At 58.1% G+C, this 112,131-nt stretch carries 106 protein-coding genes (1 of these 106 running past the window's edge); 44 read left to right on the top strand and 62 right to left on the bottom strand.

Annotated elements, in window-relative coordinates; translation table 11 throughout:
* Nucleotides 1-322: the 5' portion of a response regulator transcription factor gene (locus tag ACEN2J_RS01100; protein ID WP_442102554.1), read on the bottom strand. It extends 293 nt beyond the left edge of the window; the window shows 322 of its 615 coding nt (coding positions 1-322); the start codon lies at nucleotides 320-322; the stop codon falls past the left edge of the window.
* A 174-nt stretch (nucleotides 323-496) separates the two neighbouring features.
* On the opposite strand from ACEN2J_RS01100, the gene ACEN2J_RS01095 reads away from it, so the two are divergent.
* Nucleotides 497-1,003 carry a molybdopterin-dependent oxidoreductase gene (locus ACEN2J_RS01095; protein WP_442102552.1) on the top strand — a complete coding sequence of 169 codons (507 nt, stop codon included), beginning with the start codon at nucleotides 497-499 and terminating at the stop codon, nucleotides 1,001-1,003.
* A 50-nt stretch (nucleotides 1,004-1,053) separates the two neighbouring features.
* Entirely contained in the window at nucleotides 1,054-3,561 is a 2,508-nt protein-coding gene (locus ACEN2J_RS01090) for an ATP-binding protein (protein ID WP_442102550.1), read from the top strand.
* A 65-nt stretch (nucleotides 3,562-3,626) separates the two neighbouring features.
* On the opposite strand, the gene ACEN2J_RS01085 is transcribed toward ACEN2J_RS01090, so the two are convergent.
* Nucleotides 3,627-4,313 (bottom strand): rhomboid family intramembrane serine protease, encoded by a 687-nt coding sequence (locus ACEN2J_RS01085; protein ID WP_442102548.1) that lies wholly within the window; start codon nucleotides 4,311-4,313, stop codon nucleotides 3,627-3,629.
* An 88-nt stretch (nucleotides 4,314-4,401) separates the two neighbouring features.
* Between ACEN2J_RS01085 and trpS the strand changes: the two genes are divergently transcribed.
* From trpS to ACEN2J_RS01070, 3 genes are all read left to right on the top strand, one after another.
* Nucleotides 4,402-5,445 carry a tryptophan--tRNA ligase gene (gene trpS, locus ACEN2J_RS01080; protein ID WP_442102546.1) on the top strand — a complete coding sequence of 348 codons (1,044 nt, stop codon included), beginning with the start codon at nucleotides 4,402-4,404 and terminating at the stop codon, nucleotides 5,443-5,445.
* A gap of 461 nt (nucleotides 5,446-5,906) precedes the next feature.
* Nucleotides 5,907-6,404: a VOC family protein gene (locus ACEN2J_RS01075; RefSeq protein WP_442102545.1), complete on the top strand. Its 498-nt coding sequence runs from the start codon at nucleotides 5,907-5,909 to the stop codon at nucleotides 6,402-6,404.
* 73 nt (nucleotides 6,405-6,477) lie between these two features.
* A complete protein-coding gene (locus tag ACEN2J_RS01070) occupies nucleotides 6,478-7,734 on the top strand; it encodes an Hsp70 family protein (protein WP_442102544.1) in 1,257 nt (418 codons plus the stop codon).
* 131 nt (nucleotides 7,735-7,865) lie between these two features.
* Here ACEN2J_RS01070 and ACEN2J_RS01065 read toward each other — a convergent pair whose 3' ends face one another.
* Nucleotides 7,866-8,171, bottom strand: coding sequence for an antifreeze protein (locus tag ACEN2J_RS01065; RefSeq protein WP_442102543.1), 306 nt, complete (start codon nucleotides 8,169-8,171; stop codon nucleotides 7,866-7,868).
* A gap of 229 nt (nucleotides 8,172-8,400) precedes the next feature.
* On the opposite strand from ACEN2J_RS01065, the gene ACEN2J_RS01060 reads away from it, so the two are divergent.
* The 3 genes from ACEN2J_RS01060 to ACEN2J_RS01050 all read left to right on the top strand — a co-directional run bounded on the left by ACEN2J_RS01060 (nucleotide 8,401) and on the right by ACEN2J_RS01050 (nucleotide 10,506).
* Nucleotides 8,401-9,267 carry a branched-chain amino acid aminotransferase gene (locus ACEN2J_RS01060; RefSeq protein ID WP_442102542.1) on the top strand — a complete coding sequence of 289 codons (867 nt, stop codon included), beginning with the start codon at nucleotides 8,401-8,403 and terminating at the stop codon, nucleotides 9,265-9,267.
* A 13-nt stretch (nucleotides 9,268-9,280) separates the two neighbouring features.
* Entirely contained in the window at nucleotides 9,281-9,973 is a 693-nt protein-coding gene (locus ACEN2J_RS01055; RefSeq protein ID WP_442102541.1) for a site-2 protease family protein, read from the top strand.
* Between the two features lie 77 nt (nucleotides 9,974-10,050).
* A complete protein-coding gene (locus ACEN2J_RS01050; RefSeq protein ID WP_442102539.1) occupies nucleotides 10,051-10,506 on the top strand; it encodes a universal stress protein in 456 nt (151 codons plus the stop codon).
* A gap of 107 nt (nucleotides 10,507-10,613) precedes the next feature.
* Here ACEN2J_RS01050 and ACEN2J_RS01045 read toward each other — a convergent pair whose 3' ends face one another.
* The 4 genes from ACEN2J_RS01045 to ACEN2J_RS01030 form a co-directional block, all read right to left on the bottom strand.
* On the bottom strand, nucleotides 10,614-11,264 hold the full coding sequence (locus tag ACEN2J_RS01045; protein WP_442102537.1) for a pseudouridine synthase: 651 nt from the start codon (nucleotides 11,262-11,264) through the stop codon (nucleotides 10,614-10,616).
* Nucleotides 11,265-11,415: 151 nt separating this feature from the next.
* Nucleotides 11,416-11,775 (bottom strand): VOC family protein, encoded by a 360-nt coding sequence (locus ACEN2J_RS01040; protein WP_442102535.1) that lies wholly within the window; start codon nucleotides 11,773-11,775, stop codon nucleotides 11,416-11,418.
* A 30-nt stretch (nucleotides 11,776-11,805) separates the two neighbouring features.
* Entirely contained in the window at nucleotides 11,806-12,261 is a 456-nt protein-coding gene (locus ACEN2J_RS01035; protein ID WP_442102534.1) for a GAF domain-containing protein, read from the bottom strand.
* Between the two features lie 83 nt (nucleotides 12,262-12,344).
* Entirely contained in the window at nucleotides 12,345-13,517 is a 1,173-nt protein-coding gene (locus ACEN2J_RS01030; protein WP_442102533.1) for a thiolase family protein, read from the bottom strand.
* Nucleotides 13,518-13,616: 99 nt separating this feature from the next.
* On the opposite strand from ACEN2J_RS01030, the gene ACEN2J_RS01025 reads away from it, so the two are divergent.
* From ACEN2J_RS01025 to ACEN2J_RS01015, 3 genes are all read left to right on the top strand, one after another.
* On the top strand, nucleotides 13,617-13,952 hold the full coding sequence (locus ACEN2J_RS01025) for an STAS domain-containing protein (RefSeq protein WP_442102532.1): 336 nt from the start codon (nucleotides 13,617-13,619) through the stop codon (nucleotides 13,950-13,952).
* A gap of 9 nt (nucleotides 13,953-13,961) precedes the next feature.
* Entirely contained in the window at nucleotides 13,962-14,405 is a 444-nt protein-coding gene (locus tag ACEN2J_RS01020) for an ATP-binding protein (RefSeq protein ID WP_442102531.1), read from the top strand.
* Between the two features lie 255 nt (nucleotides 14,406-14,660).
* Complete coding sequence (locus tag ACEN2J_RS01015) at nucleotides 14,661-16,238, top strand: gamma-glutamyltransferase family protein (RefSeq protein ID WP_442102530.1); 1,578 nt, start codon at nucleotides 14,661-14,663, stop codon at nucleotides 16,236-16,238.
* 82 nt (nucleotides 16,239-16,320) lie between these two features.
* On the opposite strand, the gene aroC is transcribed toward ACEN2J_RS01015, so the two are convergent.
* From aroC to pyk, 6 genes are all read right to left on the bottom strand, one after another.
* Entirely contained in the window at nucleotides 16,321-17,421 is a 1,101-nt protein-coding gene (gene aroC, locus ACEN2J_RS01010; RefSeq protein WP_442102528.1) for a chorismate synthase, read from the bottom strand.
* The gene (gene pheS, locus ACEN2J_RS01005; protein WP_442102527.1) at nucleotides 17,418-18,494 is read right to left on the bottom strand and encodes a phenylalanine--tRNA ligase subunit alpha; all 1,077 of its coding nucleotides are present in this window, start codon (nucleotides 18,492-18,494) and stop codon (nucleotides 17,418-17,420) included. Before pheS ends, aroC begins: the two co-directional genes overlap by 4 nt.
* 148 nt (nucleotides 18,495-18,642) lie before the next feature.
* Nucleotides 18,643-19,038, bottom strand: coding sequence for a 50S ribosomal protein L20 (rplT, locus tag ACEN2J_RS01000; RefSeq protein ID WP_442102525.1), 396 nt, complete (start codon nucleotides 19,036-19,038; stop codon nucleotides 18,643-18,645).
* A gap of 12 nt (nucleotides 19,039-19,050) precedes the next feature.
* The gene (gene rpmI, locus ACEN2J_RS00995; RefSeq protein ID WP_442102524.1) at nucleotides 19,051-19,251 is read right to left on the bottom strand and encodes a 50S ribosomal protein L35; all 201 of its coding nucleotides are present in this window, start codon (nucleotides 19,249-19,251) and stop codon (nucleotides 19,051-19,053) included.
* A 119-nt stretch (nucleotides 19,252-19,370) separates the two neighbouring features.
* Nucleotides 19,371-19,595, bottom strand: a complete 225-nt coding sequence (locus tag ACEN2J_RS00990; protein ID WP_442102522.1) for a hypothetical protein — start codon at nucleotides 19,593-19,595, stop codon at nucleotides 19,371-19,373.
* Nucleotides 19,596-19,627: 32 nt separating this feature from the next.
* The gene (pyk, locus tag ACEN2J_RS00985; protein ID WP_442102521.1) at nucleotides 19,628-21,076 is read right to left on the bottom strand and encodes a pyruvate kinase; all 1,449 of its coding nucleotides are present in this window, start codon (nucleotides 21,074-21,076) and stop codon (nucleotides 19,628-19,630) included.
* A gap of 210 nt (nucleotides 21,077-21,286) precedes the next feature.
* Between pyk and ACEN2J_RS00980 the strand changes: the two genes are divergently transcribed.
* The 3 genes from ACEN2J_RS00980 to ACEN2J_RS00970 all read left to right on the top strand — a co-directional run bounded on the left by ACEN2J_RS00980 (nucleotide 21,287) and on the right by ACEN2J_RS00970 (nucleotide 24,628).
* Nucleotides 21,287-22,033, top strand: coding sequence for an N-formylglutamate amidohydrolase (locus tag ACEN2J_RS00980; RefSeq protein WP_442102519.1), 747 nt, complete (start codon nucleotides 21,287-21,289; stop codon nucleotides 22,031-22,033).
* A complete protein-coding gene (locus tag ACEN2J_RS00975; RefSeq protein ID WP_442102517.1) occupies nucleotides 22,034-22,342 on the top strand; it encodes a DUF1244 domain-containing protein in 309 nt (102 codons plus the stop codon).
* A gap of 384 nt (nucleotides 22,343-22,726) precedes the next feature.
* On the top strand, nucleotides 22,727-24,628 hold the full coding sequence (locus ACEN2J_RS00970; protein WP_442102516.1) for a calcium-binding protein: 1,902 nt from the start codon (nucleotides 22,727-22,729) through the stop codon (nucleotides 24,626-24,628).
* Nucleotides 24,629-24,714: 86 nt separating this feature from the next.
* On the opposite strand, the gene ACEN2J_RS00965 is transcribed toward ACEN2J_RS00970, so the two are convergent.
* The 3 genes from ACEN2J_RS00965 to dgcN all read right to left on the bottom strand — a co-directional run bounded on the left by ACEN2J_RS00965 (nucleotide 24,715) and on the right by dgcN (nucleotide 27,636).
* Nucleotides 24,715-25,578, bottom strand: coding sequence for a D-amino-acid transaminase (locus ACEN2J_RS00965; protein ID WP_442102514.1), 864 nt, complete (start codon nucleotides 25,576-25,578; stop codon nucleotides 24,715-24,717).
* Nucleotides 25,579-25,581: 3 nt separating this feature from the next.
* On the bottom strand, nucleotides 25,582-26,544 hold the full coding sequence (gene dgcA / locus ACEN2J_RS00960; protein WP_442102513.1) for an N-acetyl-D-Glu racemase DgcA: 963 nt from the start codon (nucleotides 26,542-26,544) through the stop codon (nucleotides 25,582-25,584).
* Nucleotides 26,545-26,634: 90 nt separating this feature from the next.
* On the bottom strand, nucleotides 26,635-27,636 hold the full coding sequence (dgcN, locus tag ACEN2J_RS00955) for an N-acetyltransferase DgcN (protein WP_442102511.1): 1,002 nt from the start codon (nucleotides 27,634-27,636) through the stop codon (nucleotides 26,635-26,637).
* 256 nt (nucleotides 27,637-27,892) lie between these two features.
* Here dgcN and ACEN2J_RS00950 point away from each other — a divergent pair, with 256 nt between their 5' ends.
* Nucleotides 27,893-28,849 carry an L-malyl-CoA/beta-methylmalyl-CoA lyase gene (locus ACEN2J_RS00950; protein WP_442102510.1) on the top strand — a complete coding sequence of 319 codons (957 nt, stop codon included), beginning with the start codon at nucleotides 27,893-27,895 and terminating at the stop codon, nucleotides 28,847-28,849.
* Between the two features lie 54 nt (nucleotides 28,850-28,903).
* Here the strand turns inward: ACEN2J_RS00950 and trxA are convergent, their stop codons facing one another.
* From trxA to regB, 8 genes are all read right to left on the bottom strand, one after another.
* On the bottom strand, nucleotides 28,904-29,224 hold the full coding sequence (gene trxA, locus ACEN2J_RS00945) for a thioredoxin (protein WP_442102509.1): 321 nt from the start codon (nucleotides 29,222-29,224) through the stop codon (nucleotides 28,904-28,906).
* 58 nt (nucleotides 29,225-29,282) lie between these two features.
* Nucleotides 29,283-32,639 carry a double-strand break repair helicase AddA gene (gene addA / locus ACEN2J_RS00940; RefSeq protein WP_442102507.1) on the bottom strand — a complete coding sequence of 1,119 codons (3,357 nt, stop codon included), beginning with the start codon at nucleotides 32,637-32,639 and terminating at the stop codon, nucleotides 29,283-29,285.
* A complete protein-coding gene (addB, locus tag ACEN2J_RS00935) occupies nucleotides 32,636-35,584 on the bottom strand; it encodes a double-strand break repair protein AddB (RefSeq protein ID WP_442102505.1) in 2,949 nt (982 codons plus the stop codon). Before addB ends, addA begins: the two co-directional genes overlap by 4 nt.
* On the bottom strand, nucleotides 35,574-36,281 hold the full coding sequence (locus ACEN2J_RS00930; RefSeq protein WP_442102504.1) for a nucleotidyltransferase family protein: 708 nt from the start codon (nucleotides 36,279-36,281) through the stop codon (nucleotides 35,574-35,576). Before ACEN2J_RS00930 ends, addB begins: the two co-directional genes overlap by 11 nt.
* Nucleotides 36,257-37,267, bottom strand: a complete 1,011-nt coding sequence (locus tag ACEN2J_RS00925) for an aminoglycoside phosphotransferase family protein (protein WP_442102502.1) — start codon at nucleotides 37,265-37,267, stop codon at nucleotides 36,257-36,259. The genes ACEN2J_RS00930 and ACEN2J_RS00925 overlap by 25 nt, the downstream gene beginning before the upstream one ends.
* On the bottom strand, nucleotides 37,260-37,739 hold the full coding sequence (tsaE, locus tag ACEN2J_RS00920) for a tRNA (adenosine(37)-N6)-threonylcarbamoyltransferase complex ATPase subunit type 1 TsaE (RefSeq protein WP_442102500.1): 480 nt from the start codon (nucleotides 37,737-37,739) through the stop codon (nucleotides 37,260-37,262). Before tsaE ends, ACEN2J_RS00925 begins: the two co-directional genes overlap by 8 nt.
* Before the next feature lie 48 nt (nucleotides 37,740-37,787).
* Complete coding sequence (locus ACEN2J_RS00915; protein ID WP_442102498.1) at nucleotides 37,788-39,380, bottom strand: PAS-domain containing protein; 1,593 nt, start codon at nucleotides 39,378-39,380, stop codon at nucleotides 37,788-37,790.
* A 137-nt stretch (nucleotides 39,381-39,517) separates the two neighbouring features.
* On the bottom strand, nucleotides 39,518-40,906 hold the full coding sequence (gene regB / locus ACEN2J_RS00910) for a sensor histidine kinase RegB (protein ID WP_442102496.1): 1,389 nt from the start codon (nucleotides 40,904-40,906) through the stop codon (nucleotides 39,518-39,520).
* A 115-nt stretch (nucleotides 40,907-41,021) separates the two neighbouring features.
* On the opposite strand from regB, the gene ACEN2J_RS00905 reads away from it, so the two are divergent.
* Together ACEN2J_RS00905 and ACEN2J_RS00900 are read left to right on the top strand one after the other, a co-directional pair.
* The gene (locus ACEN2J_RS00905; protein WP_442102494.1) at nucleotides 41,022-41,636 is read left to right on the top strand and encodes an SCO family protein; all 615 of its coding nucleotides are present in this window, start codon (nucleotides 41,022-41,024) and stop codon (nucleotides 41,634-41,636) included.
* Between the two features lie 52 nt (nucleotides 41,637-41,688).
* Nucleotides 41,689-42,243 carry an ActR/PrrA/RegA family redox response regulator transcription factor gene (locus ACEN2J_RS00900; RefSeq protein WP_442102492.1) on the top strand — a complete coding sequence of 185 codons (555 nt, stop codon included), beginning with the start codon at nucleotides 41,689-41,691 and terminating at the stop codon, nucleotides 42,241-42,243.
* Between the two features lie 26 nt (nucleotides 42,244-42,269).
* On the opposite strand, the gene ACEN2J_RS00895 is transcribed toward ACEN2J_RS00900, so the two are convergent.
* The gene (locus ACEN2J_RS00895; protein ID WP_442102490.1) at nucleotides 42,270-42,860 is read right to left on the bottom strand and encodes a hypothetical protein; all 591 of its coding nucleotides are present in this window, start codon (nucleotides 42,858-42,860) and stop codon (nucleotides 42,270-42,272) included.
* A gap of 110 nt (nucleotides 42,861-42,970) precedes the next feature.
* On the opposite strand from ACEN2J_RS00895, the gene ahcY reads away from it, so the two are divergent.
* Nucleotides 42,971-44,359, top strand: coding sequence for an adenosylhomocysteinase (ahcY, locus tag ACEN2J_RS00890; protein WP_442102488.1), 1,389 nt, complete (start codon nucleotides 42,971-42,973; stop codon nucleotides 44,357-44,359).
* A gap of 193 nt (nucleotides 44,360-44,552) precedes the next feature.
* Nucleotides 44,553-44,894: a DUF2853 family protein gene (locus ACEN2J_RS00885; RefSeq protein WP_442102486.1), complete on the top strand. Its 342-nt coding sequence runs from the start codon at nucleotides 44,553-44,555 to the stop codon at nucleotides 44,892-44,894.
* A 312-nt stretch (nucleotides 44,895-45,206) separates the two neighbouring features.
* On the opposite strand, the gene ACEN2J_RS00880 is transcribed toward ACEN2J_RS00885, so the two are convergent.
* Genes ACEN2J_RS00880 through tsaD form a run of 4 tightly spaced genes read right to left on the bottom strand, consistent with a single transcriptional unit; the run spans nucleotide 45,207 to nucleotide 47,915 of the window.
* On the bottom strand, nucleotides 45,207-45,626 hold the full coding sequence (locus ACEN2J_RS00880) for an EVE domain-containing protein (protein ID WP_442102692.1): 420 nt from the start codon (nucleotides 45,624-45,626) through the stop codon (nucleotides 45,207-45,209).
* Nucleotides 45,626-45,898 carry a YciI family protein gene (locus ACEN2J_RS00875; protein ID WP_442102484.1) on the bottom strand — a complete coding sequence of 91 codons (273 nt, stop codon included), beginning with the start codon at nucleotides 45,896-45,898 and terminating at the stop codon, nucleotides 45,626-45,628. Before ACEN2J_RS00875 ends, ACEN2J_RS00880 begins: the two co-directional genes overlap by 1 nt.
* Before the next feature lie 5 nt (nucleotides 45,899-45,903).
* Entirely contained in the window at nucleotides 45,904-46,839 is a 936-nt protein-coding gene (locus tag ACEN2J_RS00870) for an NAD(P)H-dependent glycerol-3-phosphate dehydrogenase (protein WP_442102482.1), read from the bottom strand.
* Nucleotides 46,836-47,915, bottom strand: coding sequence for a tRNA (adenosine(37)-N6)-threonylcarbamoyltransferase complex transferase subunit TsaD (tsaD, locus tag ACEN2J_RS00865; RefSeq protein WP_442102481.1), 1,080 nt, complete (start codon nucleotides 47,913-47,915; stop codon nucleotides 46,836-46,838). The genes ACEN2J_RS00870 and tsaD overlap by 4 nt, the downstream gene beginning before the upstream one ends.
* Nucleotides 47,916-47,961: 46 nt before the next feature.
* On the opposite strand from tsaD, the gene ACEN2J_RS00860 reads away from it, so the two are divergent.
* The 3 genes from ACEN2J_RS00860 (at nucleotide 47,962) to ACEN2J_RS00850 (ending at nucleotide 51,742) form a co-directional block, all read left to right on the top strand.
* A complete protein-coding gene (locus ACEN2J_RS00860; protein ID WP_442102479.1) occupies nucleotides 47,962-48,696 on the top strand; it encodes a uroporphyrinogen-III synthase in 735 nt (244 codons plus the stop codon).
* A 79-nt stretch (nucleotides 48,697-48,775) separates the two neighbouring features.
* On the top strand, nucleotides 48,776-50,254 hold the full coding sequence (locus ACEN2J_RS00855) for a hypothetical protein (RefSeq protein WP_442102478.1): 1,479 nt from the start codon (nucleotides 48,776-48,778) through the stop codon (nucleotides 50,252-50,254).
* A 9-nt stretch (nucleotides 50,255-50,263) separates the two neighbouring features.
* Nucleotides 50,264-51,742 carry a heme biosynthesis protein HemY gene (locus ACEN2J_RS00850; RefSeq protein ID WP_442102477.1) on the top strand — a complete coding sequence of 493 codons (1,479 nt, stop codon included), beginning with the start codon at nucleotides 50,264-50,266 and terminating at the stop codon, nucleotides 51,740-51,742.
* Nucleotides 51,743-51,815: 73 nt separating this feature from the next.
* On the opposite strand, the gene pheT is transcribed toward ACEN2J_RS00850, so the two are convergent.
* The 3 genes from pheT to ACEN2J_RS00835 all read right to left on the bottom strand — a co-directional run bounded on the left by pheT (nucleotide 51,816) and on the right by ACEN2J_RS00835 (nucleotide 55,987).
* Nucleotides 51,816-54,233 carry a phenylalanine--tRNA ligase subunit beta gene (pheT, locus tag ACEN2J_RS00845; protein ID WP_442102475.1) on the bottom strand — a complete coding sequence of 806 codons (2,418 nt, stop codon included), beginning with the start codon at nucleotides 54,231-54,233 and terminating at the stop codon, nucleotides 51,816-51,818.
* A gap of 564 nt (nucleotides 54,234-54,797) precedes the next feature.
* Nucleotides 54,798-55,385, bottom strand: coding sequence for a DUF4304 domain-containing protein (locus ACEN2J_RS00840; protein ID WP_442102473.1), 588 nt, complete (start codon nucleotides 55,383-55,385; stop codon nucleotides 54,798-54,800).
* A 137-nt stretch (nucleotides 55,386-55,522) separates the two neighbouring features.
* Nucleotides 55,523-55,987 (bottom strand): AraC family transcriptional regulator, encoded by a 465-nt coding sequence (locus ACEN2J_RS00835; protein ID WP_442102472.1) that lies wholly within the window; start codon nucleotides 55,985-55,987, stop codon nucleotides 55,523-55,525.
* A gap of 176 nt (nucleotides 55,988-56,163) precedes the next feature.
* Here ACEN2J_RS00835 and ACEN2J_RS00830 point away from each other — a divergent pair, with 176 nt between their 5' ends.
* On the top strand, nucleotides 56,164-57,123 hold the full coding sequence (locus ACEN2J_RS00830; RefSeq protein ID WP_442102470.1) for an acetyl-CoA carboxylase carboxyltransferase subunit alpha: 960 nt from the start codon (nucleotides 56,164-56,166) through the stop codon (nucleotides 57,121-57,123).
* 1 nt (nucleotide 57,124) lies between these two features.
* Nucleotides 57,125-57,439 carry a quaternary ammonium compound efflux SMR transporter SugE gene (sugE, locus tag ACEN2J_RS00825; protein WP_442102469.1) on the top strand — a complete coding sequence of 105 codons (315 nt, stop codon included), beginning with the start codon at nucleotides 57,125-57,127 and terminating at the stop codon, nucleotides 57,437-57,439.
* Nucleotides 57,440-57,442: 3 nt separating this feature from the next.
* On the opposite strand, the gene ACEN2J_RS00820 is transcribed toward sugE, so the two are convergent.
* Both ACEN2J_RS00820 and ACEN2J_RS00815 read right to left on the bottom strand, forming a co-directional pair.
* Entirely contained in the window at nucleotides 57,443-57,982 is a 540-nt protein-coding gene (locus ACEN2J_RS00820; protein ID WP_442102468.1) for a histidine phosphatase family protein, read from the bottom strand.
* Nucleotides 57,983-58,152: 170 nt separating this feature from the next.
* On the bottom strand, nucleotides 58,153-59,001 hold the full coding sequence (locus ACEN2J_RS00815; protein ID WP_442102467.1) for a universal stress protein: 849 nt from the start codon (nucleotides 58,999-59,001) through the stop codon (nucleotides 58,153-58,155).
* Between the two features lie 195 nt (nucleotides 59,002-59,196).
* Between ACEN2J_RS00815 and ccoN the strand changes: the two genes are divergently transcribed.
* The 9 genes from ccoN to ccoS all read left to right on the top strand — a co-directional run bounded on the left by ccoN (nucleotide 59,197) and on the right by ccoS (nucleotide 67,728).
* Nucleotides 59,197-60,798 carry a cytochrome-c oxidase, cbb3-type subunit I gene (gene ccoN / locus ACEN2J_RS00810; RefSeq protein ID WP_442102466.1) on the top strand — a complete coding sequence of 534 codons (1,602 nt, stop codon included), beginning with the start codon at nucleotides 59,197-59,199 and terminating at the stop codon, nucleotides 60,796-60,798.
* A 12-nt stretch (nucleotides 60,799-60,810) separates the two neighbouring features.
* Nucleotides 60,811-61,536 (top strand): cytochrome-c oxidase, cbb3-type subunit II, encoded by a 726-nt coding sequence (gene ccoO / locus ACEN2J_RS00805; protein ID WP_442102465.1) that lies wholly within the window; start codon nucleotides 60,811-60,813, stop codon nucleotides 61,534-61,536.
* A 12-nt stretch (nucleotides 61,537-61,548) separates the two neighbouring features.
* Nucleotides 61,549-61,749 (top strand): cbb3-type cytochrome c oxidase subunit 3, encoded by a 201-nt coding sequence (locus tag ACEN2J_RS00800; RefSeq protein ID WP_442102463.1) that lies wholly within the window; start codon nucleotides 61,549-61,551, stop codon nucleotides 61,747-61,749.
* Nucleotides 61,746-62,618, top strand: coding sequence for a cytochrome-c oxidase, cbb3-type subunit III (gene ccoP / locus ACEN2J_RS00795; protein WP_442102462.1), 873 nt, complete (start codon nucleotides 61,746-61,748; stop codon nucleotides 62,616-62,618). The genes ACEN2J_RS00800 and ccoP overlap by 4 nt, the downstream gene beginning before the upstream one ends.
* Before the next feature lie 83 nt (nucleotides 62,619-62,701).
* Nucleotides 62,702-63,259, top strand: coding sequence for a uracil-DNA glycosylase family protein (locus ACEN2J_RS00790; RefSeq protein WP_442102461.1), 558 nt, complete (start codon nucleotides 62,702-62,704; stop codon nucleotides 63,257-63,259).
* Nucleotides 63,260-63,439: 180 nt separating this feature from the next.
* On the top strand, nucleotides 63,440-64,870 hold the full coding sequence (gene ccoG, locus ACEN2J_RS00785; protein WP_442102459.1) for a cytochrome c oxidase accessory protein CcoG: 1,431 nt from the start codon (nucleotides 63,440-63,442) through the stop codon (nucleotides 64,868-64,870).
* 1 nt (nucleotide 64,871) lies between these two features.
* Nucleotides 64,872-65,345 (top strand): FixH family protein, encoded by a 474-nt coding sequence (locus ACEN2J_RS00780; protein WP_442102458.1) that lies wholly within the window; start codon nucleotides 64,872-64,874, stop codon nucleotides 65,343-65,345.
* A 3-nt stretch (nucleotides 65,346-65,348) separates the two neighbouring features.
* Nucleotides 65,349-67,565, top strand: a complete 2,217-nt coding sequence (locus ACEN2J_RS00775; RefSeq protein ID WP_442102457.1) for a heavy metal translocating P-type ATPase — start codon at nucleotides 65,349-65,351, stop codon at nucleotides 67,563-67,565.
* 4 nt (nucleotides 67,566-67,569) lie between these two features.
* Nucleotides 67,570-67,728, top strand: coding sequence for a cbb3-type cytochrome oxidase assembly protein CcoS (gene ccoS / locus ACEN2J_RS00770; RefSeq protein WP_442102455.1), 159 nt, complete (start codon nucleotides 67,570-67,572; stop codon nucleotides 67,726-67,728).
* A gap of 83 nt (nucleotides 67,729-67,811) precedes the next feature.
* On the opposite strand, the gene ACEN2J_RS00765 is transcribed toward ccoS, so the two are convergent.
* The 10 genes from ACEN2J_RS00765 to accD all read right to left on the bottom strand — a co-directional run bounded on the left by ACEN2J_RS00765 (nucleotide 67,812) and on the right by accD (nucleotide 79,626).
* The gene (locus ACEN2J_RS00765; protein ID WP_442102453.1) at nucleotides 67,812-70,136 is read right to left on the bottom strand and encodes an aldehyde dehydrogenase family protein; all 2,325 of its coding nucleotides are present in this window, start codon (nucleotides 70,134-70,136) and stop codon (nucleotides 67,812-67,814) included.
* Between the two features lie 4 nt (nucleotides 70,137-70,140).
* Entirely contained in the window at nucleotides 70,141-71,121 is a 981-nt protein-coding gene (gene deoC, locus ACEN2J_RS00760) for a deoxyribose-phosphate aldolase (protein WP_442102691.1), read from the bottom strand.
* A gap of 136 nt (nucleotides 71,122-71,257) precedes the next feature.
* Complete coding sequence (locus ACEN2J_RS00755; RefSeq protein ID WP_442102452.1) at nucleotides 71,258-71,677, bottom strand: Na+/H+ antiporter subunit G; 420 nt, start codon at nucleotides 71,675-71,677, stop codon at nucleotides 71,258-71,260.
* Between the two features lie 10 nt (nucleotides 71,678-71,687).
* Entirely contained in the window at nucleotides 71,688-71,957 is a 270-nt protein-coding gene (locus ACEN2J_RS00750; RefSeq protein ID WP_442102451.1) for a K+/H+ antiporter subunit F, read from the bottom strand.
* A complete protein-coding gene (locus ACEN2J_RS00745) occupies nucleotides 71,954-72,445 on the bottom strand; it encodes a Na+/H+ antiporter subunit E (RefSeq protein ID WP_442102449.1) in 492 nt (163 codons plus the stop codon). The genes ACEN2J_RS00750 and ACEN2J_RS00745 overlap by 4 nt, the downstream gene beginning before the upstream one ends.
* A gap of 4 nt (nucleotides 72,446-72,449) precedes the next feature.
* Entirely contained in the window at nucleotides 72,450-73,964 is a 1,515-nt protein-coding gene (locus ACEN2J_RS00740) for a monovalent cation/H+ antiporter subunit D (RefSeq protein ID WP_442102448.1), read from the bottom strand.
* Nucleotides 73,961-74,335, bottom strand: a complete 375-nt coding sequence (locus ACEN2J_RS00735) for a Na+/H+ antiporter subunit C (protein ID WP_442102446.1) — start codon at nucleotides 74,333-74,335, stop codon at nucleotides 73,961-73,963. Before ACEN2J_RS00735 ends, ACEN2J_RS00740 begins: the two co-directional genes overlap by 4 nt.
* 1 nt (nucleotide 74,336) lies before the next feature.
* The gene (locus tag ACEN2J_RS00730) at nucleotides 74,337-77,189 is read right to left on the bottom strand and encodes a monovalent cation/H+ antiporter subunit A (RefSeq protein ID WP_442102444.1); all 2,853 of its coding nucleotides are present in this window, start codon (nucleotides 77,187-77,189) and stop codon (nucleotides 74,337-74,339) included.
* A gap of 236 nt (nucleotides 77,190-77,425) precedes the next feature.
* The gene (locus ACEN2J_RS00725; protein ID WP_442102689.1) at nucleotides 77,426-78,658 is read right to left on the bottom strand and encodes a bifunctional folylpolyglutamate synthase/dihydrofolate synthase; all 1,233 of its coding nucleotides are present in this window, start codon (nucleotides 78,656-78,658) and stop codon (nucleotides 77,426-77,428) included.
* Nucleotides 78,659-78,690: 32 nt separating this feature from the next.
* Nucleotides 78,691-79,626: an acetyl-CoA carboxylase, carboxyltransferase subunit beta gene (gene accD / locus ACEN2J_RS00720; protein ID WP_442102443.1), complete on the bottom strand. Its 936-nt coding sequence runs from the start codon at nucleotides 79,624-79,626 to the stop codon at nucleotides 78,691-78,693.
* Nucleotides 79,627-79,760: 134 nt separating this feature from the next.
* Between accD and ACEN2J_RS00715 the strand changes: the two genes are divergently transcribed.
* Nucleotides 79,761-81,035 (top strand): glycosyltransferase, encoded by a 1,275-nt coding sequence (locus tag ACEN2J_RS00715; protein WP_442102442.1) that lies wholly within the window; start codon nucleotides 79,761-79,763, stop codon nucleotides 81,033-81,035.
* Here the strand turns inward: ACEN2J_RS00715 and ACEN2J_RS00710 are convergent.
* The 3 genes from ACEN2J_RS00710 to trhO form a co-directional block, all read right to left on the bottom strand.
* Nucleotides 81,008-81,784 (bottom strand): NYN domain-containing protein, encoded by a 777-nt coding sequence (locus ACEN2J_RS00710; protein WP_442102441.1) that lies wholly within the window; start codon nucleotides 81,782-81,784, stop codon nucleotides 81,008-81,010. The genes ACEN2J_RS00715 and ACEN2J_RS00710 overlap by 28 nt on opposite strands.
* A 148-nt stretch (nucleotides 81,785-81,932) precedes the next feature.
* On the bottom strand, nucleotides 81,933-82,385 hold the full coding sequence (locus tag ACEN2J_RS00705; RefSeq protein ID WP_442102440.1) for a c-type cytochrome: 453 nt from the start codon (nucleotides 82,383-82,385) through the stop codon (nucleotides 81,933-81,935).
* Nucleotides 82,386-82,497: 112 nt separating this feature from the next.
* A complete protein-coding gene (gene trhO / locus ACEN2J_RS00700; protein WP_442102688.1) occupies nucleotides 82,498-83,403 on the bottom strand; it encodes an oxygen-dependent tRNA uridine(34) hydroxylase TrhO in 906 nt (301 codons plus the stop codon).
* A gap of 67 nt (nucleotides 83,404-83,470) precedes the next feature.
* Between trhO and pncA the strand changes: the two genes are divergently transcribed.
* Entirely contained in the window at nucleotides 83,471-84,064 is a 594-nt protein-coding gene (gene pncA / locus ACEN2J_RS00695; RefSeq protein WP_442102439.1) for a bifunctional nicotinamidase/pyrazinamidase, read from the top strand.
* Here the strand turns inward: pncA and argC are convergent.
* The gene (argC, locus tag ACEN2J_RS00690; protein WP_442102438.1) at nucleotides 84,061-84,969 is read right to left on the bottom strand and encodes an N-acetyl-gamma-glutamyl-phosphate reductase; all 909 of its coding nucleotides are present in this window, start codon (nucleotides 84,967-84,969) and stop codon (nucleotides 84,061-84,063) included. The two genes, pncA and argC, sit on opposite strands and share 4 nt — an antisense overlap.
* Nucleotides 84,970-85,086: 117 nt before the next feature.
* Here argC and pncB point away from each other — a divergent pair, with 117 nt between their 5' ends.
* Nucleotides 85,087-86,379: a nicotinate phosphoribosyltransferase gene (gene pncB / locus ACEN2J_RS00685; protein WP_442102436.1), complete on the top strand. Its 1,293-nt coding sequence runs from the start codon at nucleotides 85,087-85,089 to the stop codon at nucleotides 86,377-86,379.
* A 117-nt stretch (nucleotides 86,380-86,496) separates the two neighbouring features.
* On the opposite strand, the gene ACEN2J_RS00680 is transcribed toward pncB, so the two are convergent.
* The 5 genes from ACEN2J_RS00680 to arfB all read right to left on the bottom strand — a co-directional run bounded on the left by ACEN2J_RS00680 (nucleotide 86,497) and on the right by arfB (nucleotide 91,108).
* On the bottom strand, nucleotides 86,497-87,966 hold the full coding sequence (locus ACEN2J_RS00680) for an inorganic phosphate transporter (protein WP_442102435.1): 1,470 nt from the start codon (nucleotides 87,964-87,966) through the stop codon (nucleotides 86,497-86,499).
* Nucleotides 87,967-88,039: 73 nt separating this feature from the next.
* Nucleotides 88,040-88,498 (bottom strand): NUDIX hydrolase, encoded by a 459-nt coding sequence (locus ACEN2J_RS00675; protein WP_442102433.1) that lies wholly within the window; start codon nucleotides 88,496-88,498, stop codon nucleotides 88,040-88,042.
* Complete coding sequence (locus ACEN2J_RS00670; RefSeq protein WP_442102431.1) at nucleotides 88,495-89,433, bottom strand: phosphotransferase enzyme family protein; 939 nt, start codon at nucleotides 89,431-89,433, stop codon at nucleotides 88,495-88,497. Before ACEN2J_RS00670 ends, ACEN2J_RS00675 begins: the two co-directional genes overlap by 4 nt.
* Nucleotides 89,430-90,689 (bottom strand): aspartate aminotransferase family protein, encoded by a 1,260-nt coding sequence (locus ACEN2J_RS00665; protein WP_442102429.1) that lies wholly within the window; start codon nucleotides 90,687-90,689, stop codon nucleotides 89,430-89,432. Before ACEN2J_RS00665 ends, ACEN2J_RS00670 begins: the two co-directional genes overlap by 4 nt.
* The gene (arfB, locus tag ACEN2J_RS00660) at nucleotides 90,686-91,108 is read right to left on the bottom strand and encodes an alternative ribosome rescue aminoacyl-tRNA hydrolase ArfB (protein ID WP_442102427.1); all 423 of its coding nucleotides are present in this window, start codon (nucleotides 91,106-91,108) and stop codon (nucleotides 90,686-90,688) included. Before arfB ends, ACEN2J_RS00665 begins: the two co-directional genes overlap by 4 nt.
* Before the next feature lie 211 nt (nucleotides 91,109-91,319).
* Here arfB and ACEN2J_RS00655 point away from each other — a divergent pair, with 211 nt between their 5' ends.
* Nucleotides 91,320-91,661 carry a hypothetical protein gene (locus ACEN2J_RS00655; protein WP_442102426.1) on the top strand — a complete coding sequence of 114 codons (342 nt, stop codon included), beginning with the start codon at nucleotides 91,320-91,322 and terminating at the stop codon, nucleotides 91,659-91,661.
* A 50-nt stretch (nucleotides 91,662-91,711) separates the two neighbouring features.
* Here ACEN2J_RS00655 and ACEN2J_RS00650 read toward each other — a convergent pair whose 3' ends face one another.
* Complete coding sequence (locus ACEN2J_RS00650) at nucleotides 91,712-93,286, bottom strand: choice-of-anchor L domain-containing protein (protein ID WP_442102424.1); 1,575 nt, start codon at nucleotides 93,284-93,286, stop codon at nucleotides 91,712-91,714.
* Nucleotides 93,287-93,416: 130 nt separating this feature from the next.
* Nucleotides 93,417-94,430 (bottom strand): Hint domain-containing protein, encoded by a 1,014-nt coding sequence (locus tag ACEN2J_RS00645; RefSeq protein ID WP_442102422.1) that lies wholly within the window; start codon nucleotides 94,428-94,430, stop codon nucleotides 93,417-93,419.
* 439 nt (nucleotides 94,431-94,869) lie between these two features.
* Here ACEN2J_RS00645 and dapE point away from each other — a divergent pair, with 439 nt between their 5' ends.
* From dapE to ACEN2J_RS00620, 5 genes are all read left to right on the top strand, one after another.
* On the top strand, nucleotides 94,870-96,027 hold the full coding sequence (gene dapE, locus ACEN2J_RS00640; protein WP_442102420.1) for a succinyl-diaminopimelate desuccinylase: 1,158 nt from the start codon (nucleotides 94,870-94,872) through the stop codon (nucleotides 96,025-96,027).
* Between the two features lie 8 nt (nucleotides 96,028-96,035).
* The gene (locus ACEN2J_RS00635; protein ID WP_442102687.1) at nucleotides 96,036-96,458 is read left to right on the top strand and encodes a GNAT family N-acetyltransferase; all 423 of its coding nucleotides are present in this window, start codon (nucleotides 96,036-96,038) and stop codon (nucleotides 96,456-96,458) included.
* Between the two features lie 39 nt (nucleotides 96,459-96,497).
* On the top strand, nucleotides 96,498-98,750 hold the full coding sequence (gene rnr / locus ACEN2J_RS00630) for a ribonuclease R (protein ID WP_442102418.1): 2,253 nt from the start codon (nucleotides 96,498-96,500) through the stop codon (nucleotides 98,748-98,750).
* A gap of 182 nt (nucleotides 98,751-98,932) precedes the next feature.
* Nucleotides 98,933-100,078: a lytic murein transglycosylase gene (locus ACEN2J_RS00625; protein WP_442102416.1), complete on the top strand. Its 1,146-nt coding sequence runs from the start codon at nucleotides 98,933-98,935 to the stop codon at nucleotides 100,076-100,078.
* Nucleotides 100,079-100,100: 22 nt separating this feature from the next.
* On the top strand, nucleotides 100,101-100,505 hold the full coding sequence (locus ACEN2J_RS00620) for an META domain-containing protein (protein WP_442102414.1): 405 nt from the start codon (nucleotides 100,101-100,103) through the stop codon (nucleotides 100,503-100,505).
* Between the two features lie 18 nt (nucleotides 100,506-100,523).
* Here the strand turns inward: ACEN2J_RS00620 and mgrA are convergent, their stop codons facing one another.
* The 6 genes from mgrA to ACEN2J_RS00590 all read right to left on the bottom strand — a co-directional run bounded on the left by mgrA (nucleotide 100,524) and on the right by ACEN2J_RS00590 (nucleotide 107,690).
* A complete protein-coding gene (mgrA, locus tag ACEN2J_RS00615) occupies nucleotides 100,524-101,552 on the bottom strand; it encodes an L-glyceraldehyde 3-phosphate reductase (RefSeq protein WP_442102412.1) in 1,029 nt (342 codons plus the stop codon).
* A gap of 147 nt (nucleotides 101,553-101,699) precedes the next feature.
* Nucleotides 101,700-103,001 carry a xylose isomerase gene (xylA, locus tag ACEN2J_RS00610; protein ID WP_442102410.1) on the bottom strand — a complete coding sequence of 434 codons (1,302 nt, stop codon included), beginning with the start codon at nucleotides 102,999-103,001 and terminating at the stop codon, nucleotides 101,700-101,702.
* A complete protein-coding gene (xylB, locus tag ACEN2J_RS00605; protein WP_442102408.1) occupies nucleotides 102,998-104,434 on the bottom strand; it encodes a xylulokinase in 1,437 nt (478 codons plus the stop codon). Before xylB ends, xylA begins: the two co-directional genes overlap by 4 nt.
* Nucleotides 104,434-105,192, bottom strand: coding sequence for an ATP-binding cassette domain-containing protein (locus ACEN2J_RS00600; RefSeq protein WP_442102406.1), 759 nt, complete (start codon nucleotides 105,190-105,192; stop codon nucleotides 104,434-104,436). The genes xylB and ACEN2J_RS00600 overlap by 1 nt, the downstream gene beginning before the upstream one ends.
* An 11-nt stretch (nucleotides 105,193-105,203) precedes the next feature.
* On the bottom strand, nucleotides 105,204-106,517 hold the full coding sequence (locus tag ACEN2J_RS00595) for a sugar ABC transporter permease (protein WP_442102404.1): 1,314 nt from the start codon (nucleotides 106,515-106,517) through the stop codon (nucleotides 105,204-105,206).
* 147 nt (nucleotides 106,518-106,664) lie between these two features.
* Nucleotides 106,665-107,690: a substrate-binding domain-containing protein gene (locus tag ACEN2J_RS00590; protein ID WP_442102402.1), complete on the bottom strand. Its 1,026-nt coding sequence runs from the start codon at nucleotides 107,688-107,690 to the stop codon at nucleotides 106,665-106,667.
* Nucleotides 107,691-107,904: 214 nt separating this feature from the next.
* On the opposite strand from ACEN2J_RS00590, the gene ACEN2J_RS00585 reads away from it, so the two are divergent.
* Nucleotides 107,905-109,194: an ROK family protein gene (locus tag ACEN2J_RS00585; RefSeq protein WP_442102400.1), complete on the top strand. Its 1,290-nt coding sequence runs from the start codon at nucleotides 107,905-107,907 to the stop codon at nucleotides 109,192-109,194.
* Nucleotides 109,191-110,690 (top strand): CRTAC1 family protein, encoded by a 1,500-nt coding sequence (locus ACEN2J_RS00580; RefSeq protein WP_442102398.1) that lies wholly within the window; start codon nucleotides 109,191-109,193, stop codon nucleotides 110,688-110,690. The genes ACEN2J_RS00585 and ACEN2J_RS00580 overlap by 4 nt, the downstream gene beginning before the upstream one ends.
* Here the strand turns inward: ACEN2J_RS00580 and ACEN2J_RS00575 are convergent.
* On the bottom strand, nucleotides 110,687-112,012 hold the full coding sequence (locus ACEN2J_RS00575; RefSeq protein WP_442102396.1) for a cytochrome-c peroxidase: 1,326 nt from the start codon (nucleotides 112,010-112,012) through the stop codon (nucleotides 110,687-110,689). The two genes, ACEN2J_RS00580 and ACEN2J_RS00575, sit on opposite strands and share 4 nt — an antisense overlap.
* Nucleotides 112,013-112,131 lie beyond the last annotated feature (119 nt).

Genomic DNA, 112,131 nt, shown 5'->3' with positions numbered 1-112,131 from the left:
TCGCGGGCAGCGTTTTCGGCACAAAACCCGCAGCCCCTTCCTCTAGGGCCTGCTGCGCTATTTCACGGGTGGCGGTGCCCGATAGCAGGGCAACCCGCTGCCCGCCATGCATAGCCAAGGCGCGGCGCAGGCCATCCAGTCCGTTCATGCCGGGCATATTCAGATCCAGCATGATCAGATCATAGCGCGACTCATTGTCGATCAGCGCGCAGGCTTGTTGGAAATCTGCGGCGGTGCTTGTCTCTATATCGCCCTGCGATTGCAACAGCATAACCAGCATGTCACGTACAAGATCATGGTCATCAGCGATTAACACCCGCATCGTGCTCTCCTTGCCTTTGCGCGTTTCTAGACGGCAACAGCCGCGGTTGCACGTTTTAAATACGGGCATAGCTGGGCGGACCTATCCAAACGGGTAGGTGTGTATCCGTTTGAACCGGTGCGTTCTGCTTAGATTTCAGGCATATGTCTTTATAACTTAGAAAAGGATCATCCTATGTTGCGAACTGTTTTGCGCGCGGCCACACTTATGGTTGCGCTTGCGGCGCCTAGTTTTGGGGCAGAGCTTGCAGTGCCCAAAGGGGATGTGCTTTTGACCGTTTCGGGTAATGTTGGGGTCAGCAATGCCAACGGCACCGCCGTATTAGACCGTGAGATGCTTGAAGCCATGACGCCGACAACGATCACCACATCAACGATTTGGACAGAGGGCGTTCACAGCTTTCAGGGCGTGTCCCTGAAAGACTTGGTTGACGCGCTGAAGATAAAAGGCACTAATTTGCGTGCCACGGCGGTTAACGATTACGCAATAGAGATCCCGCTATCCGATGCTGTTGAGGGGGGGGCAATCATCGCCTACCGGATCGACGGGAACGAGATGTCACTCCGTGAAAAAGGGCCGCTTTGGGTGATCTACCCCTATGATAGCAAGGCCGACTACCGCAAGGAAGTGATTTATTCGCGCAGTATTTGGCAACTCGACCGGATAGAAGCCTTGCAATAAAGTGACGTTATACATGCTTAAGTGCGTATCCTGATTGGGGAAATGGCTGGATGAAGCAGAAATCCCCGCGGAGTGGAAGCAGCCTTTGGATTTGGGCGGTGCTGGGCGTGATTGGCGCTGCGGTCATTGCGGTTACGTCTGCAAATGTGGTGCGCGATTTGCGTCTGTTGAATTCCGCGCGGTCGGACAATGTGCAATGGACGCTGTCACAAGCCGAGGTCGAATTTCTCGAATACAGGCTTGATCTGGAACGCGCGATCCATTCACCCGATCCTGATCTAAAATCCTTGCGGCGCGAATTTGATATTTTCTATAGTCGCATGGAAACGCTGCGGGTGGCGTCAATCTATGCGCCCCTGCGCAAGCTTGCGGGGTTTTCGCTGCCCTTGGCCGAGTTGCAGGTGTTTTTGTTCGATTCCGTCGATTTTCTTGATGCCGACGATGAAACCCTAATCGCCGCCTTGCCCGACTTGTTGGTTTTGGCCGAAAATGCGGAAACGCGCGCGCGGACATTGTCGAATTCGGGTCTTAGCTTTTTCGCCGATGCCTCAGACCGGATGCGCGAAAAAGTGGCGCTTACGTTGATGCAGATGGCGGCCAGCGTCGCGTTTCTGATTGTCGTTCTCTTGATCTTGGCGCTGTATCAAGGCCGTCTGAACCGCCAAAACATACGCCGCCGCAAAGAGGCGATCGAGGCGAGCGAGCGGATGAATGTTGTCATCTCAACCGCGCTTGATGGTGTTATCGTTGCTGATGAGCGGTGGAGAATAGTAGAGTTCAACGCCGCCGCACAGCAGATTTTCGGCTATAGTGCCGCGCAGGCCATTGGCAAAACTGTCAGTCAATTGATCGTGCCCGACCATCTGGTCGCAGATTACGAAGGCAACATGCGGCGTGATGTGGCTGCGACCGAAAAACAGATCATCGGCAAGGGCCGTATAAAGCTTGAGGCAAAACGCGCCGATGGGTCGGTGTTTCCTGTCGAGGTTTCGTTGCAAGCCGCGACGACCGAAGGCGGCGAGGTGTATATTGCCTTCCTGCGCGATATTTCGCACCGCGTGCGCGCCGAAGCTGAGCTTGTGGCTGCCCTAGATCGCGCCTTGGCTGGTGAGAAAGCAAAGACCGATTTTCTGGCAACGATGAGCCATGAAATTCGTACCCCCCTGAACGGCCTTTTGGGGAACTTATCCTTGCTAGAGGATACGCAGCCAACCGAGCAACAGAACCGCTATATCAAAAATATGGAAATCTCTGGCAAGCTGTTGATGAGCCATATTTCCGATGTTCTGGACATCACCAAATATGATGCGGGCAAGCTGACGCTGCGGCCCGTTGATATGAACCTTAGCACATTGTTGCAAGATATCGTTGATAATCAAAGCGGTGCTGCTGTGGCGCGCAATACCGTCCTTAATTGGGCATGGGCAGGCACACCGGTGGAATGGATACGCGCTGACCGCGACCATATTCAGCATGTGCTGATGAATGTGATCGGCAACGCGGTGAAATTCACCCATGGTGGAAAGATTAACGTCACGCTGCAAGCTGGGGATGATCTGGAAATCGTCGTCCGCGATACGGGCATCGGGATGGATGCCGCGCTTCAGGCGCGGATTTTTGATGATTTCGTGACGGGTGACAGCTCTTATGGTCGTGATGTCGGGGGCACGGGGTTGGGGCTTGGGCTTGCGAAACGGTATATAAACGCCCTTGGCGGCACGATTTCGGTTGAAAGTGCGCCAGGCGCTGGCAGCGTGTTCAGGATCCGCTTTCCAATCAAGCCTATTGCGCCACCCACCAAGACCAAGGGCCACGATGCGCCGATACAAGATGCCATCAGCCGCAGCGTGCTGCTTGTCGAAGACAATGAGATCAACCGGGTGGTTGCCCGCGAAATGCTGCGCGCCGCTGGTCATACAGTGGTCGAGGCGCATAATGGCCGCGAGGCCGTTACATTAGCGCAGAATCAGGCCTTCGATCTGATTTTGATGGATATCAGTATGCCGGTTTTGGACGGGCGCAGCGCGACACGCGAAATCCGCGCAGGGCAGGGGCTGTGCGCACAAGTGCCAATCGTGGCGCTGACGGCCAATGCGATGGCCGAAGAGCAAGAGGCCTATTTGGCCGATGGGATGAACGACGTATTAACCAAGCCACTGTCGCGTGCAGCCTTGCTGCGCGTTGTCAGCACACTGGAGGCACCACAAAACCCTGTGGCGACGCCCGCCGCCACGACGTCTGCGTTGGATGATTTGCGTGATATGTTGGGCGCAAAAGCGCTACAGCAGCTATTGGTGCGTTTTAAGAATGATATTGAGCAGACCATCACAGTTTTAACGGCAGAGACGGCGCAAAGCCCCGTTGAGATGGAAAGCCTCGTCCATAAAGGCGCGGGCAGCGCCGCTTACTTCGGTCTGGTCGATCTGCGCCAAGCCTTGCTGGCCATTGAAACGGCCGCTAAAAACCAAGATCACGCCGCGATACAGGCGGCGATAGCCGCTTTGCCGCAAGTTTGGGACGCAGCTTTACAGATGCTGCCAGCCGAAGGCGATGGCTAAAAACGCTGCGCCTTGCCGCTTTGACGCTGACCGCATTCGTGGGGCTATGTTGCCTAAACCGCCCATCAACGCTCGCGAATCTTTTGCTTCACCCGCGCCCAGCCGCCCGGACTGACCACAAATGACAGAAGAAACCCTGTAAAGAACCCCGCCAGCTCGGCCACCCAATCCCAGCCGCCGCCGAACAGCACGCCGAACAACAGCTGTATCCCCATGAGCATCCCAATCAGGGAAAACGCACGGTATTGGCTGGCGCCGGTCCCCGCGAGATTGGTCCACAACAGGAACGTGAACGCGCCGATCAGCCCGTAGACCGGAGGATACCCGCCGATCAAAGGGCTGTGGATCATCGGCAGCGCCGTGTAGGCGAGGGCACCAGCGAGGGTGGCGCCAAAGAAAACGACCAACACGGCCCAAGGTTTGAAAATCTCAGCCACCATTTTGCCCAATGCCAGCAGGAACACCACGACGAACAGTCCGTGGGTAAAATTCAGGTGGACAATCGGGTAGCTGACAAGACGAAGCAGTTGCTCGGGCGGGTAGTAGTTGGTCTCTATCATCTGGCGCATGAAGTCGGGCGAAAAGGCAAAGCGTTGCACCGCATCTTGGCGCCAGCCGATGCCTGTGGCACCGCCGATAATGCCCACGGCGGCAAGATTAAGCACTACCTCCATTGCGATGATTGGCAGGGCCAGCAGCCAGATGACGGCGGGCAGCGGGTTCAGCGGGGCGGCATTGTGATCGGTTTGCATCGGGCCTCTCATATCAGGGGTCTGATTGACGCCCCTTTGCGGCAAGGGTAAGCCAGTTGGAATGTAATTTCCAGATGGAGTATTCCCTATGGCCGAGCCGGTCCAAACGCCTCATGCCTTTCCGACACGCATTTTCTCTGGCATCCAGCCTTCGGGCGGGTTGACGCTTGGCAATTATCTTGGCGCGCTAAAGCGGTTCGTGGAAAAGCAGGATGAGGGGATCGAAACGGTTTATTGCCTTGTCGATATGCACGCGATTACGGTGTGGCAAGACCCCGTGAAACTGCGCCAACAAACGCGCGAGGCGGCCGCGGGCTTTATTGCGGCGGGGATTGATCCTGCGCGGTCGATCTTGTTCAACCAATCCCAAGTCACAGCGCATGTCGAATTGGCGTGGATTTTCAACTGTGTCGCGCGAATGGGCTGGATGAGCCGGATGACGCAGTTCAAGGATAAGGCTGGCAAGAACTCTGAAAACGTGTCTTTGGGCCTGTTCGCCTATCCTGCGCTGATGGCTGCAGATATTCTGGCCTATAAGGCGACGCATGTGCCGGTAGGCGAGGACCAAAAGCAGCATTTGGAACTGTGCCGTGACATTGCCGCCAAGTTTAACAATGATTTCGGTGTGAACTTTTTTCCGATCACCGAGCCGGTGATTGAAGGCGCTGCAACGCGGGTGATGAGCCTGCGCGACGGCACCAAAAAGATGTCAAAATCCGACCCGTCCGACCAAAGCCGCATCAACCTGACCGATGATGCCGATATGATTGCGAAAAAGATCAAAAAGGCCAAGACGGATGCCGAGCCGTTGCCGAGTGAGCTGGAAGGGCTGAATGACCGCCCCGAAGCGCGTAATTTGGTAAACATCTATGCGGCGCTGGCAGGGATGAGCGCAGAAGACGTGGTGCGCGAACACGCCGGCGCGCAGTTTGGCAGCTTTAAACCGGCGCTGGCCGATTTGGCGGTGTCGGTGATGGGGCCGATTACCACCGAAATGAACCGGCTGATGCAAGATACTGCCGAGATTGACCGGATTTTGGGTGAGGGCGCCGCGCGTGCCGATGCGATAGCCCGCCCGATTGTGGATGAGGTCTATGACATCGTCGGCATGATCCGGTCACGAAAAACCTAACAATTTGTAAAGATTGTTGCGGCTTGTAACCAAGGTAACAGCGCTGCAGGCACAAAGGTGGCATCAAGCAAGTGCGACAAATTTAGGGTCGTGTCGGCTCGGTCCCCCCTGCGCAAGCAGGTAGAGCTGACTTTAATTCGCCTCTGGGCCTGTCCTTGGGTCCAGAGGTTTTTTTATTGTGACTGCGATGCGATTTGGTTTCGGCATTGCAGAGTTGGCCCGCAGCCTGCGCTAACTCCCTTTTTACGCGCTGAGGGTTGTGGGGTATTTGGGTTTGTTGGTTTAGTTCCCCAAGGTAATTGCCAGCCCAGCAGGATTGGTCAAACCTTATTAACGCCCCTTCCCACGGCCCTTGGGAAAGGGCGTTTTTTTTTGCATTTTTGCACGATGGGTGTGCGTTCTCTGGGGTTATGACATGCGTGTGGGTGGGTTAGCCTTGCGGCTTACCAACGGAGGACGCGATGCCCGACACGCCTTTTGCGGCTTTGCCGCCAAATACTATGATTGGCCATGTGCACCTGAAGGTTGCCAATCTTGACCGCGCGGAGGCGTTTTACTGCGGCGTTTTGGGGTTTGAGGTGCAACAACGGTATGGCGATCAGGCTGTATTTTTAGGGGCTGGCGGATATCATCACCACATCGCGCTGAACACATGGGAAAGCCGTGGCGGCCATCCTGCCCCTGCTGGCCATACCGGCCTATACCACACCGCTATTTTGCTGCCAGACCGTGCCAGCCTTGCCGCAGCGGTAAAACGGGTTTTGGCGGCGGGTATAGTGTTAGAGGGGGCTGCAGATCACGGGGTGTCCGAAGCGGTGTATCTGCGCGACCCTGATGGCAACGGCATAGAGCTGTACCGTGACCGCCCGCGTGACGCGTGGCCTCGCGATGCCAAGGGCGGGTTGTTGATGGGCAATATGCGGCTGGATCTGCCGGCCCTATTGGCCGAAGCACCCTAGGTTCAAGCGGGCTTTACACGGGCACGAATTGCCCTTAGACCCCACGCCTTTCCTAGAGCAGTGAGGCCGAGAGATGGCAAAAGCAACGCAGGTTTGTGGCGTCGATTTCGGGACCTCGAATTCGACAGTTTCCATTTTGGTCGACGGGGCCTCGCGGTTGATCCCGCTTGAAGGGGCTGCGACGACTATTCCCTCGGCGGTGTTTTGGGATAGCGACGGCGCCCCGCCCGAGTTTGGCCGTGCTGCAATTGCCGCCTATACCGAGGGTTGGGACGGGCGGCTGATGCGCGGGCTGAAATCGACGCTGGGGTCGCCGCTGATCCATGAGAAAACCCGTGTGGGCAACCGTGCCTTGGCATTCACCGATATTTTGGGCCGGTTTTTTGGCCATTTGCGCGACCAGTTGGATGCCGTACAGCCCGGAACGCGGCACGCTGTGTTGGGGCGGCCTGTGCATTTTGTCGATGACGACCCCGAGGGCGACCAAGCCGCGCAGGATGTGTTGGAACGTATCGCCATTTCCAACGGTTTCGAGCATATCGCCTTTCAATACGAGCCGATTGCGGCGGCGTTGCACTACGAATCGACCGTGCAGGCCGAAGAGCTGGTACTGATCGTCGATATCGGCGGTGGTACTTCGGACTTTTCAATCTTGCGCGTGTCGCCCGAGGGGCGCAGCAAAGCCGACCGTGACAGCGACATTTTGGCAAGCCACGGTATCCGCGTGGGCGGGACAGATTTTGACCGGCTGCTGTCACTGGCGCAGGTGATGCCCGCTTTGGGGCTGGGGTCGATGATCAATAAGGGCAAAACCCCGATGCCTTTGCATTATTACCATGATCTGGCGACTTGGCACCGTATCAACCTTGTCTATGGCGGGCGGGCGATGACCGATATGAAGGAAATTCGCTTTGACGCGGATGAGCCCGCGCTGATTGACCGCCTGATCCGCGTGATCGAAGACCGCAGCGGGCATTCGATTGCTATGGCGGTTGAAGCCGCCAAGATTGAACTGACCGACACACTGGCGACGCCGATCCGGTTGACCGAATTTATCGGCGTGGATACAGGGGCCAGCCGCGGGATGCTGGACGCGGTGGTGCAAAAGCCGGTCGCGCGGATTGTTGAAGCGATTGGCGTGGTGCTGGCGCAGGCGGGTGTGGATGCGTCGCAGATTGGCACCGTGTTCATGACCGGCGGGTCATCGAGCCTGCCCGTGGTGCAAAACGCGGTGCGCGACTGTTTGCCGGGGGTGCGGATTGCCACGGGGGATTTGCTGGGCAGCGTCGGGACAGGGCTTGCGCTGGATGCCGCGCGGCGTTTTGCATAAGCTGCGCTGCGGCGCTGATGGCGTTGCCTCCGGCGGGGATATTTAAGAACAGATGATGAGGTGGGCGGTTGCCCTGCGTTTTGTAGGGTTTGGTTTGCAAACGGTCTGATTTAGAGCGATTGCAAGCCGCCTTAACCCCATTTCATGCCGTTTTTGCCAAGCCGTTCAGAATTGGCGCGGGTTGCGTTGCGCATTGGCGCAATCGCGGCGGCGGTTATTTCATCGGCCGAGCCGCCGCGCAGGGTTGCTTGGCCCGCATCACTGGTGGCTTGCATCATGGCTTCCAGCTTTTCTGTTACCATGCGGCTGTTTTCTTGCGGGCAAACCTTCCACAGGCCCGCCATGCCCATAAGGCGCATGTGAATAACGCTTTGGGCCTCTATCATCATCATGCTCATCTCTATCGCATTATCGAAGAGTGTGGCAACTTTTGTCATTTTGATCTCCTGATCGTTGAGGGCAGGCTATACAATGCTGCACTGCAGCAAAAGGGTAAGTGTTCAGAAATAGGCGGATTGTTGTATTTTACGTTGGGTAAGCTGGGGCAGCCTGCAGCCACGAGGGGGGACAGGCAGGGACGGGTTGCCCCACGGGTTGTGCGACTAGGGCTGGACCATGGGCAAGCGCGGTGGTTAACCTGTGGCGAATGGCAAGAAAGGTGATCCGATGGCGTTTGGCATAAATATCCGTACTTATTTTGAGGGCAAATGGCATGAGGGCGACGTGCCGGTGATGCGCGCCTCGGACCATGGGATGTGGCAAGGCTCGTCGATTTTTGACGGCGCGCGGCAGTTTGATGGTGTGGCGCCTGATTTGGCCAAGCATTGCGCGCGGGCCAATGCCTCGGCCGAGGCATTGATGATTACGCCGACACTGACTGGCCCCGAGATGGAGGCGATCGCGCGCGAAGGCTTGCGGGCCTATGGCGCAGGCCAAGCCGTTTATGTGCGCCCGATGTATTGGGCGCTGGACGGGTCAGAGCTGGGGGTTGCGCCGAAAATGGGGGCCACCGGCTTTGCGATGGCGCTGGAAGAGGTGGCGATGCCAGACGTTGACGCCGCGACCACGCTGACGCGCACGCGGTTTCGCAGGCCAGTGCTGGAAGACAACGTCTGCAACGCCAAGGCAGGCTGTCTGTACCCCAACAACGCGCGGATGCTGGTCGAGGCGAACTCCAAAGGGTTTGGCAATGCTTTGGTCGCCGATGCGATGGGCAATGTGGCCGAAACGGCGACCGCAAATGTGTTTATGGTGCGCGACGGTGTGGTGTTTACCCCGATTGCGAATGGCACGTTTTTGTCGGGCATTACCCGCGCCCGCCACATCGCCAACCTGTGCGCCGATGGTGTAGAAGTGGTGGAAACCGTGCTGACGTTTGAAGATTTCCATGCGGCGGATGAGGTGTTTCTGTCCGGCAACTTTGCGAAGGTGACGCCGGTAAAGGCGTTTGACGGTACCGATTATGGCATTGGCCCTATGACGCGGCGGGTGCGTAGCCTGTATTGGGATTGGGCGCATAGCGCTGGCGCGTAACAAGGGCCTGAATATGTTTCAAAATGATCGCACGGTGTTTTCGGCCCACACCCGCTTTGGCTTTGCTGTGGAAATCAAGCAATCTATTGCCATGTTGGCGGTGTTTTATCTGGTGTTTTCACTCGGCTCTGTGCAGGGCGCGATTGATGCGGTGGTTATGGTTGCGCTAATCCTGCTGGCGATTTTCTTGCATGAAATGGGCCATGCTTGGGGCTGCTATGTGCAAGGCATCACGGTGCGGCGCGTGGTGATCTTTGGTGGCGGCGGGTTTTGTGAGCATGGGCCAAGCAGCTATAAACAAGACGAGCTGATCGTGGCGATGGGGCCGCTTGTGAACCTGACGCTATGGGCTGTGGCCTCGCTTGCTGCAAACTGGGCCTATGGCTGGTTGGATACAAGTGAAACCTATTGGCACCATGAGCTGTTTTACTGGGTCGACACCTTCGGCTTTCTAAACCTCGCGCTGTTTGTCTTTAACATGGTGCCGGTGCAGCCGTTGGATGGCGGCAAGCTGTTTCACATTATGATGCGCAAGTTTATGCCACCTTTGGATGCGTTGCGGGTGGCGGGGGCTGTGGGGGTGGTGTTTTCCGTGCTGTGGTGGCCGGGGCTTTTGTTTTTGTTCCTGACCACGGGGTGGCTGCTGTTTTTCGCGCCCTCGCTGAAACAGCATTTGGCGATGATGCGGGGCGAGAGCGCGGCGTAAACGCGCTTTGCTACGGGTAATGCTTGCAAGCTGGGGGGCATATGCGCCATGATCTGCGCAGCAACGCGAGGGAATAGATGCGTAAGTTTATGGTGGTGCTGGATGACAGCCGTGAATGTTTGAACGCGATGCGCTTTGCGGCGCTGCGGGCGGCCCATACTGGGGCAGGGGTACAGATTCTGTCGGTCATCCCGCCCGAGGAATACCAGCATTGGATGGGTGTCGCCGATCTGATGCGGGCCGAGGCACGCGAACGGATCGAAGCGCATTTTGAGGTGTTCGCCAAATGGATGCGCGACAAGCAAGGCGTTAACCCCGAGTTGGTGATCCGCGAAGGCGATCCGCTGACCGAGATTTTGGCGCAGGTGAATGACGATCCTCAAATCGGGATTTTGGTCTTGGGCGCAGGGAGTGATAAATCCGGCCCCGGCCCTCTTGTCACCCAGCTTAGCCGCAGTTCGGGCGGGTTGCCGGTGCCGATTACGATTGTGCCGGGTGATATGTCTAAGGAACGGCTGGAAAAGATTACCTAAATTTTGGCAGTCCGGTTGTGCGCTTGGGGTGCAGTGGCATGGTAAAGATGAAAATGAAGGCTTCGGTCAGCCCAGCTTACAAAAAACGGCTGGCTGATGCGCCCCTTTTAAAACGGGCATGCCGCAGAAAAGCTCATCGCGGCCCCACTTTCAGGGTGCCGGATTTTTAAGCTGTCAGCATGCAGCATCAAACGCTCATACTCTAGCGCTGGTCCTGTCGCATATAAAGGGTCCCCCAAAATCACATGCCCGATCGACTGCATATGAACCCGCAATTGGTGGCTCCGCCCCGTTAGCGGGGTCAGCTTCATTCGGGTTTCACCAGCCCCCCGTTTTAAGACCCGCCAATCGGTGATCGAAGGCTTGCCGATCTCATAATTCACATGCTGGCGGGGCCGGTTGGGCCAGTCTACACACAGCGGCAAATCAACCCGTCCGGCGTCTTCGGTGACATCGCCCCATACCCGCGCGAGATAGATTTTCTTGGTCAGCCGTTTTTCAAACTGCTGTCCCAAAAAGCCCTGCGCGGCCTTGGTCCGGCCAAAGATCATCACGCCCGAGGTGTCGAGATCTAGCCGATGCACCAGCAAGATGTCGGGGAAAGCATCCCGCAGGCGGTTGATAAAACAATCGTCGCGGTCTTCGCCCTTGCCGGGCACCGACAGCAGGCCAGACGGTTTGTCCGCGACCACGATGTGATCGTCGCAATACAGCACAACAAGGGGTGTCATTGGCGGGGTATAGATAAATTCGCTCATTCTTTGCCATTAGCGCAAAGACCCCTCGCAGACAATCTGGTCTAGGTTAATTCTATCTGGTGATGCCGAACCTCAAATCCTTTTGCACCCCGCCTTTGTGCCGCGCAAAATGATTTGAGGTTTGGCGCTATGGGCCGCTCGGAACCCCAGCCTAGACCTGTTGCAGCAACTCGATACGGTTGCCGAACGGATCGTTGATATAGATCCGGCGGATACCTGGAAGGTCTTGATCTGTTTTGGGCTCTAACCCTGCAGATTGTAGCTGTTTGGTGACGCGGCTCAGGTCTGCCACCTCAAAGGCCGGATGCGCCTTGCGGGCGGGGATGAAAGGGGTTTCAACGCCCAGATGCAGGCGGATCGGGCCTGCCTCAAACCAGATACCGCCACGCGCTGCCAGTGCTGCGGGCTTGGGCGCGGCGGTCATGCCAAGGATACCCGCGTAAAACGCCTCGGCCTGTGCCTCGCCGCCTTGTGGCATGGCAAGTTGGACGTGGTGCAAGGAAATCAGCATGGGAACTCCGGTGTTGGGGGGCACGTTAGATCAAATCGCGGCCTTGAACAGATCGGCCATCAGGCGGGTCAGTTCAGCGACGTCAGTCTGGGTAAAAGCATCGGGGGTGTTGCTGTCCAAATCCAGCACAGCCAGCAATTGCCCAGCCCCGTTCCAAACCGGCAGCACCAATTCCGAACGGGTCGAGGACGCGCAGGCGATGTGGCCGGGGAAGGCATCGACATCAGGCACCAGTTGCGGCTGGCCCGTGCGCGCCGCAGCCCCGCAAACCCCGCGTGAAAACGGAATGACGAGGCAACCGTGGCCGCCTTGGTAGGGGCCAATTTTCAAGGTCTCATGTGCAGTGACGCGGTAAAAGCCGGTCCAATCTGACAGCTCATGCGCGTTGTGGAGTTCGCACGCAATGGTTGCCATCAGGGCAACGCCATCGGTTTCCCCAGTGCAAAGCGCGTGGAGGGTTTGGGATAGCTGTTTGTAATCGGGCATGGTGGTCTTTCTGTTTGATGCAAGAGCGGGGGCCAGCCCCCGCACCCCCGAGATATTTGTGAACAGATGATTGGGAAAGGGTTTTAAGGGCGCTCAATAGCGATTGCGGTGCCTTCGCCGCCGCCGATGCAGATAGCTGCGATGCCGCGTTTGAGATTGCGGGATTCGAGGGCGTGCAAGAGGGTGACGATGATACGTGCGCCGGATGCGCCGATAGGGTGGCCCAAGGCGCAAGCACCACCGTTTACGTTCACCTTTTCATGCGGGATTTTGAGCTGTTGCATAAAGGCCATTGGAACAACGGCGAAGGCCTCGTTGATTTCCCACAGGTCGACGGTGGATGTTTCCCAGCCCAAGTTTTGCAAGAGTTTGCGCGCGGCGGGTATGGGGGCGGTGGGGAAATCGGCCGGGGCTTGGGCATAGCTGACGTGGCCGAAAACATAGGCGCGGATGGGGAGGTTATGGGTTTTTGCGGCGGTTTCGGAGGTGAGCAACAAGGCCACCGCGCCATCGGAGATAGATGAGGAATTGGCGGCCGTGACGGTGCCGCCGGTGCGAAAGGCAGGTCTCAGGGTCGGGATCTTTTCGGGGCGTGCTTGGGCGGGTTGCTCATCGCTGGCTACGATGAGATCGCCTTTGCGGGTGGTCACCGTCATCGGCGCAATTTCGGCAGCAAAGGCGCCCGAAGCTTGGGCCGCCAGTGCGCGTGTGAGCGAGGCGAGCGCGTAGGCATCCTGATCGGCGCGGGTAAAGCCGAAGGCTTGGGCGCAATCTTCGGCAAAGGAGCCCATCAGGCGCCCGCCGTTATAGGCGTCTTCAAGCCCATCGTGGAACATGTGGTCAATGGCCGCCACATGCCCCAGCCGCGCCCCGCTGCGCATTTTTGGCAGAAGATAGGGTGCCTCGGTCATGCTTTCCATGCCGCCAGCCACTATGATTTGGGCCTGTCCCAGTGCGATTTGATCATAGGCCATCATCGCGGCTTTCATCCCCGAACCGCACATCTTATTCACCGTGGTCGCGGGTACGGACTGTGAAAGACCGGCGGCAAAGCCTGCCTGCCGCGCCGGTGCCTGCCCTTGGCCTGCGGGTAACACGCAGCCCATCAGAAGTTCTTCCACAAGGTCAGGGTTGCAGGTGCCCAATGCGGCGCGAATCGCTGTCCCGCCCAAGGTTGCGGCCGAAACCCCCGAGAAGGCCCCTTGGAACCCGCCCATCGCGGTTCGTGCGGCCCCAGAGATAACAACTTTATGCATTTCACCCTCAAATCCGCGATTCAGTTACGGAATGCTAATCACTGGGTTCTAGGCTGCAAGCACCGATTGTGTGCCAGATTAAGTAAAGGAGTGTGCAGGATGAACCTGACTGCCAACGTACAAGACGCCTTTTTGGTTGTCACCGTGAACGAAGACCGCATCGACGCCGCCAGCGCAATTCAATTCAAAGAACGTATGCGCGAGGTGACGCAAACCCCGTCTGAGCGTGTTTTGCTTGATCTGTCACAGGTCGCTTTCCTTGACAGCTCAGGTTTGGGGGCGGTGGTTGGGGTGATGAAACTCTTGGGGCCGGACCGCAAGCTTGATTTGTTTGGCCTTACGATTACAGTTGCCAAGGTGTTCCGGCTGACCCGAATGGATACCGTGTTCACAATCCATGCCGCGATGCCCGAAGGTCTGCGCAAGGCAGGCTAAGGTGGGAATATGAAAAAGCAGGCGATGCAGTTTACGATAGAAGGGTCTCCGCTTGCTGTACGTCGCGGTTTGGCTGCCATGCTGGCCTGTTCTGCGCTGCGTGGCTTGGACGTATGCGCGCGCGGAACAGCGGAAATCGTTTTGGCCGAGGTGTTTAACAATATCGTTGAACACGCCTATGCTGGGCAGGCGGGGAGTATCTCGGTCAGCCTCTGTGATCTGGGCATGGGGGTAGAGGTTGTCGTCACCGACCAAGGCCACGCTTTCCCGCAAGAACAGTTGCCGCAAGGCAAACTCCCCCCCATCGACGCAAGCCAAGATTTGCCCGAAGGCGGGTTCGGTTGGTATCTTATCCGCACACTCGTCCAAGATTTAACCTATCGGCGGTCGCAATCAACCAACCATCTGTCGTTTGTCCTGCCCGCAGACGCCACTCTGGCACGTGTGGATTGAAAAACCGGCACATGTTTAAGATTGCCCCGATCCGCCACGGCCTTGCCCCGATTTTCCCGCACCTCAAACATTATCTGCAGCTAGATTGGCACTGTAGCTGAACAAAGCTTCCCTCGGCGTTGCGACTATTGTCCCCACTCAGTGCGCAACGCCGGGGCTTTCCATTTCAATTGTATGGCGAGACAGTCAAATTGCGGGTTCCAGTCGGCACTTTTTTCGGATTTACTTCGGGACAATCAGACTGGGGGGAACAGAATGCGTGATTTTCAAATGCCGGGCCGTTCGGCCGTTTACGCTGCCAATGGTGTGTGCGCCACGTCGCACCCGCTGGCTGCAAGTGCCGCAATTGATGTGCTAAAGGCGGGCGGAAACGCAGTCGATGCTGCAATCGCTGGTGCCGTTTTGCTTGGCTTTTGTGAACCGCAAATGACCGGCCTTGGCGGTGATTGTTTTGTTCTTTTTAAACCTGCGGGCACCGAGGACATTCACGCATTGAACGGTTCCGGCCGCGCACCAAAGGGGTTGGATGCCAACGCTTTGCGTGCCCGTGGCCTTACTGCGATGCCGCTTTACGCGCCCGAGGCGGTTACAATCCCCGGCGCGGTTGATGCATTCTGCCAACTTTCCGCCGATTGGGGCCGCATGTCGCTGGCTGAAACCCTTGCCCCCGCGATTCGTTATGCGGATGAAGGTGTTCCCGTCGCCCCTCGTGTCGCCAAAGATTGGGCCGAGGCTGAACATTTGCTGCAAGGTCGCGCCCGCGAAACCCTGCTTTTGGGCGGCAAAGCCCTGACTTTGGGCCAAATCTTCCGCGCCCCCGGTCAGGCCGAGGTTTTGCGCAAAATCGCGGCCCAAGGGCGCGCCGGTTTTTATGAAGGTGAGGTCGCGCAAGATATGGTCGCCTCATTGAATGCGCTGGGCGGCACCCACACGCTGGATGATTTTGTCGAAACGAAATGCGATTACGTCACCCCCGTGTCGGGGCCTTATAAGTCGGTCGATTTGTACGAGCATCCGCCAAACGGCCAGGGCGCTACTGCGATTCTGATGCTGAAAATCCTGTCGCATTTCAACATCGCTGCGATGGACCCTTTCGGCGCTGATCGCGCGCATATCGAGGCCGAGGCGACCAAGCTCGCCTATGATGCCCGCAACCGGTTTATCGCGGATCCCGATCAAACCAAGCGGCTCGATCACATGCTTTCCGATGAAACGGCGGCAAAATTGGCGGCGCTGATTGACCCGAAACGTGCCATGGCTGCCGCAGCACCTCTGACGGAATCGGTCCACAAGGACACCATCTATATCACCGTGGTCGATAAGGATCGCATGGCCGTCTCGCTCATCTACTCGGTCTATCACAGCTTTGGCGCCTGCCTTGCCTCGGATAAATTCGGCATCAATTTCCAGAACCGTGGCGCGGGCTTTACCCTGCAACACGGCCACCCGAATGAGGCCGCCGGCGGTAAGCGCCCGATGCACACAATCATTCCCGGCATGATTGCCGAAAATGGTCGTGTCACCATGCCATTCGGCGTCATGGGCGGCGCGTATCAACCCTGCGGCCACGCGCGCTTTGTTTCAAACATCCAAGATTTCGGCATGGACCCGCAATCCGCAATGGACGCCCCACGCTGCTTTTCAGGGGCTGAAGGGATGGAGGTTGAACGCGGATATTCCGACGCCGTCCGGGCTGATCTCGTGGCCCGTGGCCATGATGTCAATATTCCAGTGGTCCCGCTTGGCGGCTCGCAAGCGATCAAGCTCCACGCCGATGGCCTCCTCGAAGGCGCATCAGACCCGCGTAAAGACGGCTGCGCCTTGGGTTACTGATCGGCCCATTTCATCTTGGTCAATACCTACAGGGGGTGCGGGGGGCAGTCGCCCCCCGTTTGGCTTTTGGACATCGCGGTCTTTAACCGATCACACCGCGCACGCCACCGGTCTGGCCACGGTCCATCAGGAAATGGTCCAACAAAACACAGGCCATCATCGCCTCACCCACCGGCACGGCGCGAATGCCGACACAGGGGTCATGGCGGCCCTTGGTGATCAAATCCACCTCTTCGCCCGCGACAGTCACGGTTTGTCTTGGCGTCAAGATCGAAGATGTCGGCTTTACCGAAAAGCGTACCACGACATCTTGGCCTGTCGAGATTCCACCCAAAATCCCACCGGCATGGTTGCTTAGAAACCGCAATCCGTCATTGCCCATGCGAATTTCATCGGCATTCTCCACGCCCGTCAGCGCCGCCGCCGCCATGCCTTCGCCAATCTCAACGCCTTTGACCGCGTTGATCGACATCATCGCCGCTGCCAAATCGGTGTCTAGCTTGGCATAAATCGGCGCACCAAGTCCCGCAACCATACCCCGCGCGGTCACCTCAATCACCGCACCAACCGAGTTATGGGCGCGGCGCAAATCATCCAAATACACCGCCCACTCATCTGCTGCGACAGCATCCGGAACCCAAAACGGGTTCTCGTCAATCTGGTCCCAATCAAACCGCGCGCGGTCAATCACATGCGGCCCCATCTGCACCATATAGCCGGTTACCGACAGCCCCGGCACCAGTTGCGCAAGTGCTGCCCGCGCCACGCCGCCCGCTGCAACCCGTGCCGCCGTTTCGCGTGCCGAAGACCGCCCACCGCCGCGCGGATCGCGGATACCGTATTTTTGATGATAGGAAATATCGGCATGGCCGGGCCGGAACTTTTGGGCAATATCGCCGTAATCTTTTGACCGCTGATCGGTGTTTTCAATCATCAGCTGGATCGGCGTTCCCGTTGTTTTGCCTTCATACACACCCGACAGAATGCGCACTTGGTCAGCCTCTTGCCTCTGGGTCGTAAACTTGTTCTGCCCCGGCTTGCGTTTATCCAACCACGGCTGAATATCGACCTCGGTCAACGGCACGCCGGGCGGGCAACCATCCACCGTTGCCCCCAACGCCGGACCGTGGCTTTCACCCCAAGTCGTCACGCGGAACATATGGCCAAAGGTGTTAAAGCTCATGCCACGCCGCCTGCCAGCTCGGGTACGTTCAGCGCGGAAAAGCCGTAATGGCGCAACCAACGTAGATCGGATTCAAAGAAAGCACGCAGATCGGGGATGCCGTATTTCAGCATCGCCAAGCGGTCGATCCCGATGCCAAAGGCAAAGCCTTGCCATTCCTCGGGGTCAACACCGGCAGCCGTAAGCACCTTGGGGTGGACCATGCCAGACCCCAAAACTTCCATCCAGCCGTCGCCTTCACCGATACGCAACTGGCCGTCAATCCATGAGCATTGAATATCGACCTCGGCCGACGGCTCGGTGAACGGGAAATGGCTGGCGCGGAACCGCGTTTTCACCGGTTTGCCGAAAAACGCGCTGAAAAACTCTTCCAATACCCATTTCAGGTTGGCCATCGACACGTCTTTGCCAATCACCAAGCCTTCAACCTGATGGAACATGGGCGAGTGGGTTTGGTCCATATCCATGCGGTACACACGGCCGGGGCAGATGATGCGAATAGGCGCGCCTTGCTCCATCATTGACCGAATTTGCACAGGGCTGGTGTGGGTCCGCAGCACATGCGGCGGGCGGTCGTCGTCGATCGCGCGGTTCATGAAAAACGTGTCATGCTCTTGGCGTGCGGGGTGCTCGGGTGGGATGTTCAGCGCGTCGAAATTGTACCAATCCGATTCCACCTGCGGCCCCTCGGCCACGGCAAAGCCCATATCGGCGAAAATCGCGGTCAGTTCCTCGGTCACTTGGCTGACGGGGTGGATGGTGCCCGCAGGCCGTGGCCGCGCGGGCAGGGTCACATCCAGCCATTCCGTGCGTAGGCGCGCATCCAGTGCCGCATCGGCCATCGCCGCCTTTTTGGCCCGCAGGGCCGCGTCAATCTCATCTTTCAACGCGTTCAACGCGGCACCAAATGTGCTGCGCTCTTCGGGTGTCATCTTACCCAGTTCACGCATTTTCAGGCTAATCTCGCCCTTTTTGCCCAATGCAGCCAGCCGCACCTCTTCCAGCGCCGCCTCATCCGCAGCATCTGCTACGGCGGTCAGGTATTTGGCCTTTAGGTCATCAAGCGCGGTCATAGGTTTTTCTCCGGAAATTTGTGGTTCGGTGCTATCGGGCAGGGGGCAAAAATGCAAGTGGCACTCGTACTGTCGCGTGCTGCAACGCCAGCCCAGAAACGCAAAAAGCCCCGCAAAACTGCGGGGCCTTTCACGAATTCACATCAAATCAAGCAGCAGCGGCAGCTTTTGCTTCTTCTGATTTGTCGAATGCCGCTTTGGCGGATGCTGCGATGACGTTGAACGCCTCCGGCTCATGCACTGCCAGATCGGCCAGAACCTTACGGTCCACTTCGATACCCGACAGCATCAAACCATTGATGAAACGGGAATAAGTGAAGCTTGCATCAAACAAACGCACAGCAGCGTTGATACGTTGGATCCACAGAGCGCGGAAATTGCGCTTGCGGGTCTTACGGTCGCGTGTTGCGTATTGGTTTGCTTTATCAACCGCCTGCGTTGCAGTGCGGAAGTTGGTGCTGCGCGCGGCATAATAGCCTTTTGCAGCCTTAATTACCTTGCGGTGACGGGCGTGGGTAACGACGCCAGATTTTACGCGGGACATCTTTGGCTCTCCTTACCGGTTATAGGGCATGTATTTTTTGACGATTTTCGCATCCGAGTCACACAGGATCATAGTCCCGGCTGTGTCGCGGATAAATTTCGTCGTACGTTTAATCATGCCGTGGCGTTTGCCGGCTGGGCCAGCTTTTACCTTACCGGATGCGGTGAAGCGAAAGCGCTTCTTGGCCGCAGATTTGGTCTTCATCTTGGGCATTTCCATCTCCTCGTTAGAGTGGTTATCGCGCGACTCGGCATGCCACTTGAGCCGGTCACACGGTTGTAGAAGGGCGGTCTATAGGGGGCAAGTCCCCCAAGCGCAAGCCGTAAATACCGTTAATGGGTATAGCGGCCAATCACTTTGAAAAAGATATGTGGAATTTCAGCAACGGTATAGCCGCCTGCCTTGTTTTGAAAGGCCACGACCAAAAGCACGCCCGCAATCAGCACCATAATAGCGCCTGCGCTGGGGGCGCGGCTATCCGACAAAGCCGATAGCAACGACGGAATTGCAAGGACCCCGACGATAAGGCCGATAACCAAAAGCAGGTCGGGATCCATGCGTTACTCCAAATACCTAAAAGTTTTAGGTATTATTCAGCTTCGGATGTGTAAATCAACCGCTCATCGCAAGGGGCGACGCGCAGAATGTTGGTGGTGCCGGGTACGTTGAAAGGTACGCCTGCGGTGACCACGATTTGCTCATGCTCTTTGGCAAAGCCATCCGCACGTGCAGCACGAACGGCCGCCAACACAGCACCTTTAAAGCGGCCCTGCGGTTCGGACATAACGCAATGCGCACCCCAAGTCAGCGTCAAGCGCCGCGCCGTCCGCGCCAAAGGCGTCAGCGCGATGATCGGAACGCGTGGCCGTTCACGGGCCACAAGGCTAACTGTGGTGCCCGATTGGGTAAAGCAGCAGATCGCTTTGATGTCGGTTGTCTCAGCAATCTCACGCGCGGCGGAAACAATCGCATCGGCCACAGTGTTTTTCGAGCCACGGCGGCTCGACTCAATCACTTCGCGGTAAATCGTATCGCTTTCGACCGAGATTGCCACGTTGTTCATCGTGGTCACGGCTTCAACCGGGTAATCGCCAGCTGCCGATTCGGCCGAGAGCATAACCGCATCCGCACCTTCATAGATCGCCGTCGCCACGTCCGACACTTCGGCGCGGGTTGGCACTGGCGCGGTAATCATCGATTCCAGCATCTGTGTTGCCACAATAACCGGCTTGGCCGCAGCCCGCGCTGCACGAATCAGACGTTTCTGGATCGGCGGCACCGCATGTACCGGCAGTTCCACGCCCAGATCGCCGCGCGCAACCATGATCCCGTCCGACACGGCCAAAATCGAATCAAACGATTTCACCGCAGCCGGCTTTTCGATCTTCGACATGATCGCCGCGCGCCCACGGGTCAGTTCACGCGCTTCAAGCACATCTTCGGCCCGCTGCACGAACGACAGCGCCAACCAGTCGGCACCCATTTCACAGGCAAATTCCAAATCGGCACGGTCTTTTTCCGACAAGGCGGCCAGCGGCAGCAGCACATCAGGCACGTTCACGCCTTTGCGGTTCGAAATAGTGCCGCCAACTTCGACGACACATTCGGCAAAATCATCAGCGCGCTTTTGCACTTTCAGACGGATTTTCCCGTCATTCACCAACAGCGTAGATCCAACCTCTAGCGCCGCGAAAATCTCGGGGTGGGGCAGGTTCACGCGGGCGACAGTGCCCGGCGTTTTATCAAGATCCATGCGGAAGGTCGCACCTTCCACAAGCTCTTCGCCTGCATCATTGGCAAACACGCCAACGCGCAGTTTTGGGCCCTGAAGGTCGGCCAGCACGCAGATCGGACGGCCTGTATCGGCTTCAATCTTGCGAATAATATCATAGCGGGCGCGCTGTTCGTCATGCGTGCCGTGGCTCATGTTCAGGCGAAACACATCGGCGCCTGCCTCAAACAGCGCGCGGATGGTTTCATATGTCGAAGAGGCTGGGCCCAGTGTGGCCACAATTTTAACATTGCGTAGGCGTCTCATATTGCCTCATTCCTATCTGTTAGTAGCGGGTGTATGGCGTAAATTAACTGCGTTATGGCCCAAATTGTCGCAGGGGGCAAGGTTGAGTTGATAGCGCTAACAGCCTTTCACCCAGCCCAAAACCCAGCCACAACTCTGTCTTTCAAGGGTCACAACCTTTAACATGTTACAAATATTAGCAACTTTCTAGGCGAAATAGGTAAACAAAAGATGACCGACGCTTTTCATATCCTCGGCGAAAATCGGCCTTCGCGGTTTTTGATCACCTGTGACCATGCCACAAACCGTGTGCCTGCTGCGGTAAACGGCGGTGATCTGGGCATTTCAGCCGACGATATGGCGCGGCATATTGCCTATGATCCGGGTGCTGCTGGTCTAACCGCCGCCCTTGCACAGGCCTTGGATGCCCCTGCGATTCTGTCAAACTTCTGCCGCTTGGTGATCGACCCTAACCGTGGTGCTGATGACCCTACTTTGGTGATGAAGCTGTATGATGGCACGCTGATTCCTGCCAATCGCCATGTCACCCCCGCCCAAGTCGATGCCCGCCGTGACAGCCTTTATACCCCCTACCATCAGGCCTATGCGCGGCTTGCCGCCGGCCGCCCCGATACCGTTATTGTCGCCGTGCATTCCTTTACGCCTTGCCTGAAAGGGCGCTGCCCCCGCCCGTGGGATATCGGCATTCTGCACGCCCCCCAAGATGGCCGCCTGAGCCGCGCCTTTCTGGCCCATCTGAACGCTGAGCCCGACCTGTGCGTTGGCGATAATGAACCCTACCTAGGCCACTTGCCCGGCGATGCGATTGATCGTCACGCCCTTCAAATGGGCCGCCACAACACCTTGATCGAATTACGCAATGACCTGATAATGACCGAAGACGCCCAAACCGCTTGGGCCAATCGCCTTGCGCCGATGCTTATCGCGGCCCTGCATGAAGTCGAAAAGGAAACCTGAATGGATGACGCCACCCGTACCGAGCTTGAGGCCGCCGCCTTTCGCCGCCTTGTCGAGCATCTGATGGACAAGCGCCCCGATGTGCAAAACATCGACATGATGAACCTGACAGGGTTTTGCCGCAACTGCCTGTCGCGCTGGTACCAAGAGGCGGCGAATGAATGCGGCATCGAGATGGACAAAGACGCCGCGCGTGAGGTGATCTATGGCATGCCCTATGAAGAGTGGCGCACAGCCAATCAAACCCCCGCCGATGCCGAAAAGCAGGCGGCCTTTGCCAAGGCATTCAAAGAAAACGTCGGCTCATAGGGGGCAGGCGGTTCAGCGAATGGGCCTATGCGCGGCCTCAGCTTTTTACCCAAGGTCAATGCAATCCCCGATTGTTTTCGCCAAGTGTAAAATGCTGCGTAGGTGAAACCTGTTGATTTTACGCGTGATGTTTGCGTGCTTGATTCGGCCTTATTCACGGCAGAATTTTGCGCCCGAAATCTGAACGCTGCTCCAACATCCCTTTGGTGCTTTGTTTCCAATCTGGCGCAAAAGACTGCGATGCTAGCTAACTGTTTAGTCAAACCCCGCAATATCCCCGCGCCTTAAGAAACTTATTGACTCGTGGCGTGATTAACCTTTCTTAACCTTTTACCAGCTCTGGTTTTAAACGTTTATTAGGTCACATATTTTCAAGGTGCTTCTATGGAACTGTTCCTCCTTTTCCTCGTCCCCCTCGCGCTGGGCAGCCTGTTCATCGGCGGTGGCAGCGATGAGGATGGGGGCGACACAGCGCCCGAACCGCAACCTGAAACCGTAAACGGTACCGATGACGCCGATCTTATGCGCGGCACGGGAGAGGCTGATGCAATCGATGGCGGCGATGGTGGCGATTTGCTGTTCGGCTATGGCGGCGCCGATACGCTGGCTGGCGGCGATGGCCAAGACCTTATTGACGGTGGAAACGGCAATGACGTGATAAACGGCGGGGCCGAAGATGATTGGCTGGCCGGCGCAAACGGCAATGACAGCATGAATGGCGACGCGGGCCAAGATGTGCTGTTTGGTGGCGCAGGGGATGACACCCTGAACGGTGGCAGCGGTGATGATGCTCTGATCGGCTCGACTGGCGCGGATCATCTTTATGGCGGCAGCGGTGATGATTACCTTAACGGCGTTTCACCCGATCCAAGTGACCCATCGGTCCCTGCGATTGACGCAGACACCCGCGACGAGCTTACCAGCGCAATCAAGGGCCGCTTTGGCGATGACGCGACCAATGCCGATATCCAACGCTTTATGCGCGATCTGGCCTCTCAGGCCGGTGATCATGCGCCAGATGCGCTGGAAGGCGGCGCTGGCAGCGATTGGCTCTATGGTGACAACGGCGATACCATGACTGGCGGGAGTGAGCTTGATACCTTTGAAATCAGCCATACGCTGGGCAATGCGCCCGTAACCATCACGGATTACGATCCAAATGAAGGCCTGCACGTCACGACCTATGGCACCCACGCAGCTTCGGATGAATTCGGCCTGCGTGATGCTGCGGATGGATCTGGTGCCGAACTGGCGTTGAACGGTGAAGTCATCGCCAACCTCACAGGCCTTTCCGCAGCCTCGCTTAGCACGGGCGAAATAACCCTGCGATACGCTGATAATCTTGATGCCGTCTATTCCGCCACGCATCTTGGTGAAACGACCCCCGCAGTGGGTACAGACGGGAATGACCTTTTCCGTGGCACGAGTGCGGGTGACACATTTGACGGCGGCGCAGGTAATGATTTGCTATTCGGTCGCAACGGTGCCGACACGCTGGCCGGTGGTGCAGACCAAGACCTGATCGACGGCGGCAATGGCAATGACGTGCTGTCAGGCGGTGCCGATTTTGATTGGCTGGCCGGCGGCAATGGTGATGATAGCATCGATGGTGGTGGAGGCCGAGATATCCTAACCGGCGGCGCGGGCGATGATACGATGCTTGGCGGCGGTGGCGACGATTTTCTGCTAGGCTCGACAGGCGCAGACCAGATGTACGGCGGAAGTGGTGACGATTTCCTTGACGGCGTGTCGCCCACGAATGGCCAAAGCCTTGCCGATGCGTTCAATGTTGATGAGCGTGGCGAGATTACCCAGACGTTTGAAACCAACTTTGGCGATGCCGCAACCGCAGATGATATCGACCGCTTCATGCGCGACCTGTCATCCCAAGACGGTGTCGATGCGCCGGATGCCCTGTATGGTGGCGCGGGCCAAGATATTCTTGCCGGCAATGACGGCGATACGCTGACTGGCGGCGCAGATGAGGATCTTTTCATCGTGCCGTGGCAGGAGGGCGATGATCCGGTGACGATCACAGATTATAGCGCGGTGGACGAGACTATTTTGGTGCAGATAACAGGCGACGTTACAGCTGCCTATGATTTCGGGCTGCGCGATGCCGCCAACGGGTCAGGGGTTGAAGTGTTGCTTGAAGGCGATGTTGTCGCCAACTTGACCGGTCTCAGCACGGCCTCTCTCAACACGGGGCTTATCCAGCTTCAGGTTTTGCAAGGTGACGATTTTATCAACCAAAGTGCTGTCATTTTGCCAGCGCTTGCGGCCTGAACGGGCGGCGGCCAACCTGCGATCACAGGTTAATATCCGCGTGCTAATAAGGGGAGGCCTTGATAACAAGCCCTCCCCTTCGCGCTTTAAATCGCCGTCTTGCGGCTCTCTTCCAGATAAATCTCACGCAGGCGCATCGCCACTGGGCCGGGCTTGCCCGCACCAATGCTGGCGCCGTCAATTTCCACCACAGGCATCACAAAGGCCGAGGCCGAGGTAAAGAATGCCTCATCCGCAGCCTGCGCCTCTTCAATCGTAAAGGGCCGCTCTTCAACCATCATCTGCGCCTCTTTCGCAAAGCGCAAAACTGCCGCCCGGGTGATGCCGTGCAAAATATCGGTAGAAAGTTGGCGGGTGATGATCCGACCATTTTTCACGATATAGGCGTTGTTTGACGTGCCTTCGGTCACAGCACCGTCTTCCACCATCCACGCATCGTCTGCGCCAGCCTTTTTGGCCATCATCTTGCCCATCGACGGGTACAAAAGTTGCACGGTTTTGATATCGCGCCGTCCCCAGCGGATGTCCTCGATCGAGATAACTTTGATCCCCGTTTTCGTAACAGGGCTATCGGCCATACCGGGCTTGGATTGCGTAAACATCACCAAGGTCGGCTTGGTCACCGCAGGGTCAGGATAGGCAAAGTCGCGGTCGCCTGGGTTGCCGCGCGTCACCTGCAAATAAATCATGCCGTCGGTAATCTCATTGCGGGCCACCAGCTCGCGGTGAATCTCCAGCAACTCTTCGTCCGAACAGGGCGCAGCCATATCCAGCTCGTTTAAACTACGGGCAAGGCGTACCGAATGGCCGGCAAAGTCGATCAACTTGCCGCCCAAAACGCTGGTCACCTCATAGACCCCGTCAGCCATCAGAAAACCGCGGTCAAAGATCGAAACCGTGGCCTCTGCCTCGGGCAAATACTGGCCATTTACATAAACGATGCGCGACATATTCTATCCCCATAATTGAGCGCTGGGCGGATGGACGCCTTCTGCGTCAAAAACCAGCGGATTTTCACGGTCTTCGGCCAAAAGCAGCGGCCCGTCAAGGTCGGTAAAGGCCACACCTTGCGCCAGCAGCGTGGCTGGCGCCATCGCAAGCGACGACCCGACCATGCAGCCGACCATCAAATCATAGCCCTCGGCCAGCGCCGCCGTCTTTAGCGCAAGCCCTTCGGTCAGACCGCCGGTTTTATCCAGCTTGATGTTCACCACATCATACTTGCCCTTCAGGCTGGCGAGGCTCGAACAATCATGCGCCGCCTCATCCGCACACACCGGCAAAGGCCGCGCCATCTCGGCCAGCATATTATCGGCACCTGCAGGCAAAGGCTGCTCAACCAAGGCTACACCCATCGCCACCAAATGCGGCGCAAGCTCGGCATACACTTCCGCGCTCCACCCTTCATTGGCATCAATGATAATCCGTGTCTTGGGCGCACCCGCCCGCACCGCCTCTAACCGCGGCATATCATCTGGCGTGCCAAGCTTGATCTTCAACAAGGGCCTGTGGGCGTGCTTGGCCGCCTCGGCGCGCATTGCTTCGGGCGTGTCCAGTGACAAAGTAAAGGCTGTAATCTCGGGCCCCGGCCGCGCCAATCCCGCCAACTCCCAAACCCGCTTGCCCGCCAGCTTGGCCTCAACGTCCCACAAGGCGCAATCGACCGCATTGCGCGCCGCACCCGCAGGCAACGCCCCCTGCAAAGCTCCGCGCGTGATCGCAGGGTTCAAACCCTCAATCTGCGCCGTCACAGACTCTAACGTCTCACCATAACGGGCATAGGGCACACATTCCCCCCACCCCGTCACGCCACCGCGCGTAATCCGAACCGTCAGCACCTTGGCTTCGGTCCGCGATCCGCGCGAAATCGTAAACACCTGCGCCAATCGAAACACATCCGGAGTAACCGTAATCATCGCAATACCTCACGCTTTCTGTTCGGTAAAAATATCCTCGGTAGGTCCGGAGGGCAGACAGCCCTCCGGCACTTGCCACATAGCCAGCCCTCAAACAGCTAGCATAGCATCCACCAACCGCGCCGCACCATGGCGATATGGGTCAACTGTAGCCAAACCCGTCCGCGCCTCAACCTCGGCGCAATAGGCTACGGCCTCCGCATCCGACATCGCCGCCGTATTGATCGAACAGCCGATCACCACGCAATCGGGGTTGGCCACCCGTGCCAAAGCCAGCGCCATACCGCGCACGGCCTCAATGCTGGGCAATTTGTAATCCGGCAAGCCGCGCATGTGCGTGCGGGCAGGCTCATGGCAAATTACCAAAGCATCCGGCTGGCCGCCATGGATCAAGGCCAAGGTCACGCCAGAATAGCTGACGTGGAACAGGCTGCCTTGGCCCTCAATCAAATCCCAGTGGTCGGCATCATTGTCGGGGGTCAAATATTCAATCGACCCCGCCATAAAATCGGCGATCACGGCATCCAGTGGCACACCACCACCGGTGATCAAAATCCCTGTCTGGCCTGTGGCGCGAAAGGTGGCCTTCGCCCCGCGTTCGCGCATCTCGCGGTCCATGCACAGCGCGGTGTACATCTTGCCGACCGAGCAATCCGTACCAACCGCCAGCATCCGCTTGCCGCTGCGCTTTACCCCATTCGCAATCGGGTATTTCACCGATGGAATGCGTACATCATGCAATGTGCGGCCAGTCGCCTGCGCCACGGCTGCCAAATCAGGCTCATCGCGCAGCAGGTTGTGCAGGCCCGATGCAAGGTCAAACCCTTCTTCAAGCGCTTGAATCAGAACCTTTTTCCACGCTTGCGAAATCACACCGCCCCGGTTTGCCACGCCGATCACCAGCGTTTTACAGCCAGCGGCTTTGGCCTCTGCCAGTGTCATGTCGGGTAGCTTCATGTCGGCTTTGCAGCCGTCCATTCGGAATTGGCCCACTGCATATTCGGGGCGCCAATCCTTGATGCCCTGCGCCACTTTTGCGGCAAGCGGGTCGGCGGCATCGCCAAGGAACAAAAGATAGGGGGTGTTGATCATCGGGGCTCTCACTTATTGCCGTTTCAACAACAGGATGTGACATATTTTGTGACATGTGTTCAGTATTATTCGGGTGTTTAGCAGGTTTTGGCGAAGAATTCTTTGCTTTTGATGAAAATTAGAGCAGAATTTGCGTAAAGGTTTGTGCTGCGTCGCCGCAAAATTGCTGCACTGCAAAAATTGGGTTGCGGGATGGTGCGCAACAATCTAACATTTGCGGCAACAAATAAGACATTTCATTACCAAGAGGTCCGATATGAGCTTTCGCATTCAGCCTACCCCACCTGCCCGCCCCAACCGTTGCCAGCTTTTCGGCCCCGGCTCTCGCCCCGCGATTTTTGAGAAAATGGCGGCCTCGGCGGCAGATGTCATCAACCTAGATCTTGAGGATTCGGTAGCACCCACAGACAAAGACAGCGCGCGCGCCAATGTGATCACGGCGATCAGCGCGGTCGATTGGGGCAACAAAACCCTGTCGGTGCGGATTAACGGTTTGGATACGCCCTATTGGTACCGTGACGTGGTTGATCTGCTGGAACAGGCGGGCGACCGGCTTGATCAAATTATGATCCCCAAGGTCGGCTGCGCTGCCGATGTTTACGCTGTCGATGCGCTGGTCACAGCGATTGAACGGGCCAAGGGCCGCAAAAAACCGATTAGCTTTGAGGTGATTATCGAATCTGCGGCGGGCATCGCCCATGTCGAAGAAATCGCCGCCTCCTCGCCGCGTTTGCAAGCGATGAGCCTGGGGGCCGCTGATTTTGCCGCCTCAATGGGGATGCAGACCACTGGCATCGGCGGCACGCAAGAAAACTATTACATGCTGCAAGCGGGGCAAAAGCATTGGTCCGACCCGTGGCATTGGGCGCAAGCCGCGATTGTCGCCGCCTGCCGCACGCATGGCATCTTGCCGGTTGATGGCCCGTTTGGCGATTTTTCGGATGATGAAGGGTTCCGTGCGCAGGCGCGCCGTTCGGCTGTGCTGGGCATGGTTGGTAAATGGGCCATTCACCCTAAGCAAATTACCCTGTCGAATGAGGTGTTCACCCCGTCAGAGGAAGCCGTGACCGAGGCGCGCGAAATTCTCGCTGCGATGGAAGACGCCAAGGCGCGTGGCGAAGGGGCGACCGTGTACAAGGGCCGTTTGGTGGATATCGCCTCGATCAAACAGGCCGAAGTTATTGTAAAGCAATCGGAAATGCTTGCAGGCTAACGCGCATGAAAAAGGGCGGCTGAAAAGCCGCCCCAAATCAAGCTGTCGGTCAGATTAGACTGCCGAAGCGATCCAAGTTGCCAGTGCGGCCTTTGGCGCAGCGCCAACTTTGTTCGACACAACTTCACCGTTTTTGAACAGGAACAGTGCCGGAATACCGCGCACACCCAGCTCGGCCGGGCTGTTCGGGTTTTCATCAACGTTGATTTTGACGATCTTTACCTTGCCTTCATATTCTGCCGAAAGCTCTTCCAATGCTGGGCCGATCTGGCGGCAAGGGCCACACCATTCGGCCCAAAAATCCACCACAACGGGGATGTCGGATTTGCGGACTTCGGCGTCAAAGGTAGCGTCGGTGACTGGGATCGTGGCCATTACATATCTCCTGAATGGAATGTGTTTGATAGGAAAGTAAGGGTGCGTCCGCGGGACGTCAAGGGAGTGCGGTCCGACTAAGTGCCGACCTCACGATATCGGGATGGATTGGCATAAGCTGTGCGGTGCGGGTCCAGAGTAGGGCGACATCAACCTGCTTGTCAGGGTAAATCTGGCTTAGCGCCGTGTGATAAGCTGCCATTTGGCGCAACAACCCGTCCGGCACCGTCGCCAACGTCTCCGGCACCAGCAGATTGGATTTGAAATCGACCGCAAGCACTCGATCGGGCGTCACCAACAGTCGGTCAAGCGTGCCTACCATCGGTTTACCCAGCAGCGCGGCGGTGATCGGGGCCTCGGCAATCGCTTGGGGGCCGAACAGGTCGGCAAAAGCAGGGTTCGTTAACACCGTTTGCGCCTCGGCCAGCAATTCGGCGGCGTCAGGGGCACCCGCTAGCAGCGGGCCAGCCAGCATGGGCCAATCGGTGGGCGGATGATTGGGCAATTGTTCCAGCAATACATGCAGGCGGGTGCCGCGATCCTTTGCTGCGCGGTTGTCATCATCCGTTGTGAAATCGCCGGGCAGAGCCTTGGCCCCGCCAAGGTTTGACGGGTTCAGCGGCTGATCTGGGCGGTTTTCCACTGCGGCATGGGCCTGCACCCAAGCCGGAAGTGCCAGAGTTTCCACCACTGGTCTAGCCGTTGGGCCAATATCTTCGGGCCATTCGCCCTCGGCCAAACGTAACCCGCCGCCTGTGGCGTTGGTGGCGCCAGCCGCAACCATCGCCTCTTGGATCAAGCGGTACCAAACCACGTTTGAGGCATCCTCATCACCGCTTTTATCGGCCCCAATAGCGCCCGCAGCACCCACAATCAGCCAGCTTTGCGCCCGCGTCATCGCAACATAGAGCAGGCGCATCGCCTCGGCCTCTTCGCGCATTTTGCGTTCTGTGCGGGCGCTGGCTATCGCCTCGGGGCTTTCGGCCTTTGGCACTTTCCACACGGGGCCTTCAGGCAGTACAAACAGTTCATTGCGTTCGCGGGCGGTGTATTGCGCGGTATCGGGCAAGATAACAATCGGTGCCTCAAGACCTTTGGACCCATGCACCGTCATCACGCGAATACGTTCGCCGGCGCTGTCCATCTGACGTTTAACCTCAACGTCATCCGTCTCTAACCAACCCAAAAAGCCGGTCAGGCTGGGCACGTCATTGCGCTCATAGGCAAGCGCTTGCGACAGCAATTCGTCAATCCCATCCTCGGCCTCGGCCCCTAAACGGGCCAGCAATTTGCGGCGACCATCATGGCGGGTCAGCATCCGCTCGATCAGGTCATAGGGGCGCATAAAATCGGCCTGATCGCGCAAATCTTGCAGGATTGAGACTGTTTTTCCGTGCTGTGGGTCGGTTTCCAGTGCCCGCCAAAGATAGCCTTTGCGCGGTTGGGCAAGGCTGTAAAGTTGTTGTTCGGTCCAGCCAAACAGCGGGCTGCGCAGGCAGGCGGCAAGTGCCAAATCATCCTCGGGCGTGGCCAGAAACGACAGCAAAGCGGCAAGGTCGCGTACTGCCAGTTCCGCCCCCAGTTTCAAACGATCCGCCCCTGCAATTGGCAAGCCCAGTGCCTTGCACGCCTGAATGATGCTGGAAAAAATCTCGGACCGGCGGCGCACAAGGATCAGGAAATCACCGGCATGCACGGCGCGGGTTTCTTTGCCGCCTTTGATCGGGATTTGCGTGCCCTTGGCGATGGTGTGCCGGATGGTTTCGGCAACCTTTTGGCCCAGCTTGGCAGCGTGATGTTCCTCGGAAATCAGATCGACAGGGTCGTACCAATTATCAGGCTCGGGGTTGGGCGACTTTTCAATCACCGGCCACAGATCAACCCGCCCCGGCATATCGGGGAAAAACGCGATGTGCTTGACCTCGCCGCCCAAACCCTTTTCGCGGCGCTCGTCAAAGGTCAGGTCAACCAGCCGCAAAATCGTGTTGGACGAACGGAAAGAATGTTCCAACAACAGCTCTTGTAGCGGGGTTTCGACCTGCTCCAGCTTGCCTTTAAACAGGTCGCGCTTTTGGTCAAACGCCTCAACATCCGCGCCTTGGAACGAATAGATCGACTGCTTTTTGTCGCCCACAACGAAAATCGTGCGGGGTTCTTCGCGCGCGCCACGGCCCGATGTGAACTCATCCGCCAGCAGTTCAATCACGCGCCATTGGTCGGGGCTGGTGTCTTGGGCCTCATCCACCAAAATGTGGTCAATGCCGCCATCAAGCCGAAACAACACCCACTGCGCGACCAAAGGGTCGGTCAGTAGGGCCTTGGCATAGGTGATCAGGTCGTCGAAATCGAGCCACCCCCGCGCCTCTTTGCGGGCCTTGTATTCGGGTAGGAACGCGGCGGCAAAGCGGTGCAAAACGGCGGTGCGTTTGGCAGCGTTCAGGGCGATACGGGCGCCGCGCGCAGCCTCTACCCTGCGCATCAAATCCTCTAGCCGGTCAAGCAAAGGCCCGAGTTTGGGCTGGGTGCCTTTGGTTGGAAACGTCCCTAACTTGGCAGAAAATGGCAGTTTTGCACCCGCGCCCGTTAGCAAAACCCCCTCAAGCCCCGATAGCAATCGCAGATCGGGCGCATCAAGGTTTAGCGCGCGCAGCTTATCCGCAGCCTTTACATCATTGGTCGATCCGGTGGCGATAATCTCTGCGGCCTCAGCCAGCCACTCAGCCTCACCCCCCAAGAAAACCTGCTCTAATATGGCGGTTTCGGTTTGGTTGTCCGGCACATCAAACAGCGCGCGGCAGTCTGCATCTGACAAAAAGCGCGTAAAATCATTGCGGCGGTTTGCAACCTCACCGGCCAAAGACCCAAAATCCTCGCCTGTATAGGCACCGGCCAATGCGGCGATGACCTCGGGCGCGCCATTATCGGCAAGTTCGTCAATGATTTCATCGCGCAGCAGGCTGGCGGCGCGGTCGTCCATCTCGGTGAACTGCGGCGACACCTTTGCCTCTAGCGGAAAGCGCCGCAAAAGGGACGCGCAAAATGAGTGGATGGTTTGAATCCGCAAACCGCCCGGTGTTTCAATCGCGCGGGCAAAGAGCTGGCGGGCGCGGGCCAGTCGTGCGGCATCAATGGCATCATCCACGCCCAGATCGGCCAAGGCCTGCCGCAGCGCCGTGTCTTCTTTCATCGCCCATTCACCAAGGCGGGCAAACAGACGGTTCTGCATCTCGGATGCGGCGGCTTTGGTGTAAGTTAGGCACAAAATCCGCCCCGGATCGACGCCCGACAGCAGCATCCGCGCCACTCGGTCGGTCAGCACCCGCGTTTTTCCAGACCCCGCGTTGGCCGATAACCATGTCGATGCGCGCGGGTTGGCTGATTGCACCTGCCGCGCGGAAGCTGCGTTGCGGATCATACTATATCCTCGGGCTGTGCATCATCGGTCATTTCCCATTCGCCAAAGCGGGCGAGGTGGTCGTAATCGCCCGGAAAGCGTTCGCCATGCATGGCGCGGCGTGAAACATAGCCGCGCTCGGGCGACATGTACTCGCCGATCAGGTGGTGCAACTCCTCCCACACTTGGCCAAGGGCTGCGTCATCTGGTCTGCTGGTTTCATCTTTGGGGCTGGCGCCAAGGCCGATGTAGGTGATGCCCTCCACCTCGCGCGGGCCATCAAGCGGTTTGAACGCGCCACGGGTAACCATCGCCGCCTCTAGCAGCAGTTGTTTGTCAAAATACTTTTGCTGGTTTGCGTTCGGCGGGCTTCCGGTTTTGTAGTCGAAAATATGCACGCGGCCATCGGGCAGGGCATCAATCCGGTCAGGCTTGGCGGTTAGGGTAAAGGGCAGGCCGGTCAGCTCAATCGCGCCTTGCTCTTCGATCACCACAGGGGTGCCACCCAACGACGCCTCAACCGACAAAAAGAAATCGGCGGCGCGGTGCATCCGCGACAGCCAAAGCGCGCGGGCGGCGGGCCAGGGTACTTCCTCGGCCAACACGGTTTCGGCCACCGCGATTAGGCGAGCGCGGGCGGCATCGCGCGACTCATTTGGGGGGCGGGTGCGGGTGAATGTTTCCAACACCATATGCAGAACCGAGCCACGCAGCATCGCATCGGGTGATGGCCGCAAAGGGTTCAGCTTGAACAGCCGCAGAATGTGGCGGGCATAAATGGCGTAAGGGTCGCGCAGCAGGGTTTTTATGCCTGTGACTGCCAGTTTGGCTGGCCGTGCGGATACGGGCGGGCGCGGGGCAGGGCGGTGGGCATTGGCAACCTGCGGGGCGCGTTCTGCCGCCGAGGCAAGCGCAAGCCAGTCCTTGCCCCGCGCGGTCATCTGCGCAAGGGCGGCTTTGCCGCCTTGGTCGGGTAGCCCGTTCAGCAGGTTCGTCAAGCGGTTCACCCAGCGCGAGGCGACGGTTTCGGCATCGGCATTGCGCACGGCCCGGCTGATCACAACACGCGGCGCGGCCACCGCTTGCTGATAATCATGCGCCGAAAGGCCGATCCGGCGTTCGGGCAGCAGCAAGCCGGCCTCAAGCCGCATGGCGCGGTTCATCCAGGGGTCGGGCGGCGGCGATTGCGGCCAAATGCCATCATTCAGCCCGCCAAGGATCACCAGTTCCGCCCCCTGAACGCGGGCTTCAATCGTGCCCCAGATCATGATGCGCGGGTGCGATTGGACAGACTCGCGCACCTCGCCCTTGTTCAGAATGGCCTCAAACAAATGCCGATAATCGGCGGGGGTCATGGTGCCGCCAAACGCGGCCTCAGACTCCAGCTCGGTCATCGTGGCGAGCGCGCTTTTGCCGGCCTCTTTTTCCCAAAGTTGGCTGGTCTGCGCAGAGGGCGCAGGGCCAAGCGCCAAAGCCTCGGCCAGTTTGCGGTGCCTTGACAGGTGATCGGCCAATGGCATCGCGCCGGTGGTGGGGCCGGTCAGGGTTGCCGCAAGCCACTGCGCCCAAGGCAACACCTTGGGGTCTTTTTCGGCACCTGCCCAAGCGACCAAATCCGCGCCTGTGGGAAAGGCGGGGCCGTGGCGGCGCAGTTTTAGTTCCAGATTGCGGGTAAACAGCAAATGGTCGCCGCGCGTGATGTCGCCCGCGCCTGTTTTGGCGCTGGCGGTCAGCGGGTGCTTTAGCAAAATCAGCAGGGTTTCCGACGTCAGCCGGTTTTCAAACAGGTCCAGCACATGCCGCAAAAACCGCCCCGGCGCAGACAAGGCCAAGGGGCGGCCTGCGCTGTCATCGGGTAAAATGCCCCAGCGATCAAGCGCAGACGTAACCTGCCGCGTCAGCCCCCGATCGGGCGAGATTAGCGCGGCGGTCACGCCATCCTCGGCGGCTTTGCGTAGGATCAGCGCAATCGCCATCGCCTCGGCGCGCGGGGTCGGGGCCTCGATCAACGTCACATCGGCGCAAGCTTGGGTAAGGTCGGGCAGGTGCTGGCCCTCGGTCAGCCATTGGTCGGTGACAGGGGCGGGGCGTAAGGATAATGAAATCAGCTGGTTGCGCGCGGAGCTGGGGGCGGGGTCGGCGTGCCACGGTTGAATATCGCTAGGGCCAAGGCCGAACATCTGCATCAGCTTGTGAAAGCGGTATTGCGGGTGATCCTCGGCCGTCAGGGCATCGCCCAAGCCATCCCAAACGGCAGCGGGCAGATCAAAATCAAAACCCGGCAAAATGATCACACCTTGCGGCAGTTTTGCCACGGCCTGCATAAACAGCGCCGTTGTGCCGCGCGAGCCCGTCGAGCCTGCAATGATAACAGGATCACGCGGCGGCGCAATTTTCCACAGTTCCGCAATCGCCTCTACCAATTTGCGCTGTCGGGTTTGGCTGTCGGGCTGGTCCATTTGTGCCAGCAGTTGCGCAACAATCGCCATGAATTCCCGCGTCCGCGCCCAATGTGCCGAGTGGTTTGCCACATCGAGTGTGGCAATTTTATCGGACGACACGCCCTCGCCCTGCATTTCATCCAGCAAGGTCGCAAGGCTATCGGCAAGGTCATAGAGCGCCGAACGTGGCGCAAGATCGGGTTGTTGCTGTAATAGCCCCTCGATCAACTGCGCCAAAACCAAACGCTGCCGCAAGGGCGAGACAGCGGGCGGAATACCCGCAGCCGGAAAGGCGGTTTCAAGATCGGTAACAAGGCGCAGGCGCGGCAAAAAGCTGACACCTTGGGCGATGAACAGGTCTTTGATCCGGCGCTGCATGCGGGTGGTGTTCACGTACAATATGACACGCGCCATCGCCTCGGGCGGCTGGCCTTGCATGCGTTGCTTTAGTCCCGCGACCAGTTGCGCGGGAAAATCGGCACCCGGTGGCAGGGCAAAAATATGTGGGCCGGGGCTAGACAGCATTGGCGGCCTCCAGCATGTCTTCTGCCTCTTCAATGCCTTGGGGGCGGCCAACATCGCACCAACCGCCCGTATGCAACACGCCATAAGCGCGGCCATTTGCGATCATTTGATCCCAGAGGATGTTGAGCGAAAAGGATTGATCCGCGATGGTCTCAATGCCTTTGGGAAGCAGAATCTGTGCCCCCAGATAGGCGAGGCCTGGCGCACCATTCGCGCGGGAAATCCGGCCATCTGGTGCCAGAATGAAATCACCCGTGCCGCGAAATCCCTTGATCTGGGACGGCGGCGCCAAAAGCAAAAGCGCGTCCATCCTGCTGGAATCCCATTGGTTGCGCAACGTCATCAGCGGGTTTGCCCCTGTCCAAACCGCGTCGGTGTTCAACGTAAAAACCGGCCCTGCGCCAAGGATAGGCAAGGCCGCGCGTAGCCCGCCGCCGGTTTCCAAAATCTGTTTGCGTTCCCACGACTGGGCGATATTGGGGTTGCCCTGCAGGTGTGTGGCAATTTGATCGCCTTTGTAGTGCAGGTTTACCACGGCTTTGGTCAGGCCAGCGCCAGAAACCTGATCCAGAGCATGATCCAGCAAAGCCTTGCCTGCCACTTTAATAAGCGGCTTGGGCTGGTTTGCGGTCAGTTCCCCCATGCGCGTCCCAAAACCCGCCGCAAACAGCATCACCGCGTCTGGTTTGTTCCGCATTGCGCACGTATCCTTTCAAGGGCACCGGCCGAGGGTTCTGGCAGCCAGAGAGCACAGATTTCGGCCAAGTCAGCAAGAGCCGGATGTGCCAGATTTCGCTGTAGTTGCCGCCAAACCCGCGGGATGAGGGGCACATACTGCGCCTTGCCCGCCACCAAGCACAGCCGCGCAAAGATGCCCAGAATGCGCAATGCCCGCTGTGCGCCGATCGTCGCATAGGCGGCGTCAAAGTTCTGCGTGTTGCTGGCCGCCTGAAAGCGCGCGATCATAGCGGCCTCGGTTTGCGGGGAAACGTCGCGCCGTGCGTCTTGCAACAGCGACACCAGATCATAGGCGGGTTGGCCCATTTGCCCCAGCTGAAAATCAAGCAAACCAACCCGCGCAATGCCAGCTCGTTCGGGCAGCCACAGCAGGTTTTCGGCATGGTAGTCACGCAAAATCAACACGCGGGGGCCGTCCGCATGGGTCTGCAGCGCCTGTGTTAACGTTTCGGAAAACTTTGCGGTGTCCCCCGCGTCGCCCGCAATGGCAAACCGATACCACGTTAGCCCGAAGCTGGCAGCCTCGGCCCAGTCTTCTGCGCGCAGGTTGGCAAGGCCCTGTGGGGCGGGGTTGGATTGAAGGTGCAGCAAAACATCGGTTGCGGCGGCGTAGAGCTCTGCCTCTTGCGAGGGGTCCTTTTCAACCAATCGGGCAAACAGATCATCACCGAGATCTTCGATCAGCAGAAATCCATGCTGCAGATTTTTGGCCAGAATGCGCGGCGCCGACAGCCCAAGCGCGTTGAGATGTGCGGCTATAGCAATGAAATCACGGGGGTCGTCGCCTTTACCCGGTGGGGCGTCCATCAATACGGCGGTTTTACTGGCTAAATGCAGCCGTTCATAACGCCGGTCGGATGCGTCGCCGGCCAAAAAAACGCGGCTTGCAGGGCCCCAGCCAGCATTGGCCAGAAAAGTGCTGGCATTGCGGTTTCGGTCATTCATGCGGTGGGTATGCCTTTTGAATCGCCTGCAAAAGGCCCGCGCGACCGCCTGAAACCTGCGCCTCGCGGCCTTCGGCTTTTGCACAAAGTGCTATGTTCAGCGCGGTTTCTGGCGCAAATTCACCCAGCCTGTCGGGCCATTCTATCAGGCAAATCCCGTGTTCAAGCGCCGCTTCAAGCCCCAGCTCCAACACCTCATCCGGGTGTGACAGACGGTAAAGATCGGCGTGCCAAATTTCACAATCTTCGGCGTCATAGGTTTGAACAAGTGTGAATGTCGGCGAGGGTACATCCTCGGCGCGGCCAAGTTTGGCTTGGATGAAGGCGCGGGAAAGATGCGTTTTTCCGGCCCCGATGCCGCCCCTCAGCAATACAGTATCACCCGCTTGCAACAGTGTTGCCAGCACATGCCCCAAAGCTGTTGTCGCAGCATCATCAGGTAGGTGACAGGTAAATACAGTGTTGATTGTCATGGTCTTAGTTTTACGCGCTACACCGTCCGGTGCAAGCGAGAAGCAGGCCTAGCCAGCCTTTTTGCGATGGGTTGAGAATGTAAAACCGGCGCCATCCGTCTCAACCTCTTCCCGTCGGAACGTTGCCATCGTGGCGCCACCCGCCAAGGGGGAAAACTTGCAGTCCAAGCGCCGCCCGTCAGCCAGCCTTGCATGATCTTGCCAAGCGTCACGCGGGCCCATTTCGGCCGCGAAATCTTCGGCGCGATCCCAGATTGTGGTTGGGGCGGAAACGGCGCGCCAATGGTTGCAGACCGCGCAAAAATTGCCTTCGGCCCCCAATGATCCGGCTGGATCATGGTCCCAAAGTTCGGAATAGGCGGCGTTGGACATCACCAAAACACCCGAGGCTGAAAACACGGCAATGGCCGCATCGACGGCATCAATCACCGCTTGCCCCAGTTCAAGATCGGCCCGATAGCGCCGTGTTTGCGTCATTTCATCGGAGATATCTTCGAAAGACAAGGCAAGCGCGCGATTCGGGTGTGGCCTGCCGGTGACGTGATAGGTTTGCCCGCTGGAAAGGCTCCATGTTTCTTCATAGAGGCCCGAGGCGGCGGCCTCTTCTATATCGGTGATTTGGTTGCGCCAGCTTTTGTAGTTGCGCGGCTCGGGGATCATCGACGCCTCACGCAAAGCATCAAAAAATGTTGGCAGTGTGGGCCGTTTTGTCAAAAGATCTGGAGACAGGCCTGTCAGATCAAGCAAGGCGGGGTTGAACAATGCCAGCCTTCGGTCATGGTCAAAAATCGCAAGGCCAGTTGGCAGGTGTGCAAATGTTTTGGTGAGCGTTTGCATAAAGGAGTGCAGGCCCTCTTCGGCTTTTACGGTTTTATCGGCCGGTAGCGCATAAAATTGCCGTTCCTCAAGATGCTTAAACTCATACAGGTCAAACCAACATGGGGTGGCATTTGTCTGGGAAATGTACTTTTTACGCGTCCCTAGCATGGGATCTTGGCCAAGCTGCCGCTGGAAAAGCTTGGGCAGGGGCCATGTCAGGTCTTCGTCAGGGCCTAAGCCTTCGGTTGCAAGGTCCAGATAGCATGCGTTGGCCCAAATGACATCTCCTGCTTCGGATTCTCGCCAAATCGGCAGGGGCGCTTTGGCCGAGATTTGCCGCAACTGTTCCAATTCATCGCGTATGGCGCGGCGCGTTAGCGGATCAAGGGCTGCCTTGGCGCCGGAAAGCTCGGTCTCGATCACGCTTATTCTGGTAAGCCCGCCACGGAGTTCGGCCCGCAATAACAAGGGCGAACCACTGCCATCCTCGGCGCTGCCCATCGTCAGGCTGCCCTGCGTTGCAAGTGATTCTAGCTGCGTCGAGACACCGGGAAACTTTTGCTCAAGGTAGCTTACCAATCCTTGCCAAGCTAATGTTTTGTCTTGGCAAACCTTTGGCAGCAGGTTTCGCGCAACCGGTGTCGCATCAATCAACACCTTGTTATCGAACAGATATTCAGCATCGCCATAGGCTTCGAGGAAAACGCTATCTGGCCCAGGCTGCGCCTTTTTCTGCAAAAGCGACAACAGCAAAAGACCCAGAAATGCCGAAAAAATACCGGTCACCAAAAAGGTAATCGCATGCGAATGATCGAATGTCACGACTGGCCCTCAACGTTGCGTTCACTACAGCCTGAGGTTGAGACCAAGAGTATTAACGCCGCGTTAATGCTCTTGGGAATTGTCAAACGTTTCTCAATTATAGTGGGAACGCATCAGCCACATTGCAGCCCAAATCCCTAACCAACGATCGGTGTGTTCTCGCCCAGCGTCCCTTGCTCTTGCGCCGCAATGTCGGGCAATGCCCAAATCAACTCGACGATCGCGCCGCACCGCGCTGGGCGGTCGGCTGGTGATTTTGCCGAGTCGTGGCCGTTTGCAAAGGATACCTCGGCCCCCGACCGTTCCAACAGAGTTTTGGCGATGAAAAGGCCAAGGCCCATGCCCTCATAGCCCGGTCGGGCCTCTTGCTTTTGCGCAGGGCTACGTTGCCGGACAAAAGGGTCGCCGATACGGCCAAGGATGTCGCTGGAATAGCCGCGGCCATCGTCAACCACCCGAATGGTCAGCGCCTGATTGGTCCACTCGGCATCAATCCAAACAGTGGTTTCCGCGAAATCTACGGCGTTTTGGATCAGGTTTCGAATGCCATGGATCACCTCGGGTTTGCGTTGGATCGTGGGTTGCGACCGTGGCGCGCCTGCCGAAGGGCGCAGGTCAAAAATGATCTTCTTGCCGCGATTGGCATGGGGCTCTGCGGCATCTTTTAGCACCGCCCCAAGCGGCGCACGCATCAGGTGCAGGTCATTCTTACCCGCAGCCCCCATAGAGCGCAAAATATCGCGGCAACGGTCGGCTTGATCCTTAATCAATTGCGCATCATCGCGCAGCTCGGGGTGGTCGGACAGCTCTTCGATCAGCTCGGTACTGACAAGTTTAATCGTAGCCAAAGGTGTGCCCAATTCATGTGCGGCGGCAGCTACAACACCGCCCAGATCGGTTAGCTTTTGCTCCCGCGCAAGCGCCATTTGTGTGGCCAAAAGCGCATCTGACATGGATTGAATTTCAGATGAAACACGGTGCGAATACAGCCCGAGAAATAAAATACCGATGACGATCGAGAGCCAAAAGCCAAACTCTAGCAGACTCGGCACGGTTAGGGTGGTGCCATCGGCATAGCTTAGGGGGATGTTAAAAAAGGCGGCGAGGCTAATTAGCCATATCGCCATCAGGCCCAGAATGATCGTTGTTCTGGATTGCAACGCAAAGGCCGAAATGATGACCGGTGCAATGATGAGCAGCGCAAAAGGGTTGGTTAGCCCGCCCGTCAAATAGAGCAGAAATGACAGCTGGGCCAAATCGAACAGCAAGACCAGCATTGCCTCTATATCGGTCAGCCGCCGGTTCATCGGGTACACGACCGAAGACACGAGATTGGCAATAACCGATGCGCCCACGACGAGGCAGCACAGCCCAAGCGGCAAGCCGAGGCCAAGGTAAAAGTAGGCCACAGTGATTGCGGCAAGCTGGCCTGCGATGGCCATCCAGCGCAAAACGATCAAAGTGCGCAGCCGCAATCTGTTCTCGGCGCCTGAACCGAAATAGGATCCCGTCCCAGATTCTATCATTCCATTGCCCCGCCAGCACAAAAAGACTATCTCCACTGATAAGAGGCGCTTGCCGGGGTTTCAACGTAAACCCTTCACAGGCGCCTAAGGATGTGTCGCGAGTGAGGATGAGGGAATGACCAAAATTTACGCCGGTATTGCTGTGGCCGCTATGGCTGCGCTTTTGGGAGGGTCCGCCTATTGGGTCTATAGCAACCAGTCGGGCGATAAATATGCCGAGTGCCGTGGTGGTCAGGTTGGGGGCGGGTCGATCGGCGGGCCGTTTACGCTGATGAATTCCAAGGGCGAAACGGTGACGGATACAGATGTGATCACTAAGCCGTCGCTGGTTTATTTCGGCTACACATTCTGCCCCGATGTCTGCCCGCTGGATAACGCCCGCAATGCCGAGGCCGTGGATATTTTGGAAGAAATGGGTCTGGACGTGACTCCGATCTTTATTTCCATCGATCCCGCGCGCGATACGCCCGAAAAGATGGGCGAATTTGCCTCTATCATGCACCCCAAAATGATCGGGCTTACCGGCAGCGAAGAGCAGGTTAAAGCCGCCTCTCTTGCCTATAAAACCTATTACAAAAAACAAGACTCGGGGGATGAGTTTTATCTGGTCGATCACTCGACCTTTACCTATCTTATGATGCCAGGCCTTGGATTTATGGATTTCTTTAAACGTGAAACCACACCTGATGAGATGGCCGCAACGGTCGCGTGCTTTATTGAGAAAAGCTGAGCGCGGGGGCGCTAAGACTGGCCGACGGAATGGAACAAACGAAGGTGCTTAAATGTCCGAAGATCTAAAACTAGAAATCGGTGCCGATGCGACGCTTCTTTTGGTCGATGATGACGAGCCGTTTCTGAAACGTCTGGCGCGGGCGATGGAAAAGCGCGGGTTTTCGGTGGAAACCGCTGAAACCGTGGCAATGGGCAAAGCGATTGCACAATCGCGGCCACCTGCGTTTGCCGTTGTTGACCTGCGGCTTGAGGACGGGAACGGCCTTGACGTGGTTGAGGTGTTGCGCGAAAAACGCCCTGATTGCCGGATCGTCGTGTTAACTGGCTACGGCGCGATTGCGACAGCCGTTGCTGCCGTTAAGATTGGCGCGATTGACTATCTGTCCAAACCCGCCGATGCGAATGAGGTGACAAACGCCCTGCTGTCGCGCGGAGAAACCTTGCCAGAGCCGCCCGAAAACCCGATGTCGGCCGATAGGGTGCGCTGGGAACATATTCAACGCGTTTATGAAATGTGTGATCGCAATGTGTCTGAGACCGCACGTCGGTTGAACATGCACCGCCGTACTTTGCAGCGTATTCTTGCCAAACGCAGCCCACGCTAACCTTATCTGTTAGCGCCCCAAGGGGGTTATAGCTGTGACATCAGGTCGGCGTGCCGCGCCACAAATGCGGCGCGCACTTGGACGGGCGGGCGCAGTTCTATCGACAACCCTTTGATAAGCTGGGCGGTTTGTTTGCCAAAAATCTTATCGGCCTCGGACGTGGAAAAGCCTGCGATATGCACGGCCTCTAGCCATGCCGAAACGGTATCTGCGGCCTTGATCGCCTTTTTGATGGCCGCGGGCAGAACGGCGGGCAGGCCAAACCGAATGTGGATCGCGGCGGTCAACCGGTCATCCAGCGCTCCATAGCCCGGCCCAACGGCGGCCTTTACAGGGCTGATCATATCACCAATCACATACTCGGGCGCATCATGTAACAGCGCCGCCAATTGCCAGCGCACAGCCTCACCCGGGTTGGATTTGCGGAAAATCTGTTCGACCAACAGCGAGTGTTCGGCGACAGAATAGGGCCAGTCGCCAACGGTTTGCCCATTCCAGCGCGCCACAAAGGCCAGCCCATGCGCGATATCCTCGATCTCTATATCCATCGGCGTCGGGTCCAACAGGTCCAGACGCCGCCCCGACAGCATACGTTGCCATGCGCGTGGTTGCTTCATTCAAAGTTTCTCCGCCGCATTATCTTGCCGATACCCCTGCCTGACATTGCCCTGACCCCACTTCAGTGCTACCTGACCCACAATTAAACTTTTGCCAAGGAGCACGGGGTATGTCGCAAGATTACATCGTTAAGGACATTGCACAGGCTGAATATGGCCGCAAGGAATTGAACATCGCCGAAACCGAAATGCCGGGCCTGATGGCGCTGCGCACGGAATTTGGCGCGGCCAAGCCTTTGAAGGGCGCGCGGATTGTTGGGTCGTTGCACATGACCATTCAGACCGCCGTTTTGATTGAAACGCTGGTCGAGCTGGGTGCCGATGTGCGCTGGGCGTCGTGCAACATCTTTTCGACTCAAGACCATGCCGCCGCTGCGATTGCCGCGGGTGGCACGCCGGTTTTCGCGATCAAGGGGCAAACCCTGACCGAGCATTGGGATTACCTTGACCGCTCGTTCATGTTCCCCGAAGGCGCGAACATGATTTTGGACGATGGCGGCGATGCAACGCTGTACGTTCTGCTGGGCGCCCGCATGGAAGCTGGCGAAGACGTGCTGGCCGTGCCGCAGTCTGAAGAAGAAGAAGTGATCAAGCTGCAAATCCAAAAGCGTATGGCGGAAACCCCCGGTTGGTTTGCCAAAACACGCGCGGCGATCAAAGGTGTTTCCGAGGAAACCACGACAGGCGTTCACCGCCTTTACGATCTGCACAAAAAGGGCCAGCTGCCTTTCCCTGCGATCAACGTAAACGACTCTGTTACCAAGTCGAAGTTTGATAACAAATACGGCTGCAAAGAATCGCTGGTTGATGGCATCCGCCGCGCGACCGATACGATGATGGCTGGCAAAGTGGCTGTTGTTTGCGGCTACGGCGATGTTGGCAAAGGCTCGGCTGCATCCCTGCAAGGCGCTGGCGCCCGTGTGAAAGTGACCGAAGTAGACCCGATCTGCGCGCTGCAAGCCGCGATGGACGGGTTTGAAGTGGTGTTGCTGGAAGATGTCGTCGCAACTGCCGATATCTTTGTCACCACGACCGGCAACAAAGACGTGATCCGTATCGAGCACATGCGCGAAATGAAGGACATGGCGATCGTTGGCAACATCGGCCACTTTGACAATGAAATCCAAGTTGCCGGCCTGCGCAACCACAAGTGGACCAACATCAAAGACCAAGTGGATATGATCGAGATGCCCTCCGGCAGCCGTCTTATCCTGTTGTCGCAAGGCCGTTTGTTGAACCTTGGCAACGCCACGGGCCACCCTTCGTTCGTGATGTCGGCCTCGTTCACCAACCAGGTTTTGGCGCAGATTGAACTGTGGACCAAAGGCGACGAATATGCGCCCGGCGTCTACATTCTGCCAAAGCATCTGGATGAGAAAGTGGCACGTCTGCATTTGGGCCGCATTGGTGTAAAGCTGACCGAGCTGCGCAAGGATCAGGCGGATTACATCGGCGTCCCTGTCGAAGGCCCCTTCAAGCCCGAGCATTACCGCTACTAATACCGCAATTTACGCGTTTTAGGTACCAAGGCCCGGCATAATTTGTCGGGCCTTTTGTATGGCTGTCCCTACGGCAGGGGTGAAAATCGCCCAACTTTTCCCTTTGTTTGGACCTGCCTTTGGTCCTAATGTCTCAAACGAAGGCCCGATACGGGGCTTGTGCGACGACATACCCAACAAGGAGCGACACGAAATGAGCAAGAGAGACGAGTTGATTGCGAAATACGCCGATGATCTGCGCAACAAGTGCAAAATCGAACCAGATATGGCGTTGTTGACCAAAGTAACCATTGGCTGCGGCCCTGCAATCTATAACGCTGACAGCGCGACCGTTGCTGGCACCGACCCGTCCGAGCTGGAAACGGTTAAGAAAAACTTCTTGATGAAAAAGCTTGGACTTGCCGATAGCCCAGCCTTGATGGAAGCCATTAACGCCGTCATCAACACCTATGGCAAATCCGAGCCCAGAAAGCACCGCGCCGTGGTTTACTATATGCTGGCCAAGCATTTCGGCAAAGAATCTGTCTACGCCTGAATTGGGCCTTTCGCGGTTTTGACAGCATTGGTCACGCCGCGTTTTGCATCACATTCAACACCCGCCCAGAATATGGCGCGGGTGTTTTGCATTGCCAATCTATTAAAAACCAAAATGATTTTGCCTAAATTGCCAAATGTTTGGCCTTTGCGGCGAATCTAACTTTCAGCTAAACCAAAGAGATAGAGCAGTATGCTCGGGACCTTTTCAAACAGAACACGTGTGGTGCTAAGGGAGCGCGTGGTGTGGGAGGAGGGTCCTGATGGGGTCGGGGCCCTCCAACTTATACGCAGAGTTCATGTGTGCGGGCGCCTATTGCGTCAGGCCGCCCATGCGCAGCACGATCGCCCATTCCTCGGGCGTAACAGGCTGCACCGACAGCCGCATGCTTTTGACCAAGGCCATGGTTTCCAGCCCCGGCTGAGCCTTGCAATCTTCCAATGTCACGGGGCGCACTAGCGGCTTTACCGCTTTTATCATCACGCAATCCCAACGCGGATCGTCGGTGGTGCTGTCAGGAGCGCTTGTCCGGCACACCTCAACAATTCCCACAATTTCTTTGCCGATGTTGGAATGGTAGAAAAACCCAAGGTCGCCCAGTTGCATCGCCCGCATGTTGTTGCGGGCCTGATAGTTGCGCACGCCGCCCCATTCTTCGCCCGCAGCACCCTTGGCCACCTGATCGTCCCAGCTCCACGTATCGGGTTCGGATTTGAACAGCCAATAGGCCATCAGCCGATGACCTTTTTCCATTCCGTGATCGTCACAGACGCGAACAGCCCTGCCCTTGCATAGGGGTCGGCTGCTGCCCACTCTTGGGCCTGTGCCAAAGTTTCGACGACCAAAACCACCAATGATCCGTTCATTTCGCCTTCGGGTGACAGCAATGGACCCGCCATTTCAACCACGCCTGTGGCCTCGATATAGTCCAAATGGGCGGTGCGATTGTCCTTGCGGACCTGCAAGGCACCGGGTTTGTCATGGCAAAAAAGGGCTACGCGCATCGGGGTTACTCCTGTTTCAAAGGGCGAGACATGAGGGCGTGGATCGCATCCTCAAGCGTGATTTTGTTTTGGGTTAGGGCCGCGACCATCTGGGTCACCGGCATATCTATACTGTGGGTGCGGGCCAGTTTAGCCACGGCTTGCGCGGTCGCAACCCCTTCGACGGTCACGCTTGCGTCAAATGCGGCACCGGCCCCCAGCGCCGTGCCAAACCGAAAATTGCGCGATTGTTGTGACGTGCAAGTCAGCACCAAGTCGCCGAAACCCGACAGCCCACTAAGTGTTTCGGACCGTGCGCCAAGATGCAGCGCCAGCCGTTTCATTTCAACAAAGCCGCGCGTCATCAGGGCGGCCCGCGCGCTTTCACCCAGCCCTGCGCCGATGACCACCCCCGCCGCAATCGCAATCACGTTTTTCAGTGCGCCACCAAACTCGGCCCCAGTCACATCGGTGGTCCGGTACAGGCGCAGCACATCGGTTGAAAGCTGGTGCTGCAATGCCTCACCCGCCGCATCATTGGCGCAGGCGAGCGTAAGCGCGGTCGGCAGGCCCTTGGCGATATCGCTGGCAAAGCTGGGCCCTGTCAAAATCGCCGCCACGGCATTGGGGCAATGTGCAGCAATAACGCCGGTTGGGCCAAGGCCGGTTGTCAGATCAACGCCTTTGCAGCAGGCCACCAGATTGTGGTTTTGAAATAGCGTGGCATGATCGGCCAGAAAGCGCCCCATCGCTTGGGCCGGCAGCGCAAGCAACACGGTTTTCGCCTGTGCGACTTGTTCCAAATCATCGGCAATCGTCACTAACGCTGGCAATTCCGCCCCCGGAAGCCGCGCAATATCGCGCCCCGATTGCCCGCGCCCCCACAGGGTAACGGGTTGTTTGGCACCTAAAGTTATCGCCAAAGCGCCGCCAAACGCACCCGCGCCGATGATGCCAATCATGCCTTGGCCCCCTTTTTACCATAGCCAAGCAGTGCCGGGCTGGTTTGGTCCAATGGCCAGCGCGGGCGGGCCGAAAGCGTTAGGTCGTCGCGCTCGCCCAACCGAAACCGCTCTATCCCCGCCCAAGCGATCATCGCCGCGTTATCGGTACACAGCGCTAAGGGCGGGGCCAGAAAACGTACACCTGCATTCGCACAAACAGTCTCTAATGCCGCCCGAATGGCTTGGTTTGCGGCAACGCCGCCTGCCACTGCCAGCGCCGATACTTGCGAGATATCCAGCGCGCGGCGGGTCTTTTCGGCCATCACATCCACCACTGCCGCCTGAAAACCGGCGCACAGATCGGCGCGGTCGGCGCGGGTCATCCCACCCTTTTCGGCGATCACAGCATCCCGCGCGCGCAGCAAGGCGGTTTTTAGGCCGGAAAACGACATATCGCAGCCCGGCCTATCCAGCAGAGGGCGGGGCAGGGCAAAGCGTTTGGGGTTGCCCGCACGCGCCTCGGCCTCAACCATCGGGCCACCGGGTTGTGGCAGGCCCAGCACCTTGGCGACCTTATCAAATGCCTCACCGGGGGCATCGTCGATTGACCCGCCAAGGCGGGTAAAGCTGTCCGGCCCGTCAACGCGCAAGTATTGGCAATGCCCGCCCGAAACCAGCAGCATTAGGTACGGAAACGCCAAGCCATCGGTTAGCCGCGGTGTCAGCGCATGGCCCGCCAAATGGTTCACCCCGATCAGCGGCAGGCCCGTGGCAGCCGATAGCCCCTTGCCACACATCACGCCCGCCAAAACACCACCGATTAGGCCCGGCCCTGCGGTCACGGCAATGCCATCCAGATCCCCAAACCCCAAACCGGCCGCTGCCATCGCCTGCGCGACGCAACCATCGACGCGTTCGGCATGGGCGCGTGCGGCGATTTCCGGCACCACACCGCCAAAAGCCGCATGCAGGCTGGTTTGGCCTTCGACAATCGACGCAAGGATGTGCCGCCCATCGGGGCCGTCACGCACAATCGCGGCAGCCGTGTCATCACAGCTGCTTTCAATGCCAAGAAGGGTAATCGTGTTGTACATATCCTGCCCGTTGCCAGAGCGTTTTATAGCAGGTAACACCTGCACCATGGCCACACAATCCCGCCTGCCCGCCTTTCTGCTAACTCGCCCCGCCGCGCAGAGCCACCGCTTTGCCGCGCAACTGCATCAGCGCTTTGGGCAGGACATCGCAATTACGATCAGCCCGCTGCTTGCCCCCGCCTTTCTGGGTGCACCGTTTCCGCAGGGCTCGTTTGCGGCGCTTATCTTTACATCTGAAACTGGGGTGGCTGCGTTTTTGGCCAATTCGGCCCGTCCCGCAAGCCTGCCAAAGTTGGCCTATTGCGTGGGCGCGCGTACTGCAAATGCGGCCCGAAATGCGGGGTTAGAGTCTGTTTCGGCCGATGCAGATGCCGCCAGCCTTGTCGCGCTTATCCGGCAGCACGGTCAGCGCGGCCCGTTGTTGCATATTTGCGGCAGGCACACGCGCGGCGATATTGCGCAATCCCTAACCGATGCCGGTATCCCCACGCAAAGTTGTGTATTATATGACCAGATCGCCCAAGATTTAACCAAAGATGCAATTGCTGTGCTGCGGGGGGAACAGGCCGCTATGGTTCCCTTGTTCTCACCGCGCAGCGCCGCAGTATTCGGTAGCCAAGTGTTGGCACTGTCGCTTTCGTCACAGCCGACCTACGCTGTTCTAAGCAAAGCTGTGGGCGACTCTTTGTCCGAGGTAAAAAACGCAAAGCTGTGCTATGCAGACAAACCAACGGCCGCGTCGCTGATTGATGCAATCGCGAAATTTTATGCCGCGGCGTAGATGGCTTGAGCCTGTGGCCCAGTCGGTCTAGATTAAGGAAATCCCCGAAAATCCGGGGCGTTGAAATGGAGGCGCATTGATGGCAACCCCAAAGATCCCGCGCAAACGTGCGGTCAAGACTGTCCGGGATACTGCAGAGACCCCGCCAGCTGATGTGACACAAGTCGATGGCGCCGAGGTGGAAGCGGGTCAAGAGCCTGTGGAAGCCCCAGAGAGCTTGGTCGCAGATGCGCTTATGAAATCTGAAGCGCTCACGGAATCTGAAAAGCCTGCGGAATCTGAAGTGGTGGTGCAGTCAGAAATCCAAGCTGATGAAACCCCAATCGAACAGGCTCAGGCGGCAGAGGCCGAAACCGTAAAGGCCGAAATCGAAGACGCCGCTACTGAACAGGCACCAGACGCCCAACCAAGCCCCTTTTCGATCGATGCGGCTGAACATGGCCCAAATGAGGCCGCCGTTTTAGAAGAGCCGAAGGCCGAGCCTGAAGCCGCAGAGCTTGAAGAAAAGCCTGAGCCTCAGAAATATGAACCCCAAACTGAAATGCCTCGGCATGAAGCCGCTGCGACTGCGCCTCCGGTCGTGAAATCCGGTCCCGGCTTTGTGCCGCTGGTCTTGGGTGGGGTTATCGCCGCAGGGCTTGGCTTTGGCCTTGCCCAAGTGATGCCCGGCGTCTCGCCATTGCAAACCCAATTGGCCCAGCAGGCAGAAGACATCAAAGCCCTGCGCGCTGAATTGCAAGCCTTGCCCAAGGATGGCAATCAGGCCGTTCTGGAGGAGCTGAGCGCTGTTCGCGCAACCGCCTCATCTGCGCTAGAGGCTGCCCAAGCTGCCGCCTCCGCCCCGACAGAGGCCGCGCCAAGTGCCGATCTGACCGACTTACAGGACCGTCTGGCCGCGCTGGAAACACGCCCGGCGGCGGGTGGGGCTGTTGATCCTGCGATACTTTCCAACTTGACCACCGAAATTGACACGCTTCGCAGTGGCCTTGCCGACCAAAAAGCCGCAGCCGAAAAGCTGGTGGCCGAGGCCGAAGCCGTGCGCGCCGATGCCGCTGCCAAGGCGCAATCGGTGTTGCTGAAAGCCGCGCTCACCAATGTTGAGGCCGCGATGCAAAACGGCGCGCCATTTGCTGAACCGTTGACCGAGTTGACAAACGCCGGTCTGGCCATTCCTGCGGCCCTTTCGGAGAATGCCGAAAATGGCGTGCCGACCGTTGCAGCCCTTATGGCCAGCTTTGACGAACCCGCCCGTGCTGCATTGGAAACGAGCCTGCGCAACAATATGGGCAGCACTTGGACGGATCGTGTCGGGTCTTTCCTAAAGGCCCAAACCGGTGCGCGGTCGCTGACCCCACAAGAAGGCAGTGACGCCGACGCCATCTTATCCCGCGCGAATGCGGCTGTGGCGAAGGGCGACATTCAAACCGCCCTGACAGAAATTGCCACTCTGCCCGAGGCTGCGCAAGCCGCGCTTGCCGCTTGGGTAGCACAGGCTAAACTGCGTTTTGACGCACAAGCAGCGACTGTCGAATTGGCGACAGCGTTGAGCGAAAGGTAACGTATTGATATGATTTGGTCGCTCATCAAAGTTTTGCTGTTTGTCGGCGCGGTTGCTGGCCTCGCCTATGGCGCGGGTGTGCTGATGGATACCGGCGGCGGTATTCAGATCGCCTTACTTGGCATGGAATTCACGCTTGGGCCGTTGCAGGCCGCAATTGCGCTGTTGGTTTTGCTGGCCGCCTTGTGGATTTTGCTAAAGCTGGTTGGCTTGTTGGTCGCGGTTCTGCGCTTTTTGAATGGCGATGAAACCGCCATTTCGCGCTATTTCGACCGCAACCGCGAACGCAAAGGCTATCAGGCGCTGTCGGACGGCCTTATGGCGCTGGCCTCGGGCGAAGGGCGCGTCGCGCTAGCGCGTGCGGCCAAGGCTGATAAGCTGTTGGACAAGCCAGAGCTGACGACCCTGCTAATCGCCCAAGCGTCTGAAATGACAGGCGATACCAAGCGCGCGTCTGAGGCGTATAAGATGCTGCTGGATGACAATAAAACCCGCTTTGTCGGGGTGCGCGGGTTGATGCGCCAAAAGATTGCCGAGGGCGATACCGCAACGGCGCTAAAGCTGGCCGAAAAGGCATTTGCGCTGAAACCCAAGCATCAGGAAACGCAGGAGACTCTGCTGAACCTGCAAACCGGCCAAGGCGATTGGAAGGGCGCGCGCGTCACGCTGGGCGCCAAGCTGAAAGCGGGCGCTTTGCCGCGCGATGTGTTCCGCCGCCGTGATGCGGTTTTGGCCTTGCAAGAGGCAAGCGGTGTGCTGGATGAAAATGCCAGCATCGAGCAGCGCGAGGCCGCGATTGAGGCGAACCGTCTGTCGCCCGATCTGATCCCCGCCGCCGCAATGGCCGCCCGCAGCTATATCGCCAAGGGCGATGCCCGCAACGCGACCAAGGTGCTGAAAAAGGCGTGGTCAGTGTTGCCGCATCCCGATTTGGCCGCAGCTTTTGCCGAAATCGCACCGGATGAGAGCAGCACCGCGCGGCTGAAACGGTTCAGCGTGTTGACCAAGCAGAACCCCGAAAACATGGAAACCCGTCTGCTCTTGGCCGAACTTAGCCTGACGGCCGAGGATTTCCCTGCGGCCCGCCGCGCCTTGGGTGACTTGGCAACCAGCCACCCCAACGCGCGGACTTTGGCGATTATGGCGGCCGTTGAGCGTGGCGAAGGCGCAGATGATGCGGTTATTCGCGGCTGGCTGGCCCGTGCGCTAACGGCCCCGCGCGGCCCGCAATGGTGCTGTGACAAATGCCAAGCGATCCATTCGGCTTGGGTGCCTGTCTGCGATAACTGTGCCGGTTTTGATACCCTGTCATGGCGTGAGCCTGCCGATGTCACAGGGCCAAGCGCCACGGGCACCGAGCTGCTGCCACTGATTATTGGCAAGCCAGAGCAGCCGGTTCTCGACGTGGCAGACGGGGCAAAAGACGGCCCGGAAGACGCCGAAATCGTGACGGATGAGGCGGTTGACATAGATAAGGCCGAAAAATAGGCCTGATATGCGAACGGGGTGGCATTGATTGCCACCCCGTTTAAACTTAATAAGCGATCCTTAGGCTGTTGTGTTACCCGCGCAAAGTACCGCCAGTTGCCTTGCTCACCTTCTCAACGATCTTGGCGCACACGGCTTCAATCTCTTTGTCGGTTAGTGTTGCCGTTGTCGGCTGCAAACGCACGGTCAGCGCGATCGACTTTTTGCCTTCACCCATCTGTGCCGCAGCTTTTTCGCCAGTGAACTGGTCAAACAGGCGCACCGATTCGATTAGCACTTTATCAGCGCCCGTTGCTGCGTTAACGGCTGTCAGCGCCTCTACCCCTGCATCCACCACAAAGGCGAAATCGCGTTCAACCGCTTGCAGGTTGCTGATCGGCAAAGCTGCGCGCAGGGTGGTTTTAGTCTTGGGCTGCGGCACGTTGGCGGGGTAAACGGTAAAGCCCATGACGGGGCCTTTCAGGTCCATCTCGGCCACGATCTTGGGGTGAATCTCGCCATAAGTGGCCAGCGTATTCGGCCCCAAAGCGATGGTGCCCGCACGGCCCGGATGGAACCATGCAGGGACCTTGCGATTGATCTGCGCGCGGGCAGGGGCACCAAGGGCGGCCAGAACTGCCTCGGCATCGGCCTTGGCATCATAGATATCGGCTGGACGGCGCGAGCCGTATGGGTCACGCGGGGCGACATGGCCGACAATAATACCCGCCGCTTGGGTATGCTGTTCGCCCGGCTCGCCGCCCGAAAATGCTGGGCCAACCTCGGCCAGCGACAGATCCATAAAACCGCGCGCCTGATTGCGGGCCGCAGCGCGGAGCAGGCCGGGCAGCAGATCGGGGCGCAAGTGCGACATTTCCGATGAAATCGGGTTATCAACGCGCACCGCATCTGTGCCGCCCCCAAATAGGGTAGCCGAGGTTTGGTCAATAAAGCTGTACGTGACGCATTCATTATAGCCCAGTGCCGCCAGCGTGCGCCGCGCGCTGCGTTCGCGCAGCTGTGACGCCGTCAGGATAGGCGCAGGAATACCTGGCTGGCTGCGCGGCAATGGTATGCCCTTCAGCTTGGACAGCGATGCAATGCGGGCGATCTCTTCGACCAGATCAGCCTCGCCCTGCACATCAGGGCGCCACGAGGGTGGGGTGACTATATTCCCGCTGAGGGTGAAGCCCAAAGCCGTCAGCGTTTGGCGTTGCTGCGATTCGGGGATATCCATACCGACGAGCGAACCCACACGGCCCGCGTCAAACTTATACTGGCGTGTGGTGTCAATCGCCGCGCCATCGGTGACAACGTTTGATGCCTCACCCCCGCAAAGATCAAGGATCATCTGAGTGGCGGCATGCAGGCCGGGCAAGGTGAAGGCAGGGTCTACGCCGCGTTCAAACCGGTAACGGGCATCGGAATTGATTTTCAGCGCACGGCCGGTGGCGGCAATGGTGATCGGGTCCCAATAGGCGGATTCAAGGAACACATCGGTCGTCTCCTCGGTCACGCCCGAGGCCTCGCCACCCATAATGCCAGCCAGCGATTCCGGACCGTTATCATCTGCGATGACCATTTGGCCCGCCCGCAAGGCATAGGTTTTGCCGTCCAACGCCAGCAACGACTCGCCGTCCTGCGCCGCGCGAATGTTCAGCGTGCCAACAACTTTGGCTGCGTCAAACACATGCAGTGGGCGGTTAAGGCCCATGGTGAAATAGTTGGTGATATCCACCAGTGCAGAAATCGGGCGCAGGCCAATGGCACGCAGACGGGCCTGCATCCATTTCGGCGAAGGACCGTTTTTAACGCCGCGAATCAGACGGCCCGTGAAATGCGGGGCGGCTTTGGTTTTCAAATCGTCAGCGATTTTCACTGTGATCGGGCAAGGGAAGTCGCCCTTAATCTCGGCAATATCAAGGGTTTTCAGCTTGCCAAGGCCACGCGCGGCCAAATCACGCGCCAACCCGCGCACGCCAAGACCATCGGGGCGGTTAGGGGTGATTTTCACATAAATCATCGGGTCGTTCAGGCCACGGTAGTCAATGAAACGCTGGCCCAAAGGCGCATCTTGGGGCAGGTCAATGATGCCGTCATGGTCGTCCGACAGCATCAGTTCGCGTTCGGAACACAGCATCCCGTTGCTGTCCACGCCGCGAATATTGCCGGGTTTCAGGTCGACGCCAGTGCCCGGAACATGGGTGCCAACGGGGGCAAACACGCCGATAAGGCCGGTACGTGCATTCGGCGCGCCACAGACAACCTGGACTTCTTCGGAGGGCGTGCCGGGGCCGTTCGGATAGGTTTCAACGCGGCACAGGCGCAAGCGGTCGGCGTTCGGGTGCTGAACGGCCTCGATCACGCGGCAAATGCGGAACGCGCCCAGCGTGTCGGCGGGGTTTTCAACGCCCTCCACCTCATGCCCCAAATCGGTAAGGGCAAACAGGATGTCATCCAGCGAGGCTGTGGTTTCAAGGTGATCCTTGAGCCAGGACAGGGTGAATTTCATGGCAGGCTCCTTCATTATCGCGCGAGAGGGTGGGCGTGAAACAGGAGTGGCCCTGTTTCGCCCGAATTCTATTCAAATTCCACCTACATGATGCAGGGCTGTTGGGAAAGGGTCGTACGATTAAGTCGTCGAATTGGAAAGACCGGATCGAAGCAGCAAAGCGCATTGTTTGGGCGCGCGACCTATGATGCTTCGGGTCGTCACACCAAAAAGCGGCCATATCTTCGGACAGCGGGTAAGCCTCGGTTTCCATGGGCCAATCATCATGGGGCGCGTTTGGGCTATCGTTCAGATGCGGTTGTTTCCACTGGGGAAACGGCGTGTTGCCGCTTTGAGGCAATTTTAAGGCAATAAGTTGCGGTATTTTTGACGAATGCCATGTAAAAGCCTTATTATGGACAAATGGCTTGAAATTCCCAAAGACCGAAAGCGGCAACCTGTTGGATTGCTGTGTTTATTACTGGCACTAACCGTTTTATTGCTGTTCACCTTTTGGGGTGGCAAGCCAGTTGATCTCGCTGCGGTGGGGTTTTTGGCCATAAGCTGGATTTAGCGCAAACTGGGCTAAAGGGTCTGTTTCGGCCGGTTATGGGCGTTCGGGTCCGTTAAATGCGCCAAAAGCCACGGCAAGGCCCGCTCGGACAGAATGTGCATTGTGTCTGCAAGATTTGTACCGTCTTCATGCACATCCAGATAGGTAAGCGTTGCTGGCCTTACCATAGTATCCTCACCCTCCGGAAAAAACGCTTCAAGCGGGACGAAACTATCCTCGGCCCATGGGCCAAGCGGGTCGTCTGTTAGAGGTTGAAAGCCAAGGTTGATATGGCAGTCAAACCCATAGCGGCTGCGTTGCAGGTGAATGGAAACTGTGCCCAGATCACCGGTTTTGGCCCAGGATTTGGCCTTTTTGGTAAAGCCGTGCGCCTGCGCCACAGTATCAATCGCCGCAACAATGGCGTCCACGGCGGCTTCGCGCTTGGCGGGGAAGGCGGGATCATGGGCTGCGATATGCATGCGGACGTCATTGTCGACAGTCTCGGCACCCGCGTCTGGTGTGCCGGGCGGGGCGGTTCCTGCGTTGGGCGTAGCAGGGGTACGCTTGGGGAAAAGCGCACGGAGCCAAGACACAAGTGACCAAGACGTGGGGGGCATGGTGTTCGCCTTTATTCAGAATGTCGCTGCAAAAAGCACAGATTGCGACGGGATGAAATTCCCCAAGCGGGTACAGAAAATGCGGGGGCATTGCCCCCTAAAGTGCAGTCCAACGCATCGCAGCTCTTAAAACGGGGCTATTTTAGCGGTAGACAGATCTCGGTCACCCATTCTTCGGGCGGGTGGCTGCGCGGCGAGGTGATGTATACCTCATAGCTGGGTTGGCCCGAGGGCTGCTCGCCCGATTGTGCAAGCCATGCGCCATAAAGATAGGCGTAAGCCGCCGGCAAGCCCGCGTAATCGCCGGTAAAGCGCAAAACGGCGTGGCGTCCTGTGGGCAAATTAATGCGTTGCAACGGCGCGGCACAGGCAACCGTTTTTGGCGCAGTGACCGCCGCAAACGAACGCAACGCTGCCGCATCGGTTTTTGCCGGATCATCATAAAAGATTGCAACCATCTGGCGTGTTTTATCGCTAAGGCCATGTGCTTCGAGCTCATCGAACAGCTTGGCATAGGTTTCAGACATCTGCTGATAGGCCCCTGCATGCGGCAAGCCAATAAGGCTACGAGACCGGAGTTTTTTCACGGTAATGGGGAACATGGTGTCGCGTCCTTATGAGTCTTACGTTTGCTTTGCACCAGTTTGGCACAGTTTTGCAGCGGGCACAGGGTTTTGTGCAGTTTATTCGGCGGCCTTTTGACAGCCCCTAGCGTGTTCAGTTGCATTTGGCCTGTCCAAGCGGCATATAGCATAGAAATGCGGAAGCGGAGAGCCAGATGAACTATCTCGAGTTTGAAAAGCCGTTGTCGGCGATTGAAGGCAAGGCCGAAGAGTTGCGCGCCATGGGGCGGGGCAGCAAAGAGATGGACGTTGAAAAGGAAGCGGCGGCACTCGATGCCAAAGCCGCCACCATGCTGCGCGATTTATATAAGGGTTTGTCGCCTTGGCAGAAATGCCTTGTCGCACGTCACCCTGACCGCCCGCATTGCAAAGATTATATCGACGCGCTGTTTACCGAATATACGCCGCTGGCCGGTGACCGGAACTTTGCCGACGATCACGCCGTTATGGGTGGGCTTGCGCGGTTCAGCGATATGCCGGTGATGGTGATCGGCCACGAAAAGGGCAATGACACCAAGTCGCGGATTGAGCGGAACTTTGGCATGGCCCGTCCCGAGGGCTATCGCAAGGCTGTGCGCCTGCTGGATATGGCCCACCGCTTTGGCTTGCCAGTGATTACGCTGGTCGACACCCCCGGCGCCTATCCGGGCAAAGGTGCCGAAGAGCGCGGCCAGTCCGAGGCGATTGCGCGGTCTACTCAGAAATGCTTGACGGTCGGTGTGCCTTTGGTTTCGGTAATTATTGGCGAAGGCGGGTCAGGCGGGGCTGTGGCCTTTGCGACGGCAAACCGTATCGCGATGCTGGAACATTCGGTCTATTCGGTGATTTCACCCGAAGGCTGCGCCAGTATTTTGTGGAAAGATTCCGACAAGATGCGCGAAGCCGCCGAGGCATTGCGCCTGACGGCGCAAGACTTGCAAAAGCTGGGTGTGATTGACCGGATTGTGACAGAACCTTTGGGCGGCGCGCAACGTGGCAAGCGTGAAACCATTGCCGCCGTCGGCAAAGCGATTGAGACGATGCTGGCAGAGCTTGCGGGCAAAAAGCCGGATGCCTTGATCAAAGACCGCCGGCAAAAGTTCATCAACATGGGCTCCAAAGGCTTGGCGGCCTGAAATGGGGGCTTGGCCTGCGTTGGTCGTGGCTGGGCTGCTTGAAGTAGTCTGGGCGCTGGGCCTGAAATATTCGCATGGGTTCACCAAGCTGACGCCATCGGTAGTGACCATTTTGGGCGCGATTGCCAGCTTTTGGCTGCTTAGTCATGCGATGAAAACGCTGCCGGTGGGCACGGCCTATGCCGTTTGGGTTGGCATTGGCACGGTTGGCACGGCCATTCTGGCCGTGGTGATGCTGGGTGAGCCGGTCAATGCGCTGCGGATCGGCGGTATAGGGTTGATCGTGGCTGGTATTGTTGTGCTGAAACTGGCCTAGCCCCTAAAGATACCGTCGAATTTCACAGTTTTTCATATTAAACCCCGCAAGCGAGCGGAACGTGTTGCAATGGCCGACAATCGCCAGCGGGCGCGGCTGATGGTTGGCAAGGCTGTCCCGAAAACGGGCAATGCGGGCGTGAAAGATGTCTTCCGGCTCTTCCGGCACGCCATTCGGGTTTAGCGGGCCTTGGTGCCACCACACGTCGGGGAGATGGTCGAAATCCAGCTCTGGAAAGGCCGTGCGCAGGGCGGCAGGGCTGCTGCCCATATCGCAGCTGTGCGATAGGTGCTCGACGGGGCCAGTGGAAACGGTAATCGGGGCGATGCCGTCAAAGATAATCTTGGCTGTTTGAATGGCGCGGGTCAGCGGTGTGCAGATAACCTGTTGAATACCAAGGGCTTGCGCCTGCTTTCGGGCCTCGGCAGCCTGCGCGCGGCCAAGATCGGTAAGCGGTGCGTCAAAGATCATCGGATCAGGTCCGCCATCGCTATGGACGGCGTTAAATTCAGACTGGCCGTGGCGAATCAAGTATATCGGCATTTGCAGCGGTCCTTTGGCATAGGGTCTTGGCCGCCTTTTTTGGGCCAGCCTGCATCATAAGTGGTGTCACCAAATGCGCCAGAGGTGATTTTCAGCAAGGATACTGCGGCCTGAGGCAATGAAAAAGGGCAGGGAGTGACCCCTGCCCAATGCGCCCATTCAGGCCGGCTTTAATGCGCCATAAAGACCGGAATTTCGGCGGCTTCCAGCGTGTTGCGTGTCGCACCGCCCAAAATCGCCTCGCGGAACCGCGAATGGCTGTAGGCACCCATCACCAGCATATCGGCATCAACATCGCGACAATGGCGGGCCAACACATCCGAGATTTTCGGCATCGTGCGGGCCAGCACAGTCACCTCGGCCTTGACGCCGTGGCGCACCAACATCTGGCACAACGCGCCACCGGGATCAGACCGTTCTGCACCGTGTTGCGGCGGGTCGATAATGGTGATCCAGACTTGGCTGGCATGTTTCAAAAACGGCATTGCATGGCGAATAGCATTCATGGCCTCACGGCTTTGATTCCACGCGATGACGATGCGTTTGCCAATGTTTGTGGCATCTAGCGGCGCATCGGGCAGCACCAAAACGGGCGCTTGGCCTTCAAACATCGCCGATTCGACAATGGCCTCTTCCTCTTCGCCATGTTTTTCGCCGTAAGGCTTGGCCAAAACGACCAAATCAGCAAAGCGTGACCGCAAGGCTATCAGATCGGCCAAGCCGCCGATCATCGCAAGGGCGCTTTCGGATGACCAGCGCAACGATGGCCCTGCCGCTGCGGCTGCGCCACGAATGGCGGCCTCAACCGCTTTGGCGTCATCAGTTGCGTTATCTTGGGCCGCTTGCATAACAATTGCGCTTGCGCCGACATAGGAGTAGCCAAGCTGTGCCCGGTCAATGCCAAGGCACAAGGCATCTAGGTGCCCGTCTTGTGCAATTGCAAGCGAAGCCGCTGTTGCAAAAGTTTGTGGCGCGCGCGCCGGATCTGCACAAATGGTCAGAAAAGATTTGTAAGCCATTCTCGAAGCCTCCTATTGTGACAATAAGACACGGTAACGCTCGGCGAATGATTGTGCTTTGATCGTGGTCAAGGTTAAGTTCACAATTGGTTGATATGGATCAAGGCGGTTATCCGCCGAACTGGTCAAAAGCAGAATGATAAAAAATGCCTGGGCGAATTCTGTTCGGACTAGGCGAAGACGAAGGGACGCAAAATGTGGGATTACGTTAAACTGATCGCGCTTGGCCTGATCGCGGTGTTAGCCGCGATTGCAGCCAATTACGCGCGCGATCCGGCCTATCTGGTCAACATGCTGACGATCATGCTTGTTGCAGGGGGGCTGTTCTTGTGGACAGTTCGCCAAGCAGGCGAGCCGAAGGTTGTTGCATCAGAAAAAGAATATATGGACGGTGTTGTGCGCGCAGGCGTGATTGCAACAGCGGCTTGGGGCGTTGTGGGCTTTTTGGTTGGGGTAATCATCGCCTTCCAATTGGCCTTTCCTGTTCTGAACTTTGAATGGGCGCAGGGCTATGCCAACTTTGGCCGTTTGCGGCCGTTGCACACGTCAGCTGTTATTTTCGCTTTTGGCGGTAACGCGCTGATCGCTAGCTCTTTTTACGTTGTGCAGCGCACAAGTGCAGCACGGCTTTGGGGCGGTAACTTGGCTTGGTTCGTGTTCTGGGGCTATCAGTTGGTGATCGTACTGGCGGCAACCGGCTATCTGCTGGGTGCAACCCAATCCAAAGAATACGCCGAGCCGGAGTGGCTGACTGACTGGTGGCTGACTGTTGTTTGGCTGGCCTATCTGGCAGTCTTTGTCGGCACGTTGGTTAAGCGCCGTGAACCGCATATCTATGTGGCCAACTGGTTCTACCTGTCGTTCATCATCACTGTGGCGATGCTGCATGTGTTCAACAACCTGTCGATCCCGGTGTCGCTGTTCGGCTCTAAGTCGGTTCAGGTCTTCTCGGGCGTGCAAGATGCCATGGTGCAGTGGTGGTATGGCCACAATGCGGTTGGCTTCTTCCTGACGGCCGGTTTCCTTGGGATGATGTACTACTTTGTGCCAAAACAGGCAGAACGCCCTGTGTTTTCGTACAAACTGTCGATCATCCACTTTTGGGCGCTGATCTTTCTGTATATCTGGGCCGGTCCGCACCACTTGCACTATACCGCGCTGCCTGACTGGGCCTCGACCCTTGGGATGGTCTTTTCGATCATGCTGTGGATGCCAAGCTGGGGTGGTATGATCAACGGTCTGATGACGCTATCGGGCGCATGGGACAAGCTGCGCACCGATCCGATCATCCGGATGATGGTTGTGTCGATCGGCTTTTACGGGATGTCGACCTTTGAAGGGCCGATGATGTCGATCAAAGCTGTGAACAGCCTGTCGCACTACACCGACTGGACCATTGGTCACGTTCACTCTGGCGCGCTTGGCTGGAATGGCATGATCACCTTTGGTGCGCTGTACTTCCTGACGCCAAAACTGTGGAATCGTTCGGGCCTTTACAGCCTGAAACTGGTCAGCTGGCACTTCTGGCTCGCCACCATCGGGATCGTTCTTTACGCGTCCTCGATGTGGGTAACCGGCATCATGGAAGGCCTGATGTGGCGCGAAGTAGACGCAAACGGCTTCCTCGTGAACGCATTCGCCGACACAGTGTCTGCAAAGTTCCCGATGCTGGTTGTGCGTGGCTTGGGTGGAACGCTGTTCCTGACTGGCGCGATAATCATGTGCTACAACTTGGTAATGACCGTGAAAGCACAGCCTGAAAAGGCAAGTGACAACGCGCTCGTTCCTGCTGAATAACCGGAGGCGAAAATGGGAATTCTTGACAAACATAAGGTCATCGAGACCAACGCCTCTTTGCTGCTGGTACTGTCTTTCTTGGTAGTAACCATCGGTGGTTTGGTGCAGATCGTACCGCTGTTCTATCTTGAGAACACGATTGAAAAGGTGGAAGGGGTTCGCCCCTACACCCCACTGGAACTGACGGGCCGTGATATTTACGTCCGTGAAGGCTGCTATGTGTGCCACAGCCAGATGATCCGCCCAATGCGGGATGAGGTTGAGCGCTATGGCCACTACAGCCTTGCTGCGGAATCGATGTATGACCATCCGTTCCAATGGGGGTCCAAACGCACCGGGCCAGACCTTGCTCGCGTGGGGGAACGGTATTCCGATGCTTGGCATGTGGACCACCTGACCAATCCGCAATCGGTTGTGCCGGAATCTGTGATGCCGAAATATGGCTTCTTGCTGAACCGGATGATCGACGGTGAATACATCGGTGATACGATGAAAGTGCACCGTATCGTTGGTGTGCCTTACACCGATGAAATGCTGGAAAATGCAGTCGCAGATTTCAAAGCGCAGACCAATCCGGATGGCGATTTTGACGGCTTGGAAGAGCGGTATACAAAGGTAGCCGTGCGCAATTTTGACGGCAAGCCGGAGATAAGCGAAATGGATGCATTGATCGCTTACTTGCAAGTGTTGGGCACGATGGTTGATTTCTCGACCTTCCAGCCTGACGCAAGCCGCTAAGGGGGCCGGGATATGGATACCTATAGCCTACTGCGTGAATTCGCGGATAGCTGGATGCTGATTTTTCTGACGGCGGTATTTACTGCGGTGATTGTCTGGGCGTTTCGCCCCGGCAGCCGCAAGGTGCACGACGAAATCGCAGCATCCATCTTTCTCCATGATGACAAACCCGCCACTGAAATGGTGGACCGTTCCAAGGAGGCGCGGACATGAGTAAAAAATCCAAAACCCACCAAGACGGTGACCCGAACACAACTGGCCATAGCTGGGATGGGATCGAAGAATTCGACAACCCAATGCCGCGCTGGTGGTTGTGGACATTCTATGTGTGTATCGCTTTTGCATTGGGCTATTCGGTTATGTACCCGGCTTGGCCGATGCTTACCCGCGCAACGCCGGGCTTGCTCGGGTCGTCGACCCGAGCCGATGTAGCGGCCGAGATTCAAGAGTTCTCGGACCGCAACGCACCGATACGCGCCAAACTGGAGGCCGCAGACCTGACGGCGATTTCGGCTGATCCAGACCTGTCTGGTTTTGCCAACAATGCCGGTGCTGCCGTCTTCCGCACATGGTGTGCGCAGTGCCACGGTTCGGGTGCTGCGGGCGCCAAGGGTTATCCTAACTTGCTGGATGATGACTGGCTGTGGGGCGGCGATATTGAGGCGATCCACACGACGATCACCCACGGTATCCGCAACACAACAGATGAAGACGCGCGCCTTTCGGAGATGCCAAAGTTTGGCGTAGATGAGCTGTTGGAAAAGCCGCAGATCGAAGAAGTTGTGCAGCATGTACGGGCCATCTCGGGCCAAGAGCATGACGCAACCTTGGCTGCAGCCGGTGCCACCGTGTTTGCGGAAAACTGTGCGGCCTGCCATGGTGACGACGGCAAGGGCAACCGTGATTTGGGTGCCCCAAACCTGACCGACGCGATTTGGCTCTATGGTGGCGACGTGGCTAACCTAACGGAGACAGTCACATATTCGCGTGCCGGTGCGATGCCAAACTGGAACACCCGTTTGTCAGAAGCCGACATTCGCGCAGTTGCGGTTTATGTCCATGGTTTGGGCGGCGGCGAGTAATCAACGCCCTCTATGATTTGAAAGGCCTCCCGGTTTACACTGGGGGGCCTTTTGCGTTTTGATGATGCGGGGGGGGGGGCGCTATGGAACAGCTATTGGCCGAGGTGCGGGCCTGCCAGATTTGCACAGGGCTGCCCTTGGGGCCGCGCGCTTTGGTGCAGGCCAGCGCTAAGGCACGGATTTTGATTGCAGGGCAGGCCCCGGGGCGGGTGACACATGAAAAAGGCGTGCCCTTTGACGATGCCTCGGGCAATAGGTTGCGCGATTGGCTAGGCCTAAGCCGCGCGCAGTTTTATGATGCAACCCGCGTGGCGATTGTGCCGATGGGGTTTTGCTTTCCGGGGAACGGCTCTTCGGGCGATCTGCCGCCGCGTGTTGAATGTGCGCCGCAATGGCGCCAGCGTTTGCTGGCAGCTATGCCCTCGATTGAACAGGTTTTGGTGATTGGCCGTTATGCCGTTGCTTGGCATTTGCCTGATGCCACGTCGCGCAGTTTGGCCGAATTGGCGCGACATGCAGGGCCAATGCAGGTTTTGCCCCACCCCAGCCCCCGCAACACCCCTTGGCTGCGACAAAATCCGTGGTTTGAGGCGGATGTCTTGCCGCCGTTAAGGGGGCGGATTGCTGAACTGTTGGCCTGACCTCATGGTTGATGTGGATCAGCTTGCCGCCACTTAGTGCCTTTCCGTCGCGGCCGTGCGCAGATGTCGCAGAAAAGTAAGGGTGCAAACTCGCATCTGTGATGTCATATTGATGCAGGTCAAAGCATTGTTTTTACCGATGCGTGATACCCGAGCCTGAAATGATGCCGGAGACATGCCGTGAGCAGCGAAGAAATCGAACCACAGAGCCTTTACGCAAAGCGTGAACCGATCTTTCCAAGGCGGGTACAAGGGGCGTTTCGCAACCTTAAGTGGTTCTTGATGGCCTTTACATTGGGTATTTACTACATCACGCCATGGATCCGCTGGGACCGCGGGCCAAGCTTGCCCGATCAGGCTGTGCTGATCGATATGGCCAACCGCCGATTCTTTTTCTTTATGATCGAGATTTGGCCGCATGAGTTTTATTTCGTCGCGGGCTTGCTGATTATGGCCGGTTTGGGCCTGTTTCTGTTCACCTCGGCTGCGGGTCGGGTGTGGTGCGGTTATGCTTGCCCACAAACGGTCTGGACTGACCTGTTCATTCTGGTCGAACGATGGGTCGAGGGCGACCGAAACGCGCGGCTGCGCCTGCATCGTAGCAAGTGGAATGCCGAAAAGGTTCGTAAAACGGCCACCAAATGGTCTGCATGGCTGCTGATCGCCATCGCGACCGGCGGGGCTTGGGTGTTCTACTTTACCGATGCGCCAACCTTGGCCGTGAACCTTGTGACCGGCCAAGCGCACCCTGTTGCCTATCTGACGATCCTTGTTCTGACGGCGACGACCTTCTTTTTCGGTGGCTTTTTCCGCGAGCAGATTTGTATCTATGCCTGCCCATGGCCCCGCATTCAGGCGGCGATGATCGACGAAGACACGCTGACCATCAACTATCGCCACTGGCGGGGTGAACCGCGCGGCAAGCTGCAAAAAGGTGAAGTGGCTGCTGGCCAAGGCGACTGCATCGATTGCATGGCCTGCGTCAACGTGTGCCCGATGGGGATTGATATTCGCAACGGCCAGCAAATGGCCTGCATCACCTGCGGTCTGTGCATTGATGCCTGCAATGATGTGATGGACCGTATCGGCAAACCACGTGACCTGATCGGCTATATGGCCCTGACGGACGAAGTTGCCGAACAAGGTGGCAAAGAGCCAAAGTCGGTTTGGAAACATGTCCTGCGCCCGCGTACCATTATGTATTCTACGCTGTGGTCGGCGGTTGGCATCGGGCTTGTTGTTGCGCTGTTCTTGCGGTCTGATATTGATATGAACGTAACCCCTGTGCGCAATCCGACCTTTGTAACACTGTCAGACGGTGCCATTCGCAACACTTACGATGTTCGCTTGCTGAACAAACAGGGGCAGGATGCGACGTTCTACCTCTCGCTTACCTCGGACAAAGCGTTACAGATTTCGCTAGAGGGCACGAATGATTTGACGGTGACGGTCAAGGCGAATGAACAACAAACCCAGCGGGTCTATGTGATAGCCGCGCCAAATTCGCCTGCAGCCAAAGCGGATAGAACCGATCTGCGCTTGTGGGTCGAACAGGAAGGGTCCTCTAACCGTACCTATCACGACACAATCTTTAACGGAAAAGGCGAATAAAGTGGCTGAAACTTCAGAATTTCGGATCACAGGCCGCAAGGTCCTTGGGTTCACGGTTGCAGCGTTTTCGGTGATAATTGGGGTGAATATTTTGATGGCCTATAAAGCCATCACCACCTTTCCGGGCCTAGAGGTGAGCAACTCCTACGTTGCCAGCCAAACCTTTGACGTCGAGCGCAGTGCCCAACTGGCACTGGGTTGGACTTTGACCCCCGAATATGACGCGACCGCCAAAGAGCTGCGCTTGGCCTTTACCGATAAGGCAGGTTACCCCGCCGAGGTGTCCAGCCTTTCGGTGCTGGTTGGGCGCACGACCGAGGCCCGCCAAGACGTTCGCCCCGATTTTGTGCGCGAATCGGGTGTGTTCGTGGCACAGGTTGAACTGCCAATGGGCAAATGGATGATGCAGGTCGAGGCGGTTGCCCCCGATGGCACCGCCTTTCGCCAGCGCATTAACCTGACCGTAAGGAACTAACCCATGGCGCTGGCCGAAGAATTTGAGGTCCGCTATGATGCAGGCCACGATTTGGGCCATGTCAGCCCCTCGGCTTGCCCTGCCTGCGCGATCGCGCCTTCGGCAGAGCGCATGGCCGAACTCAGCCGCCCCAGCCACGCGCGGCTGATGCTGTCTTTGCCCACCGCCCATTGCGCGGCCTGTATGTCTACGGTCGAAAATGGCTTGCAAGCGGTGCCGGGCGTCCAATCCGCCCGCGTAAATCTGACCCAGCGGCGGGTCAGCGTCGATGCCAGCCCCGAGATTACCGCCGAAAGCCTGATCCCCATCTTGGCTAGCCTTGGTTATGAAGCACACGAGCTTGACCCAGGCCTGTTGTCCTCTACCGAAACGGATCGTCAGGGCCGAGAGTTGCTGATGCGCCTTGGCGTTGCCGGTTTTGCGATGATGAACGTCATGCTGCTGTCGGTCGCCGTCTGGTCGGGCGCAGGTGATGCGACCCGCGATATGTTCCACTGGATTTCGGCAGCGATTGCCCTGCCTACAGTGGTTTTTGCGGGCCAGCCGTTTTTCAAATCGGCTTGGGCCAGCCTGCGTGTCGGGCGGCTTGGCATGGATGTGCCGATTTCCTTGGCGATCATTCTGGCGTCTTCTATCAGCCTGTTTGAAACCTTTTATTCCGGCCATCATGCCTATTTTGATGCCGCCGTGATGTTGACGTTTTTTCTGCTCGCAGGCCGTTACCTTGACCACCGCACCCGCGCCGTGGCCCGTTCCGCCGCCGAAGAGCTGGCCGCGCTAGAGGTGCCCCGCGCCATTCGCATTGTGGACGGCGCGGAAGAACCCGTTGCCATTTCCGCCCTTGCCGTTGGCGATATCGTCCGCGTGCGTCCGGGTGGCCGGATGCCGGTTGATGGTGTCATTACCGCGGGCACGTCCGAGGTCGACCGCTCGCTTTTAACCGGAGAAAGCCTGCCTGTGCTGGCCGCGCCGGGCACGTTGGTCGCCGCGGGTGAGATTAACCTGACCGGCCCGCTGATGATCCGTGTAATGGCCGCAGGGCGCGACAGCAGCCTGCACCGCATGGCCGATTTGGTCGCCGTGGCCGAAAGCACCAAAACCAAATACACCAGCCTTGCGGAACGTGCAGCGCGCGCCTATTCGCCGCTGGTGCATCTGTTGTCTTTCGGGGCTTTTGGCTATTGGATGTGGGCCACGGGCGGCGATGTGCGCTATGCAATCAACATATCGGCGGCTGTGCTGATCATCACCTGCCCCTGCGCCTTGGGCCTTGCAGTGCCCGCCGTTGTCACCGCTGCAAGCGGCAAGCTGTTTCGCAAAGGCCTGCTGATCAAAGACGGGACCGCGTTGGAACGTTTGGCCGAGGTGGACTATGTCGTGTTTGATAAAACCGGCACGCTGACCTTGGGAACACCCACGCCCACCAACCTTGACCAGCTTCCGCCAAATGCGCTGGCGGTGGCAATAGGCCTTGCCGCCGGTTCGTCACACCCCCTTGCCATCGCGCTGACACGCGCGGCACAGCACCCGCCCGTCGATGTCACTGCCCTGCAAGAGGTGCCGGGCTACGGTATTGAGGCGCAGTATAACGGCCAAACCGTCCGCTTGGGTCGGGCCGAATGGGTGGGCGCCCCCCCAGCTGCCGAAACAGCAACATATCTGTCTTTTGCAGGCAAAACCTTTGCGATCCTCTTTGCCGATAAACTGCGCCCCGGTGCCGAAACCGCCGTCGCCGCGATGAAAAAGGCAGGTTTGCACCTCATCTTGCTCTCTGGCGATGCCGAGGCCCCCGTTGCCGATCTTGCCAAGCGCCTTGGCATTGGCGAGTGGTCCTCTGGCAAATTGCCCGCCGAAAAACGCGCCCATGTGCAGGCGATGCAAGACCAAGGCCGCAAGGTGCTGATGATCGGCGACGGGCTAAACGATACGGCAGCATTGGCGCAGGCCTATGTCTCTATCTCGCCCGCCTCGGCACTGGATGCCGCGCGCACCGCGTCCGATATCGTGCTGCTGGGCCAAGATATGGCACCTGTGGCCGATGCATTGCGTATCGCCAAGCAATCCACCCGTCGCATCCGCGAAAACTTTGCGCTCTCGGCCGCGTATAACGTCATCGCGGTGCCACTTGCGCTCATGGGCCTCGCGACCCCGCTGATGGCGGCCTTGGCGATGTCGGCATCTTCGATTACTGTATCGCTTAACGCATTGCGCTTAAGGTAGCCAAATGGAAATCCTCACCATCCTCATCCCCGTCTCGCTTTTGCTGGGCGGAATTGGCCTCGCAGCTTTCTTCTGGGCCCTGAAAACCAAGCAGTTTGAGGACCCGCAAGGCGACGCAGCCCGCATCCTCAAAACCGATTACGACGATCACCCAAAACCCTAATCGGCTTTCTGTTCGGTAAAAATATCCTCGGGGTGGGGGTCTGGGGGAGGGGCAGACAGCCCCTCCCCCAGCGGCCGAAAACCTTACTCGCCGTAAGGCACCCAAACCGTCTTCACTTCTGTCGCAGCCCGCAAAAACGCGCGGCCCTCGGCGCCGTCCCAATCGGTGGCAAGCCCGTTATTCACCCAAGTTCGCTTCAGGTTCCCAGCCGCCTCGCGCTCTACCATGCCTGACAGATCCGCCGCGCCAAAGCACCACACCGCATCTACATCCAAATGGCTGGCCAATGGCTTGGCCAAATCGCCATGCGCGCCTGTCACAATATTCACCACGCCCGGCGGCAAATCAGACGTATCCAACACTTGGTACAGGTCGGTCGCCGCCAGCGGATAGGCCTGCGACGGGGCCAGAACGCATGTATTTCCCATCGCAATCGCAGGGGCCATTAGGCTGACCAACCCCAACAAAGGCGCCTCATCGGGGCAAATCACCCCGATCACGCCGCAAGGCTCATTTATCGCCATGGCAACCCCGCGCATCGGAACCGATTTCACAGCACCGTCAAACTTATCCGCCCAAGCGGCATAGGTGAACAGCCGCGCGATGCTGGCTTCAACCTCGGCAGTCCCCGACTTACCTGTCATATCTTTCAGCCGCGCGGCAAACTCTTCTGCCCGTGCCGACAGGTTCTCGGCGATGTAATACAAAATCTGCGCGCGCAGGTGGGCGCTGGCCTTGCCCCAGCCTTTTGCCGCATGCGCGGCCTCTACCGCGTTGCGAATATCCTTGCGGTTGCCAAGGCCGACATGCCCCAGCAACTTGCCTTTGGGTGACCAAACCGCCGATGAGTACCCGCCATCGGGGCGCGCCTGTTTGCCCCCGATATAGAGCTTGGCTGTACGGTCCAAGCCGGAAACCTCGGCATTGGTCGGTTCGGCCACAGCCAGAACCGGTTTCAGCGCTTTTGCAGCCCCTTTGGGCCGCAAATAGGCAAGCAACCCTTCCCAGCCGCCCTCGCGGCCAAAGCCGCTTTCGCGCACACCGCCAAAGCCTGCGGCGGCATCAAACATATTGCTGCCATTCACCCAAACCACGCCTGCTTTGACCTTGGGCGCAATATCCAGCGCAAGGTTCACATTCTCGGTCCAGATGCTCGCCGCCAGCCCGTAGCGGCTGTTATTGGCCAGATCCACCGCCTCAACCGGTGTGCGAAAGGTCATCGATACCAGCACAGGCCCAAAGATTTCCTCTTGCATCAACGGGCTGGCAGACCCGAGGCCGGTGATCAGTGTCGGCGGGTAATAGCAGCCCGCTGGGCAGACAATCTGATATTTCTCGCCCTCACTTGCATCGACCATCGCGGTGATTTGGGCCAGTTGTACGGGGTCTACAATCGCGCCCACGTCGATGCATTTGTCCATCGGGTCGCCAATGCGAAGGCCGTCCATGCGCGCGCGCAGCTTGGTGTAAAAGCGTTCCGCCACGCCCTCTTGCACCAAAAGGCGTGATCCGGCGCAGCACACCTGCCCGCCGTTAAACCAAATCGCATCGACCAATCCTTCGACGGCTGAATCCAGGTCGGCATCGTCAAATACGATATAGGGCGATTTACCGCCCAGCTCTAACGTCAGCGCCTTGCCGGTGCCCGCCGTCGCTGCGCGAATTTTGCGGCCAACATCGGTGCTGCCGGTAAAGGCGATTTTGTTGACATCGGGGTGACCGACCAGCGCCGCACCCGTTGCCCCATCGCCCGTAACAACGTTCAAAACGCCCGGTGGCAGCCCCGCCTCACGGCTGATCTGCGCAAATAAAAGGGCGGTCAGCGGCGTATATTCGGCGGGCTTCAACACCACGGTATTGCCAGCGGCCAGCGCGGGCGCCACCTTCCATGCCAACATGAGCAGCGGGAAGTTCCACGGGATAACCGCACCGCACACGCCCAAGGGCTCCATATCCGGCTGTTCAGATGCCAAAAGCTGCGCCAAGCCGGCATGGTAGTAAAAATGCCGCGCGACCAGTGGAATGTCGATATCGCGGGACTCGCGGATCGGTTTGCCGTTGTCCAGCGTCTCGACCACCGCCAAAAGGCGGCTGTGTTTCTGCACCAAGCGTGCCAAGGCATAGAGATATTGCGCGCGCTTATGTCCCGGCAATTTTGCCCATTTCGGCTGCGCCTTGCGGGCGGCGGCGACGGCTGTGTCTATCTCGGCAGCCGTGCCTTGGGTCACCTGCGCCAAGGCCTTGCCCGTCGCGGGGTTATTGGTGGAAAACCCTTCGCCAGCGGGGCTGGATTGCCCGTTAATCCAATGGCCAAAGGGCGCGTGCTGCGCGACCCACGCCAATGCCTCGACAGCGGATTCGGGGGCGGGGCCATAGGCCATGGAGTCAAAAATATCTTTTACGGTCATGGTGTTATCCCATCGCATGGCGGTTGGCGGCGGAATAGGCGCCGGTGACGTGGTGTTCCAACTGGCGCTCTATGTCGCCCAGCAGCGACGACGCGCCAAAACGGAACAGATCGGGCTGCACCCAAGGGAGGCCCAGCTCATCGCGCATCAGGGCAAGGTAAACCAGCGCGTCCTTGGCCTTGGAAATGCCGCCAGCGGGTTTATAGCCGACCTTGATGCCGGTCCGTTCCTGATAATCGCGGATCGCGCGGATCATGGTCAGGGTGACGGGCAGGGTGGCGTTCACCGGCTCTTTACCGGTTGAGGTTTTGATGAAATCAGCACCGGCCATCATGCAAATCAGGCTGGCACGGGCGACGTTGCGCAGGGTGCCCAGCTCTCCAGTTGCCAAAATCGCCTTTACATGCGCGTCACCACAAGCGGCCCGCATTGCGCGCATCTCGTCATAAAGCGCTTGCCAGTTTTGCGTCAGCACATGGCGGCGGGAAATAACGATGTCGATTTCGCGGGCACCGGCGGCAACACTCTCGCCAATCTCGGCCAATCGCAGATGCAAAGGCGACAGGCCCGCCGGAAAGCCGGTAGAAACCGCCGCCACAGGTATCCCCGAGCCTTCAAGCGCACGCACGGCCGTTTCGACCATATCGTGATAAACGCAAACGGCGCCCGTGGTCAGCCCTTCCATCCCCAAGGCGGCCAGCAGATCGGGCCGCACGGGTTGGCGGGCCTTGGCGCACAGGCGCAGCACGCGCCCCGCCGTATCATCGCCCGAAAGGGTGGTCAGATCGATGCAGGAAATCGCCTTGCACAACCACGCCGCCTGATACTCTTTTTTCACGCTCCGCCGACCTGGTATGGTGGCTGCGCGGCGTTCAATGGCGGAGGTGTTGGCCTGCACCGAGGCCACCCAATCCAGATCAAGGGGCATGCCGGGGTTGCGGGCATGGGTTAGCTGCGGCAGGTTTTTGTCGGCTTTGGCCTGCATGGCGCTTGGCGTGTTCTGGCTGTCGGGCTGCAAGGGAACCTCCGCTAATTGGCTTGCGCAAGGGTGGCATGCCGTCTGTTGGCTGGCAAGAGTGCCGCACCGTCAGACGGGCCAAAGTTTTACCATTAGGTCAGATTTAGTGATCGAGGGGCTTTGCGTCCGCCTTCGGTGCAACGCGTGTCATAACGGGGTGCATTTCCTCGGCTTCATCCTCAAACGTGGCCCAATCGCGCGGGGTGCCGGTATCAGGCATGTCATCCTTGTTCGCAAAGCGGTGCATATGCGCCTTGGCAATAAAGTTGGCAGTGATCGGCGCGGTCAGCAGCAAAAACATCGTGATCAAAAACTCATGCCAGCTTAACTGCCCTTTGATGATCCAGAAATAGAGCATCGAGGCAATCAGCACGCCCCCTACGCCCAAGGTGCTGGCCTTGGTTGGTGCATGCAGGCGCGTCATGGTATCGGGCAGTTTGATCAGGCCAAAGCTGCCGATAAGGCCAAAAATACCGGCTGAAACCAGCAAGGCCGAGATGATGATTTCTACGATCAGTTCCATATCCGGCCCCTTATTCGATGATGTCGCCGCGCAAGATAAACTTGCAATAGGCGACGGTAGAGACAAAGCCCGTCATGGCAAACAGCAGCCCTGCCTCAAAATACACGCTGGAATGGGTGGTGATGCCGTACAGCACCAGCAGTGCGATGATGTTGATAACCATCGTATCCAGCGCCAGCACACGGTCAACCACACCGGGCGCCACGAAAATGCGGTAGAGGTTGAACAAAAGCCCAAGGCCAAAGCAGGCAAAGGCGAACAGCAGGGCATAGTGGATCATTCGAAAATCCTCATCAAACGGGCTTCATAGCGGGTTTTGATATCATCGCGCACTTCATCCGGGTTAGGCGCGTGCAGGCAGTGTACCAACAACGCGCGCCCATCGCCCGACATATCGGCCGTGACGGTTCCGGGGGTCATTGTGATGGTGCCTGCCAAAACGGTAATCGCCTCGGGCGAGTGCAGATCAAGCGGCACAGTGACCCAAGCCGGTTGCAACTGGCTGTTGGGTTTTAACAGCACGATACCGGCCACGATAAAGTTGGATTTCACAATGTCATACATCACGATCAGCACATACCCGATGATCGCAATAGGGTTGCGCAAAATCGGGCGGTCGGGCCAATAGGGCGCGGTGATGATCGGGATGATGATGCCAAGGATTAGGGCAAACACCAGCGATCCCAGCGTCAACTGGTTGACCAAGAACATCCATGTGATTACCAGCAGTAAGGTCAAATAAGGGTGAGGGAAAAGCTTGCGCAGCATCGACCTACTCCTTTACCGGGTTCAAAACGGCGTTGATATAGGCCGTTTTGTCAAACAATTCGGTGCTTGTATCGCCCAGCCAATCGGTGACTGGCCCTGCCATAACCGTCAGCGCAACCAATGCCGCCAGCAGCGACATGACCACGGCAAAGGCCAGCGGCTCGGGTTTGCCTTCGGGCTTTGGCAGGGTGGTTGTCGTGGCATAAGCCTTCCAGAACACCTGCGAGCCTGCACGCGAAAAGCCGATGATGGTGACTAGTGACGTCACAAGGATCGCCGTCCAGATCACCGCCATATTCGCGCCGCGCGTGGCATCCATCACCAACAGCTTGCCCAAGAACCCCGATAGCGGCGGCATGCCGGCCATCGCAATGGCCCCGCCGAAAAACAGCGCCGTCATCAGCCCATGTTGCCCTGTAGGCGGCAAAGCCACACGCAGGCTGTCATTGCCGCGCCTGTCTTGGACCAGATCCACCACCAAAAATAGCGCCGCCGTGGCGAGGGTCGAGTGGATGAGGTAATAGAGGCCCGCTGTCATCGCCTGCGGCGTGAACTGTGACACCGCGATAAACAGCGTGCCCATCGACCCGATGGCGGCAAAGGCCACCAGCCGCGCCATGCCCGTGGCCCCGATCACCCCAATCGCCCCGACGATCAGCGTGATGATCGCGGCAGGCAGTAGAATGTCGGCAAACAATGTGCCGGTGGCCGCAGTTTCTGGCGGAAAGATCAGCGTAAACACGCGGATCACCGCATAGGCGCCAACCTTGGTCATAACCGCAAACAGCGCGGCCACAGGGCCGGGTGCGAAGCTATAGGTGGCGGGTAACCAAAATTGCAGCGGCACCAGCGCACCTTTGACAGCAAAGACCAGCAGCAACAGCACCGCGCCTACGCGCAGTAAGGCGGCATCGCCCGCAGGCAGCTCGGCCACCTTGACCGCCAGATCGGCCATGTTCAGCGTGCCAGTCACCGAATAAATCGTCGCCAGTGCAAACAAAAACAGCGTCGATCCAACAAGGTTATAGGCCACATATTGCACGCCCGCCTTTAGCCGGTTCGCGCCGCCACCGTGGATCATCAACCCGTAGCTTGCGATCAGCAGCACCTCAAAAAACACGAACAAGTTAAACGCATCGCCGGTTAGAAACGCACCACAGAGCCCCATTAACTGAAACTGAAACAATGCGTGAAAATGGTTGCCGCGGGCATCCCAGCTGGTGCCAATGGCATAAAGCTGCACCAACAGCGCCAAAACCGCCGTCAGCGCGATCATCATGGCCGACAAACGGTCCAACACCAAAACGATGCCAAAGGGCGCGGGCCAGTTGCCAAGGTAGTACACTTCGGGCGGGTTATGTGCGGCGGTATACAACAAAACCAGCGAAATCGCGGCCAGAACCGCTGTGCCAACCGTCGAAAACACCCTTTGCAATGACAGATCATGCCGCATCACCAGCACGATAAACGGCGCCAGCATTGCAGGCAAAATGACGGGGGCGATGATCCAATGGTTCATTTCGTGCCCTCCTTCAGGTCGATGGTGGGCGGTTCTACAGGCGGTTCGCGCTCTTCCATGCCGATATAGTCATCTCCGGTTTCCAAAAACGCGCCCAACGCCATCATCACGATCAGCGCCGTCATGCCAAAGCTGATCACAATCGCCGTCAAAACAAGTGCTTGGGTTAGCGGGTCGGTATAGCCTTCGGGGTGTTTGGTTATGATCGCGGGCAGGCCAATCGCCAATCGCCCCGAGGCAAAGATAAACACGTTCACCGCATAAGACAGCATGGCCAGCCCTACGATCACCGGGAAGGTGCGTTTGCGCAAGATAAGGTAAACCCCGCATGCAGTCATCAGGCCAACAGCCGAGGCGACAAGAAGTTCCATATCAGCGCGCCCCCTCGGTTTGCTCTTCATCCGGTTGAATATCAAACGGTTCGATATTGACCGTTTCACCCGCACGAATGGCGATCCGGCTGATTGAGGCCAAGGCCAGCATCACCGCGCCAACAACCGTCAGGAACACGCCCAGATCGAAAATCGCCGCCGTGGCCAGCTCAAACTTTTCAATAAACGGCAGTTTGAAATAGCCGAAATTGGTGGTCATAAACGGCCGCGCCGCGAACCAAGAGCCGATGCCACACAGGCCCGCAATCGTCACGCCCCAACCGATTAGCGCGTGATAATCAATCCGCTGCCGTGCCGCCGCCCAGCCAAAGCCCGAGGCCATATATTGCATAATCGTGGCAATCGCGACAACAAGCCCCGCGATAAAGCCGCCGCCGGGTTCATTATGGCCCCGCAAAAAGATGTAGACGCCAACCATCAGCGCGATCGGCAAGATCATCCGCGTGGCCACAACCAGCATCAACGGGTGGCGATCACCCGCACGTTTCTGATCTGGCACCCATGCCAGCAACCGGTCATTCGCAGCCCCACCACGCAACAGGCCCTCGACCAGCGCGTAAATCACCAAACCGGCAATGCCCAAAACGGTAATCTCGCCAAAGGTATCATAGCCACGGAAATCAACGAGGATCACGTTGACCACGTTCGTTCCGCCGCCAAGGGTTTTGGAATTGGCGAGATGATAATCGGCAATCGTCGGAAAGGCGAAATCGCGCATCATCAACGCATAGATCAGCGCGCCAATCCCAAGCCCTGCCGCCGCTGCGATAAACCCGTCACGCCCACGCCGGCCTGCAGTGCTCTCAACAGGGCTTTCCTTTGGCAAAAAGTTCAAGGCCAGCAACAGCAGCATCACAGTCGCCACCTCAACGCTGATCTGGGTCAACGCAAGGTCTGGCGCGGAAAGGTACACGAAACCCACCGATACCATCAACCCGATCACACCAACCAACACTAAGGCCAGTAGCCGGTTGCGGTGATAGGTGAACAGCGCCCCCGTCGCCCCCATCAGCAGCAGCCAGCCAACGGCGGGTACCGGCTCAATCACTGTCAGGGCACGGGTTCCGGCTGCATGAGTACCGGTTTGATACGCGTAATAACCAGCTGCCAAAATCGCCAGCGTGGCCACAGCCAAATAGCGCGCCAAGGACCCGTCATGCAGACGATCCGTCACGGCGCGCGCAGCCTTGGCAAAAGGCTCCATCACGCCGTCGAAAATCGCCTTTGCCTCGGGGCGCGGGGTTGCAAGCCAGATTGCATCCAGCGGGCGATGCAGCCCTAACAGAATAAAGCCCGCCCCGACCGCGATCATCGACATCCACAGCGCCGGCACAAAACCATGCCAATGGCTGATATAAACCTCGGCCTCGCCGCCAATCACAGCGCTGGCGGTGGTGCGCACCAGATCGCCCACCATTGTCATCGGCATCACGCCAATCGCCACAACCAACACCGCCAAAAAGGCAGGTGCCGCCCACATGCCAAAGCCGGGGTCATGCGGCTTGCTGGGGTAATCGTCGCGCACGGGGCCAAAGAACGTATGCGCGATCAGCCGGAACGAATACGCAACCGAGAACATCGCGCCAATCGTTGCCAACACTGGCATAATCCAGTGGTTGCCAGCCCAAACGGTATGGACCGTTTCCTCCAGCATCAATTCCTTGGATAGGAACCCGTTTAGCGGCGGAATCCCCGCCATCGATAGCGCCGAAATACACACGATGGTAAAGGTGATCGGCATCAAATGCCGTAACCCGCCCAGCCGCTTGATGTCGCGGGTATGCGCCTCATGGTCCACAATCCCCGCGCTCATAAACAAAGCGGCCTTGAATGTGGCGTGGTTAATGATGTGAAACACCGCGACCACAGCCGCCTCGGTGGTGCCAAAACCCAAAAGCATGGTGATCAGGCCCAAATGCGACACGGTCGAAAACGCCAGCAGCGCCTTTAGGTCATCTTTGAAAAAAGCAATCTTGGCGGCCATGATCATGGTAATCAGGCCGGTCGTTGCCACAATATAAAACCACTCGGGTGTGCCTGCCAAAACCGGCCACATCCGCGCCATCAGGAACAGACCGGCCTTAACCATGGTGGCCGAATGCAGATAGGCCGAAACCGGCGTGGGTGCTGCCATCGCATGCGGCAACCAAAAGTGAAACGGGAACTGCGCCGATTTGGTAAACGCCCCAATCAAAATCAGTACCAACGCAGGCAAATACCACTCCGACCCTTGGATCAGGTCTTTGTTCTGCAAAATCACCGTTAGATCGTACGACCCAACGATATTGCCCAAAATCAACATCCCCGCGATCATCGCCAAACCACCGGCACCCGTCACGGTCAACGCCATGCGCGCGCCTTGGCGGCCTTCGGGCAGATGCTTCCAAAACCCGATCAAAAGGAAAGAGCTAAGGCTCGTCAATTCCCAGAAAATCAACAAAAGCAGGATGTTGTCAGATAAAACAATCCCAACCATCGCGCCTTGGAACAGCAGCAAATAAGTGTAAAATTGCCCCATTGGGTCTTTGGTCGACAGGTAAAACCGCGCATATAAAATAATCAGCAGGCCAATCCCAAGGATCAGCACGGTAAACAATAACCCCAACCCGTCCAAAAAGAAGTTGGCGTTCAGCCCCAGCGCAGGCAACCACTCAATGCGTGCCGTAATCACCTCGCCGCGCATCACTGCGGGCGCATGTAGCAATACCCCCAGCAAGGCAAGCGCGGTCACCAAACCGGTAACAGTAGCGCAGGCATTTCGCCCCGCGCGGATCAAAAGGCCAGGGAGCAGCGCGCCAAGAAACGGCAGTGCGGCGATCAGGGCAAGGGACATTCTATTTGTTCCGTTCGTTGCTCGGGTCGTCAGAGGGTTGAAAACGGCCAGAAAACGTTAAGTCAGCCGTTACTATTTAACTGTGCGACAGGCGGCGCGCTGTCAAGGTAAACCAGATATTTACTACGATTAACACTTATTCCGCAGTGCCAAACGCGCCGCTTTCTGTTCGGTCCAAATATCCTCAGGGGGGAATTCGCCGTCAGGCGAAGGGGGGCGCGAGCGCCCCCGCTACCCTACCCGTTTTCGCGCAGCACTTGCCCCGCCAAATACAGCGACCCGCAAATCAACACCCGCGCCGAGGGCTCATTTTTTGCTATAGCCCGCAAGGCCTGAATCACCGATGCCGCCTCAACCGCCTGCATCCCTTCGCGCACCGCCGCTGCACAGGTGGCCTCGGCTGGTAAAGTCGCAGCCTCACCCGGAATAGACACCGCCGAAAGGCTGGCCGCATGCACCGCCAAAGGCCGCAAGTAGCCGCCGATATCCTTGGTGTTCAGCATGCCGCAAATCAAATGCGTCGGGCGTTTGGGCATCGCGGCCAGCGTCGCGGCGACCGCTTCACCGCCTGCAGGGTTATGGCCGCCGTCCAGCCACAGCTCCACGTCCGGCGCGGCGTCAACCAGTGGGCCTGTGCGTAACCGTTGCATGCGGGCAGGCCATTCGGCACGGGTCACCGCCGCCTCTGCGTCGCCTTGCCCTAACAGTCGCAGCGCCATCAACGCGGCCCCGGCGTTTTGAATTTGGTGTGGGCCTGGCAGGTTGGGCATAGGCAAATCCAGCAGCCCGTTTTCATCCTGAAACACCATCCGTCCACGATCGGCAAAGCAATGCCAGTGCTGGCCAAACACATGCAGCGGCGCGCCCAGCTTAGCAGCGCGGGCCTCAATCACCTCAAAGCCTTCGGGTGCTTGCGGGCCAACGATACACGGCACGCCGCGTTTGATGATCCCGGCCTTTTCGCCAGCAATCAGTGCCAGCGTATCGCCCAGATACTGCTGATGATCCACGGAAACAGGGGTAATGATCGTCAGCGCGGGCTTATCCACCACATTCGTCGCATCCAACCGGCCGCCAAGCCCGACCTCTAGCAAGGTATAATCGGCAGGTACACGGCTAAACGCCAGCATCGCCGCACAGGTCGTCGCCTCAAAAAACGTAATTGCATCGGGGCCGTTTGCGGTGATGCACTCATCCAGCAAGGCCGACAACGCCTGCTCATCAATCAGCTGACCTGCCAGCCGGATGCGTTCATGGAACCGTGCCAGATGCGGGCTGGTATAGGCATGAACCCGCAGGCCCGCCGCTTCCATCCCTGCGCGGATCATCGCTTGGGTGCTGCCTTTGCCGTTCGTGCCAGCGATATGAACAACCGGCGGCAAAGCACGTTCTGGGTGCCCAAGTGCGGCCAGCAGCCGGACCACACGGTCCAGCGTCAGGTCAATAATCTTCGGATGAAGCGTCATCATCCGTTCTAACAGCGCGTCAGAACTGATGCGGCTCACTTTACGGGGGCTTTCTGCTCCACCGCAACCGGCTTGGTGGCGGCTACAGGCTCGGGCGCGGGCAAATCACCGTGAACGGCGGGCGATTGCTTGGTCAACATCCGCAGCACTGTTACCAGCTCTTCGCGCATATCCTTGCGGTGGGTCACGCGGTCCAACATCCCGTGGTCCAGCAAATACTCGGCGCGCTGAAACCCTTCGGGCAGCTTTTCGCGGATGGTTTGTTCAATCACCCGTGGTCCGGCAAAACAGATCAGCGCGTTGGGTTCGGCAATTTGCACATCGCCCAGCATGGCATAAGATGCAGTAACCCCGCCCGTGGTCGGATGCGTCAACACGACGATATAGGGCAGTTTTGCCTCACGCAGCATTTCCACGGCGACGGTCGTGCGCGGCATCTGCATCAGGCTAAGGATACCTTCCTGCATCCGTGCCCCACCCGCAGCCGAGAACAGCACCATAGGCCGGTTCAGTTTTACCGCGCGTTCAGCAGCCGCTAAAATGGCGTTGCCAACATACATGCCCATCGACCCCCCCATAAAGGAAAAGTCCTGACCCACGGCCACAATCGGCGTGCGGGAAATCTCGCCCTCGACCACCAACATCGCGTCTTTTTCGCCCGTTGCCTTTTGCGAGGCTTTCATACGCTCGGGGTATTTCTTTTGGTCCCTAAATTGCAGCGGGTCGGCGACCGGCTCGGGCACTTTTACCTCGACAAAAATTCCGCCATCAAACAGCGCAGTAAAGCGTTCGCGCGGGGTGATCGCCATGTGATGATCGCAGCTCGTGCAGACATTCAGATTGTCACGCAATTCGCGGTGAAACAGCATGGTGCCGCATTCGGCGCATTTCGTCCAAAGGTTTTCGGGCACCTCGCGCCGCGAAAACAAAGAGTTAATGGTTGGACGGACGTAGTTGGTGATCCAGTTCATCTGTGCTTGGCCCTTTGGTCGCTCTGCTTGCATCCCAAATAAGCCTACAGGCGGGGAAATGCAAATGGGATGGTGGGTTGAAAGATATGAGGCGCAGTTGCAAGCTGCACGCAACAACCGCAAAGGGGCGCAGTGTGACAGGGCAAAACTTGGGTGTGGGCCAAAACCCGAATGAGCGCCGCGCTATTGTCTGTGCGGTCACCGCCGATCATGCCTTTGCATTGGCCGCTTTGATTGCAGGGTTTCGGCGGCATAATCCCGACTATACAGGCGCGTTTGTGGTGTTACATGATGGGCTGACCATGAAGGACCAAGGCCAGTTGCGCGTGCTTTGGCCCAATATTCAGTTTCGACCCTTTGGCCGCGATGTTCTGGCCCAACGGTTTGGTGCCAATGTGGATTTAAGCACGATTTTGCAACAGGTCAGCCCGATGATCTTTGCCAAATTCGAACTACCCGAGTTACTGGCGGATTGTGACAAATGCCTCTGGCTTGATGTTGATATGCTGGTCCAAGGCAATCTGGCCGAGGTTTGGAATTTCGATGTGTTGGCATGGCGGCCCTTGCCGCAAGGGGCCTTTGCGCGGCGGGCCGAGGTGATGGAAAGCTTTGCCGATATGCGCGGCGATGGCCGTTTGCCTCTGCTGAACGGCGGCGTTTTGGGCATGGGGCGGGGGGTGAAGATTTCGACCGTTGATCTTTACGCCATGGCCGCACGGTTGATCATGCAAACCAGCACAACCTCGGTGGATGAGCTGGCGGTGTATTTTCTGGCGGCATCGCGTGGGGTGCCTGTGCATCTTCTGGATCAGCGGTTCAACCATCCGGTTGTCGCCGCGGGCGCGCGCGCTGCGCTGGTGGTCCATGCCATTGGGCCCGACAAGTTCTGGAATGCGGCGCCTTTGCAGCTTGCCTATCCCGAATGGGCGCAGAATCTGCAACAGTGGCAGGGCGCGGGCTATGCTGGGCCACAACGGCTTGCCGACGTGCAGGCCGCGACCCCTGACATGGCGCTAAAGGCGGCGCGGAACAGGGCCTATTGGCAGCAACTCTACACCGATATTCGGCCCGATTTGCCGCTGTGCTTGCAGGTTGACCTGCAAAGCGATGGTAAAACCTTGCGGTTTTCCCATGCCTCGACAGCACAGCTTCACCTGACCCGCCAAACAAACGCACGGCGGATCGGGGTTGAGCTGCATTTCGCAGAGGGTGAAAGCCTTGGCGCAGCCCTTGCGGCGCGGCTTGAAGGTGCCGTCATCCCAGACCTGCTGAATGACGAAACCTTAAAGTTGGCGCAAACCAAACACGGCTGGTCCTATACCGCCGTGGTGCCGGTAGGCCAATGTGCGCAGGTTATGGGCGCGTTGGCGCAGGCCCTAGATCACGCCACATCCCGCGCCAAAAGCTGACCGCCGGGGCCGGGTTTTACCTCAAACCGGCTGATCTTGCGGACAAGGTCCGACAGCTTGGCGCTGCCATAGGTGCGCACGTCAAAATCTGGCGCGCCTTGGGTGATGTATTGGCCGATTTGCCCCAATGAGTACCACTCTCCCTCGGGGTCAATCGCGCGCATTGCGGCGATGATCAGCGGAATTGCCTTGGTCGGGGCCTCTTTTGCGCCACGAGCGGGCACGGGCTCTGTGGCCTCGGTTGGCAATTCGGGCATCATCCCGCGGTCGGGTTTGGGCGGGGCAGGGCGCTCTTCGATCGGTTCATCGCTGCCAAGGTTTTCGACGTAAATGAACCGCTTGCAGGCCATCCGAAACGCCTCGGGCGTCTTCTTTTCGCCGATGCCGTACACATCCAGCCCTTGTTCGCGAATACGCGCAGCAAGGCGGGTGAAATCGCTGTCAGAACTGACCAAAACGAATCCGTCAAACAGGCCCGAATGCAGGAAATCAATCGCCGCAATCACCAACCCGATATCAGACGCGTTCTTGCCGCGTGTGTTTGAAAACTGCTGATCGGCCACCAGCCCCAAGGCCGCCACCTTACGCGCCCAGCCGCCAAGGCGTTGCGCTGACCAGTCGCCATAGATGCGCCGCACCGAGGCCTCACCCAAACCGGCAATCTCTTCAAAGATCGCCTCGGCATAGGATGCAGGCACGTTGTCGGCATCAATCAGTACGGCAAGCCGTGGGGCGCGGGAGTTTGGCATAGTGTTTCCTTTCGCAGTTCGGTCGATGTTAGCAAAAGGTTGGGCGCAGCGACAGAGAGCATTCGCAGGGGCGCAGTATCACTGCAGTATTCGCACGAAAACGGCCCGCCTTGCAGGGTGCAGGGCGGGCCAGTCAATGCAGGGCCACTTACTTTTTGGCGCGGAAATCCGAGTGGCAGGCTTTGCAGGCGCCACCAATGGCCCCCATACCGGCCTGAATGCCCTCAACCGAGGCGACATCAATCGCGCCGGCTGCGGTTTCTAGGCCTTTGGCATCCTCAATAAACCCTTCGGTGTTCATCCAGATGTCTGGGCGGGCCTCGGAAACAGGGTCATCGGCTTCAACCTCAAACTTGGCAGGAATATCAGCGGCAGCGGCAACGAGCGCGGCCTTGGCGGCCTCGGCAGCGCTGGCGTCAAACGCGGCTTTTCCGCCTGCCATATCGCCCAAAATTTTGGTGTTCATGCCGATGGTATCCATCAGCTCCATACGGGCCTTGACAGTCGGGTCCTGCACGCCGTCTTTGGCAATGGCGATATTGGCGGCGACACCGGCGGTCAAGGTCAGGCTAACAATCAAGGCTTTGGCAACGAATCGCATAGGGCTATCTCCTGTTGGTTTCTGCCAAAGAGTATAACCGCTTGCCGGTATCCGCCAAGTTTCCAGCCGCGGCATCGGCGGATTTTCACGCTATTGTCAGAATATAAGGTGCTTAGCCGTCGGCCAGATGCCGTTCACCCCGATCGCGCGCCAGCTTGATCTGCTTTTGCCGCTCGCGGAACCTTTCGCGGTCGGCGTCCGTGTGCTCATCAATACACTGATGGCAAGACACGCCTTCCTCATACTCGGGGCGGGTTTTATCCTCGGCGGAAACAGGGCGGCGGCAGCCGTGGCAGGTGGAATAATCGCCGGGCACTAAGCCATGACCCACCGACACGCGGTTGTCGAACACATAGCACTCGCCGTTCCACAGGCTTTTTTCCTGCGGCATGTCCTCAAGGTATTTCAGGATGCCACCTTTCAGGTGAAACACATCCTCAACCCCTTGGCCCAGCAGATAGTTCGTTGATTTTTCACAACGAATCCCGCCAGTGCAAAACATCGCGATGCGTTTGTTGTGAAAGCGGTCTTTGTTCGCCTCCCACCATGCGGGGAATTCGCGGAACGATTTGGTTTCGGGGTCAATCGCGCCCTCAAATGTGCCGAGGCCGAACTCATAATCATTGCGCGTATCAATCACCGCCACATCCGGTGATGAGATTAGCTCGTTCCATTCCTCGGGGTTCAGGTAATGGCCAACGCGGGCACGCGGGTCGATATCGGGCTGGCCCATCGACACGATTTCTTTTTTCAACCGCACCTTAAAGCGGCCAAAGGGTTCAACCTCGGCCCAGCTTTCCTTGTGTTCCAGATCGGCACAGCCAGGAAGCGCGCGGATATAGGCTAGAATAGCATCAATTCCGGCGCGGTCGCCTGAAATGGTGCCATTGATGCCTTCGTTCGCCAGCAAAAGCGAGCCGCGAATGGCGTGGGCGCGGCCAAAGGCCAGCAGCGGCTGTTGCAAGGCTGCAAAGTCGGGGAAACGGGTGAAATGATAGAGTGCTGCGATTGTAAACATGGGCATTCTCTTGCCGTGGTCGGCGCGAAAAGGCAAGGTATCAGTTGACGCAGGAGATGAGGTTCCCATGACAAACGCGCTTATTGTGATTGATGTACAGAATGATTTTTGCCCCGGCGGCGCGCTGGCCGTGGCGGGTGGTGATGAAATCATTGCGGGCATTAACGGGCTGATGGATGATTTCGCTGCGGTGGTGTTAACGCAAGATTGGCACCCTGCGGGGCATTCATCCTTTGCCGACAGTCACGGTGCGGACCCGTTCAGCATGATCGAGATGCCTTATGGCCCGCAAGTGCTGTGGCCGACCCATTGTGTGCAAGGGACGGGTGGCGCGGCCTTTCACAGTGACCTGAACACCGACCGTGCCGATATGATTATCCGCAAAGGGTTCCGGCCCCAGATCGACAGCTATTCGGCGTTTTTTGAAAACGACCATACCACGCCGACGGGGCTAGAGGGCTATCTGCGCACGCGCGGCCTGACCAAGCTGGTGCTGGTTGGTTTAGCTACCGACTTTTGCGTGGCCTATTCGGCGCTGGATGCGGCCAAGCTGGGCTTTGATGTCACCGTGCAAATGGGCCTCTGCCGCGCCATAGACCTTGACGGGTCGCTGGCGGGCATGGTTGCGAAAATGAAAGCGGCGGGGGTGGTGGTGGCCTAAAGGCCCGCGTCCTCATCCAGCCCCAGCATGATGTTCAGGTTTTGCACCGCAGCGCCTGACGCACCTTTGCCAAGGTTGTCCAAAATCGCCGACAGCACCACGCGGCCCCCTGCAGCATCACCCAGCACCGACAATTCCAGCTTGTTGGTGTTGTTGAAGGCCTGCGGGTTTTCGCGGGCTTGTTCTTGGCCAAGCGGGCGCACCGACACAAACTGGCTGCCCGCATAATGCGCGGTCAGGGCGGCGTGCAACTCTACGGCGCGGCTGGTGTGCAGCGGAATTTGCACGATCATGCCTTGGGCATATTGACCCACCGTTGGCACAAAAATCGGCGATTGACTGACGCCGCCGTAATGCATCACCTCGGGCATATGCTTGTGGTGCTGGGTCGTTGCATAGATGAAATTGCCAGTGGCCTCACCCTTTTCATATTCAGCGATCATTGCTTTGCCGCCGCCGGTATAGCCCGAAATGCCAAAGATGGAGAGGGCATCCTCCGCAGCAATCAGCCCCGCATCCGTCAACGGCCGCAGCAGCGCAATCGCGCAGGTCGAATAGCAACCGGGGTTCGACACCAGCTTTGCACCGGCAATCGTCGCACGCTGGCCTGCTGCCAATTCGGGAAAGCCGTACACCCAATCGGGGTTTACACGGTGCGCCGTGCTGGCGTCGATCAGCCGTGTAGGCAGGGTGGAACAGATCACCGCCGCTTCGCGTGAGGCATCATCAGGCAGGCACAAAATCGCAACATCGGCCTGCGCAAAGGCATCGGCCCGCGCACCCGCATCCTTGCGCCGATCTTCGGGCAAGGAAATCAACGTGATGTCTTTGCGCCCCACAAGGCGGTCACGGATTTGCAAGCCAGTTGTGCCAACTTCGCCGTCGATAAAGACTTTCGCGCTCATATCCATACCCCTTTTGGTGTGATTGGCCCCCTGTTTACACGCTTGCGCCGCGTTCGCCAAGCTGGACAAGGGCCGATCAGCTTGATTTAACGGGATTTGAACAGTTGGGGGCGGATCATGGTCGATATTGCAACGCGGGTGCATAACCACAAATGGAAGATTGACCCGATTGTCCGGTCTTTGATTGATACCGATTTTTATAAGCTTCTGATGTGCCAGTCGGTTTTCCGCAATAAACCCGATACCAATGTCACCTTTAGCCTGATTAACCGGACCAAATCGGTGCGACTTGCCGATTTGGTGGATGAGGGCGAGCTGCGCGAACAGCTGGATCATATCCGCACCCTGAGCCTGTCGCGGGGTGAGAGCACTTGGCTACGCGGCAACACCTTTTACGGCAAGCGCCAGATGTTCAGCCCCGATTTCATCGAATGGTTCGAGAAACTGCGCCTGCCGCCCTATCACCTTGAAAAACGCGATGGCCAGTACGAGCTGACGTTTGAGGGCAAGTGGCCCGAAGTGATGATGTGGGAAATCCCCGCACTGGCCGTATTGATGGAGCTGCGTGGGCGCGCCGTTTTGGGCCATATGGGCAAGTTTGAATTGCAGGTGCTCTATGCCCGCGCCATGACAAAACTGTGGGAAAAAATCGAACGTCTGCGCAAGATCGAAGGCCTGAAAATTGCGGATTTCGGCACCCGCCGCCGCCATTCCTTTTTGTGGCAAGATTGGTGTGTGCAGGCGATGCAAGAGGGGCTGGGCGATGCCTTTGCCGGCACCTCAAATTGCCTGATCGCGAAACGCAGCGAGGTTGAGGCGATCGGTACCAACGCCCATGAATTGCCGATGGTTTACAGTGCCTTGGCAAAAAATGATGCGGAGTTGGCACAAGCCCCCTATCAGGTGCTTGCTGATTGGCACGAAGAGCATGACGGCAACCTGCGCATCATGCTGCCCGACACCTATGGCACCGCAGGCTTTTTGAAAAACGCGCCAGATTGGCTGAACAAATGGACCGGCATTCGCATTGATAGCGGTGACCCCGCCACCGGTGCCGAAACCGCGATCAAGTGGTGGCAAGACCGCGGCGAAGATCCAAAGCAAAAGCTGGTCATTTTCTCGGACGGCTTGGATGTCGATATTATCGAGAAACTGCACAAGCAATTTCTAGGGCGGGTTAAGGTATCATTCGGTTGGGGCACGATGCTGACCAATGATTTCCGTGGGCTGGTCGCCGATGATGCGCTGGCGCCGTTCAGCCTTGTCTGTAAGGCCATTTCGGCCAACGGGCGGTCAACGGTTAAGCTGAGCGATAACCCAAACAAGGCGATGGGCCCCGCCGATGAAATCGCACGCTATAAACGGGTGTTTGATGTGGGCGCGCAAAAGGCACAAGACGTTATCGTTTAGCCCTTACACGGGCATCAGGCAGTCATAACTGGCCAGCACGCCTTGCGGTGTTTCATACGCCGCGAAACAAACTGGCGGGCCATTTTGCCCGCCGAAAATACGCCTGGCGCAGGGCTATTATGCCAGTTTTGATAGGCAGATATACACAACCGCCGACAAGGTCGCCGTTGCAGGCACCGTGATAACCCAAGCGGCAACGATCGTCAGGAAATGCGACCGGCGCACCAGCTTGCGGCGGCGGCGTTCCTCAACAGCGACAGGCTTGCCCTTTAGAATGCCCAGTTTGCGCGCGCGGCGTTCTGCGTGGAATTCACGGTAAAACCCAACCCCGAAAATCGCCCCCACCGCGATATGGGTCGAGCTAACGGGCAGCCCCAACCATGACGCCACAATCACCGTAATAGCCGCCGAAAGCGCGACACAATAGGCGCGCATCGGGTTCAGCTTGGTGATCTGGCTGCCCACCATCCGGATCAATTTCGGCCCGAACAGCATCAAGCCAAACGATAGACCTGCCGCGCCAACAACCATAACCCACAGCGGAATCTGCACTTTGCTTGACGTATCAAAATCTTGTACTGCGTGCACAATCGCAGCCAGTGGCCCCACCGCATTGGCCACATCATTCGCGCCATGCGCAAATGACAGCAGCGCAGCCGAGGCGACCAGCGGCCAGCCAAACAGCTTTTTCAACGACTTTTTGCGGTTTTCCAGCCCTTCGGATTGGCGGCGGATCAGCGGTTTGGTGATGATCTGCGTCAACACGCCAACCCCCAGCCCGATCAGCAAAGCCATCGGCAAATTAATGCTGACAATCTTTTTCAAACCTTTGATCGACAGATAGGCCGCAAACGCGCCCGCCATAATCGCAATCAAAATCGGCACCCACAGGCGGGCGGCAGCAATCTTATCCTCGGCCTGTTCCACCTTGGCCTTGATAAACGCCAAAAACAGCGCCGCAACAGCCCCGCCCAACACGGGCGAGATCACCCAGCTGGCCGCGATTTGCCCCATCGTCGGCCAGTTCACCGCAGCCAAACCTGCCGCCGCAATACCTGCGCCCATAACCCCGCCGACAACCGAATGCGTGGTTGAAACCGGCGCGCCCATCCATGTCGCAAGGTTGATCCACAGTGCCGCCGAAATCAGCGCCGCCATCATCGCCCAGATAAAGGTGGTTTGGTCAGCAAGGCTTTCGGGTGAAACGATACCGCCGGAAATGGTCGACACAACATCACCGCCCGCCAACAACGCGCCAGCGGTTTCAAACACTGCCGCAATCGCAATCGCACCGCCCATGGTCAGCGCATTCGCACCCACCGCAGGCCCCATGTTGTTGGCCACATCATTCGCGCCAATGTTCAGCGCCATATAGGCCCCGAAAACTGCCGCCGAAATCACGATTAATTGGTCTTGGGTGCCGCCGGTCAAAACCGCCGCAACGATCGCCACAATGACGATAAACGCCAACCCGATGCCGGGCGCTATCAGCGGGCGTGCCACATATTGCGTGGCCTGTTCCAGATGCGAAATACGGTTAAGATCTTTGTCCAGCGTCTTCCACTGGTTCACAGGGCGGTCGGTCATTATGAAGGCCTGTCATGCGAGTGTTACAATTCGCAGCGGTGCTAGCTGGTTTTTTTCCCGGAAACAACGACGATCAGGCGGTTTTCGTCAAATGCATCAGGATAAGCGCCTGTAATTCAGGCTCTCGGACACGTTTGGCGGCCTCCTCGGCCGAGAACCAGCGGGGCTTGCGCAGGTTGGCTTCTGGAAATTCCGCTTCAAGATTGGTGACATGCAGGTCAAAAACCAGCGCATCGCAGGATTGCTTTACACCGCTGCCACGCTGTTTTTCATACTGAAAACTGCCGATTGCTTCGGGCGCGATTGTGCCCTTTACGCCAGCCTCCTCCCACGCCTCAATCGCGGCGGCCTCGGCCAAGGTTTTGCCGCGCATGGGCCAGCCCTTGGGGACAATCCAACGGTTGCTATCGAGGCTGCGGACCAGCAAAACCTGCCGTTCGCCAGCGTTTTCACGCCAACACAGCGCCGCAACTTGCAGCAGGTTGGGACGAAAGAACAGACTGTATAGGGTGCGCAGGGCGGTCGGGATCATGCCATAATCCGTTCGGCGCAGAGCAGCGCACGGGCAATATGGCTGCGCATAACCGGATCATCTGGCGCAAGCCGTGGCATGGTCCACCCCACCGATGCCAAGCAGCGCGCCAGCGTAAACAGATCAACCGCCCGTGCGTCCACTGGACGCGAAGTTTCATAACCGCCAATCAACCCCGCACGGATTTCGGCAAAGGCGGGTTCGTAAAGGTTTTGTGACAAGACGGTGCCAAGATCATAGAGCGCAAATCCAAGCCCGCTATCGTCAAAGTCGATTAGCGACAGCGCGGTGCCATCCACCAGAATATTTTCACGCAATACATCCGCATGAATAGGGATCAGTGGGGCGGATTGTGCATGGTCTTGCAGGCCTGCGCGCAAAAACTGGCGGGCGGCACACATTTTGCCCTGCTCGGCAGGCGTTAACGCAGGATGTTCCCAGAACCGGCCCCAAAATGGCGTCTCGCCGGTAAGGCCATCAATATCCCACGCGGGGCGCTTGAAACCTTGGGGCAAGCCAAGGGTTTCCGTCGCCGAATGGATGCGCGCCAACACCTGCCCCAACGCATAATGCGTTGCGGCTTGGTCTTTGGCCCCGCCCGTCAGTGGCACGCCCGCATCCCCCAGCGGCGCCCCCGCAAGCCATTCCACCGCCGAGGCCATACGCCCCGATGACAGCACCACCAACACCCCGCCACCCTTCGCAGCCAAAGCACGCGGCACTGGCAAGCCGCGGTCGGCCAAAGCGCCACAAAACCACAGCTCAGACTCAATCGCAGCCGCCGTTTGGTAGCCGACACGGTGCAGCCGCAACGCAGCAAAGCCGCCGTTGGGCAAAGCCATCCGAAACACCGCGTTTTCACGGTTGCGGATCAGGGCCAGCAGTGTGCCGCCCCAATGTGCCGCCGCCTCGGCCGCCAGTTGCTCGATGGTCATGCAGGTACCTCTTGCAATGCGTTATGTAGCGCATCGATTAGTAAGTCTGCGTGTTCACGCCCGAACGGCAAGGGCGGGCGGATTTTCAGCGTATTCCCAGCGCGGCCAATCCGGTTCAGGATAAAGCCTTTGGCCACCATTGCCTCGACCAGATCCTCAACAAACGCCGTGGCTGGGGTGTTGTCGGCGTCCAGCACAAATTCGGCCCCAAAGAACATGCCCACGCCGCGCACTTCGGCCAGCAAGGGGTGGCGCAGGGCACGCAGACGTTCCATCACATAGGCCGAGGTTTGGGCGGCGTTCTCTTGCAAGTCTTCGTCGTCGATCACTTTTAGCGTGGCAAGGCAGGCTGCCGCCGACACAGGGTTGCCGCCGAACGTATTAAAATAGCCAAAGGCGGTGCGGAATGCCGCCATCACATCAGGCCGCGCCAGCACAGCGGCCACGGGGTGACCGTTCGCCATAGGCTTGCCGCAGGTCACGATATCAGGCGTCAGGCCCAACCATTCATGCCCCCAGAAATGGCTGCCCATGCGGCCAAAACCGGGCTGCACCTCATCACACATCACAAGGCCCCCCGCCGCGCGGATCACCGTCTCTGCCTTTGTAAAAAATCCGGGGGTGACGGTGGGGATGCCCTCATTGGCAAAGGCCGGGCACAGCATCATGCCCGAAAAGCCAATGCCACGCGCATTCAGATCGTCAATCGCCGCCTTGATATGGCCCGCGAAAATACTGCCATCGGGGTCAGGATTGCGCAAACTGTCGGGCGCAGGCACCAGCCGCACATGCGCCGGATATCCCCCAATTGGAGGGCGGCGCGACGACAGGGCCGAGGTCGCAGTCGTGTTCCCGTGATAGGTGTTATCCGTGGCAATCACCCCGATCTTACCTGTCACCGCCTGCGCCATCCGCAGGGCGATATCATTCGCCTCAGACCCTGTGCAGGTCATGATACATTGCGAAATGCCGTGGCCCAGCCGCGCGGTTAGCTGTTCGATATAATCCAGCACAAGGTCGTGATGATAGCGCGTATGGGTGTTTAAAATCGCTGCTTGTTTGGCAATCGCGCCTACCACAGCCGGATGGCAATGCCCCACATGCGGCACGTTGTTGTAGCAATCGAGATAGCGTTTGCCCGCCGCATCCCACAGCCAAACCCCCTCACCGCGCACAATATGCACGGGGGTGCGATAAAAGGTCGGCACATTCGGCCCCATAAGTCGGGCGCGGCGGTCAGCAATCGTTTCACTCATTCATCCGGCTCCACTTTGCCCCGCAAGGATTTCACTGTGCCGCGCACCGATTTGGCCGCCAGCCTGCGTTTTTGGCTGCCATAGGTTGGCTTGGTCGCAATCCTACGTTTGGGCGCAACCAATGCCGCGCGGATCATCTCGACCAATCGTTCCCGCGCAATCTCGCGGTTGCGGATCTGGCTGCGGGTTTCCTCGGCGCGGATCACGATCGCCCCCTCCAGCGTCCACCGCCTGCCGGCAAGCCGCTTTAGCCGGGTTTTCACCGGGCCGGGCAGGTGGGGCGACCGCTCTGCCTCAAATCGCAGTTCCACAGCTGTTGAAACCTTGTTCACGTTCTGACCACCGGGGCCAGAGGCACGTGTAAAGCTTTCTGACAGCTCCCAATCCGCGAGCGTTATTTCATCATTGATGCGCAACATGCTGTGAACCTAACCGAAATAACGCCGAGCGAAAGGGGGGCGTCACGCAATATTCATTACCTTGATCAGCGGCAATCTGTGCATAGGCTGCCCCGCCAGCGCAAAGATCGTAATACCCGCAGCATCCTCGCCCCCAGTCCACCCAAGGTCAGGCTTGACAAGACCGCAAGGCCAGTTCAGGCCGTGGCCAAGTTTTAAAAAGGGTGTTGCAATGTCGGATGACACAGAGAAAACCAAAAAACCATCGCGCCAACAGGTCTATACTTTGGTGATCGAGGTGGGCCGCAACCCCAATGATGGTCTGCCTGCCAAGGCGACAGGGGCCGCACTGATGGTCTATGCCAGCGGCGTGGATGAGGCCGAGGCCGTGCGCGAAACCGTGGCCATTCTGAAACAAGCCGACATGGCGCCGCTTGATGTGTCAGGCTATGGCACGCTTGAAGAGCGGCTGGAAGCCGGTGATGAGATCGCCGAGGATGAGCGCGAACTGATGGACCGCGCCCTCGCCGAGAATTCAGTGGTCGTGGCCCAAATGACCCCGTTTTTCGACTAGAGCGGTCGGGTTCAGCCTAAGGTGTATCTCATCACGCAACGTGACATGCCTTAGGCCACCAACAAGTCGCGCATCAACCGCGCCTCATGGGCTTTCACGCCTTGGCGCGCTGCTAAAATTGCGTCAGCACAGGTTGCCAGTTCGGGGAACAGCGCCAACACTTCGGCGCGGGTTTCGTGCGTCATGCCGTTCAAAACCTGCTCACCGGGGTGAAAGCTTTCGGTCTCCAGCCCATTTGACCATAATACCTCATGCGCATCGCAGAGAATGTGAAAATACTCGACGTCGCCGCCTGCCGTATCTTGCCTGATGGTGCGCCCGTTCACCAAATGCCGCGCCTTCACCAACACCTCATCCTCGCCGCAAATAAGCTGTGCTGCCGACCCACGGATCAAGACACGGTGCTGCGGCGAAAGCGACAAGCGATCATGGGTGCCAAAAACATTGGCCTCAATAATAACCGGCGCGAAATCTCCCGTCGCGGCCACTTTGCGCGCGCCGATCCATCGAATGGGTTGCAGTCCGTGGTCAAGCGTCATCACGCGGTCTTCCAGCGTCAAATCTTCAATCGCGACCTCGCCCCGCGCGGTACGGATCAACGTGCCACGCGTAAAGCAAGGCACCGTGTTCACCGTAACAAAGCCAACGTCCGTGTTCCCGTCTGCATCGGAAACGGTGTAGGTAAAGGTTTCCGAGCCAAGGTTGCCATCCGACATCACCGTAATGGTGCCGTTCGCATTCACCGTAATCTGCTCGCCACTGGCCAGCGTCACCACACTGCCCGCAACGACAGCCTGGCCGTTGATCTGGGTGATTGTCAGCACGGACCCAGTCGAAGAGCTGTCATTTGCCAAAATATTATAGGTCGCAGGCGTGTTTTTGCCGATGTCAAACTCATCGTCGCCGGCGATCAACGCAACCTGAATACTGTCGCCCGCAATCAAAAGGTTACTGTCATAAACCCGGTCACCCCCGTCCGCGATCGCAATTTTGATCGTGTTGGGCTGGTTGGCAATTACCGGCGCTTTCAGCGTCAGCGTGACCGTAAAGCCGTCCATCTCGGTGTTGTACGGCGAGGTTGAGGACGGATTGTTCACAAACAGGTTCGAATTCGACGTGGTGTTGATATTGTTGATCGTAATATCGCCCGTGCCCACGGTCAGCTCGGCCTTTACGCCGTTCACCCACACCGCTGTCGCATCGTTGAACCCAGAGTTTACGTATTCCAGATATTCCTCGGATGAAAATACGATCTGCATCGTCAACACGCTGCCAACCGGTACAAATGTCGCGGTGAAAACGGCCGCGTCATAGGTTTGCACACCTGCAATCTGGGTCAGCTGCGAATCGCCTGCCTGCCCCATACTGCCGCTTGTGCTGGCAGATTGGTTTGCTTGCCCCGAGCTGTGGGTAAAGTTCGTGGCCGAGCCCGTGGATAGAATCACGCCAGTATCAGACGGCACGACCCCCGGCGAGGTCGTCAGCCCGCCTGAATAAATCCCCGAGGACGCGGCTGCGCCGGTATAGGTTGCGCTGGTGATTGAAATTCCGGCGCCGAACATGGCATTCGCCATATCCATTGCAGATGCCCCCGTGTTAATTGCGAGTGCAGTAGCAGTAACCATTGAAACAACCTCCGATAGGGTTGCCGCCAATATGAATCACATGGCACCGACGGCAGATTAAATGATTTAGGTTTTCTGTAGATGAATAATGAGGGGAAAATATGGCATTCTTCCCCTTTGACAGCCTTTTTTACGCAGCGTAAGATACCCCCATACGCCCTAACATTTCCAAAAGTGGCTTGGCCTCAAACCCTTGGATCACGCCATAGGGTTTTGAAAGCGATTGCCATGACGGCCCGTTGCTATGCGACAGCAACCGACAGCCTTCGGCCCGCAGCAGCTGCGGCGTGCCAATATCAAGGGCCACACAAGAGGTCACGGTCCGCCGTAAATCCATCAGCGCGGCCCGTCCGTCCGTCAGGTGGCAGGCCTGCGTCAGCACCGTTTCATCGCCAAACAGGTATTCAACCTCATCGCCCGACACGGCAATCAACTGATCGGATGACACCAGAATATCGGAATGTGCGCCGAAATAAGGCGCGCGCAACAGCACCGGGCTGAACGACCCACGGCTTGGCAAAACCATTCGCTGAACAGACAAAACCGGCGCAAAATCACCCGCCTCGGTCAGCAGCATGTCACCGGGTTCCAGCCGCCCCGCTGCAACTGGGCCATCAACCGTATCAATCTGGGTGTGCAGCCCGACCCATTGTGCGCGGCCCGGCAGGTTTTGCCCCTCGGTCACGCCAAACCATTGCAAGGCGCTGTGGCGCAGAATGCCTGCACCGCCCCTGCAAATCTGTAGCAAATCCTCAAACAGCATCGGCATCGGGTCACGGCCCTGCGCGCAAATGGATGCCCTGTCCTCAGGCATCTCGGCCGCAAGCGTCCAAATCTTTTCTGGCCCGTCCCAGCTAAAGATAAGCCGCAGGATGCCTTCGCTGGGAAAATTCAGGGGTCCTGGCAAAACATGCCGCACCAGCCGGTCGCCTTGGCGGTGCAATAGCGCCAGGCCAGTCACGTCATCGGCAAACAGCGCCATCGCGCGGGGCCAGTTATCATCGGCCTTGAAATTCAACAGGACTGTAGAGTCTGCAAGCGGCAGCGTGCATTCAAAAACCAGCGTCCCTTTGGTCAGTAACGCACCATCGCTTGGGGTTCCAAGCGCCGCGCCGTGGTCGGAAAGGGCAAGCCAATCGGTCATATTGCCCCCAAACTGCGGGCAATATTGCGCGGGTCAGCGACCACACACCCCAAACCCAGCGCCACAACAGCGGCGGTGTCGGGTATTCCAACATGTCTTACCATTACTGCTCCAATGCCTTTGGAGACAGATCAAACGCACGCAAAACCCAAGAAACTGGGTCTTTGTTGTCTAACCACCCGTTGGGGCGCGTTGGCCCAGCGTTTGCCCTGCCTCAGGACTTATTATTGCCAACCAGTAAAGCGCAGATTCGGTCATCTGTCACTTGCGCGCATGGCAAAGGTGCAAGGGTAACCAGTCAAGCGTTGCTGCACCGCCACAGCTCTGATGCAGGGGGTGCGGCCATGGCCCCGGTTGCACGGCTGCGCCCAAAACGGTATCGCTTGGGCAACAGGTCTTTGGCCCACCGCACAGGCCCAATCGCATAAGGAAGCCACATATGCCCAATCCAGCCCTTCCCGTTGATCCGGTTGCCCTTACCGCCAGCTTGATCCGTTGCAACTCGGTCACCCCTGCCGAGGGCGGTGCCTTGGTATTGTTAGAGGGCCTGCTATCCGAGGCAGGTTTTTCCTGCACTCGCGTTGATCGGGGCGGTATCGCCAATCTGTTTGCCCGCTGGGGCCGGCCCGGTGCCAACCGCAGTTTCGGCTTTAACGGCCATACCGATGTGGTGCCCGTGGGCGATGTGGCCGCGTGGACGCATGACCCCTTTGGCGCCGAGGTGGTGGATGGCTGGATGTATGGCCGTGGTTCCACCGATATGAAATCGGGCGTCGCCGCCTTTGCCGCCGCCGCGATTGATTTTGTGCGCCAAACCCCGCCCGATGGCGCGGTTATCCTTGCGATTACCGGCGATGAGGAAGACGTGGCGACCGATGGCACTGTGGCGCTGTTGGATTGGATGGCCGCGAATAATGAACAGATGAGCGTGTGCCTTGTGGGCGAGCCGACCTGCCCGAATGTCATGGGCGAGATGATGAAAGTCGGTCGTCGCGGCTCGCTTACCGCGCATTTTGTGGCGCGTGGTGTGCAGGGGCATTCGGCCTATCCGCACCGCGCCAATAACCCGCTAAACGCGATGGTGCGGTTGATGGATAAGCTGGCAACGCATGAATTGGACAGCGGCACCGACCATTTCGACCCCTCCACCTTGGCGATCACCACAATCGATACTGGCAACCCCGCCACCAACGTCATCCCTGCCGCCTGCCGTGCCACGGTGAATGTCCGGTTTAATGACAGCCACAGCGGCGCGTCGATTTCCGAGTGGTTGCGCGCCGAGGCCGCCGCCATTCAGGCCGCGACCGATGTGCAGTTTGATGTTACCATTAAAATTTCGGGTGAAAGCTTTGTCACCCCTCCGGGTGAACTCTCGGCGCTGATCGCGAAATCGGTTCAGGCGGAAACCGGCGTTTCCCCTGCGCTCTCTACCTCGGGTGGAACCTCGGATGCGCGGTTTGTGAAAAACCACTGCCCCGTGGTCGAATTCGGCCTTGTCGGCAAAACCATGCATCAGGTGGATGAGCGCGTCGAAGTGGCGCAGATCCATCAGCTTAAATCCATCTACACCCGGATTTTAACGGATTATTTCGCATGAGCATGAGCATGAGCATCCGCATTGAAGTGACCCAAGATATCGCCGCCTGCCACGCCCTGCGTCGCACGGTTTTTATCGAAGAACAAGGCGTGTCCGAGGCCGATGAGATGGACGATCAAGATGCCGCTGCCGTGCACCTGTTGGCGTTGGTTGATGATCGGCCCGTAGGCTCGGCGCGGTTGCTAACGGTGGGCGATACGGGCAAAATTGGCCGGGTCTGTGTGTTGCAAGAGCAACGTGGCACCGGCCTTGGCGCTGCGATCATCGGCACCGCGATTGAGGAGTTTCGCCAAATGCCTGCCATCAAACACGTCAAGCTGGGCGCGCAAGCCCATGCGATTGCCTTCTATGAAAAGCTGGGGTTCGCGGCCTATGGCCCCGAATACGACGATGCCGGAATTCCGCACCGTGACATGATGCTTGATCTTTAGGTGCGTGACGCCGCGATTTGGCCGTGCTAGGGCTTGGGAATGGAACAATTACCGTCAAAATCGCAAATCGTTCAGTGGCTCACTGATAACCCCACGCTGACCTCTAAGCGCGATATCGCGCGGGCCTTTGGCATCAAAGGCGGCGACATGCGCATTGAGCTGAAGCGCATGCTTAAAGAGCTAGAGGCCGAGGGCACGCTGGTCAAAAAGGATCGCCATTTCCGCGACCCTGACGCGCTGCCGCCGGTATCGATTTTGAAGGTTGAGGCGCCCGATGCCGATGGTGACCTGTTCGCAAGTGCCGTGGAATGGAATGAGGACGGCGATGCGCCCCGCATTCTGATTATCACCAAAAAATCCGATCCGGCCTTGGGGCAGGGCGACCGCATTTTGGCGCGTTTGGAACCTGTCGGCGGCAAGGACCATGATTATGAGGCGCGGCTGATCCGCAAGCTGGGGTCAAACCCGCTAAAACTGTTGGGAATTTTCCGTGCGGAATCGGAGGGCGGGCGCGTGGTGCCTGTCGATAAGAAAAATGACAAAGAATGGCGCGTGCTGCGTGACGGTACGATGGACGCCCGCGATGGCGAACTGGTTGAGGCCGAGCAAGCCGGCCCCAAACGCATGGGCCTGCCGCAAGCGCGCATTACCGCGCGGCTGGGCGACCCGTCTGGCCCGCGTGCGATTTCGCTGATCGCCATTCATCAGCATGGTATCCCCGACCAATTCCCCGACAAAGTGATCGCCGAGGCGGATGCCGCCGAACCAGCGCCCATGGGCAAACGTGAAGACCTGCGCGCCCTTGATCTGGTGACCATCGACCCCGTGGATGCCCGCGACCGTGATGATGCGGTTTTGGCAATGCCCGACCCTGATAAATCCAACCCCGGCGGCCATATCGTTTGGGTCGCGATTGCCGATGTCGCGCATTACGTCCGCCCCGGTTCGGAACTTGACCGCGAGGCAAAAAAGCGCGGCAATTCCAGCTATTTCCCCGACCGCGTGGTGCCTATGCTGCCCGATATATTGTCGGGCGATCTGTGTTCCTTGCATGAAAACGTTGACCGCGCCTGTATGGCCGTGCGGATGGTGCTGGATGCCCAAGGTCGCAAGATCAGCCACCGCTTTACGCGCGGGATGATGCGCTCGGTTGCGTCACTGAACTATGCCCAAGTGCAAAGCGCGATTGACGGCAACCCAGATGCCGTGACCGAGCCGCTGCTCGACCCGGTTCTGCGCCCGCTTTATGCGGCGTATGAGGCGACCAAACATGCCAAGGCCGAACGCCAGCCGCTAGATTTGGACCTGCCCGAACGCAAGATCATCTTGTCGGACGAAGGCAAGGTTCTGTCGGTTGATTATTACGAACGTTTTGATGCACATAAGGTGATTGAAGAGTTCATGATCCTCGCCAATGTCGCGGCGGCTGAGGAGTTGATAAAGCTGAAAACCCCGCTGCTGTTCCGCGTGCATGAAGAACCCAGCCCCGAAAAGCTGGACGCGCTGCGTGAGGTGGCCGAGGCGTCTGGCTTTACCCTTGCCAAGGGGCAGGTTTTGAAAACCGCGCACCTGAACCGGCTGTTGTCGCAGGCGCAAAACACCGAGTTTGATGAGCTGATGAACATCACGACTCTGCGCTCGATGACCCAAGCCTATTACAACCCGCAAAACTTTGGCCACTTCGGGCTGGCGCTGCGCAACTATGCGCATTTCACCTCGCCCATCCGGCGGTATTCTGACCTGATCGTGCATCGCGCGCTGATCGCGGGCCACCGTTGGGGCGATGACGGGATAACGCCGCAGGATATCGAGGAGTTGGCCGATACCGCCAAGGCGATATCCGACACCGAACGACGGTCAATGATCGCCGAGCGTGACACCACTGATCGCTACCTTGCTGCCTATCTGTCCGACCGTGTGGGGGCCAGCTTTAAGGGCCGTGTTTCGGGCGTGCAACGCTTTGGGCTGTTCGTGAAACTGGACGAGTCCGGTGCTGACGGCCTTGTCCCTATCCGATCTGTGGGGCGCGAGTTTTTCCATTTTGATCCTGATACCCAAACCCTGATGGGTTCCGATACGGGCCTGATCATCGGCCTCGGCCAGCGCGTGACTGTGCGCCTGACCGAGGCCGTGCCAGTGACCGGCGGGCTGATACTGGAGCTGCTGGAAATCGAAGACCGCGCCTTGCCCAAAGGGGGGGCGCCGCGTGGCCGTGGTGGCCCGCGCAAACCCGGCAAAGCGGCGGCCCATGCTAAGGCGATCAAGCGGAAAGTGACGCGTCGGCGCAAATAGGGGCGCAAATAATTGCCGATAAAAGCTGGGGCCGTTGCCATTGGCGGCGGCGGCGCTAAACTGCCTAAAAAATAAAGGCGGGCGGCAGTATGCGGTTATTAAAACCTATTTTAGTGTGGTGCATGGCTGCGGGTTTGTCCACGTCTGCGCCAGCCCAAACCACGAGCGCAAAGGATATATCGATGCCAGAGGCAACGGTTTTGGCCGATACCCAAGGGTTGCAAATCTGGCTGGCGGGGTTTCGCATACGGGCCGCTGCGGCGGGCATTTCCGACCCGGTCATGGACCAAGCCCTAACAGGGCTGTCCTTTGATGCGGATGTTATTCGCCGCGACCGCAACCAATCGGAATTTACCAAAACGATTTGGGATTACCTTGACACAGCCGCATCAGATGAGCGGGTGAAAAACGGCACGGCCGCGTTGCAAAAACACCGCGCGGTGCTGGATCAGATCGAGGCGAAATACGGTGTCGATAAAGAGGTGGTTGCAGCGGTTTGGGGTCTGGAAAGCGCCTTTGGTAATTTTCGCGGCTCAGTTCCGACAATCCAATCTTTGGCCAGTTTGGCCTATGACGGTAGGCGCGCGGCGTTTTTTGAAGGTGAGCTGCTGGCGGCGCTGAAAATCTTGCAAGCGGGTGATACGGTGGCTGCTAACATGCAAGGCTCTTGGGCCGGTGCCATGGGACATACGCAATTCATGCCGTCGTCTTTTCTGGCCTATGCGGTTGATTTCAATGGCGATGGCAAGCGCGATATTTGGGGTGATGACCCGACGGATGCGCTGGCGTCGACGGCATCCTATCTGGCGGGGTATGGCTGGACCAAAAACATGCCTTGGGGCGTCGAGATCACGCTGCCCGCCGGGTTTGACTATGACCAAACCAGCGAGCGGGTGAAAAAGCCGGTGGCCGAATGGCAAGCGCTGGGCGTGCGCCGCGCGGATGGCCGCGATTTACCCGATCATGGCGCGGCATCGGTACTGCTGCCCGGCGGCGCACGGGGGGCGGCCTTTCTGATTTTCTCTAATTTTCAGGTGATTGAGCGGTACAACACGGCTGATGCCTATGTGATTGCCGTGGGTCATTTGGCCGATTTGCTAAAGGGCGGGCCGCGGTTCAAATCGGGCTGGCCGCGCGACTTGCGGGCGCTGACACTGGATGAACGGTTGGCCCTGCAAACGCGGCTCACCCACGCGGGGTTTGATACGTTGGGTGTTGATGGCAAGATGGGGCCTAATACGATTGCGGCTGTAAAGGGCTTTCAAAAAGCAAAGGGGATTGTGCCTGATGGTTACCCCAGCCTTGATGTGTTAAACAGGCTGGACTGAGGGTGTTTCTAAAGGGGGCATTATGAAACCTATTCTTATGTTTGCCGCAGCGGTTTTTGGCCTTGCGGCCTGTGTTGGGCCGCAGACGAAGGGGGCCGATGTGGCAGCCCTTGCAGGCAATTGGCAGGTGATAACGCTTGGCGGTACGGCGCTGCCGGACACGGCCAGTGTGACGATCAATTTTGCAGCGCCTGCTGTGTCGGGCAGTTCGGGGTGCAACCAGTATAGTGGGACCTTTAGCCAAAAGGGTAATGATCTGGCCTTTGGTCCCGCAGCCATGACGCGCAAAGCCTGCCTGCCTGCGCGCATGGATATTGAGGCTGGGTTTACCCGCGCGCTTGCCGCCGTAACCCGCTATGACATGGCCGAGGATACGCTACGGTTCTATATTGGCGATACTTTGGTGATGCAGGCGCGGCCGCAATAAACCGCCGCGCCTCGCGCTTTACTCAGCCGAGGATTTTGCCCAAAGGTTGATGTCTTCTTCCGATGAAATCCGGTCAATTTCGGCCAGTTCAGCAGCGGTAAACTCAAGGTTTCCAACAGCACCGGCGCAGTCAATCACCTGCTCAGGCTTGGACGCGCCGATCAGCGCCGTGGTGATGCCGCCGCCGCGTAACACCCAAGCGATTGCCATTTGCGCCAGCGTTTGGCCCCGCGCCTGTGCCATATCGTCCAGTGCTTTGACAGACGCCAAGGCGCTTGCGGTAATCGTCGCAGGCTGTAGCGATTTGCCTTGGGCCGCGCGGCTGTCAGCCGGAATCCCGCCCAGGTATTTCTTGGTCAAAATCCCCTGCGCCAGCGGCGTAAAGGCAATCGACCCCACCCCAAGTTCGGCCAGCGTATCCTTCAACCCATCCTTTTCAACCCAGCGGTTCAGCAGGTTATAGCTGGGCTGATGGATCACACATGGCGTACCCAAATCTTTCAGAATCGCCACGGCTTCACGCGTGCGCTGCGAATTGTAGCTGGAAATACCGACATACAGCGCCCGCCCCGACCGCACGATATGGTCCAGCGCGCCCATGGTTTCCTCAAGCGGGGTTTCGGGGTCAAAACGGTGCGAATAAAAGATATCCACATAATCCAGCCCCATCCGTTTCAGCGATTGGTCACAGGACGCGATTAAATACTTGCGGCTGCCCATTTCGCCATAGGGGCCCGGCCACATGTTGTAACCCGCCTTGCTTGAGATGATCAGCTCATCACGGTAGCCCTTGAAATCCGTCGCCAGAATATCGCCAAATGCCTCTTCGGCCGACCCGGCAGGCGGGCCATAGTTGTTGGCCAAATCGAAATGTGTGATGCCATGGTCAAATGCCGTCTGGCAAATCGCGCGCTTGGTTTGATGCGGCGTATCATAGCCGAAATTATGCCACAGCCCAAGGGACACGGCCGGCAGCTTTAGCCCCGACTTGCCACAGCGGCGATAGGTCATGCGGGAATAGCGATCTTCTGCGGGTGTATATGGCATCATGCGCTCCTTTGACTGGTATGGAAGTTCTGGCCAATGTCAGGCCGGAACGCAACCCTTTCCCATTTCATCTTGGTCCAAATACCTATGCGCCATCGGCCCCGTAGGGCCAACAGCGTTAGGTCATCGCGTTTAACGCGCGGCGCCTCAGACGAACCTGTTCCACAGGTTCTCCAACCGCTCTTGCTTGCCAGACCGTGCCTGCGGGTTCACATCCCGCGCCAAGACGTCCTGCATGATGCTGCTAAGGTCAGACTTTAGCATCGCCTGCGCACTGTCGGTTTCCCAACCCGCATAGCGGTTTGTGCGCAGCGCCTCTAGGCTGCCATCTTCCAACAGTGCGGCCGCCGATTTTAGCGCCCGCGCGCAGGTGTCCATCCCGCCGACATGGGCCAAAATCAGGTCTTCGGCGTCCAGCGATTGCCGCCGGATTTTGGAATCAAAATTGGTGCCGCCAGTCGAATAGCCGCCCGCGCGCAAAATCTCATAAAACGCCAATGCCTTTTCGACGTGGTTGTTGGGGAACTGGTCCGTATCCCAACCGGATTGATAGTCGTTCCGGTTCATGTCGATCGACCCGAAAATCCCAAGGCTGGCTGCCGTTGCAATCTCATGCTCAAAGCTGTGACCTGCCAAAATCGCATGACCCTGCTCGATATTCACCTTCACTTCTTTTTCCAGGCCATAACGGCAGAGGAAGCCGTACACCGTGGCCACATCATAATCATACTGATGCTTTGACGGCTCTTGCGGCTTTGGCTCGATCAAGATCGCGCCTTTGAACCCGATCTTGTGCTTATATTCGACCACCATTTGCAAGAAACGTCCCATGTGGTCGGCCTCAAGCCCCAAATTGGTGTTCAGCAGCGTCTCATAGCCTTCACGCCCGCCCCACAGCACATAGTTCTGGCCGCCCAACCGGTGCGTCGCATCCATGCAGCCTTTTACGGTCGCTGCAGCATAGGCAAAGACCTCGGGGTCAGGGTTGGTTGCCGCCCCAGACATCCAGCGCTTATGGCTGAACATATTGGCGGTGCCCCACAGCAGCTTGGTCTTTGACGTCTCCATCTTGGCCGCAAAGTAATCGGTGATTTCTTCCAGATTCCGCTGGCTCTCGGCAAAGTTTGCGCCTTCGGGCCGCGCATCGGCATCGTGAAAGCAAAAGAACGGCATGTTCAGAATATCGAACATCTCAAACGCTACATCGGCCTTTTGCCGTGCCAAATCCATGGTGTCGCCGAACCAAGGCCGTTCCAGCGTTTGCCCGCCAAACGGGTCGCCGCCGGGCCAGGCAAAGCTGTGCCAATAGGCGGCGGCAAAGCGCAGATGGTCCTCCATCCGCTTGCCCATAATCACCTCATCGGGGTTGTAATGGCGAAAGGCGAATTCGCTTTGGCTGTCCGGGCCTTCATATTGAATGGCGGGGATGGATTTGAAAAAGTCGGTCATGTTAGGGCCTTAATTGCAGTTTGGGCAGCGGTGTAACGGGCATGGCCCGCATCAAACGCCGAGGTTAACGAAGGGATAGGGTCTATCTGCCGCGCAATCGGGGGCAGGGTGGCAATCTCGGCCCCTGCACCTGTGGCGGCCATAATCGCCAGCCGCGCCGCACCGAATGCGCCGCCAAAATCACCGGACTTCGGCACCAAGACCGGCACATCAAGCGCCGTGGCAATCGCTGCAAGCCAATAGTCGGACCGTGAGCCGCCACCAACCGCGATCAATTTTTCCAACCGTGTTCCCGTACTGGCAAGGGCGTCGCGGCAGTCGCGAAAGGCAAAGGTCACACCTTCCAGCACGGCACGGGTGGCAGCTGCGGTGTCGGTGGCATGTTCAAGCCCAAGAAACGCACCGCGAATGGCGGAGTCGTTCAGCGGTGTGCGCTCGCCGCCCAAATAGGGCAAAAACATCGGCTTGCCGGGGGCTTGCAGTGGGCCGAGGCCGCCTGTCAGGGCTGCCGCAGTTTGGCCCACGAGCCCCGCATACCAGTTCAACGCATCTGTGGCCGACAGGATGACCCCCATCTGATGCCATGTATTTGGCAAAGCGTGGCAAAACGTATGCACCGCCGTTTCCGGGCTGGGCTGATAGCCATCATTGGCCGCAAACAGCACGCCCGAGGTGCCAAGCGACACAAACGCCTCACCCGCGCGCACAACGCCCACGCCAACACCCGAGGCGGCATTGTCACCGCCGCCGCCCGCAATTATCACGCCCGCAGGCAGGCCCCAACGGGCCGCCAGCGCCGTGCGCAGATCGCCGGAAACAGCTGACCCCTCAACCAAACGCGGCATGTTTTCGCGTGTCAGCCCCGTTGCGGCCAGCAGATCATCCGACCAGTCGCGCGTTCCGGTATTCAGCCAGCTTGTCCCTGCCGCATCCGACATTTCGGCGACATGGTCGCCCGTCAGCCATAGGCGCAGATAGTCTTTAGGCAGCAAAACCTTAGCCACACGCGCCCAGTTTTGCGGCTCATGCGCACGCACCCACGCCAGTTTTGGCGCGGTAAAGCCGGGAAACACGATGTTGCCAGTTATGCGCCGAAACATCGGGTCGCCATCCATCTCGGCGGCTTGCACGGCGCTGCGCGTATCGTTCCACAGGATACACGGGCGGATCACCTCATCCGCCGCGTCAATCAATGTGGCCCCGTGCATTTGACCTGACAGCCCTATGCCGCGCACCGCCCCCAGCCCGTGGGCTGAAAGCTGGTCCATCACCGCCTCGGCGGCCGCAATCCAATCGGCGGGGGATTGTTCCGACCACCCGTCATGCGGGCGCTGCACGGTCAAAGGCGCGGTGGCCTCGGCCAAAACAGTTTGATTATCGTCAATCAAAATGCCCTTAAGGCCCGAGGTGCCAAGATCAAGGCCGATATACATCAGGCCGCCTTTTCGGTTTTTTTGCCAAGAATAATCATCGACAAGATGTCTTCATCCGTCACCTCATCCACGTTGACCGTGCCCACCAACTGGCCGTTTTTCATCACGGACGCGCGGTCGCACAGTTTCATGACGTTGTGGATGTCATGCTCGATCAAGAAAATCCCCAGCCCTTGCTTTTTCAGCTCTTGGATCAATTCCGAAACCATCTCGGTTTCTTGCGGGCCAAGGGCGGCTGTGGGTTCATCCATAATCAGAATGCGCGCGTTGAAATAGACTGCGCGCGCTATCGCAACTGATTGGCGTTGCCCGCCCGAAAGCGCCGACACTGGCACGTTGAACTTTTTAAAGTTCGGGTTCAGCCGCTGCATGATCTTGCGGGTTTCGGCCTCCATCTTGCTGTCGTTCACAAAGCCCCAAGGGCTGACAATCTCACGCCCCAAGAACAGGTTTGACGCGGCATCAAGGTTATCGGCCAGCGCCAGCGTTTGATAGATCGTCTCAATATTCTGCGCACGGGCATCGCGGGGGTTTTCAATAGTCACCGGCTTGCCGTCGATCAAAATCTGGCCCGCATCGGCCTGATAGGCGCCTGACAGGCACTTGATCAGTGTTGATTTTCCGGCGCCGTTATGGCCCAGCAGGCCAACAACCTCACCCGGATGCAGATCAATCGTGACGTGGTCAACGGCCTTGATGCCGCCGAATGAGATCGAGATATCGCGCATCTCGACCAGTGGGGTTCCCTTAGTGGTCATGACGTTTCCCTTCACTTCACTTTTTTGCGGTAGAGGTTGTCGAGGTAGACAGCGAACACAAGCACCGAGCCGACGACGATTTGCTGGATAGAGGTATCAAACCCGATCAGCACCATGCCGGTTTGCAAGCTTTGCATCACCAACGCACCCAGAATGGCGCCGTAAATCGTGCCCAAACCGCCTGCCAAGGACGTGCCGCCAATCACGGCTGCCGCGATGACGTACAGCTCATCAAATACACCCAACGCGTTGGTGGCCGAGTTCAGGCGCGCCGAGGCAACCACACCGGCAAGACCAGCCAGCATTCCCATCAGCGCAAAGATTTTTAGCGTCATCCACTTGGTATTGATGCCTGCCAGTGCCGCCGCCTCGGGGTTGCCACCGATGGCAAACACATAGCGGCCAAACCGCGTGCGGGTCATCAGAACCGTCATGCAAATGCCAACAGCCACCAAAATCAGCACCGGAATGGCAAAGCCGTGGCTGATAAACAGACCTTCGGGGGGCACGGTGATATTATTTGCCTTGGCATAGGCGTTCACAATCCCCTTGGGCCACGGATAGGCGTTTACCAACAGCACCGACCCGATAATCGCACCGCAACCGACCACGGCCAGAAACGCCTCGGCCCACATTGGGCGCAGTTTGAAATCGTGCATAATGCGTTGCTTGCGGCCCGAATGCAGCATCCAGATCACACCGGCACAGGCCAACAGCCCGACGATCCAGCTGCCTGTCGCCCCCACCGCGCCGTAAGGGCCACCGCCCAGCAGCGCAAAGTTTTCATCGACCGGTGAAATTGTCCGTCCGCCTGCCGATAGGAACGCACAACCGCGCCACACCAGCAAGCCGCCCAGCGTTACGATAAACGCGGGGATGCCGCGATAGGCGATCAGCCAGCCTTGGAACATCCCGATCAACGCGCCGGCAACCATGCCAACGATCACCGCGAGGATCCAGATGAACGGGCTGCCAAGGCCGATCAGCGGCGGCAAAACGTTCACCTGCAACAGGCCCATGATCATCGCCGTCAGGCCCAGCACCGCGCCAACCGACAAGTCGATGTTGCGGGTGACGATTACCAAAACCATCCCTGTGGCCATGATGCCGATGGATGAGGTTTGGACCGAAAGGTTCCAAAGGTTGCGCGGCGTCAGGAAAAACCCGCCATTGCCGAAAATCGCGCCGTAAAAGTGAAAGCCAAACCAGATCAACAACAATGCGCCGACCATGCCCATCAAGCGCGTGTCAATTTCAGTCGCGCGCAAAAAGCGGTTCAGCAAGGATACGTTTTGGTCGGTCTTGGGGGTGGATGTATCGGTCATATCCGGGTCCAACGAATAAGGGGAATGGGGTGCAGGCAATCGTCCCGAGGGAATACCCCCGAGGTGCCAAACGCAAACCATCAGCCATGTCAGGAAAGGGAAATCCGGCACCAACGCTGTGGCTGGTGCCGGAAAGGGCTTAAGCGATTACTCGCAAGCTGCAACGCCAGCCATTGCGCCTTCACAAGCCATCTCTTTAGAGATGTGGCCCGCGTCGATTGCAAGGTTCAGCGTGTCTTTGGTGATCGGGGTTGGCTTCAGCAAAATGGCGTTCATCTCAACGCCTTTTTCGCCACCGTTAAACTTGGTCGCGCCGTCGATTGCGCCCATTTCGGTGCCTTCAGCCAAAGCAGCTGCGATTTCGCCCGCTGCTTTACCCAGTTGACGCGAGTCTTTCCAAACCGAAACGGTTTGGCTGCCGCGTGCTACGCGGTTGATCGCTGCCAAATCGCCGTCTTGGCCGCCAACAGGAATAACAAGGCCCTGCGCTGCCAAAGCTGCAACAACGCCGCCGGCCATACCATCGTTTTCGGCCAGAACAGCATCAACTGCGTTGTTGTTTGCGGTCAGGATCTGCTCCATGTTCTTTTGCGCGTTTTCAGGCTTCCACCCGTCCGAGAACGCTTCGCCAACGATCTTGATCTTGCCCGAAGCTACGTCCGCGCCGATCACTTCCATCATGCCTTCCAGCAAGAAAGCGGCGTTCGGATCACCTGGGTCGCCCTTGATGATCGCATAGTTGCCATCGGGTTTCACAGCCATAACGGTTTCGGCGATGATCGAGCCGACGCCTTTGTTATCGAATGTCAGATAGAAGGTGCGGTCATCTTCGATCAGACGGTCATAGCCGATCATCGGAATGGCTTCGGAAGCGGCTTTGTCAATCGCTGGGCCAATGGCGTCTTTGTCCCATGCGTTGATGATCAGCGCGTTTGCACCTTGAGCGATCAGCGCTTCGATATCGGTCAACTGCTTGGCCGAAGAAGACTGTGCGTCCGACGAAATGTATGTATCGCCAGCGGCTTCAATCGCGGCTTTCATCGCGGCTTCGTCAATCTTCCAGCGCTCTTCTTGAAAGCTGGCCCAAGACACGCCGATGATTTTACCTTCGGCCAGAGCTGCTGATGAAAAACCTGCCGTTGCGATGACGGCCAGCAAAATTGCGTTACGCATGTGTTTCCTCCCTGTGGAATCGACCCTTTGCGGGCCGGCCCGACGGATTCGCCGGTACAGTTTCTATCTAGTCGTTAATAAATTCAGTTGTCAAAATAAAAATAACTGTCACAATGTATTTGTTGCCGATTATATGATCGATAATGCCGCGCTGCAGCGGAAGTATTGGCTATTTGGTGGAAAAGACCCAATTTTTAATTCGATGGATGAACTAATGATGCCGCAAGTGCGAGATAGCTCTGCCTCAAACGCTGTGCCGGGCTGCGGTCCGCTCATTCCTCCGCTATCAGATGCGCTGCGCCCGTTACGGCAGCAAATCTTTGAACGGGTGCGCGCGGCGGGCCAAATTGCGCGGGTGCAGGTGGCCAAAGAATTGGGCGTCAGCCCTGCATCGGTGACGACCGGTGTGTCCGAGTTGATCGAGGCTGGTCTGCTGGAAGAGGTGATCGCCCCGCGCGAAGGTGATGCTGGACGTGGCCGCCCCGCCGTTGCCTTGGGCGTGCGGGCCTGCGCCCATCGCGTGGCCGGAATGAAGCTGTCAGACCGCGAGCATACCGCCGTCATCGTCGATTTCGCGGGTAACGTCATCGCGGATGAGGTGGTGCAGCGCACCCCCGGCGCGATGTCCTTGCCGCAGTTGTTTCAGGCAATGGAAACCCTGCTGGACAGCGTTTGTGCCAAGGCAGGGATTGAACGCACGGCGCTTACGGCGCTGGGGCTTGGTGTGCCGGGGTTTGTGGACAGTGGCGCAGGGCAGGTGATGTGGTCGTCGGTTATGGCTGACAGGGGCGTTGATTTGGCCGCCCTTGCCACGGCGCATCTGGGCCTTGCCGTGCATATTGATAACGACGCCAACCTCGTCACGCTGGCCGAGCTGTGGTTCGGCGCGGGGCGTGGTTTGCCCGATTTTGCAGTGGTGACGATTGAGCATGGCGTGGGCATGGGCGTCGTAGTGAACCACCGCATCTATCGCGGCGCGCATGGGCTGGGAATGGAGTTGGGCCATACAAAAGTGCAGCTTGACGGTGCGCTTTGTCGCTGTGGCCAGCGTGGCTGCCTAGAGGCCTATGTCGCCGATTATGCACTGGCGCGTGAGGCATCAACCGCGCTGAACTGGGTTGGCAAGGATGGACAGTCGATCAACGTGCTGCTGGAAAGCCTGTATGACCATGCCAAGGCCGGCAATGCGGCGGCGCGATCAATCTTTCGCCGCGCGGGGCGGTATTTGGCAGTGGGTTTGTCAAATGTGGTGAACTTGTTTGACCCGTCTTTGATTATTCTAAGCGGCGAGAGGATGCGCTATGACTATCTCTATGCTGCTGATACTTTGGCAGAAATGGAAAACCTTGCCATCGCCACCGGCCGCCCCCGCCCCCCGATTGAGATACACGCTTGGGGCGATTTGCTGTGGGCGCAGGGGGCTGCGGCCTTGGCGCTTTCGGCGGTGACCGAGGGGCTGCTGGCGGGCAATCGAGACGGGCTGCGTGAGGTGGCGGCGCAATGAGGGGCCTTGCTGTATTGGTTTTTCTAGCCGCAGCCCATGCCGCCGTGGCCGACCCCAGTTTCAAAGACCGCGCGGCGGCTTTGCCCGCCCGAGTGGTCTATGCGGGTGAATGGGAGCATTTCGTCGGCGGCGGCGTGGCGATATTGGATTGCAACGCAGATGCGCGGCCTGACCTGTTTGTCGCGGGCGGTACGGCGCCTGCCGCGTTGCTGGTTAATACGACTTTGGACAAGGGCGATATTACCTTTGCGGCGGCTGATCTGGCCCCAATAACAGACGTAACCGGTGCCTATCCGCTGGATATAAACGGTGACGGTTTGCTCGATTTAGCCGTGCTGCGCGTTGGCCCAGATGTGTTTTTGCAGGGCGAACCCGATTGCAAGTTCCATGACGCCACCGCCGAATGGGGCCTGCAAACCGGCGATCAGTGGTCCACCGCCTTTACCGCCACATGGGAGGCGGGGCAAAACTGGCCCACCCTTGCGATCGGCCATTACGTAGACCGCAGCCGCGCCGATGGCCCGTTTGAGGCCTGCGATATCAATAGCCTGTTCCGGCCCCAAGCAGGCGGTTACGGCGCAGCGGAAACGCTTTCCCCCGGATTTTGCGCATTGTCGATGCTGTTTTCCGATTGGAAACGCAGCGGCACCCCCGACCTGCGCATCTCAAACGACCGGCATTACTATGTGCGTGGCGGGTATGAGGAAATGTGGCATTTGAACCCGCTGGTACCCTATGCGCAGGCCGATTGGCCCCGCTTTTCGCTATGGGGGATGGGGATTGCCAGCCGCGATATTACAGGCGACGGGTTGCCCGAGGTGATGATGACCTCGATGGGCGACCAGCTGTTGCAATTCAACACCGGCGCCGGCTTTGAAAACGCGCCGTTCAGTTTGGGCACCTATGCGCACCAACCCTATAGCGGCGATGATGGCCGCCCTAGCACCGGTTGGCATGCCGAGTTTGGCGATGTTGATAATGACGGTCGTGATGATCTGTTCATCGCCAAAGGCAACGTTGACCAAATGCCGTCGAACGCGATGCACGACCCCAACAACCTGCTGATGCAAGGCGCGGATGGGGTGTTTGTTGAAAAGGGCGGCGTGGCGGGGATTGGCACGACGATGCGGTCGCGCGGGGCAGGCTTGGTTGATCTGAACGCCGATGGATTGCTGGATATCGTCGTTGTGAACCGCCGTGCGCCGATGGAGATTTGGCAAAACACCACAGCAGATACAGGCCATTGGCTGGGGGTTTCCCTTAAGGGCAAAGACAATACCCAAGCCGTTGGCGCGTGGATAGAGCTGCGCGTGGGTGGGAGGGTGCAATCGCGAGAGATGACCGTGGGCGGCGGCCATGCCTCGGGCCAAGCGGGGCCGCAGCACTTTGGGCTGGGCGTAAATGACAGCGCCGAGCTTCGGGTGATTTGGCCCGATGGTACGGCAGGCGACTGGACCACTGTCACCGCCGATCAGGTTGTGACGCTTAGTCCCTAGCGGTCAATCGGCAAGCCACTGGGCACTGTGGCGGGAATGCCAAGCCGTCCTGCAATGGCGACGGGGTCAGTCAAACCATCCAGAAACGCCATGATGGCCGTCGCCTCGGCATCAGTCAGGGGATGCGCGGGTTGGCGGATTGCGGCTTTGATCGCGGTCGACTCGGATGGGTCGTTTGTGGCGGCCCAATCATCCTTGGCTGGGGTGAATTCGGGTAGCACGGCTTGGGGTGTGTAGGCATCCAAGCCAGCCGCAGGATCGGCGTGAAACATCACAAACGCGCGCAAATCGCTATGGCTGCCCGCGTGGCCGTAAGGTGCGGTCGCCGTGACATTGCGCAAGGATGGCGTGCGAAAGGCATAGGCATCCTCGGGGCGGTTTGTCACCCGAATGCGGCCCAAATCGCGTTGGTTTGTCTCGAAACGCTCGGTTTTTCCGGGGCCAAGCTGGGGCGTGCCCATCGCGTGAAAGCTTTGGTCGGTTAGCAACGGGCCTGTGTGGCAGGTGCTGCACCCCGCCGTGCCATAAAACAAATCGGCCCCTGTGGCGGCAAGCGGCGGCAAGGGGGCTTGGCCCCGCAACCATGCGTCAAAGGGTGCGGTATCAGACCGCCATTCAAAGCTGACAAAGGCCGCGATCGCATTGGAAATATCGGTGAAATGGATCGCACGACCCCCGCCAATCTCGGGATAGACGGCTGCAAACTGCTGTTGGTAGGCGGGAATGGCGGCCACGCGTGCTGCGATCTTTTCCCACGCGCCATTTGGGCCGGTTAGCTGGCCAGTGCGCACGGCCTTGGAGATCTCATTTTCCGAATAATGGCCGGCCATTTCATCGGGTGACAGCACCGGAAACATGCTCTGCGCCGATAAAAGCGAGGCGAAACCGCTGACCATCTCATCCTCAAGCGGGGTGCGAAAACCGGTGGGGCGGGTGGCGTCTGCCTCTATCCGGCCATCGTGAAACAGGCTGCGCAGGTCCAAAATCCCAAGGTTAAACAGCGCGGGCGCGTTGCGGGGGATGCGTTGCTCGGGCATGTCGGCTGGGTCGGGGTGGCGATCAGGGCCAAGGCCAATGCCGCCCTCGCCCAAAGACAGTGACACACCATCGGCTGTGCCAAAGCGCGGATGATGGCAGGTGCCACACGAAATGTTACGGTTTCCCGAAAGCTCGGCGTCCCAGAACAACAGCTGGCCCAACGCCACCTCATCCGCCGAATGCGGCCTGAAATCGGCATCGGTTAGTGGTTTGGGCCGTGTTTCGGCCTGCGCGGGCTGTGCCACCGCCGCAATCAGCGCGAGTAGGGGTATGTATGGGTGCATTGTGTCCTCCGTTACGCAACATATGCTGCTGTTGCCTGAAACAGAAAGCCCAAAAACTGGCCCATTGTTGCCTATTTGGTGAAACACACTAGGTAGTTTCGTTGTATCACTATGCCGAC

Source organism: Pseudorhodobacter sp. W20_MBD10_FR17 (assembly GCF_052119765.1).
Taxonomy (GTDB): domain Bacteria; phylum Pseudomonadota; class Alphaproteobacteria; order Rhodobacterales; family Rhodobacteraceae; genus Pseudorhodobacter.
Note: the sequence above shows the minus strand (reverse complement) of the source record. Positions and strands in the feature narration are given on the sequence as shown.

Excerpts from the sequence above, each read along its gene's own strand:
- ACEN2J_RS01095 (WP_442102552.1), top strand. The coding sequence starts at position 497 with ATGTTGCGAACTGTTTTGCGCGCGGCCACACTTATGGTTGCGCTTGCG.
- ACEN2J_RS01090 (WP_442102550.1), top strand. The coding sequence starts at position 1,054 with ATGAAGCAGAAATCCCCGCGGAGTGGAAGCAGCCTTTGGATTTGGGCG.
- ACEN2J_RS01085 (WP_442102548.1), bottom strand. The coding sequence starts at position 4,313 with ATGCAAACCGATCACAATGCCGCCCCGCTGAACCCGCTGCCCGCCGTC.
- trpS (WP_442102546.1), top strand. The coding sequence starts at position 4,402 with ATGGCCGAGCCGGTCCAAACGCCTCATGCCTTTCCGACACGCATTTTC.
- ACEN2J_RS01075 (WP_442102545.1), top strand. The coding sequence starts at position 5,907 with ATGCCCGACACGCCTTTTGCGGCTTTGCCGCCAAATACTATGATTGGC.
- ACEN2J_RS01070 (WP_442102544.1), top strand. The coding sequence starts at position 6,478 with ATGGCAAAAGCAACGCAGGTTTGTGGCGTCGATTTCGGGACCTCGAAT.
- ACEN2J_RS01065 (WP_442102543.1), bottom strand. The coding sequence starts at position 8,171 with ATGACAAAAGTTGCCACACTCTTCGATAATGCGATAGAGATGAGCATG.
- ACEN2J_RS01060 (WP_442102542.1), top strand. The coding sequence starts at position 8,401 with ATGGCGTTTGGCATAAATATCCGTACTTATTTTGAGGGCAAATGGCAT.
- ACEN2J_RS01055 (WP_442102541.1), top strand. The coding sequence starts at position 9,281 with ATGTTTCAAAATGATCGCACGGTGTTTTCGGCCCACACCCGCTTTGGC.
- ACEN2J_RS01050 (WP_442102539.1), top strand. The coding sequence starts at position 10,051 with ATGCGTAAGTTTATGGTGGTGCTGGATGACAGCCGTGAATGTTTGAAC.
- ACEN2J_RS01045 (WP_442102537.1), bottom strand. The coding sequence starts at position 11,264 with ATGAGCGAATTTATCTATACCCCGCCAATGACACCCCTTGTTGTGCTG.
- ACEN2J_RS01040 (WP_442102535.1), bottom strand. The coding sequence starts at position 11,775 with ATGCTGATTTCCTTGCACCACGTCCAACTTGCCATGCCACAAGGCGGC.
- ACEN2J_RS01035 (WP_442102534.1), bottom strand. The coding sequence starts at position 12,261 with ATGCCCGATTACAAACAGCTATCCCAAACCCTCCACGCGCTTTGCACT.
- ACEN2J_RS01030 (WP_442102533.1), bottom strand. The coding sequence starts at position 13,517 with ATGCATAAAGTTGTTATCTCTGGGGCCGCACGAACCGCGATGGGCGGG.
- ACEN2J_RS01025 (WP_442102532.1), top strand. The coding sequence starts at position 13,617 with ATGAACCTGACTGCCAACGTACAAGACGCCTTTTTGGTTGTCACCGTG.
- ACEN2J_RS01020 (WP_442102531.1), top strand. The coding sequence starts at position 13,962 with ATGAAAAAGCAGGCGATGCAGTTTACGATAGAAGGGTCTCCGCTTGCT.
- ACEN2J_RS01015 (WP_442102530.1), top strand. The coding sequence starts at position 14,661 with ATGCGTGATTTTCAAATGCCGGGCCGTTCGGCCGTTTACGCTGCCAAT.
- aroC (WP_442102528.1), bottom strand. The coding sequence starts at position 17,421 with ATGAGCTTTAACACCTTTGGCCATATGTTCCGCGTGACGACTTGGGGT.
- pheS (WP_442102527.1), bottom strand. The coding sequence starts at position 18,494 with ATGACCGCGCTTGATGACCTAAAGGCCAAATACCTGACCGCCGTAGCA.
- rplT (WP_442102525.1), bottom strand. The coding sequence starts at position 19,038 with ATGTCCCGCGTAAAATCTGGCGTCGTTACCCACGCCCGTCACCGCAAG.
- rpmI (WP_442102524.1), bottom strand. The coding sequence starts at position 19,251 with ATGCCCAAGATGAAGACCAAATCTGCGGCCAAGAAGCGCTTTCGCTTC.
- ACEN2J_RS00990 (WP_442102522.1), bottom strand. The coding sequence starts at position 19,595 with ATGGATCCCGACCTGCTTTTGGTTATCGGCCTTATCGTCGGGGTCCTT.
- pyk (WP_442102521.1), bottom strand. The coding sequence starts at position 21,076 with ATGAGACGCCTACGCAATGTTAAAATTGTGGCCACACTGGGCCCAGCC.
- ACEN2J_RS00980 (WP_442102519.1), top strand. The coding sequence starts at position 21,287 with ATGACCGACGCTTTTCATATCCTCGGCGAAAATCGGCCTTCGCGGTTT.
- ACEN2J_RS00975 (WP_442102517.1), top strand. The coding sequence starts at position 22,034 with ATGGATGACGCCACCCGTACCGAGCTTGAGGCCGCCGCCTTTCGCCGC.
- ACEN2J_RS00970 (WP_442102516.1), top strand. The coding sequence starts at position 22,727 with ATGGAACTGTTCCTCCTTTTCCTCGTCCCCCTCGCGCTGGGCAGCCTG.
- ACEN2J_RS00965 (WP_442102514.1), bottom strand. The coding sequence starts at position 25,578 with ATGTCGCGCATCGTTTATGTAAATGGCCAGTATTTGCCCGAGGCAGAG.
- dgcA (WP_442102513.1), bottom strand. The coding sequence starts at position 26,544 with ATGATTACGGTTACTCCGGATGTGTTTCGATTGGCGCAGGTGTTTACG.
- dgcN (WP_442102511.1), bottom strand. The coding sequence starts at position 27,636 with ATGATCAACACCCCCTATCTTTTGTTCCTTGGCGATGCCGCCGACCCG.
- ACEN2J_RS00950 (WP_442102510.1), top strand. The coding sequence starts at position 27,893 with ATGAGCTTTCGCATTCAGCCTACCCCACCTGCCCGCCCCAACCGTTGC.
- trxA (WP_442102509.1), bottom strand. The coding sequence starts at position 29,224 with ATGGCCACGATCCCAGTCACCGACGCTACCTTTGACGCCGAAGTCCGC.
- addA (WP_442102507.1), bottom strand. The coding sequence starts at position 32,639 with ATGATCCGCAACGCAGCTTCCGCGCGGCAGGTGCAATCAGCCAACCCG.
- addB (WP_442102505.1), bottom strand. The coding sequence starts at position 35,584 with ATGCTGTCTAGCCCCGGCCCACATATTTTTGCCCTGCCACCGGGTGCC.
- ACEN2J_RS00930 (WP_442102504.1), bottom strand. The coding sequence starts at position 36,281 with ATGCGGAACAAACCAGACGCGGTGATGCTGTTTGCGGCGGGTTTTGGG.
- ACEN2J_RS00925 (WP_442102502.1), bottom strand. The coding sequence starts at position 37,267 with ATGAATGACCGAAACCGCAATGCCAGCACTTTTCTGGCCAATGCTGGC.
- tsaE (WP_442102500.1), bottom strand. The coding sequence starts at position 37,739 with ATGACAATCAACACTGTATTTACCTGTCACCTACCTGATGATGCTGCG.
- regB (WP_442102496.1), bottom strand. The coding sequence starts at position 40,906 with ATGATAGAATCTGGGACGGGATCCTATTTCGGTTCAGGCGCCGAGAAC.
- ACEN2J_RS00905 (WP_442102494.1), top strand. The coding sequence starts at position 41,022 with ATGACCAAAATTTACGCCGGTATTGCTGTGGCCGCTATGGCTGCGCTT.
- ACEN2J_RS00900 (WP_442102492.1), top strand. The coding sequence starts at position 41,689 with ATGTCCGAAGATCTAAAACTAGAAATCGGTGCCGATGCGACGCTTCTT.
- ACEN2J_RS00895 (WP_442102490.1), bottom strand. The coding sequence starts at position 42,860 with ATGAAGCAACCACGCGCATGGCAACGTATGCTGTCGGGGCGGCGTCTG.
- ahcY (WP_442102488.1), top strand. The coding sequence starts at position 42,971 with ATGTCGCAAGATTACATCGTTAAGGACATTGCACAGGCTGAATATGGC.
- ACEN2J_RS00885 (WP_442102486.1), top strand. The coding sequence starts at position 44,553 with ATGAGCAAGAGAGACGAGTTGATTGCGAAATACGCCGATGATCTGCGC.
- ACEN2J_RS00880 (WP_442102692.1), bottom strand. The coding sequence starts at position 45,626 with ATGGCCTATTGGCTGTTCAAATCCGAACCCGATACGTGGAGCTGGGAC.
- ACEN2J_RS00875 (WP_442102484.1), bottom strand. The coding sequence starts at position 45,898 with ATGCGCGTAGCCCTTTTTTGCCATGACAAACCCGGTGCCTTGCAGGTC.
- ACEN2J_RS00870 (WP_442102482.1), bottom strand. The coding sequence starts at position 46,839 with ATGATTGGCATCATCGGCGCGGGTGCGTTTGGCGGCGCTTTGGCGATA.
- tsaD (WP_442102481.1), bottom strand. The coding sequence starts at position 47,915 with ATGTACAACACGATTACCCTTCTTGGCATTGAAAGCAGCTGTGATGAC.
- ACEN2J_RS00860 (WP_442102479.1), top strand. The coding sequence starts at position 47,962 with ATGGCCACACAATCCCGCCTGCCCGCCTTTCTGCTAACTCGCCCCGCC.
- ACEN2J_RS00855 (WP_442102478.1), top strand. The coding sequence starts at position 48,776 with ATGGCAACCCCAAAGATCCCGCGCAAACGTGCGGTCAAGACTGTCCGG.
- ACEN2J_RS00850 (WP_442102477.1), top strand. The coding sequence starts at position 50,264 with ATGATTTGGTCGCTCATCAAAGTTTTGCTGTTTGTCGGCGCGGTTGCT.
- pheT (WP_442102475.1), bottom strand. The coding sequence starts at position 54,233 with ATGAAATTCACCCTGTCCTGGCTCAAGGATCACCTTGAAACCACAGCC.
- ACEN2J_RS00840 (WP_442102473.1), bottom strand. The coding sequence starts at position 55,385 with ATGCCCCCCACGTCTTGGTCACTTGTGTCTTGGCTCCGTGCGCTTTTC.
- ACEN2J_RS00835 (WP_442102472.1), bottom strand. The coding sequence starts at position 55,987 with ATGTTCCCCATTACCGTGAAAAAACTCCGGTCTCGTAGCCTTATTGGC.
- ACEN2J_RS00830 (WP_442102470.1), top strand. The coding sequence starts at position 56,164 with ATGAACTATCTCGAGTTTGAAAAGCCGTTGTCGGCGATTGAAGGCAAG.
- sugE (WP_442102469.1), top strand. The coding sequence starts at position 57,125 with ATGGGGGCTTGGCCTGCGTTGGTCGTGGCTGGGCTGCTTGAAGTAGTC.
- ACEN2J_RS00820 (WP_442102468.1), bottom strand. The coding sequence starts at position 57,982 with ATGCCGATATACTTGATTCGCCACGGCCAGTCTGAATTTAACGCCGTC.
- ACEN2J_RS00815 (WP_442102467.1), bottom strand. The coding sequence starts at position 59,001 with ATGGCTTACAAATCTTTTCTGACCATTTGTGCAGATCCGGCGCGCGCG.
- ccoN (WP_442102466.1), top strand. The coding sequence starts at position 59,197 with ATGTGGGATTACGTTAAACTGATCGCGCTTGGCCTGATCGCGGTGTTA.
- ccoO (WP_442102465.1), top strand. The coding sequence starts at position 60,811 with ATGGGAATTCTTGACAAACATAAGGTCATCGAGACCAACGCCTCTTTG.
- ACEN2J_RS00800 (WP_442102463.1), top strand. The coding sequence starts at position 61,549 with ATGGATACCTATAGCCTACTGCGTGAATTCGCGGATAGCTGGATGCTG.
- ccoP (WP_442102462.1), top strand. The coding sequence starts at position 61,746 with ATGAGTAAAAAATCCAAAACCCACCAAGACGGTGACCCGAACACAACT.
- ACEN2J_RS00790 (WP_442102461.1), top strand. The coding sequence starts at position 62,702 with ATGGAACAGCTATTGGCCGAGGTGCGGGCCTGCCAGATTTGCACAGGG.
- ACEN2J_RS00775 (WP_442102457.1), top strand. The coding sequence starts at position 65,349 with ATGGCGCTGGCCGAAGAATTTGAGGTCCGCTATGATGCAGGCCACGAT.
- ccoS (WP_442102455.1), top strand. The coding sequence starts at position 67,570 with ATGGAAATCCTCACCATCCTCATCCCCGTCTCGCTTTTGCTGGGCGGA.
- ACEN2J_RS00765 (WP_442102453.1), bottom strand. The coding sequence starts at position 70,136 with ATGACCGTAAAAGATATTTTTGACTCCATGGCCTATGGCCCCGCCCCC.
- deoC (WP_442102691.1), bottom strand. The coding sequence starts at position 71,121 with ATGCAGGCCAAAGCCGACAAAAACCTGCCGCAGCTAACCCATGCCCGC.
- ACEN2J_RS00755 (WP_442102452.1), bottom strand. The coding sequence starts at position 71,677 with ATGGAACTGATCGTAGAAATCATCATCTCGGCCTTGCTGGTTTCAGCC.
- ACEN2J_RS00750 (WP_442102451.1), bottom strand. The coding sequence starts at position 71,957 with ATGATCCACTATGCCCTGCTGTTCGCCTTTGCCTGCTTTGGCCTTGGG.
- ACEN2J_RS00745 (WP_442102449.1), bottom strand. The coding sequence starts at position 72,445 with ATGCTGCGCAAGCTTTTCCCTCACCCTTATTTGACCTTACTGCTGGTA.
- ACEN2J_RS00740 (WP_442102448.1), bottom strand. The coding sequence starts at position 73,964 with ATGAACCATTGGATCATCGCCCCCGTCATTTTGCCTGCAATGCTGGCG.
- ACEN2J_RS00735 (WP_442102446.1), bottom strand. The coding sequence starts at position 74,335 with ATGGAACTTCTTGTCGCCTCGGCTGTTGGCCTGATGACTGCATGCGGG.
- ACEN2J_RS00730 (WP_442102444.1), bottom strand. The coding sequence starts at position 77,189 with ATGTCCCTTGCCCTGATCGCCGCACTGCCGTTTCTTGGCGCGCTGCTC.
- ACEN2J_RS00725 (WP_442102689.1), bottom strand. The coding sequence starts at position 78,658 with ATGATGACGCTTCATCCGAAGATTATTGACCTGACGCTGGACCGTGTG.
- accD (WP_442102443.1), bottom strand. The coding sequence starts at position 79,626 with ATGAACTGGATCACCAACTACGTCCGTCCAACCATTAACTCTTTGTTT.
- ACEN2J_RS00710 (WP_442102441.1), bottom strand. The coding sequence starts at position 81,784 with ATGCCAAACTCCCGCGCCCCACGGCTTGCCGTACTGATTGATGCCGAC.
- ACEN2J_RS00705 (WP_442102440.1), bottom strand. The coding sequence starts at position 82,385 with ATGCGATTCGTTGCCAAAGCCTTGATTGTTAGCCTGACCTTGACCGCC.
- trhO (WP_442102688.1), bottom strand. The coding sequence starts at position 83,403 with ATGTTTACAATCGCAGCACTCTATCATTTCACCCGTTTCCCCGACTTT.
- pncA (WP_442102439.1), top strand. The coding sequence starts at position 83,471 with ATGACAAACGCGCTTATTGTGATTGATGTACAGAATGATTTTTGCCCC.
- argC (WP_442102438.1), bottom strand. The coding sequence starts at position 84,969 with ATGAGCGCGAAAGTCTTTATCGACGGCGAAGTTGGCACAACTGGCTTG.
- pncB (WP_442102436.1), top strand. The coding sequence starts at position 85,087 with ATGGTCGATATTGCAACGCGGGTGCATAACCACAAATGGAAGATTGAC.
- ACEN2J_RS00680 (WP_442102435.1), bottom strand. The coding sequence starts at position 87,966 with ATGACCGACCGCCCTGTGAACCAGTGGAAGACGCTGGACAAAGATCTT.
- ACEN2J_RS00675 (WP_442102433.1), bottom strand. The coding sequence starts at position 88,498 with ATGATCCCGACCGCCCTGCGCACCCTATACAGTCTGTTCTTTCGTCCC.
- ACEN2J_RS00670 (WP_442102431.1), bottom strand. The coding sequence starts at position 89,433 with ATGACCATCGAGCAACTGGCGGCCGAGGCGGCGGCACATTGGGGCGGC.
- ACEN2J_RS00665 (WP_442102429.1), bottom strand. The coding sequence starts at position 90,689 with ATGAGTGAAACGATTGCTGACCGCCGCGCCCGACTTATGGGGCCGAAT.
- arfB (WP_442102427.1), bottom strand. The coding sequence starts at position 91,108 with ATGTTGCGCATCAATGATGAAATAACGCTCGCGGATTGGGAGCTGTCA.
- ACEN2J_RS00655 (WP_442102426.1), top strand. The coding sequence starts at position 91,320 with ATGTCGGATGACACAGAGAAAACCAAAAAACCATCGCGCCAACAGGTC.
- ACEN2J_RS00650 (WP_442102424.1), bottom strand. The coding sequence starts at position 93,286 with ATGGTTACTGCTACTGCACTCGCAATTAACACGGGGGCATCTGCAATG.
- ACEN2J_RS00645 (WP_442102422.1), bottom strand. The coding sequence starts at position 94,430 with ATGACCGATTGGCTTGCCCTTTCCGACCACGGCGCGGCGCTTGGAACC.
- dapE (WP_442102420.1), top strand. The coding sequence starts at position 94,870 with ATGCCCAATCCAGCCCTTCCCGTTGATCCGGTTGCCCTTACCGCCAGC.
- ACEN2J_RS00635 (WP_442102687.1), top strand. The coding sequence starts at position 96,036 with ATGAGCATCCGCATTGAAGTGACCCAAGATATCGCCGCCTGCCACGCC.
- rnr (WP_442102418.1), top strand. The coding sequence starts at position 96,498 with ATGGAACAATTACCGTCAAAATCGCAAATCGTTCAGTGGCTCACTGAT.
- ACEN2J_RS00625 (WP_442102416.1), top strand. The coding sequence starts at position 98,933 with ATGCCAGAGGCAACGGTTTTGGCCGATACCCAAGGGTTGCAAATCTGG.
- ACEN2J_RS00620 (WP_442102414.1), top strand. The coding sequence starts at position 100,101 with ATGAAACCTATTCTTATGTTTGCCGCAGCGGTTTTTGGCCTTGCGGCC.
- mgrA (WP_442102412.1), bottom strand. The coding sequence starts at position 101,552 with ATGCCATATACACCCGCAGAAGATCGCTATTCCCGCATGACCTATCGC.
- xylA (WP_442102410.1), bottom strand. The coding sequence starts at position 103,001 with ATGACCGACTTTTTCAAATCCATCCCCGCCATTCAATATGAAGGCCCG.
- xylB (WP_442102408.1), bottom strand. The coding sequence starts at position 104,434 with ATGTATATCGGCCTTGATCTTGGCACCTCGGGCCTTAAGGGCATTTTG.
- ACEN2J_RS00600 (WP_442102406.1), bottom strand. The coding sequence starts at position 105,192 with ATGACCACTAAGGGAACCCCACTGGTCGAGATGCGCGATATCTCGATC.
- ACEN2J_RS00595 (WP_442102404.1), bottom strand. The coding sequence starts at position 106,517 with ATGACCGATACATCCACCCCCAAGACCGACCAAAACGTATCCTTGCTG.
- ACEN2J_RS00590 (WP_442102402.1), bottom strand. The coding sequence starts at position 107,690 with ATGCGTAACGCAATTTTGCTGGCCGTCATCGCAACGGCAGGTTTTTCA.
- ACEN2J_RS00585 (WP_442102400.1), top strand. The coding sequence starts at position 107,905 with ATGATGCCGCAAGTGCGAGATAGCTCTGCCTCAAACGCTGTGCCGGGC.
- ACEN2J_RS00580 (WP_442102398.1), top strand. The coding sequence starts at position 109,191 with ATGAGGGGCCTTGCTGTATTGGTTTTTCTAGCCGCAGCCCATGCCGCC.
- ACEN2J_RS00575 (WP_442102396.1), bottom strand. The coding sequence starts at position 112,012 with ATGCACCCATACATACCCCTACTCGCGCTGATTGCGGCGGTGGCACAG.